104 protein-coding genes, 1 tRNA gene and 10 pseudogenes (2 of these 115 cut by a window edge) are annotated in these 115,343 nt (G+C 35.8%); 67 read left to right on the top strand and 48 right to left on the bottom strand.

What is annotated here, in order from left to right; all coding sequences use genetic code 11:
• Window positions 1-303, top strand: the 3' portion of a protein-coding gene (locus M4I44_RS06195) for a 2Fe-2S iron-sulfur cluster-binding protein (RefSeq protein ID WP_012023404.1). The gene continues 15 nt to the left of window position 1, outside the view; 303 of the gene's 318 nt are visible here — the last part of the coding sequence; its start codon lies off the left edge, out of view; its stop codon occupies window positions 301-303.
• 97 nt (window positions 304-400) lie between these two features.
• Here M4I44_RS06195 and M4I44_RS06190 read toward each other — a convergent pair whose 3' ends face one another.
• The 5 genes and pseudogenes from M4I44_RS06190 to M4I44_RS06170 all read right to left on the bottom strand — a co-directional run bounded on the left by M4I44_RS06190 (window position 401) and on the right by M4I44_RS06170 (window position 5,132).
• Entirely contained in the window at window positions 401-703 is a 303-nt protein-coding gene (locus M4I44_RS06190; protein WP_249966830.1) for a hypothetical protein, read from the bottom strand.
• Entirely contained in the window at window positions 703-903 is a 201-nt protein-coding gene (locus tag M4I44_RS06185; RefSeq protein WP_249966829.1) for an SMI1/KNR4 family protein, read from the bottom strand. Before M4I44_RS06185 ends, M4I44_RS06190 begins: the two co-directional genes overlap by 1 nt.
• A gap of 116 nt (window positions 904-1,019) precedes the next feature.
• Window positions 1,020-2,009 (bottom strand): aspartate-semialdehyde dehydrogenase, encoded by a 990-nt coding sequence (locus tag M4I44_RS06180; protein ID WP_017494688.1) that lies wholly within the window; start codon window positions 2,007-2,009, stop codon window positions 1,020-1,022.
• Window positions 2,010-2,176: 167 nt separating this feature from the next.
• Window positions 2,177-2,593, bottom strand: a complete 417-nt coding sequence (mscL, locus tag M4I44_RS06175; protein WP_017494687.1) for a large conductance mechanosensitive channel protein MscL — start codon at window positions 2,591-2,593, stop codon at window positions 2,177-2,179.
• Window positions 2,594-2,662: 69 nt separating this feature from the next.
• A pseudogene (locus M4I44_RS06170) lies at window positions 2,663-5,132 on the bottom strand (bifunctional UDP-N-acetylmuramoyl-tripeptide:D-alanyl-D-alanine ligase/alanine racemase).
• A 203-nt stretch (window positions 5,133-5,335) separates the two neighbouring features.
• On the opposite strand from M4I44_RS06170, the gene M4I44_RS06165 reads away from it, so the two are divergent.
• Window positions 5,336-5,941, top strand: a complete 606-nt coding sequence (locus M4I44_RS06165) for a hypothetical protein (protein ID WP_070906052.1) — start codon at window positions 5,336-5,338, stop codon at window positions 5,939-5,941.
• Between the two features lie 62 nt (window positions 5,942-6,003).
• On the opposite strand, the gene M4I44_RS06160 is transcribed toward M4I44_RS06165, so the two are convergent.
• A complete protein-coding gene (locus M4I44_RS06160; protein WP_249966828.1) occupies window positions 6,004-6,678 on the bottom strand; it encodes a porin family protein in 675 nt (224 codons plus the stop codon).
• A gap of 189 nt (window positions 6,679-6,867) precedes the next feature.
• On the opposite strand from M4I44_RS06160, the gene M4I44_RS06155 reads away from it, so the two are divergent.
• The 4 genes and pseudogenes from M4I44_RS06155 (at window position 6,868) to M4I44_RS06140 (ending at window position 13,035) form a co-directional block, all read left to right on the top strand.
• Window positions 6,868-7,221, top strand: coding sequence for a hypothetical protein (locus M4I44_RS06155; protein ID WP_017494683.1), 354 nt, complete (start codon window positions 6,868-6,870; stop codon window positions 7,219-7,221).
• A 158-nt stretch (window positions 7,222-7,379) separates the two neighbouring features.
• Window positions 7,380-9,586, top strand: a pseudogene (locus M4I44_RS06150) (TonB-dependent receptor domain-containing protein).
• A 164-nt stretch (window positions 9,587-9,750) separates the two neighbouring features.
• Window positions 9,751-11,848: pseudogene (locus M4I44_RS06145) on the top strand (prolyl oligopeptidase family protein).
• Between the two features lie 194 nt (window positions 11,849-12,042).
• Window positions 12,043-13,035 carry a Gfo/Idh/MocA family protein gene (locus tag M4I44_RS06140; RefSeq protein WP_249966827.1) on the top strand — a complete coding sequence of 331 codons (993 nt, stop codon included), beginning with the start codon at window positions 12,043-12,045 and terminating at the stop codon, window positions 13,033-13,035.
• A 289-nt stretch (window positions 13,036-13,324) separates the two neighbouring features.
• On the opposite strand, the gene M4I44_RS06135 is transcribed toward M4I44_RS06140, so the two are convergent.
• The 4 genes and pseudogenes from M4I44_RS06135 to M4I44_RS06120 form a co-directional block, all read right to left on the bottom strand.
• Window positions 13,325-14,293 carry an outer membrane beta-barrel protein gene (locus M4I44_RS06135; protein ID WP_026109781.1) on the bottom strand — a complete coding sequence of 323 codons (969 nt, stop codon included), beginning with the start codon at window positions 14,291-14,293 and terminating at the stop codon, window positions 13,325-13,327.
• Between the two features lie 177 nt (window positions 14,294-14,470).
• Window positions 14,471-18,998 (bottom strand): annotated as a pseudogene (gene dnaE / locus M4I44_RS06130) (DNA polymerase III subunit alpha).
• A gap of 166 nt (window positions 18,999-19,164) precedes the next feature.
• Entirely contained in the window at window positions 19,165-19,584 is a 420-nt protein-coding gene (locus tag M4I44_RS06125) for a DUF417 family protein (RefSeq protein WP_017494677.1), read from the bottom strand.
• 227 nt (window positions 19,585-19,811) lie between these two features.
• Window positions 19,812-20,672, bottom strand: a complete 861-nt coding sequence (locus tag M4I44_RS06120; protein ID WP_249966826.1) for a LexA family transcriptional regulator — start codon at window positions 20,670-20,672, stop codon at window positions 19,812-19,814.
• A 96-nt stretch (window positions 20,673-20,768) separates the two neighbouring features.
• Between M4I44_RS06120 and M4I44_RS06115 the strand changes: the two genes are divergently transcribed.
• The 12 genes from M4I44_RS06115 (at window position 20,769) to M4I44_RS06065 (ending at window position 28,532) form a co-directional block, all read left to right on the top strand.
• On the top strand, window positions 20,769-20,948 hold the full coding sequence (locus tag M4I44_RS06115) for a hypothetical protein (protein WP_249966825.1): 180 nt from the start codon (window positions 20,769-20,771) through the stop codon (window positions 20,946-20,948).
• Between the two features lie 8 nt (window positions 20,949-20,956).
• Window positions 20,957-23,125, top strand: coding sequence for a hypothetical protein (locus M4I44_RS06110; RefSeq protein WP_249966824.1), 2,169 nt, complete (start codon window positions 20,957-20,959; stop codon window positions 23,123-23,125).
• An 11-nt stretch (window positions 23,126-23,136) separates the two neighbouring features.
• Complete coding sequence (locus M4I44_RS06105) at window positions 23,137-24,063, top strand: AAA family ATPase (protein ID WP_249966823.1); 927 nt, start codon at window positions 23,137-23,139, stop codon at window positions 24,061-24,063.
• Window positions 24,060-24,368, top strand: a complete 309-nt coding sequence (locus tag M4I44_RS06100; RefSeq protein WP_249966822.1) for a hypothetical protein — start codon at window positions 24,060-24,062, stop codon at window positions 24,366-24,368. The genes M4I44_RS06105 and M4I44_RS06100 overlap by 4 nt, the downstream gene beginning before the upstream one ends.
• A 36-nt stretch (window positions 24,369-24,404) precedes the next feature.
• A complete protein-coding gene (locus tag M4I44_RS06095) occupies window positions 24,405-25,052 on the top strand; it encodes a DUF3164 family protein (protein ID WP_249966821.1) in 648 nt (215 codons plus the stop codon).
• A gap of 209 nt (window positions 25,053-25,261) precedes the next feature.
• Window positions 25,262-25,897 (top strand): hypothetical protein, encoded by a 636-nt coding sequence (locus M4I44_RS06090; RefSeq protein ID WP_249966820.1) that lies wholly within the window; start codon window positions 25,262-25,264, stop codon window positions 25,895-25,897.
• Window positions 25,887-26,282 carry a hypothetical protein gene (locus tag M4I44_RS06085; protein ID WP_249966819.1) on the top strand — a complete coding sequence of 132 codons (396 nt, stop codon included), beginning with the start codon at window positions 25,887-25,889 and terminating at the stop codon, window positions 26,280-26,282. Before M4I44_RS06090 ends, M4I44_RS06085 begins: the two co-directional genes overlap by 11 nt.
• A gap of 277 nt (window positions 26,283-26,559) precedes the next feature.
• Window positions 26,560-26,820, top strand: coding sequence for a DUF3850 domain-containing protein (locus M4I44_RS22590; protein WP_371923041.1), 261 nt, complete (start codon window positions 26,560-26,562; stop codon window positions 26,818-26,820).
• A 139-nt stretch (window positions 26,821-26,959) separates the two neighbouring features.
• Window positions 26,960-27,139 (top strand): hypothetical protein, encoded by a 180-nt coding sequence (locus tag M4I44_RS06080; RefSeq protein ID WP_249966818.1) that lies wholly within the window; start codon window positions 26,960-26,962, stop codon window positions 27,137-27,139.
• The gene (locus M4I44_RS06075) at window positions 27,139-27,276 is read left to right on the top strand and encodes a hypothetical protein (RefSeq protein WP_249966817.1); all 138 of its coding nucleotides are present in this window, start codon (window positions 27,139-27,141) and stop codon (window positions 27,274-27,276) included. The genes M4I44_RS06080 and M4I44_RS06075 overlap by 1 nt, the downstream gene beginning before the upstream one ends.
• A 6-nt stretch (window positions 27,277-27,282) precedes the next feature.
• Window positions 27,283-27,711 carry a hypothetical protein gene (locus M4I44_RS06070; protein ID WP_249966816.1) on the top strand — a complete coding sequence of 143 codons (429 nt, stop codon included), beginning with the start codon at window positions 27,283-27,285 and terminating at the stop codon, window positions 27,709-27,711.
• 233 nt (window positions 27,712-27,944) lie between these two features.
• Window positions 27,945-28,532, top strand: coding sequence for a hypothetical protein (locus M4I44_RS06065; protein WP_249966815.1), 588 nt, complete (start codon window positions 27,945-27,947; stop codon window positions 28,530-28,532).
• Here M4I44_RS06065 and M4I44_RS06060 read toward each other — a convergent pair.
• From M4I44_RS06060 to M4I44_RS06020, 9 genes are all read right to left on the bottom strand, one after another.
• Entirely contained in the window at window positions 28,529-29,050 is a 522-nt protein-coding gene (locus M4I44_RS06060; RefSeq protein ID WP_249966814.1) for a hypothetical protein, read from the bottom strand. The genes M4I44_RS06065 and M4I44_RS06060 overlap by 4 nt on opposite strands.
• A 19-nt stretch (window positions 29,051-29,069) precedes the next feature.
• Window positions 29,070-29,558, bottom strand: coding sequence for a phage virion morphogenesis protein (locus M4I44_RS06055; protein WP_249966813.1), 489 nt, complete (start codon window positions 29,556-29,558; stop codon window positions 29,070-29,072).
• A gap of 1 nt (window position 29,559) precedes the next feature.
• Window positions 29,560-31,305 carry a phage tail tape measure protein gene (locus M4I44_RS06050; protein ID WP_249966812.1) on the bottom strand — a complete coding sequence of 582 codons (1,746 nt, stop codon included), beginning with the start codon at window positions 31,303-31,305 and terminating at the stop codon, window positions 29,560-29,562.
• 10 nt (window positions 31,306-31,315) lie between these two features.
• Window positions 31,316-32,536 carry a phage minor head protein gene (locus M4I44_RS06045; RefSeq protein WP_249966811.1) on the bottom strand — a complete coding sequence of 407 codons (1,221 nt, stop codon included), beginning with the start codon at window positions 32,534-32,536 and terminating at the stop codon, window positions 31,316-31,318.
• 107 nt (window positions 32,537-32,643) lie between these two features.
• Window positions 32,644-32,835 (bottom strand): hypothetical protein, encoded by a 192-nt coding sequence (locus M4I44_RS06040; RefSeq protein ID WP_249966810.1) that lies wholly within the window; start codon window positions 32,833-32,835, stop codon window positions 32,644-32,646.
• A gap of 143 nt (window positions 32,836-32,978) precedes the next feature.
• Complete coding sequence (locus M4I44_RS06035) at window positions 32,979-33,875, bottom strand: DUF935 family protein (protein ID WP_249966809.1); 897 nt, start codon at window positions 33,873-33,875, stop codon at window positions 32,979-32,981.
• 55 nt (window positions 33,876-33,930) lie between these two features.
• Window positions 33,931-34,389, bottom strand: a complete 459-nt coding sequence (locus tag M4I44_RS06030) for a phage protein Gp36 family protein (protein ID WP_249966808.1) — start codon at window positions 34,387-34,389, stop codon at window positions 33,931-33,933.
• The gene (locus M4I44_RS06025) at window positions 34,389-35,957 is read right to left on the bottom strand and encodes a hypothetical protein (RefSeq protein ID WP_249966807.1); all 1,569 of its coding nucleotides are present in this window, start codon (window positions 35,955-35,957) and stop codon (window positions 34,389-34,391) included. The genes M4I44_RS06030 and M4I44_RS06025 overlap by 1 nt, the downstream gene beginning before the upstream one ends.
• Window positions 35,957-36,388: a helix-turn-helix domain-containing protein gene (locus tag M4I44_RS06020; RefSeq protein WP_249966806.1), complete on the bottom strand. Its 432-nt coding sequence runs from the start codon at window positions 36,386-36,388 to the stop codon at window positions 35,957-35,959. The genes M4I44_RS06025 and M4I44_RS06020 overlap by 1 nt, the downstream gene beginning before the upstream one ends.
• A 126-nt stretch (window positions 36,389-36,514) precedes the next feature.
• On the opposite strand from M4I44_RS06020, the gene M4I44_RS06015 reads away from it, so the two are divergent.
• The 26 genes and pseudogenes from M4I44_RS06015 to leuB all read left to right on the top strand — a co-directional run bounded on the left by M4I44_RS06015 (window position 36,515) and on the right by leuB (window position 55,920).
• The gene (locus M4I44_RS06015; RefSeq protein ID WP_249966805.1) at window positions 36,515-37,627 is read left to right on the top strand and encodes an ATP-dependent Clp protease proteolytic subunit; all 1,113 of its coding nucleotides are present in this window, start codon (window positions 36,515-36,517) and stop codon (window positions 37,625-37,627) included.
• Window positions 37,628-38,545: a hypothetical protein gene (locus tag M4I44_RS06010; protein ID WP_249966804.1), complete on the top strand. Its 918-nt coding sequence runs from the start codon at window positions 37,628-37,630 to the stop codon at window positions 38,543-38,545.
• A gap of 19 nt (window positions 38,546-38,564) precedes the next feature.
• Window positions 38,565-39,820 (top strand): annotated as a pseudogene (locus tag M4I44_RS22585) (DUF2586 family protein).
• Entirely contained in the window at window positions 39,820-40,239 is a 420-nt protein-coding gene (locus M4I44_RS05995) for a hypothetical protein (protein WP_249966801.1), read from the top strand. The pseudogene M4I44_RS22585 and the gene M4I44_RS05995 overlap by 1 nt, the downstream one beginning before the upstream one ends.
• A 71-nt stretch (window positions 40,240-40,310) precedes the next feature.
• Entirely contained in the window at window positions 40,311-40,646 is a 336-nt protein-coding gene (locus tag M4I44_RS05990; protein WP_249966799.1) for a hypothetical protein, read from the top strand.
• Between the two features lie 59 nt (window positions 40,647-40,705).
• A complete protein-coding gene (locus M4I44_RS22520) occupies window positions 40,706-40,831 on the top strand; it encodes a hypothetical protein (protein ID WP_256472444.1) in 126 nt (41 codons plus the stop codon).
• Window positions 40,831-41,481, top strand: a complete 651-nt coding sequence (locus M4I44_RS05985) for a DUF6046 domain-containing protein (protein ID WP_249966798.1) — start codon at window positions 40,831-40,833, stop codon at window positions 41,479-41,481. Before M4I44_RS22520 ends, M4I44_RS05985 begins: the two co-directional genes overlap by 1 nt.
• A gap of 1 nt (window position 41,482) precedes the next feature.
• Entirely contained in the window at window positions 41,483-42,490 is a 1,008-nt protein-coding gene (locus tag M4I44_RS05980; RefSeq protein WP_249966797.1) for a hypothetical protein, read from the top strand.
• Entirely contained in the window at window positions 42,487-42,969 is a 483-nt protein-coding gene (locus tag M4I44_RS05975) for a hypothetical protein (protein WP_249966795.1), read from the top strand. Before M4I44_RS05980 ends, M4I44_RS05975 begins: the two co-directional genes overlap by 4 nt.
• Window positions 42,969-43,184, top strand: coding sequence for a hypothetical protein (locus tag M4I44_RS05970; RefSeq protein WP_249966793.1), 216 nt, complete (start codon window positions 42,969-42,971; stop codon window positions 43,182-43,184). Before M4I44_RS05975 ends, M4I44_RS05970 begins: the two co-directional genes overlap by 1 nt.
• 1 nt (window position 43,185) lies before the next feature.
• On the top strand, window positions 43,186-43,494 hold the full coding sequence (locus tag M4I44_RS05965; protein ID WP_249966792.1) for a hypothetical protein: 309 nt from the start codon (window positions 43,186-43,188) through the stop codon (window positions 43,492-43,494).
• A gap of 172 nt (window positions 43,495-43,666) precedes the next feature.
• Window positions 43,667-44,038 (top strand): phage holin family protein, encoded by a 372-nt coding sequence (locus tag M4I44_RS05960; protein ID WP_249966790.1) that lies wholly within the window; start codon window positions 43,667-43,669, stop codon window positions 44,036-44,038.
• On the top strand, window positions 44,013-44,315 hold the full coding sequence (locus M4I44_RS05955) for a hypothetical protein (RefSeq protein ID WP_249966789.1): 303 nt from the start codon (window positions 44,013-44,015) through the stop codon (window positions 44,313-44,315). Before M4I44_RS05960 ends, M4I44_RS05955 begins: the two co-directional genes overlap by 26 nt.
• Entirely contained in the window at window positions 44,315-45,160 is an 846-nt protein-coding gene (locus M4I44_RS05950) for a nucleotidyltransferase (protein WP_249966787.1), read from the top strand. Before M4I44_RS05955 ends, M4I44_RS05950 begins: the two co-directional genes overlap by 1 nt.
• Window positions 45,150-45,635 (top strand): hypothetical protein, encoded by a 486-nt coding sequence (locus M4I44_RS05945; RefSeq protein ID WP_249966786.1) that lies wholly within the window; start codon window positions 45,150-45,152, stop codon window positions 45,633-45,635. Before M4I44_RS05950 ends, M4I44_RS05945 begins: the two co-directional genes overlap by 11 nt.
• A complete protein-coding gene (locus M4I44_RS05940) occupies window positions 45,628-46,440 on the top strand; it encodes a hypothetical protein (RefSeq protein WP_249966785.1) in 813 nt (270 codons plus the stop codon). The genes M4I44_RS05945 and M4I44_RS05940 overlap by 8 nt, the downstream gene beginning before the upstream one ends.
• Window positions 46,441-46,442: 2 nt before the next feature.
• Window positions 46,443-46,850, top strand: a complete 408-nt coding sequence (locus M4I44_RS05935) for a hypothetical protein (protein WP_249966784.1) — start codon at window positions 46,443-46,445, stop codon at window positions 46,848-46,850.
• 31 nt (window positions 46,851-46,881) lie between these two features.
• Window positions 46,882-47,994: a hypothetical protein gene (locus M4I44_RS05930; protein WP_249966783.1), complete on the top strand. Its 1,113-nt coding sequence runs from the start codon at window positions 46,882-46,884 to the stop codon at window positions 47,992-47,994.
• Between the two features lie 22 nt (window positions 47,995-48,016).
• On the top strand, window positions 48,017-48,217 hold the full coding sequence (locus M4I44_RS05925; RefSeq protein WP_249966782.1) for a hypothetical protein: 201 nt from the start codon (window positions 48,017-48,019) through the stop codon (window positions 48,215-48,217).
• Complete coding sequence (locus tag M4I44_RS05920; protein ID WP_249966781.1) at window positions 48,207-48,710, top strand: glycoside hydrolase family 73 protein; 504 nt, start codon at window positions 48,207-48,209, stop codon at window positions 48,708-48,710. The genes M4I44_RS05925 and M4I44_RS05920 overlap by 11 nt, the downstream gene beginning before the upstream one ends.
• A 1-nt stretch (window position 48,711) precedes the next feature.
• Window positions 48,712-49,308, top strand: a complete 597-nt coding sequence (locus M4I44_RS05915; RefSeq protein WP_249966780.1) for a hypothetical protein — start codon at window positions 48,712-48,714, stop codon at window positions 49,306-49,308.
• Between the two features lie 146 nt (window positions 49,309-49,454).
• Entirely contained in the window at window positions 49,455-50,282 is an 828-nt protein-coding gene (locus M4I44_RS05910; RefSeq protein WP_249966779.1) for a DNA adenine methylase, read from the top strand.
• A 673-nt stretch (window positions 50,283-50,955) separates the two neighbouring features.
• Window positions 50,956-52,350, top strand: coding sequence for a 3-isopropylmalate dehydratase large subunit (gene leuC, locus M4I44_RS05905; protein WP_070906060.1), 1,395 nt, complete (start codon window positions 50,956-50,958; stop codon window positions 52,348-52,350).
• A gap of 150 nt (window positions 52,351-52,500) precedes the next feature.
• Entirely contained in the window at window positions 52,501-53,097 is a 597-nt protein-coding gene (gene leuD / locus M4I44_RS05900) for a 3-isopropylmalate dehydratase small subunit (RefSeq protein ID WP_249966778.1), read from the top strand.
• A gap of 123 nt (window positions 53,098-53,220) precedes the next feature.
• Window positions 53,221-54,741 carry an alpha-isopropylmalate synthase regulatory domain-containing protein gene (locus tag M4I44_RS05895; RefSeq protein WP_249966777.1) on the top strand — a complete coding sequence of 507 codons (1,521 nt, stop codon included), beginning with the start codon at window positions 53,221-53,223 and terminating at the stop codon, window positions 54,739-54,741.
• Between the two features lie 118 nt (window positions 54,742-54,859).
• Window positions 54,860-55,920 (top strand): annotated as a pseudogene (gene leuB, locus M4I44_RS05890) (3-isopropylmalate dehydrogenase).
• Between the two features lie 137 nt (window positions 55,921-56,057).
• Here leuB and M4I44_RS05885 read toward each other — a convergent pair.
• Both M4I44_RS05885 and M4I44_RS05880 read right to left on the bottom strand, forming a co-directional pair.
• Window positions 56,058-56,407, bottom strand: a pseudogene (locus M4I44_RS05885) (RNA recognition motif domain-containing protein).
• A 134-nt stretch (window positions 56,408-56,541) separates the two neighbouring features.
• Window positions 56,542-57,024, bottom strand: a complete 483-nt coding sequence (locus M4I44_RS05880) for a DUF6252 family protein (RefSeq protein ID WP_249966776.1) — start codon at window positions 57,022-57,024, stop codon at window positions 56,542-56,544.
• Window positions 57,025-57,220: 196 nt separating this feature from the next.
• On the opposite strand from M4I44_RS05880, the pseudogene M4I44_RS05875 reads away from it, so the two are divergent.
• From M4I44_RS05875 to M4I44_RS05860, 4 genes and pseudogenes are all read left to right on the top strand, one after another.
• Window positions 57,221-57,786, top strand: a pseudogene (locus M4I44_RS05875) (30S ribosomal protein S16).
• 15 nt (window positions 57,787-57,801) lie between these two features.
• Window positions 57,802-58,326, top strand: a complete 525-nt coding sequence (gene rimM / locus M4I44_RS05870) for a ribosome maturation factor RimM (RefSeq protein WP_017494668.1) — start codon at window positions 57,802-57,804, stop codon at window positions 58,324-58,326.
• A gap of 156 nt (window positions 58,327-58,482) precedes the next feature.
• On the top strand, window positions 58,483-58,833 hold the full coding sequence (locus M4I44_RS05865; RefSeq protein WP_249966775.1) for a four helix bundle protein: 351 nt from the start codon (window positions 58,483-58,485) through the stop codon (window positions 58,831-58,833).
• Between the two features lie 140 nt (window positions 58,834-58,973).
• Window positions 58,974-59,679: pseudogene (locus tag M4I44_RS05860) on the top strand (tRNA1(Val) (adenine(37)-N6)-methyltransferase).
• Here the strand turns inward: M4I44_RS05860 and M4I44_RS05855 are convergent.
• The 5 genes and pseudogenes from M4I44_RS05855 to M4I44_RS05835 all read right to left on the bottom strand — a co-directional run bounded on the left by M4I44_RS05855 (window position 59,676) and on the right by M4I44_RS05835 (window position 65,689).
• Entirely contained in the window at window positions 59,676-60,968 is a 1,293-nt protein-coding gene (locus tag M4I44_RS05855; RefSeq protein WP_249966774.1) for an HlyD family secretion protein, read from the bottom strand. The pseudogene M4I44_RS05860 and the gene M4I44_RS05855 sit on opposite strands and share 4 nt — an antisense overlap.
• 3 nt (window positions 60,969-60,971) lie before the next feature.
• Window positions 60,972-63,164 (bottom strand): peptidase domain-containing ABC transporter, encoded by a 2,193-nt coding sequence (locus M4I44_RS05850; RefSeq protein WP_017494664.1) that lies wholly within the window; start codon window positions 63,162-63,164, stop codon window positions 60,972-60,974.
• 963 nt (window positions 63,165-64,127) lie between these two features.
• On the bottom strand, window positions 64,128-64,709 hold the full coding sequence (locus tag M4I44_RS05845; protein ID WP_249966773.1) for a DsbA family protein: 582 nt from the start codon (window positions 64,707-64,709) through the stop codon (window positions 64,128-64,130).
• Between the two features lie 213 nt (window positions 64,710-64,922).
• Window positions 64,923-65,171 (bottom strand): annotated as a pseudogene (locus tag M4I44_RS05840) (hypothetical protein); the annotation flags it as partial.
• Between the two features lie 50 nt (window positions 65,172-65,221).
• The gene (locus M4I44_RS05835) at window positions 65,222-65,689 is read right to left on the bottom strand and encodes a hypothetical protein (protein WP_249966772.1); all 468 of its coding nucleotides are present in this window, start codon (window positions 65,687-65,689) and stop codon (window positions 65,222-65,224) included.
• Between the two features lie 258 nt (window positions 65,690-65,947).
• Between M4I44_RS05835 and M4I44_RS05830 the strand changes: the two genes are divergently transcribed.
• Window positions 65,948-66,085 (top strand): rSAM-modified peptide, encoded by a 138-nt coding sequence (locus M4I44_RS05830; RefSeq protein WP_089059924.1) that lies wholly within the window; start codon window positions 65,948-65,950, stop codon window positions 66,083-66,085.
• A 193-nt stretch (window positions 66,086-66,278) separates the two neighbouring features.
• Complete coding sequence (locus M4I44_RS05825; protein WP_249966771.1) at window positions 66,279-66,437, top strand: TIGR04149 family rSAM-modified RiPP; 159 nt, start codon at window positions 66,279-66,281, stop codon at window positions 66,435-66,437.
• A 305-nt stretch (window positions 66,438-66,742) separates the two neighbouring features.
• On the opposite strand, the gene M4I44_RS22580 is transcribed toward M4I44_RS05825, so the two are convergent.
• Together M4I44_RS22580 and M4I44_RS05815 are read right to left on the bottom strand one after the other, a co-directional pair.
• Window positions 66,743-66,958, bottom strand: a complete 216-nt coding sequence (locus tag M4I44_RS22580) for a helix-turn-helix domain-containing protein (RefSeq protein ID WP_371923039.1) — start codon at window positions 66,956-66,958, stop codon at window positions 66,743-66,745.
• 586 nt (window positions 66,959-67,544) lie between these two features.
• Window positions 67,545-68,483: a hypothetical protein gene (locus M4I44_RS05815; protein ID WP_249966768.1), complete on the bottom strand. Its 939-nt coding sequence runs from the start codon at window positions 68,481-68,483 to the stop codon at window positions 67,545-67,547.
• Between the two features lie 165 nt (window positions 68,484-68,648).
• On the opposite strand from M4I44_RS05815, the gene M4I44_RS05810 reads away from it, so the two are divergent.
• The 6 genes from M4I44_RS05810 (at window position 68,649) to M4I44_RS05785 (ending at window position 74,070) form a co-directional block, all read left to right on the top strand.
• Entirely contained in the window at window positions 68,649-69,827 is a 1,179-nt protein-coding gene (locus tag M4I44_RS05810) for an acyl-CoA dehydrogenase family protein (RefSeq protein WP_017494656.1), read from the top strand.
• An 87-nt stretch (window positions 69,828-69,914) separates the two neighbouring features.
• Entirely contained in the window at window positions 69,915-70,697 is a 783-nt protein-coding gene (locus M4I44_RS05805) for a DUF3050 domain-containing protein (RefSeq protein WP_070906072.1), read from the top strand.
• Between the two features lie 67 nt (window positions 70,698-70,764).
• A complete protein-coding gene (locus tag M4I44_RS05800) occupies window positions 70,765-71,496 on the top strand; it encodes an SGNH/GDSL hydrolase family protein (RefSeq protein WP_249966767.1) in 732 nt (243 codons plus the stop codon).
• A 248-nt stretch (window positions 71,497-71,744) separates the two neighbouring features.
• Complete coding sequence (locus M4I44_RS05795; RefSeq protein ID WP_249966766.1) at window positions 71,745-72,455, top strand: helix-turn-helix domain-containing protein; 711 nt, start codon at window positions 71,745-71,747, stop codon at window positions 72,453-72,455.
• Between the two features lie 69 nt (window positions 72,456-72,524).
• Entirely contained in the window at window positions 72,525-73,334 is an 810-nt protein-coding gene (locus tag M4I44_RS05790) for a nitrilase-related carbon-nitrogen hydrolase (protein ID WP_371922993.1), read from the top strand.
• A 229-nt stretch (window positions 73,335-73,563) separates the two neighbouring features.
• Window positions 73,564-74,070, top strand: coding sequence for a GNAT family N-acetyltransferase (locus tag M4I44_RS05785; RefSeq protein WP_249966765.1), 507 nt, complete (start codon window positions 73,564-73,566; stop codon window positions 74,068-74,070).
• 88 nt (window positions 74,071-74,158) lie between these two features.
• On the opposite strand, the gene M4I44_RS05780 is transcribed toward M4I44_RS05785, so the two are convergent.
• The 3 genes from M4I44_RS05780 to M4I44_RS05770 all read right to left on the bottom strand — a co-directional run bounded on the left by M4I44_RS05780 (window position 74,159) and on the right by M4I44_RS05770 (window position 75,997).
• Window positions 74,159-74,875 (bottom strand): hypothetical protein, encoded by a 717-nt coding sequence (locus M4I44_RS05780; RefSeq protein ID WP_249966763.1) that lies wholly within the window; start codon window positions 74,873-74,875, stop codon window positions 74,159-74,161.
• Window positions 74,876-74,982: 107 nt separating this feature from the next.
• Window positions 74,983-75,069: transfer RNA gene (locus M4I44_RS05775), tRNA-Ser, on the bottom strand.
• Between the two features lie 124 nt (window positions 75,070-75,193).
• Window positions 75,194-75,997, bottom strand: coding sequence for a LysR substrate-binding domain-containing protein (locus tag M4I44_RS05770; protein WP_249966762.1), 804 nt, complete (start codon window positions 75,995-75,997; stop codon window positions 75,194-75,196).
• A gap of 91 nt (window positions 75,998-76,088) precedes the next feature.
• Here M4I44_RS05770 and M4I44_RS05765 point away from each other — a divergent pair, with 91 nt between their 5' ends.
• Window positions 76,089-77,321: an MFS transporter gene (locus tag M4I44_RS05765; RefSeq protein ID WP_070906085.1), complete on the top strand. Its 1,233-nt coding sequence runs from the start codon at window positions 76,089-76,091 to the stop codon at window positions 77,319-77,321.
• A 76-nt stretch (window positions 77,322-77,397) separates the two neighbouring features.
• Here M4I44_RS05765 and M4I44_RS05760 read toward each other — a convergent pair whose 3' ends face one another.
• The 6 genes from M4I44_RS05760 to M4I44_RS05735 form a co-directional block, all read right to left on the bottom strand.
• The gene (locus M4I44_RS05760) at window positions 77,398-78,429 is read right to left on the bottom strand and encodes an asparaginase (protein WP_089076731.1); all 1,032 of its coding nucleotides are present in this window, start codon (window positions 78,427-78,429) and stop codon (window positions 77,398-77,400) included.
• Window positions 78,419-79,555 (bottom strand): 1-acyl-sn-glycerol-3-phosphate acyltransferase, encoded by a 1,137-nt coding sequence (locus tag M4I44_RS05755; protein ID WP_017494646.1) that lies wholly within the window; start codon window positions 79,553-79,555, stop codon window positions 78,419-78,421. The genes M4I44_RS05760 and M4I44_RS05755 overlap by 11 nt, the downstream gene beginning before the upstream one ends.
• 64 nt (window positions 79,556-79,619) lie before the next feature.
• Window positions 79,620-80,399, bottom strand: coding sequence for a TatD family hydrolase (locus tag M4I44_RS05750; protein WP_026109780.1), 780 nt, complete (start codon window positions 80,397-80,399; stop codon window positions 79,620-79,622).
• A gap of 195 nt (window positions 80,400-80,594) precedes the next feature.
• A complete protein-coding gene (locus tag M4I44_RS05745) occupies window positions 80,595-82,250 on the bottom strand; it encodes a S41 family peptidase (protein ID WP_249966761.1) in 1,656 nt (551 codons plus the stop codon).
• 190 nt (window positions 82,251-82,440) lie between these two features.
• Window positions 82,441-83,166: a tol-pal system YbgF family protein gene (locus tag M4I44_RS05740; protein ID WP_249966760.1), complete on the bottom strand. Its 726-nt coding sequence runs from the start codon at window positions 83,164-83,166 to the stop codon at window positions 82,441-82,443.
• 2 nt (window positions 83,167-83,168) lie between these two features.
• On the bottom strand, window positions 83,169-83,753 hold the full coding sequence (locus M4I44_RS05735; RefSeq protein ID WP_249966759.1) for an RNA polymerase sigma factor: 585 nt from the start codon (window positions 83,751-83,753) through the stop codon (window positions 83,169-83,171).
• Window positions 83,754-83,901: 148 nt separating this feature from the next.
• On the opposite strand from M4I44_RS05735, the gene M4I44_RS05730 reads away from it, so the two are divergent.
• The 6 genes from M4I44_RS05730 (at window position 83,902) to M4I44_RS05705 (ending at window position 96,071) form a co-directional block, all read left to right on the top strand.
• Window positions 83,902-84,201, top strand: a complete 300-nt coding sequence (locus tag M4I44_RS05730; protein ID WP_017494641.1) for a hypothetical protein — start codon at window positions 83,902-83,904, stop codon at window positions 84,199-84,201.
• 123 nt (window positions 84,202-84,324) lie between these two features.
• Window positions 84,325-85,308 (top strand): hypothetical protein, encoded by a 984-nt coding sequence (locus M4I44_RS05725; RefSeq protein WP_249966758.1) that lies wholly within the window; start codon window positions 84,325-84,327, stop codon window positions 85,306-85,308.
• Between the two features lie 180 nt (window positions 85,309-85,488).
• The gene (locus M4I44_RS05720) at window positions 85,489-87,441 is read left to right on the top strand and encodes a PKD domain-containing protein (RefSeq protein WP_249966757.1); all 1,953 of its coding nucleotides are present in this window, start codon (window positions 85,489-85,491) and stop codon (window positions 87,439-87,441) included.
• A gap of 324 nt (window positions 87,442-87,765) precedes the next feature.
• The gene (locus tag M4I44_RS05715; protein ID WP_249966756.1) at window positions 87,766-90,423 is read left to right on the top strand and encodes a CHAT domain-containing protein; all 2,658 of its coding nucleotides are present in this window, start codon (window positions 87,766-87,768) and stop codon (window positions 90,421-90,423) included.
• Entirely contained in the window at window positions 90,375-90,812 is a 438-nt protein-coding gene (locus M4I44_RS05710) for a retropepsin-like aspartic protease (RefSeq protein ID WP_202701624.1), read from the top strand. The genes M4I44_RS05715 and M4I44_RS05710 overlap by 49 nt, the downstream gene beginning before the upstream one ends.
• Window positions 90,813-90,893: 81 nt before the next feature.
• Window positions 90,894-96,071, top strand: coding sequence for a T9SS type A sorting domain-containing protein (locus tag M4I44_RS05705; protein WP_249966754.1), 5,178 nt, complete (start codon window positions 90,894-90,896; stop codon window positions 96,069-96,071).
• 90 nt (window positions 96,072-96,161) lie between these two features.
• On the opposite strand, the gene M4I44_RS05700 is transcribed toward M4I44_RS05705, so the two are convergent.
• The gene (locus M4I44_RS05700; protein WP_017494635.1) at window positions 96,162-97,130 is read right to left on the bottom strand and encodes a C1 family peptidase; all 969 of its coding nucleotides are present in this window, start codon (window positions 97,128-97,130) and stop codon (window positions 96,162-96,164) included.
• 198 nt (window positions 97,131-97,328) lie between these two features.
• Between M4I44_RS05700 and M4I44_RS05695 the strand changes: the two genes are divergently transcribed.
• Window positions 97,329-98,165 carry a hypothetical protein gene (locus tag M4I44_RS05695; protein ID WP_249966753.1) on the top strand — a complete coding sequence of 279 codons (837 nt, stop codon included), beginning with the start codon at window positions 97,329-97,331 and terminating at the stop codon, window positions 98,163-98,165.
• 203 nt (window positions 98,166-98,368) lie between these two features.
• On the opposite strand, the gene M4I44_RS05690 is transcribed toward M4I44_RS05695, so the two are convergent.
• From M4I44_RS05690 to M4I44_RS05670, 5 genes are all read right to left on the bottom strand, one after another.
• The gene (locus M4I44_RS05690; RefSeq protein WP_017494633.1) at window positions 98,369-101,545 is read right to left on the bottom strand and encodes an efflux RND transporter permease subunit; all 3,177 of its coding nucleotides are present in this window, start codon (window positions 101,543-101,545) and stop codon (window positions 98,369-98,371) included.
• Between the two features lie 92 nt (window positions 101,546-101,637).
• The gene (locus tag M4I44_RS05685; protein ID WP_017494632.1) at window positions 101,638-102,705 is read right to left on the bottom strand and encodes an efflux RND transporter periplasmic adaptor subunit; all 1,068 of its coding nucleotides are present in this window, start codon (window positions 102,703-102,705) and stop codon (window positions 101,638-101,640) included.
• 11 nt (window positions 102,706-102,716) lie between these two features.
• A complete protein-coding gene (locus tag M4I44_RS05680; protein WP_017494631.1) occupies window positions 102,717-104,051 on the bottom strand; it encodes a TolC family protein in 1,335 nt (444 codons plus the stop codon).
• 61 nt (window positions 104,052-104,112) lie between these two features.
• Window positions 104,113-104,712 (bottom strand): TetR/AcrR family transcriptional regulator, encoded by a 600-nt coding sequence (locus M4I44_RS05675; protein ID WP_017494630.1) that lies wholly within the window; start codon window positions 104,710-104,712, stop codon window positions 104,113-104,115.
• 108 nt (window positions 104,713-104,820) lie between these two features.
• A complete protein-coding gene (locus M4I44_RS05670) occupies window positions 104,821-105,342 on the bottom strand; it encodes a YceI family protein (RefSeq protein WP_017494629.1) in 522 nt (173 codons plus the stop codon).
• 375 nt (window positions 105,343-105,717) lie between these two features.
• On the opposite strand from M4I44_RS05670, the gene M4I44_RS05665 reads away from it, so the two are divergent.
• Entirely contained in the window at window positions 105,718-106,692 is a 975-nt protein-coding gene (locus tag M4I44_RS05665; protein ID WP_026109778.1) for a polyprenyl synthetase family protein, read from the top strand.
• Window positions 106,693-106,858: 166 nt separating this feature from the next.
• Here M4I44_RS05665 and M4I44_RS05660 read toward each other — a convergent pair whose 3' ends face one another.
• From M4I44_RS05660 to M4I44_RS05650, 3 genes are all read right to left on the bottom strand, one after another.
• Complete coding sequence (locus M4I44_RS05660; RefSeq protein WP_249966752.1) at window positions 106,859-108,724, bottom strand: alpha,alpha-trehalase; 1,866 nt, start codon at window positions 108,722-108,724, stop codon at window positions 106,859-106,861.
• Complete coding sequence (locus tag M4I44_RS05655; protein WP_017494625.1) at window positions 108,714-109,934, bottom strand: sugar MFS transporter; 1,221 nt, start codon at window positions 109,932-109,934, stop codon at window positions 108,714-108,716. Before M4I44_RS05655 ends, M4I44_RS05660 begins: the two co-directional genes overlap by 11 nt.
• A 126-nt stretch (window positions 109,935-110,060) precedes the next feature.
• On the bottom strand, window positions 110,061-112,700 hold the full coding sequence (locus M4I44_RS05650) for a TonB-dependent receptor (RefSeq protein WP_249966751.1): 2,640 nt from the start codon (window positions 112,698-112,700) through the stop codon (window positions 110,061-110,063).
• Between the two features lie 167 nt (window positions 112,701-112,867).
• On the opposite strand from M4I44_RS05650, the gene M4I44_RS05645 reads away from it, so the two are divergent.
• Together M4I44_RS05645 and M4I44_RS05640 are read left to right on the top strand one after the other, a co-directional pair.
• Window positions 112,868-113,893, top strand: a complete 1,026-nt coding sequence (locus M4I44_RS05645; RefSeq protein ID WP_249966750.1) for a LacI family DNA-binding transcriptional regulator — start codon at window positions 112,868-112,870, stop codon at window positions 113,891-113,893.
• A 41-nt stretch (window positions 113,894-113,934) separates the two neighbouring features.
• Window positions 113,935-114,288: a hypothetical protein gene (locus M4I44_RS05640; protein ID WP_070906103.1), complete on the top strand. Its 354-nt coding sequence runs from the start codon at window positions 113,935-113,937 to the stop codon at window positions 114,286-114,288.
• A 4-nt stretch (window positions 114,289-114,292) separates the two neighbouring features.
• On the opposite strand, the gene M4I44_RS05635 is transcribed toward M4I44_RS05640, so the two are convergent.
• Both M4I44_RS05635 and M4I44_RS05630 read right to left on the bottom strand, forming a co-directional pair.
• Window positions 114,293-114,868 carry a hypothetical protein gene (locus tag M4I44_RS05635; RefSeq protein ID WP_249966749.1) on the bottom strand — a complete coding sequence of 192 codons (576 nt, stop codon included), beginning with the start codon at window positions 114,866-114,868 and terminating at the stop codon, window positions 114,293-114,295.
• Between the two features lie 54 nt (window positions 114,869-114,922).
• Window positions 114,923-115,343, bottom strand: partial view of a hypothetical protein gene (locus tag M4I44_RS05630; protein WP_017494620.1) — the 3' portion only. The gene runs 131 nt beyond the window's last position; 421 of the gene's 552 nt are visible here — the last part of the coding sequence; its start codon lies beyond the right edge, outside the window — the gene reads right to left on this strand; its stop codon occupies window positions 114,923-114,925.

The following is a 115,343-nucleotide window of genomic DNA, read 5'->3' as shown; positions in this document are numbered from 1 at the left end:
AAGATTAAAGATCGAGAAGGAGTTATACACGAATTACAGGCTCCGACTGATATGGCAATGAACATAATGGAGTTATGCAAAGCATACGAACTTCCTGTTGAAGGAACTTGCGGAGGAATGGCGATGTGTGCCTCTTGTCAGTGTTACGTTCTAAATGATGTTGCATTACCGGAAATGGGAGATGAAGAAGAAGCTATGCTTTCGGAAGCGTTTTATGTTAAATCTAATAGCCGTTTAGGTTGTCAGATCCCTATTACTGAAGAATTAGAAGGCCTGGAATTAGAACTGGCCCCGGAATATTAAATACAAAAAAGCGAGAAGTAAAATTCTCGCTTTTTTTATGGCTGTTACTTTAATAAATCCGACAGGTTTTAAAAACCTATCAGGTTTGCTTCTACAATTATTCTGTAATTTCTCCGGGATTAAATGGCTCAAAATTTCTTTCAGAAAATACTTCTGTCAGGATTCCCGACGAACACAGCCAGGTTATCGTTTCTTCAAGTGTAGTTCCTGCCTTATAGATCATTTCACTATGTCTTGGCAATACAAAGTATTCGTTTTTTAAAAGAACAATCTCATCGCCGTCGTACGTATCCCCTATTCTTACTGAACTCAAAACTTCTTCTTTCGTAAGCACATCTTTTCCTTCATCCCAGAACCAATATTCCGTTATGCGATTTCTCCACTCGTCGAGCGTCAGCATTATGGTTTCGGGAAGATAAATCCGTACGTAAGTTCCCCAAGGATTCCACTCCCAAATTCTGAAACATACGCTTTGTAATCTTCGTCGAAATTAATATTTAAGGTTTTCTCACAAGCCAGAATATCTTCTTCATCCGCTACAAACAAATCTGTTTTATGGGTATTGTAATTGGCTATTATTTTATAATTATCGAAATTCATATCATTGATTTTTACAACAGCTAATTTATGATTTTTAAATTTATGCATCAAAAAAACCGCAACTGCATTGCTGCAATTACGGTTTTCTCTTTATAACAATTTTATTTAATCTCTGTTTATACCAAACCAGCTGCAATTAAGTACTCAGCGATTTGAATCGTGTTGGTTGCAGCTCCTTTTCTAAGGTTATCGGCAACAATCCATAGGTTTAAAGTATTTGGCTGGCTTTCGTCACGACGAATTCTACCTACAAAAACATCATTTTTACCTTCTGCAAACAATGGCATTGGGTAAGTAAAGGTATCTAAGTTATCCTGAACTACTACTCCATCTGTATGGTGTAAAATTTCACGTACTTCATTTACATCAAAATCATTCGTAAACTCAACGTTCACAGCCTCACTGTGTCCGCCAACAACCGGTACACGAACTGCAGTAGCGGTTACTCTGATCGTATTATCGCCCAGAATTTTTTGAGTTTCACGAACTAATTTCATTTCTTCTTTAGTGTATCCGTTTTCCTCAAAACTGTCGCAATGTGGAATGGCATTTCTGTGAATTGGATACTTATAAGCCAATTCGCCCTGAACTCCGGCATATTCGTTTTCTAACTGTCTTACCGCTTTCACACCCGTTCCGGTGATCGATTGATACGTAGAAACGATAATTCTCTTAATATTGTATTTTCTGTGCAATGGAGCCAAAGTCAACACCATTTGGATGGTTGAACAGTTTGGGTTTGCGATAATTTTATCTTCTTTGGTTAAAGTCGAAGCGTTGATTTCAGGAACCACTAATTTCTTAGTCGGGTCCATTCTCCATGCTGATGAATTGTCAATAACAGTTGTACCTGCTGCAGCAAATTTTGGAGCCCATTCCAGTGAAGTTTCACCTCCTGCCGAAAAAACAGCAATATCAGCCTTCATATCCACTGCTGTCTGCAGTCCTACCACTTTGTATTTTGTTCCTTTATATTCAATTTCTTTTCCTACTGATTTCTCAGAAGCTACCGGAATTAACTCTGTAACAGGAAAATTTCTTTCTGCTAAAACTTTAAGCATTACTTCGCCAACCATACCAGTGGCACCTACAACTGCTATTCTCATTTTTATATGTTTAGTATGAATTAATTTATTTTGTTATGCAAAAGTATACATAATAAAAGTCAAAACAACGTCCTTCACAAAAAATAACAAAATGTTACAAAACAAACAAGAAGCAAAAAAAACCGCCCCAATTAAGGAACGGTTTAGTTAGACTTAGTGTAGCGGAATTATTTTTTAAGCAAATCTCTAATTTGCGTAAGTAGCTCTTCTTGAGTTGGTCCGGCAGGTGCTGCCTCGACTACTGTTTCTTTTTTCTTCGCTTTATCTGCAGCTCTTAGTACCACAAATACAAAAAATGATATAATTACAAAGTTAATGATTGCCTGAACCAAATTTCCATAGGTAATTACTGCGGCTCCGGCGGCTTTAGCAGCGGCTAAATTTGGATAACTATTACCATCGAGTGTAACAAATTTTTGAGTAAAATCAATTCCTCCCGTAAGTAAACCAACAACTGGCATAATAATATCGTCTACAGCAGAACCCACTATTTTTCCAAATGCGCCACCAATAACAACTGCTGTTGCTAAACTCAACACATCACCTTTCAGCAAAGAAGCTTTAAAATCTGCAAAAAATCCCATAATCGATTATTTTAGTTTATACTTAATTGATTTTCGAAAATACGTAATTTTATTGACAATTTGTTAAAATTATCTAAAAAACACTCTTTTCACCCGCTGTGATATGCTGGTCATAATTTCATACGGTATTGTTTTTAAAGCAGTTGCCATTTCAATAACCGTTGGACTTTCTCCAAAAACAATTACTGAGTCACCTTCTTTACAATCGATATCGGTGACATCAACCATGAGCATGTCCATACAAACACTTCCTAAAATAAATGCTTTTTGATCCTTAATCACCACATACCCTACTTTATTTCCCCACAAACGCGAAATTCCATCTGCATATCCAATAGGTATGGTGGCAACTCTGGTTTGTTTATCTGCCATAAAACGGCGTCCGTAACCAACGCTATCTCCCGCCGGAATTGTTCGTACCTGAGAGATAATTGATTTCAGAGTACCTACATTTTCCAGATATTTTTGCTCAGCAGGATCGTTCGAAACTCCATATAAACCAATTCCTAAACGTACCATATTGTATTGCGCGTCGGGAAAATTACTTATTCCGGAAGTATTCAGTATATGACGAATCGGATTAATATCCAGAGCCGTAATCAATTTTAAGGACAAATCTTCAAACAGACGAATCTGGGATCTCACAAAATCAAAATGCTTCACTTCATCACTTGTTGCCAAATGAGACAGCACACTTTTTACTTTTACGGTCGAATTTCCTCTGAGAGTTTCAATCAGTTCCTCCAGTGTATTTTCTTCAAAGCCCAAACGATGCATTCCCGTATCCAGCTTTATGTGAATTGGAAAATCTTTGAGGTTCTTTTCTCTTGCAATTTTCAAAAATGCTTTTAGTCCTTTGATACTATAAATTTCGGGTTCTAAATGATACTGTATAATTGAAGGAAAGCTGGTCGATTCTGGATTCAGCACCATAATTGGTAATTTTATTCCACCATTTTTAAGAGAGATTCCTTCATCGGCAAAAGCCACCCCCAAATAATCTACTTTGTGATGTTCGAGCAGTTTCGCGATTTCAAGTCCACCGTTTCCATAACCAAATGCTTTCACCATCACCATTAGCTTAACGTTAGCCGCTAATTTCGATTTATAGTAATTCAGATTGTGGCTAATCGAATTCAGATTGATCTCCAGAATCGTTTCATGCGTTTTTTCTTCGAGTAATGACACAATTTCTTCAAACTGAAACGATCTCGCTCCTTTGATTAAAATGGCTTCATTTTCGAAATTCAGACTCTCTATTTGCGTAATAAATTCAGCTGTATTTGGAAAAGTAATACAGTTTGAGAATTTAGCGGCAAAGGAAGAGATCGTTTCTCCTATTCCTATAACACGGTTTATTTTATTATCGGAAATTAACTGTGCTACTTTGGTATACAATTCTTCATTTGAAAATCCGCTTTGAAAAATATCCGACAGAATAACTGTTTTTGATGCATTCTTTTTCTGCTGGCTTTCTAAAAATCCAACGCTATCTTGAGTGACTGAAAGTCTGAACTGTAACTATCGTCAATAATACTGCAATTGTTGATTCCGTTTTTTACCTCCAAACGCATTTGCACGGGTATAAATTTTGAAATCGATTCTGAATGGTTTCGGCATCGTACTTCATGTAAAGCAAAACCAAGAGACAGGAAATCGCATTTTCTATGGAAGCAGAATCACTGAATGGGATTTCCAAATCAAAAATTTCATTTTTATAACGGGCCTGAATACTGGTCGTTTCATCCTCATTAATACGTTTCACGACAAAAACATCTGCCGATTCATTGGTAAAACTCCACGAGAAAAGCACTCTTTCCGGTAAAAAATAGTCCTGATTTAACTTTGCAAGACATTCGTTTACAAGCTTGTTGTTCTGATAAATAATAACGGTCGCATTTTTAAAAAGCAGTAACTTTTCGTCTATTTTTTCTTCCAGATTTTTAAATCCTTCATCATGTGCCGAACCAATGCTGGTTAAAACTCCAATATTAGGTTTGATGATTCTTTCGAGTTTCACCATCTCATTAACCGTAGATATTCCGGCTTCGAAAATTCCCAGATTATGTTTTTCATTAATGGCAATTACAGATAACGGAACGCCAACCTGAGAGTTGTAACTTTTAGGGCTTCGGATAATATTATAGTCCGGACTCAACAAGAAATTAAGCCATTCCTTTACTATTGTTTTACCATTACTTCCGGTCAATCCGATAATGGGAAAATGAAACAAATCTCTGTAATAACCTGCAAATTCCTGTAAAGCCTGTAGTGTATTTTTGACCACCAAAAAACTGGCTTTTCCTTTTACATCTTCAGGAATATGCTGTACTACAAAATTCTGAACTCCTTTTTCTATCAATTCTGCAATATACAAATGAGCATCATTATTAATCCCCGAAAGGGCAATAAACAAAGTTTTGGAACCGTTTTGTAGAGAACGGCTGTCGATCGAAATATGGTCAACAAAAACATCGGAATCTGAACCTGTCCATTCGGCATTGAGAACCGGGATAAGGCTTTTTACATTTATGCTCATTAAGATTTTCTTTTTGTCAAATTTAAAAAAAGGTTTACCATGAATTTCACAAATTTTCACTAATTCTTTGCGGCACTTTTTGCCACAGATTACTAAAAAGTTTGCCGCAAATTGCACGAATTTTAACTCTTGCTAATTCACACGATTCGTAGCAAAAAAACAATATTTGTTTATATTTGCTTAACACCACTAAATACAACGTTTTGAAAAGAATCCTGCCTATATTCTCCTATATCTTTCATCCGATTTTTATATCGATGTACGCCACCTTATTTTATCTTTTCTTCAAACACGATCTCTTTAGTACTCAGGAAAAATATTATGTGCTGCTTCAAATCCTCATCATCACTATTTTAGTACCCATATTGTTTTATCTTTTACTACGTTCGACGGGGCGTGTGAATTCTATTATGATTCACGAAACTTCACAACGCAAAATCCCTCTGATTTTACAGTGTTTTTTGTATATTTTACTGGTAAAACGAAGCATCATCATTAGCCGTTATCCTGAATTGCATTTCTTTTTTCTGGGCGCTTTGTTCAGTACCATTCTGGCTCTGATTTGCTCCCTGTTCAAAATAAAAGCAAGCTTACACATGATGGCCCTTAGCGGATTCACCATTTTTGTGATTGGGCTGAACACACATCTTCAATTGCAAAATCCTTATTGGAGTGCTTTCCTGATTTTAATGACGGGAATTGTCGCTTCATCACGCTTAGAAATGGAAGCCCATTCTCCTAATGAGTTAGTGATTGGAACTTTTATTGGAATTTTACCGCAGTTATTGTTTCTGAATTTGTGGCTATAAAATGTAGAAAATCAATCCCGCATTCAGCGTTCTTACATTAATATTTTGTCCTGAAACCGTTGTTACATTTTAAACAAAGGATTTAGTCCATAATTGAGGTAAAGATTCCAGGTATTATAACCAACAGCCAGATATACGCTGTACTGAAGCTTGTTTATATCAGGATTGTTCGAAATTTTATGAGACTCTTCTCCAGTGTCTAAAAGAGACTTATTAGAAAAAATATAGCTTAGTTTAAATCCTCCGTAAATCCTCCAGAATCTATAACTTTCGTAGGTCGAATTTCTCCAACGAAATTCTATCGGAAGATCAACCATATACTGTTTATATCGGTTTGATTTGATATCATTATAATCAGTTACTTCATAAGTCAACACACCATCTGCACCTTTAGCAATCGTCAGGTTCTGGTTATAATTTTGATAACTCAATCCCAAACCCGTTGCAATGGCAACCGTTCTGCTTTTATTGATTGGCATATCACGCAAAAAACCGGTAGAAAGTCCAACAGAGAATTTATTTTGTTTAAGTCCTTGTGGAACCTGGGTCAGAAGATTATAGGTAACTGAGAAATAAAACTGATCTTCCCGATACAATGAATCTATTTTAACAACAGGTTTCACTTCCGGTTTGACCTCCGGCTTTACTTCCTGAGCAAAAGAATTAAAAAACGATACTAAAAACAAACAGCTAAATAGTAGTCGCATATCGTATTTTGGTTTTAAAGAGTTTTTCAAGTAAACGTTTTTAGGGTAGTTTTATTTCAATTACAAATATAATATAATGCCAGTTCAGGATACCATTTGAATGTAATTATTCGCTTTTCGATCCAAAAAAATGCCTTTTCTAAACTTTTTTCAATGAATCGTTAACAGAATCTAAAAAATAAATCTATTTTTCTTCTATCTTTTATACCTTTGTGTGTGATGAAAAGAAAACAACTCATATTAAGTGTTTCTTTGGTTCTGATGATATTGTTCTCAATATTCTTTCAGTCCATACACAGTTATGAGCATATTGTAAAGCAACTTTCAGAAAAACAATGCCACCACGACTACAATGATCCAAGTGGCGAAATAACGCACCAGCACCATAATTATGACTTATGTTATGTTTGTCATTTTGCTTTTGGCAGTTATATTGTTCCGGAAGAAATTGCGCTTCAGTTTCACCATTTCGATAACGAAATTCCGTACTTCTTTACTCTTTCAGAAAGATTATTTTCGTTTTCAGAGAGCGCCTATTTACTAAGGGGGCCTCCGCAAGCTATGGTTGCCTAAATTTCGTAATACACGAAATAAATTTAAACTCTTTTTAATCTAATTCTAAAAAATTGGTGAATTTCCCCATCCTGAAACTTTCAGGTTCGGCAGGTTGTACCGTTGATTTTAGTTTCAGATTGCAAGACAAATTCAATTAACTATAGCATCATTTTCAAATGAAAAAACTAATATTAGCCCTTATTTTAGGGTTTACGGGCATTCTTTCTGCTCAAAATTCGGTATCGGGAACTGTTATCGATCTTCAAAACAAACCCTTAGCCGGCGTATCTGTTTATGCAGCTGAACTACACAAAGGAACAACAACAGATGAAAACGGAAAATACGATTTTAAGAATCTTCCAAACGGTAGTTTCCGACTTTCTTTTACTCTTATCGGTTATACTACGCAAAGCAAGACCATTTCTAAACTATTAAAAGAAAACACTTTAGACATTACACTTACGGAATCTGTTTTTGAAATGGATGAAGTTGTGGTTTCAACTCCTTTCAACAAATTGCAATCGCAAAACGTAATGAAAGTAGAACATGAAAGCATTAAAACATTACAACAAAAAGGAACTTCAACTTTAATCGAAGGTCTGGCAACTATTCCGGGGGTTTCTCAAATTTCTACGGGAACTTCTATTGGAAAACCGGTTATTAGAGGTTTAAGCGGAAATCGTGTTTTAGTGTACTCGCAAGGAGTTCGTATCGAAAATCAACAATTTGGAGACGAACATGGCCTGGGACTTAATGATGCCGGAATAGAGAGTGTCGAAGTAATCAAAGGGCCTGCTTCTTTATTATACGGATCTGATGCTTTAGGTGGTGTTTTGTATTTTAATCCTGAAAAATTTGCCGACGCAAATACCTTCAAGGCTAATTTTAGTCAAAAATACTTCACCAATACACAGGGAAGTAACTCTTCTATTGGCTTAAAAACTTCAACAGACAACTGGAAATTCTTAGCCAGAGGAAGCTTCAACACTCATTCTGATTATAAAATTGCCGACGGTGATCGTGTAACCAATACCCGCTATAATGAAACCGATTTTAAAACCGGAGTTGGATACAGCAACTCTAGTTTCTCAAGTGTTTTGCGTTACAATTACAACAAGCTCGACATTGGTATTCCCGAAGAAGGAATCGCAGAGCAGTCATCAAGCAAAAATACGATGTTCCCAAGACAAGGAATCTTCAACCATTTATTGAGTTTGAACAATGTGATCTTTTTCAAAACTCTAAACTGGACGTTGATTTAGGCTACATTGCGAATGACAGAAGTGAATTTGAAGACAGTAATGTTGCTGCACTTCATATGAAACTGAATACTTTTAATTACAATGCCAAATATCATTTTCCAAAATTCGGTAAAATTGAAACGATTGTTGGTGTTCAGGGAATGCATCAGACTAATAAAAATTCCGGGGAAGAATATTTAATTCCAAATGCGACTACAAATGATTTTGGTGCTTTTGGAACTGCAAATTACGAATGGAATAATAATGTTTTACAAGCCGGATTACGTTTTGACAATCGAAAAGTAACTTCTGAAGCTCACGGTACCGAAGGTGAAGAAGGTTATTTTCTGCCTTTAGACCGTTCCTTTGAGAGTTTTAATGCTTCTTTGGGATATAAAACCAAACTTGCAGAACCTTTAACACTGAGACTGAATGTAGCAACAGGTTTCAGAGCGCCAAACTTAGCCGAGCTTACTTCAAACGGGGTTCACGAAGGAACGAACCGTTATGAAGTTGGAAATTCTAATTTAAAAAACGAGCAAAACGTTCAAACCGATTTAAACTTAGAATATAAAAACACACACTTTGAGTTTTTCATCAACGGATTTTACAATCATGTGAACAACTACATTTACACTTCACCAACAGGCGAAGTACGTGATAACAACGATGTTTTTGCTTATGTTCAGAATGACGCCAAATTATACGGAGGTGAAGCAGGTTTACACTTCCACCCTCATCCGCTGGACTGGCTGCATTTTGAAACCAGTTTTGAAACGGTAACAGGTAAAAAACAAAACAATGATTACCTGCCTTTAATTCCTGCTAATAACTGGAATAATACTTTACGAACTGAATTCAAAATCAAAAATTGGTTTGAAGAAGGTTATGCTTCTCTAAATGTTTCTTCTACTTTTAGCCAAAATAATGTAAGTGGTTTTGAAACTGCTTCAAAAGGATATACTTTAGTGAATTTAGGTTTTGGTGGAACAGTAAAACTGGGTAAACATGCTTTCGATGTTAACCTAAACGGAAACAATTTATTGGATAAAAAATATATTGCTCACCTGTCAAGATTAAAAACGGACGGTATACCAAACATAGGACGAAATATTGTCCTTGGAGTTAACTTCAATCTGTAACATTTTTAAACCATATACGACATATAGCTAAGATTAGTTAATACCTGACTAAGCAAGCTTGTACGCCTTATATGGTTTAACTTTTTATCATTATTATTTCACAACAAAAATGCTATTTTTGCTACAATCGTTAAACAAAAATTATGAAAAAAACATTTCTTCTAATGGCAATCACAACTGCAGGAATTTCGTTCGGGCAAGGCAAAATTCAGTATCCCCAAACTAAAAAAGGCGAAACGGTTGATGTGTATTTTGACACTAAAGTAAACGACCCGTATCGTTGGCTTGAAGACGATAAGTCGGCTGAAACTGGAGCCTGGGTAAAGGCTCAAAATGAGGTAACTTATGGTTATTTAGACAAAATTCCATTCCGCAATGAACTTAAAAAGCGCATGGAAAAACTATGGAACTATGAAAAGATCAGTGCTCCATTTGTAGAAGGAAAATTTACTTACTATTCTAAAAACAACGGACTTCAGAATCAATCTGTAGTTTATAGAAAAGGGAAAGACGGTAAAGAAGAGGTTTTTCTAGATCCGAATACTTTTTCTAAAGACGGCACGACTTCTCTTGGAGGATTAAACTTCTCTAAAGACGGATCAAAAGCAGCTTATGCTATTTCTGAAGGAGGAAGCGACTGGAGAAAAGTAATCATTATTGATGCTATCACTAAAAAAGTTCTGGAAGACACCATCGTTGATGTAAAATTCAGCGGAGTTTCATGGCATGGAAATACCGGTTTTTATTACTCCAGTTATGATAAGCCAAAAGGAAGTGAACTATCTGCAAAACCGATCAGCATAAATTGTATTTCCACAAACTGGGAACTTCTCAAAAAGAAGACAAAGTTATCTACGGAGCTGATCAAAAACGCAGATATATTGGCGGATATGTTACAGAAGACGACAAATATCTGGTAATTTCTGCAGCCAATTCTACTTACGGAAATGAGTTGTTCATCAAAGATTTAACGAAACCTAATAGTCCGATTGTAACGATTGTAGACAATTTCAACAGCAGCAATCAGATTATCGAGAATGAAGGAACTAAATTATTTATCGATACAGACTTAAATGCACCAAACTCACGTGTAGTTACTGTTGATATCAGCAATCCAAAACCGGAAAACTGGAAAGATTTTATCAAAGAAACTAAGGACATCCTATCCCCTACAACCGGTGGAGGATTCTTCTTTGCCAATTATACCAAAGATGCAGTTTCATTTATACAACAATACGATTACAGCGGAAAACTAATCCGTGAAATCAAACTTCCTGCAGTAGGTAGTGCCGGTGGATTTGGAGCCAAAAAAGGGGATAAAACATTATATTACAGCTTTACCAATTATACGACTCCCGGAACGATCTATTCATTTGAACCAAAATCAGGTAAATCTGAAATCTACCAAAAACCAAAAGTTGATTTTAAAAGCGAAGATTACGAATCAAAACAAGTATTCTACACTTCAAAAGACGGAACAAAAATTCCGATGATCATCACTTATAAAAAAGGATTAAAATTAGACGGTAAAAACCCAACTATTCTTTATGGATACGGCGGATTCAACGTTAGCCTAACTCCTAGTTTCAGTATTGCAAATGCCGTTTGGTTAGAAAACGGAGGCGTTTATGCTGTTGCCAATTTAAGAGGTGGTGGTGAATACGGTAAAAAATGGCACGATGCCGGAACTAAATTGCAAAAACAAAATGTATTTGACGATTTTATTGCGGCTGGCGAATATTTAATTGCACAAAAATATACTTCTTCAGACTTCCTTGCTATTCGCGGAGGTTCTAACGGAGGTTTATTAGTGGTGCGACTATGACACAGCGTCCTGACTTAATGAAAGTTGCTTTACCAGCTGTTGGTGTAATGGACATGTTACGTTACCATACTTTTACTGCCGGTGCAGGTTGGGCTTACGATTACGGAACTGCACAGGATAACAAAGAAATGTTTGAATACCTAAAAGGATACTCACCAGTACAAAACGTAAAAAAAGACGTTAAGTACCCTGCAACTATGGTAACTACCGGTGATCATGATGACCGTGTGGTTCCTGCACACAGTTTTAAATTTGCTGCTGAGCTGCAAGAGAAACAAACAGGAGAAAATCCGGTATTAATTCGTATTGATGTAAAAGCAGGTCACGGTGCAGGAAAATCTGTTGCCGCAACTATCCAGGAGAATGTAGATGTTCAAGCGTTTACACTTTACAATATGGGCTTTAAAGCTTTACCAAAAAGTAATACTTTAAGCTAAATTTTTTAGCCACGAATTCACGAATTATTTTGTGAGTTCGTGGCTTTATTTTTTGCCACAGATTAAAAAGATTAATATGATTTTTAATCTGTGAGAATCATATAAATCTGTGGCTAACTTTTATAAATCTGCATGAAAAATAATTCGTGAATTCGTGGCAAACTTTCTAAATTTGAAAAACTAAAATCTAAAACATGAAAATTGTAAAATGGGGAATTATAGGTTGCGGAAATGTAACGGAAGTTAAAAGCGGTCCTGCTTTTCAGAAAGCTTCAAATTCAGCTTTAGTTGCTGTTATGAGAAGGGATGCAGCTCTTGCCGAAGATTATGCCAAACGTCATAATGTTCCGAAATGGTACTCCAACGCCATCGATTTAATTAATGATCCTGAAGTTGATGCCGTTTATATTGCTACACCTCCATCTTCTCATAAAGAATACACTATTTTATGTGCCAAAGCCGGGAAACCTGTCTACGTAGAGAAACCAATGGCTTTAAATTTTGAAGAATGCAACGAAATGATCAGCGTTTGTAAAGAACACAATGTGCCTTTATTTGTTGCTTATTACAGAAGAAGCCTTCCAAGATTCCTGAAGATAAAAGAACTAATAGAACAAGGTAAAATAGGAACTGTCAGACATGTAAATTGTGTTTTATACCATCCGTTTGAGAAGCGTTACGACGACGAAATCAATTTGCCCTGGACGGTTTTACCACACTTTTCCGGTGGCGGAATATTTGTCGATTTGGCTTGTCACACCTTAGATTTTCTTGATTTTGCATTTGGTCCGATTAAATCAGTCCGCGGGCATGCGAGTTCACAGCTCAAAGCCTATCCGGCAGAAGATTCGGTTTCGATGTCATTTTTATTCGAAAACGGAATCCACGGAACCGGTTTATGGAATTTTGCCAGTTTTGAGCGTTACGACAATACCGATATTGTAGGCGACAAAGGTAAAATTTCGTTCTCTACTTTTGGGAATGATCCAATTCATATTCAATATGCAAATGGTGAAAAAGAAAGCATTACGATCGAAAATCCGCTTCACATTCAATTACCACTTGTTGAAACTGTTGTTGCTGAAATTTTAGGCAAGGACGATTTCTCACCATCAAAAGGAACCTCTGCTGCGAGAACAACCTGGGTTATCGATGAAGTTTTGAAAGAATTTAGAAACTCTAGATAAAGAGCAAGCCCATTTTGTTTCACGCAGATCCTGCAGATTTTGCAGATTTTTTCCTGCGATCATTAGTCTTGACCTCAATATTGTCATTTCGACTGAAAGGAGACTCGAGCGATAGCGAACAGGCGAAGCTAATCACATTAGCAGATCGACAAAGATTGGCGACTTTCAACGCGGAGTTTCTTTGCGGAATTGTTTGTGCGATCTCCTTTCAGTCGAAATGACAGGGAACAAAAAAAGAGGATATTCATTTCGAATATCCTCTTTTTCTAAAAACTAAAACTATATAAAATTATAAGCTGTATTTAAGACCTAAAGTCAATCCTAAACCTGAAATTCCAACATAAGAACTTAATTCGTTCATTGGTTTAGTAGAATCGTACCCTGATGGATTATACTCCTTATTATTAGAGTTTCCGTCTAAACGATCTACATATTTAGTATGAGTTGCAGAATATGAAGCAGCTCTGAAAGCAGTTGTTTCATTTAATTTATCTACACCATTTTCAGTATATATTGTAGTTTCTTTAGTCTTTCCGTGTACTGTAAAGTTACGGTATTCCAATTCTGCGAAAGCAGAAATATGTTTCCCTAATTTATAAGAGGTACCTAAAGATGCCATAAATCCGATTGTTGGATTTGGTTTAACTACATCTTTTGAGAAAGCATTTGTTGAAGCAACTTGATTGGCTCCTACAAACGTCGTATACTGTCTATCCGTTTTAATATCCAATGTACCATGAACAGGAACAATAACTCCTACTTTAGTGTATGGTTCAAAACCATGAGCTTCTCCTAAAAACATCACGATTGCTGGTGCTAAATCAAAAGCTTTAATTTCTCCATTCGCTGTAAAACTTACATAAGTAGCTGCCGGACTAGTAGCTGGATTATATGAAATAAGTCTGTTAGTCGTTTGTGACATGGTTTTTTCATTACTTACATAGTAGTTAGCTGACATCTCAACTCCTAAACGTGCTGAGAATCTATAACCTGCAGTAATTCCACTTCTGAAACCTTGTCCAAAAGACCCAGTAACACTTTCTCTAGATGCCAATTTATTATTTGCTAAAGTACCTGCATAAACATCTCTGTTTGGCAATTGACCTCCAACGACAGGAAATTCTGTAGAAGCAGTTTGGTTGAAGTAAGACGCACCCAATTTAAAATACCAGCTTTCCGGTTTATCTGCTTTTTCTGTTTGCGCCATTGTGGCCATAGAGCAAACTAATAACCCTAATAAAAATAGGTTCTTTTTCATAATTTTGATTTAATTAATTTTTACAAACATAGATTATTTTAACATAATCTTCTGGTTTGCGTTGTTAGACTTGGAACGAAATCGTTGTAATTTTGAGCAATATTACTAAAAAACTATTATGCATGCATAATTTTAACGTAAAAAAAATACATTCTTTTAAATTTTAACTGTTAAAATCTAATTTAACTTAAAATTCACCTGCATTTTTTCCAATTCTATCAATAGCTCTGTTGAGATTTTTATTTTTAACCTGCGGCTTGGCATCGTTAATTTGTTTACCACCTTAATTTCCTCAACTTCATTTACTTCCTGAATCTTTGTTTCCTCTATTCCATCATCTTCCCTGTCATTTTCTTCTTCAAAAGTAGATTCTTCAAAATCTTTTGGCGTTTCTACCTCAACCAATCTCTTTACTTTTTCCAATTCCATGATCTCAAAAGTCACTGAATTGTCTCCTTTATTCTCACTAAACAAATGGCTTAACCTATGAATAAAATCTGTCTGAAGGTCTTTTATGTTTAACAGCAAAATCAGCTTTTTGGCAAAAGCTTCCAAGATATCCTGCAATTGCCTGATTTCAACAAATTGCATTCTTGGATCCGATTTCTTACCGGTGTCATGATTTACCCAACCGTCTTTTATCAATATTTTGATGAATGCAAAATTATTCTGAATTAAGAAATGGCGGAATTTTAAATACTCTTCCCCAAAAATCTTGAACTCATAACTTTCATCATACCCCTCTAAGTTAAAAACTGCCCAGCCTTTTCCGTTTTTAGCCACACGATGCTGAACATTGTTTATGATTCCGGCAAAATTCAGATTTTTACCCACAAACTCGTTCATACTTTTCAAGGATTCCAATTTGTTATTGCAGAAATATTTCATCTCAAATCTGAAATCGTCCAAAGGATGTCCTGAAATATAGATTCCAACTACTTCTTTTTCCTTCGCCAGTTTTTCCATGGTACTCCAGTCTTCACAAGGAGGTACGACAGGTTCAGCAATCTGTACTTCGCTGGTTTCTCCGAACAAACTTACCTGTGAGGAGTTTTCATTTTCCTGAAACTTCGATCCGTAACGCATCGCTTTTTCGTAGAATGTAATTCCATCTCCCTCATCGTGGAAATATTGTGCTCTGGTTGTTCCTTCAAAAGAATCAAACCCCCTGCTAATGCTAAATTTTCAATCGCTTTTTTGTTAGCGGCACGCAAATCAATTCGCTTGGCCAAGTCAAAAATCGATTTATATCTTCCGTCTTTTCTATTTTCTACAATTGTCTCTACGGCTCCGGAACCTACTCCTTTGATTGCTCCCATTCCAAAACGAACGGCATAATCATCATTAACAGTAAATTTATAGTACGATTCATTTACATCCGGCCCCAAAACCTGTAAGCCCATACGTTTACACTCTTCCATAAAGAAGGAAACCTGTTTGATATCGTTCATGTTATTTGAAAGTACAGCGGCCATATACTCTGCCGGATAATGTGCTTTTAAGTAGGCTGTTTGATAAGCAATCCAGGCATAACAAGTCGAGTGTGATTTGTTGAAGGCGTAACTCGCAAAGGCTTCCCAGTCTTTCCAGATTTTCTCCAAAACTTTTGCATCATGACCTTTTTGCGCTGCTTGTTCCACAAACTTCGGCTTCATTTTATCCAGTACGTCTTTTTGTTTCTTACCCATCGCTTTACGCAAAACGTCGGCCTCACCCTTTGTAAATCCTGCCAAAGACTGAGACAAAAGCATTACCTGCTCCTGATAAACTGTAATTCCGTAGGTTTCTGATAAATATTCGGCACAGGCATCCAAATCGTATTTGATTTCCTCGTCACCGTTTTTTCTTCGAACGAAAGACGGAATATACTCTAAAGGTCCCGGACGATACAATGCGTTCATGGCAATTAAATCTCCAAAAACCGTTGGCTTTAGATCTTTCATATATTTCTGCATCCCGGGCGACTCGTATTGGAAGATTCCAACCGTTTCACCTCTTTGGAAAAGCGCATACGTTTCTTCGTCATCAATCGGAAAAGTATCAGGATCCAGATCAATGTTCGTTCTGTATTTTACCAGTTTTACGGTATCTTTTATCAGTGTAAGGGTCTTCAGACCCAAGAAGTCCATTTTCAGCAATCCGGCACTTTCTGCAACCGAGTTATCAAACTGAGTTACATATAAATCCGAATCTTTTGCGGTGGTAACAGGAACATAATTCGTAATATCCGAAGGTGTAATGATTACCCCACAGGCGTGAATACCGGTGTTACGCATCGATCCTTCAAGGATTTTTGCCTGCTGAATGGTTTCTCCCGCCAAATCATCTTCATTGGCAATAGCGATTAACTCTTTTACATTATCAAATTCGTCCGAACGAAGTGCTTTTTTGACCTCATCTTCACTCTCAGAAATAAAACGTGCCAAATTCCATTTTGACGGCATCATTCCCGGAATCAGTTTTGCAATTCTATCGGCTTCAAATAATGGTAAATCCAGTACACGCGCCGTATCACGAATTGCCGATTTGGTTGCCATTTTACCATACGTGATAATCTGTGCCACCTGTTTTTGACCGTATTTGTTGATTACATAATCCATTACACGTCCACGCCCCTCGTCATCAAAGTCGATATCAATATCGGGCATCGATACACGGTCAGGATTTAGGAAACGCTCAAAAAGTAAATCGTATTTAATGGGGTCAATGTTCGTAATTCCGAGACAATACGCAACGGCTGAACCCGCTGCAGATCCACGGCCGGGACCTACCGATACGTCCATTTTTCTAGCCTCGGCAATGAAATCCTGTACGATCAAAAAGTAACCCGGATATCCTGAATTTGAAATCGTTAATAATTCAAAATCCAAACGCTCCTGAATCGATTCGGTTATTACGCCATATCTTCTTTCGGCTCCTCGCATTGTAAGGTCTCGCAAGTAAGCATTTTCACCACGAACACCATTATCCTTTTCATCTTCCGGATCAACAAATTCTTCTGGAATATCAAATTTTGGAAGCAATACATCACGATAAAGCGAATATCCTTCAACCTTATCAATAATTTCCTGAATATTGATAATGGCTTCCGGTAAATCGGCAAAGAGTTTTTTCATCTCCTCTTGCGACTTGAAATAATATTCCTGATTTGGAAGTCCGTAGCGGTAACCTCGCCCACGACCAATTGGTGTTGCCTGCTTTTCACCGTCTTTTACACACAATAGAATGTCGTGTGCATTGGCGTCTTCTTTATTTAAATAATAAGTATTGTTAGTAGCGATTAACTTTACATCGTGTTTTTTAGAAAACTCAATCAGCGTTTTGTTGACACGATTCTCATCTTCCTGATTGTGGCGCATTACTTCCAGATAGAAATCTTCACCAAATTGTCCTTTCCACCAAATCAAAGCTTCTTCAGCTTGATTTTCACCAATGTTCAGAATTTTACTCGGAATTTCTCCGTATAAATTCCCGGACAAAACCATGATATCACCTTTATATTGCTCTACAATGGCACGGTCAATTCTCGGAACATAATAAAAACCTTCCGTATAGGCAATCGAAGCCATTTTGGCCAAATTGTGATAACCTGCTTTATTTTTAGCCAGTAAAACAACTTGGTAACCATTATCTTTTTTGCTTTTGTCTAAGTGATTTTCACAGATATTAAATTCACAGCCTACAATTGGTTTTACTTCGGTTTCAGTCGGTTCTTCTCCAGCTTCAACCAAGGCTTTATTTTTCCTGAAGCTGCTTTATTATGGTTCATAACGGCGCTCACAAAATGGAAAGCCCCCATCATGTTTCCGGTATCCGTCATAGCCACGGACGGCATTCCGTTTTTGGCTGCAGCCGAAACAATATTTCCAATTCCGATAGTAGATTGAAGTACCGAAAACTGTGTATGATTGTGCAAATGCGCATATTTTGCTGCTTTAAAATCTTCTCTGTCTGAATGCGAAATGGTAGGTTCTTGTCCAACAGACTCTAAAGCCTTTAACTGCTCTCTAATCTTGTCAGAAGCAGCCTTTAAATTGATGTGTTTTAATCCGATTAATGGAAACTCCTGTGGATTTCTACTTTGGAATTCCTTAAAATAATCCTTTGGAACATCCAATTCTTCTTTGGTAAAAACCTCTCTTCTGATTAACTCCAGAAAACAACGCGTAGTTGCCTCAACGTCGGCAGTTGCGTTGTGGGCTTCTGCAAAAGGTTTATTAAAAAGATATTCGTGTAATTCTGTTAACGTTGGCAATTTGAATCTTCCTCCACGTCCACCCGGAAGCTTTAACAACGAAGCGGTAACTTCTGTACAAGTATCCAAAACCGGCATCGAACTCATAGGAGAGTCCACTCCCATTCTATGGAATTCAGCCCCCATAATATTGACGTCGAAACCTAAGTTCTGACCCACAATAAATTTGGTTTTACTTAAAGCGATATTGAATTTCTCCAAAACCTCGGCCAGCGTGATTCCATCGGCTTCAGCTAATTCTGTCGAAATTCCGTGAATACGCTCGGCATCGTACGGAATATTAAATCCGTCAGGCTTAACCAGATAATCCTGATGCTCTATGAGCTGCCCCATTTCGTCATGGAGCTGCCATGCGATCTGAATACAGCGAGGCCAGTTATCAGAATCGGTTATCGGAGCATCCCATCGTTTTGGTAATCCGGTGGTTTCGGTATCGAATATTAAGTACATAGGTATAAAAAGACAAATTTAAAATTCCAAATTCTACGTTCCGCATCACATAAACAACTGATTATATGAATCATAAGAAAAGTTGAGATACAAAATTGAGGAAGTTCAAATTTAGTCTTTTTTTAGAGAAAGAATGCAGGTTTTTATCAACACCGCTCAATATTTTTTATTCTTTACCATTCACAAAAACCATCAGTGAAATTGCCAAATACGGAATGTCCTTTAAAATAAAAAAATCGGTTACAGGAAATCCTTCCACCATTTTAAAAACACCCGGAGTGGTCGCCAGAAAACTCAATGTTGTCACAAATATAACCGCTGATGCAAAGCCCGCATAAAAACCAATTCTTCTTAAAAACAAAGAAGCCAGTAAACCAATCCCCGTTAACACTTCAAAAATCCCAATAAGATTTGAAACCTGCTGAACCGACATTACTTTATACATCCAGCCCATAGCAAAATGATTTTCGACCAATTCTTTTATTGCTCCGGCTTCCACTGCTGTAAACTTAAAAAGTCCTACCCAAAGCAAAATAATTACAGTTCCCAAAACTCCCAGTTTGTACGCAAATTCATTTAAATTCATAACATTATTTTTAAAATTAGATTGTTCAAAATTAGCACTAGCGTTTAAAAGCAAATGTCAGATACCCGTCATTATCCGTCAATTTCTCCACAAGCAATCCTCTACTTTATTAGGGGCTAAACCAAATATATACTATAAATAAAGGCTTTAATACTAAAAAAGGTTTAAAAAGGTTTAATTTCACTTTAATAAAAAAGGTCGAAAATTAAACGAAGGCAAAAAAGGGTTTAATTTTTGCCTTTTAAAAGGGATTTAATATGGTCGATTTCTGCTTCTAAATCACCAACACGATCGTATAATACTGCAGGGTCAGGTAAATCAAACGAGAGGTGCATTTTTACTGCCCAGACTTCTTTTATTTGGTATGTTTCGAGAACCATATTCGGGTAATCCTTTCTATTGTCCGATTTCAAATATAAATTATCATATTTTTTTAATCGGTTCAATACTCGCTTTATTAATATACCATCATTACTGACAACCACATATATACGGTTGTCTTTTATATCTTTATTCCAATTTTCTACCCATTCAGCAACTACGTAACAGGCATCACTTAGTGTCGGAAACATAGAATGTCCTGAAACTTGAAACATTCTAAATGTACCATTATTAATATTAGGTAAACTAAACGTTGGTAAAGTCTCAACGAAGTCAGGATCACCAAAACCAACCAAATAACCTGCAGCTGCTTTTGCAGGAACTAAAACAACATTATCTTTTCCTGATCTATCAACAGTAACTACTGCTGGCATCCTACCTAACTTGTCCGAATTTACTAAAAGTGGTACATTTTCTTTATTTTTCGTTTCATTCGAAAATGTGACAGTTTTTGTGACATTTTCAGACTGTGACAATTCTTTTACATTTCGTTTTGTAATTGTCCCTTTTCCTGTCAACAAAAAATTACCATCAACATTGACGCATTTTGCATACAAAAGATCAATGTCAAATGTGTTTCGAGTGTGCCAAGATGACAAGGTTTGTCGCTTAATTCCTAAAAAATCAGCAAAATCACTATCGGTATCAAAACCGTAATGTGCTTTTAAGTCGTTTAAAATAAGGCTTTTGTTAATTTCTGTACTCATATTGCGTAAAATATGTACTCATTTTGTTGCTTTTGTATGCAAATTGCTTACATTTGTATCACTCTAACGATACAAAGGTATATAAATTTTTAAGATATGAGCATATTAATCACACAAGCAAGGAAATTTAAAACATGGGAACTGCTTCATAGTATGACTGGTAGTAGCAAAGTTTATTGTAAAAAGGTTGTTATAAACGAAAGAAATCAAAAGTCTGCAGCTGCAAAATTAATCATGGAAAAGTTCGCAGAACTTGAAAAAATCTTAATCAACTAGTCAACAAAATGCAATTATTACCTAACGACATACTAATTCGTAACTATAAAGACGGGGAAACTATCTGGTTGTCTCAACGTCTTATACTACAAGTATGTCAGGTAACGGAAGAATATTTAAGAACCCGTGCAAGAGCATTGTTTAAAAAGTCAATTCAAAAAGGTTACAAATACGGTGACTTTTTACCAAATACTGGTAGTTCATGGCGTTGGGGCAAAGTAAACGGAACATTTTATTATGATTTCGACTCTCTGCCTGATAGAAAACCAACTTACTATCGTTCAACATTTGGCGCAAAGCATGAGCTTCTACAAGCGTATGAAGCTCTGCAAGGTGCCGAAAAATCGAACAAACAAAATCACTTAAAAAGCAACATTGAATTACAAGTAAACTCATTAGTTGATAATACTGATATAACATACTACATGTATAGTGCAATGGTTGGTTTTAGTCAAAAACAAGCTGAGCAAATGGCAACTGGTAGAGCTTGGTGTTTGTGGATTTTAAAGCAACTATATAATGATAATTTCAAACAATTAGGAATTAATAAAAAGCAGGATTTCTACCAAATGTGTACTGATATGTTAGCACCGTTGGAACTTGAAGGCTTTAGAATTAATTCAGCAGCTTATTTAAGAAACAAAATTAATGAATTTCCATTGTCAGGGACGTTAAAAGATCAGTTGAACTTTTTTATCTCAGGCAAATATGGAAATGATAACGCCCAAATTGTTGGTAAATACCCATTAGTTGACGAAACAACAGGTCAAATTTATCAGTTCGATATTCATCAGGCAATGATGTTTCATTTATACATGAATCCGGGAGGCTCAACAAAAGAATATATCCGCACATTATGGGAACGTGACTACATCGAAGATGTTAAGGAATTTGATTTACAACCTGTTGCTTACCGCACATTTTGCCATCACTTAACAAGATTTAACAAACAGATACAAACTTCACGTGCAAGACATGGTGAAGATTATTATAAAAAACATGTACAGACGTATGTGACAACAGAACGTTTACAATTTGCACATTCATTATTTGCAGGCGATGGTTCGGGAACTATCAATTATAAATACAGAAAAGCAAATGGCAAATGGTCAACAATGAAACTTTATGTAATTCTTATTACTGATGTTTCTAGCCGTTTTATTGCAGGATGGTCTGCATCTCCATGTGGTTCTCACAAGGAAACTGAAGTAATGACAAAGGAAGCTGTAAAAATGGCTATCGAAAAAGGAGGAAATCAAACAATGTTTGAATTTGTATCAGATAATCACGGTGCATTTACCTCTAAAGAAAGCAAATCATTTTTAAATCTTGCTTTCAACAAAGTGAGAACAATTGAATCGGGTAACTCACAAGCTAACCCTGCCGAAACTCAATTCAGATTGTTTAAACGAAGTTTAAAAGACATTAAAAACTTTCTTTCTACATCTTGGGGAACAGGCATTGAAGGACAGGCAAATCCTGATCATTTAGATATTGATGAACTGCCTACTTATCAAGATGCATTAATCCAAATGAATGATTTAATTAACCGTTGGAACAATGCAAAGTTACGTGACGGTGTATCACCGGCAGAACGTTTCACAATTAAGCATCCTAAATGTTCTCCTTTAGAGCCTGTTGTAATGCGATACTTGTTTGCAAAACACACGAAAGTAGATGTTAGCTACATGAGAGGTTATGTGAATGTATATCGCTCAAAAGGATATGCTAATGAGCAGTTCCAATTTGAAATACCACAGTTTGGTGGCGCAGGAACTGAAATGATCGCGAAAGCAGTAGGTTACACAACCGGAGCTGAGGTAAAAGTGGTTTGGGATGAAGATTTTGCAGACTTATATACACTTGATGAAAAGTTTATAATGACTTGTCCTCGTTCTGTTGGAGCTTCCCAGTCTCATGCTGAGACTGACGACCAAAAATCTAATGCTTTAGGTCACTTAAAAGGTAGAAAATCAAAACAAACTGAATTAATCGATGAATTTGAGGCTTCATTAAATGAAGTGATCAACGATTTAGGTTACAGTCACGCTATAGCTTTTGGCGGAAACAAAGAAAATTACAATGAAAATCAGATAAATAAAGAGAATAATAACCTTAAAAACACGACCAAACAGAGAGTAAATAGAGACTTTAATCACTCTGAGTGGTCGGCCTAAATCTTACAAGTATGGCAAAGTTAACACAAATTCAGAAATTACAGCAAATCCCTTCAGCAATCGAAGCGTATTTACAGGAAAACACAACAACTCAAGTTGCTTTAGCAAAATTAGCAGGCATTGATAAAGCTTATGTTAATCAAATTGTAAAAGGAAATGAGACAATTGGTAAAGCAAAAATTGCTGACAGATACTATGAAGCTATTGCTCTAGCGATAGGTTTAAAATTGGAGAAAACTTATTGGCAACACTTCAACACATTCAATTTCAAACAATCAATCCTAACATTTGAAAATGCACGTGAAAAGAAAATTAGATTAGGTGTTGATGGTGATACAGGTTTAGGGAAAAGTTATGCTGCTTCAATGTACAAAAGAAAGTATCCTACACAAGTGTTCCTTGTAAAGTGTTCAGGTATCGAAAATTCAAAAGAATTTGCAATCAATTTAGCTAATGAAGTTGGTGTAGTTACTACAGGAACAAAAGGAGCTATCATCAAAAGAGTTTGCGAAAAGATTAAAAATTTAGGTAATAATCCTTTGCTAATCATTGACGAATTTGAAAACTCTAAATCTGGAAACATTCCAACAGTTAAAACAATTGCTGACGAGTTAGAAGGACATGCGGCAGTTATTGTAATTGGGATAGATGTTCAAAAAATGCTTCTAAAAGGCGCTGAACGTCGTAAGAACGGTTTTGTGCAAACGAATCGTCGCTGGTCTTTCGGATGGACAAACTTAGACCCATCCATAAGCGAAGATATAATCGCAATATGCCAAGAATTAGGAATTACAAACAAACCTGCCCAAAATTGGCTTAATGCACGTGTTAAAGATTTCGACAGTTTAAGAAATATCTGTACAACTGCTTTAGAAGAGGCAGAAAAAGAAAATCAAGAAGTAAATATCTCACTATTAAACGAACTATTTCCATTATGATGACATTCTATACCTCAAGCAACCTTTTAATCATTAAAGATGATTTAAGCAAGATCGTAAAAGCCTATAGCGGTGCAATTGCAAAAATGATTTGGCAAGACGAAACGAATAATAAACAAACTCCAAAACTTCAAACTATGACAGTATCAAAGCAATGGTTAGAAAACAAAATTAAAGATTTGAATGACTGGCTTTTTGACAATGAAAAACACTCAGATTTTGCACTAAACAGACATAGACGAGATTACTATGTGCGAAAGATAATTGATTTAGAAGAAAGGAAATTAACAAGCATTGAAGTTTAAAAATTAAGATAAGTACAACAATAAATAATTAAGATCATGCAGACAACACCCGTAACAATTCCAATAAATAACCTCTCAGCTGATCAATTAAGAGAGCTTTTAAAAAACAAAGAAACAGAGGAAAAGCAACAAAAGGAAAAGATCAAAAAAGAGTATTTAAACGACAAAGAAACCTTTTTAAACGAGGTTTTAAACAGGTTTAAAGACGCGAAGGACATTCTCGAAACCTTGAAAAAGGAAACAATTATAAACTCTGAAATGTTCAATACTCAGAAATACAGTGTAGAAGGCAAATCAGTTAAAGAAGCAAAGAGTTTTGAACTTAAAAATGACAATGTAAAGATTGTTGTCGAATCACAAGACCGTCTTTCTTTCAACGATCAGGCTGTAGTTCATATAACTGCTATTAAAGACATTTTTAGAGAGAAATTCGAGAATAGGAATAAAGGCTTTTATAACCTTTTAGATGGTATTCTAATGAAAAACTCGAAAGGCGATTATGATGCCAAATTACTGACTAAAGCAAGACGTCAGGTTAAGGATTTAGGTGACGAATCTTTGATTGAGGAATTTGACAAATTGAACGATTGTCTTGTGGTCACTGGCTCTGCGAAGTATGTTAGAGTTTATACAAGGGAAGATAACAGATGGAAAGATGTTTCACTTAATTTTTCAAGTTTATGATAAAATAGATAATAACAATGGTACTTGGGAATGTTGGATAAGTGGTAGAATCTTCGAGTGGAATGATAATTTAGAAGTACTACTGAGAAAACTTGCAAGCCAAGGCAAAGAAATAGAAGAAGAATTAACCGAATAGGTTGGCAAATCCCGATAGGCAGGCACTTACGTTCGAGTCGTAAGCGGGAGCGAAAAATGAAAAATTAGTAAATATGAAAGCAATCGGAATAACGCAGTTTATGGAAAAGTCCTTTGATGTTTATGATATTGAAGATCGATGGTTAGACAGTTTTGGGCAAATTGAAAAGAATTTCAAAATGTCAATTACTGGCGACTCGGGTAATGGTAAAACAGAACTTGTGATTCAATTCATTAAAGAGTTAGCCTTACATTTTAAAGCAAAAGTTGATTATTACTCTTATGAGCAAGGTCATTCAAAATCATTACAAAGTGCAATTAAGCGCAACAACATGGAAGATGTTAAAGGAAAGGTAATGTTTGTTACAGGTGGAGCTTTTGATGAACTTATGACAAGGCTTAAACGTAGAGCATCAGCAAAAATCATTGTAATTGATAGTCAGGATTATTCAGAATTGACTACAAAACAATATAAAGAGCTTGAGAAAACGTTCCCTAAAAAAGCAATTATTGTGGTGAGTTGGGCAAAAAATGACAAACCAAAAAATCAAGCAGCAAGAGACATCGAATATATGACTGATATTAAAGTTGTAGTTAAAAACTTTAAAGCATACCCAAGAAGTCGATTTGGAGGAAATAAGCCCTTTGTTATTTGGGATAAGAAGGATGATCAGCCAGTTCAACAAACACTTTTTAAAAATGGGAACTAAAAAGCACAAACTCGATAACTTTTCAGATTCTGACAGTGCAGTAAACGCCTATTTCAATAGACAGAACGGCATTGAGCCAATTAAAAATGATGATCAATCACAGTCAGCAGAAATGGAACTGATCATGAAACGTAAACGCAGTGTAATCTTAACCCTTGCAACGTCTACAGGTATAAAAGAAGCTGATAGTTGGACGAAATTTAATAATTGGATGCTAAACTCGTCTATCTTAAAAAAAGAGCTATACGCGTATAATTATGAAGAATTAGACGATCTGACAAAGCAATTTAGAGGATTAAAAGCGAACTACAAAAGTAGTGCTGAAAAAACGGGAACAAAGGCGTGGCATCACGCAACAGGTATTCCCAAACCATCTACGAATTAAAAAAAAGAGCCTGAAATAATACTATCTCAAGCCCACTCTCGCAAAGTGCTCCAAAGATAGTATTAAATGGCTTATAATCGAGAAAATTTTTAAGAAAAGTATTGAAAGTACAGGAAATTGCTTTGCTACATAGCAGACAAGGCTTGTTTTTCAAAGAAATCTACTATTTACATATAGAGAATCAATTCAACATTTGTAAGCGAACATATGATAGTTATCTCGCTATAAACGCACGAAAGCAGTTGAAAGATATACAGCAAAAAAAACATAGTAATCAATTAAATCTTTTTTAAATGAATCACGAATTAAAAATTCATCCCGAACATTACATGAATGTAATTTTGGGATTAAAAAAGTTGAAGTTCGAAAGAATGACAGGAATTTTCAAGAGAGAGATATATTAATTCTCAATGAATATAACCCGAAAACAGAAAGATATACGGGCAATCAAATTAAAAGAAAAGTGGATTTTGTGGTTAAAAATGTCGACGGTTTAGACCCTGAATATGTAGTATTACAAATCTCAAAACTTTTATAAAATGGACTGCAACATCAAAATATCATTTATACAATTAACGTATATAAATGATTGTTTTTCCGAAATGGAAAAACCTATAGTGAGAGATCGAGCTTCAAGAATTTCATATAACATTCTAATCAATTTACATAAAAAGCTTTTGAAGAAAACTATCAGTAAAATAGGTACAAATGATAAATTCAAATTGTCTTTAGAGTACTATGAAGCTCACTTTTTAGAACAGTACTTAATGCATAAAATGAGTTATGTTTCAAAGTACGAGAGTTCTTATCATTCAATTCAAAGTGTGATAAACGATCTAAACCAAAAATTAGCCTAATGCATAAAAAAATACCAAAAAAGCCGCTTGACAAATCAGAAACAATTTGGGAAACTGAAGCTCGTCTGAAGAAAGAAGCAATAGAAATTTCAAAGAATTTCATTCATACAAAACCAACTAAATTTTTATTAAAATAATCGATTATGGAAGATATTATCACTTACGAAGTTACCTTCATTTCAACGAAAGAAAGATGGATTTTTCAATATCGTAAATCTGATGAAGTATTACATTGCTTTCTTAATTTAAGTGGACAAGGGTTCTTTAATTTATTAGATAAAAACACTTTTCCAAGAAATGTGCAAATGATTGAAGAATGGACTAAATATAAAAACATCGTTAACATTGAGCTTAAACTTGAGGATTATAGTTTTGAGTCATTTTATGACAAGTATGGCCTAAAAAGAAAAGGAGATCTTGCACGTAAAGCTTGGGACAAATTAGATTTAGCGACTAAAATTAAATGTTTTAATCAGCTTCCAAAATACAATGCAGATCTAGCTAAGACAGGTCAAGCGAAAGCACATTTGGTAACATGGTTAAATCAGAAAAGGTACAATGATGAATACTAAAAATACACTAAACAAGTAGTAATTAAACATATTACGGTAATCCGTAATATGTTTAATCCACATTTAAATACTTTTAAAAAATGGAACAAATAACACGAATGCTTATAGAAGCTGAGAAAAAAGAGTCTTTTCTAAAAGGCTTTTTTTATGGCTTTATTTTTGCAATAGTACTATCAATTCTAGTATCTATTATTATTTTAGTTATCTTTAGCTAATCAAATAAAATGTCAAAAATGAAAAAAATACTACTAACATTTATTCTTTTTCCTGCACTCTTAATTGCTCAGAACCAACCTGATTGGGATTATGATGTAAAACAACCAATAAGTACAGATTTTCCGGAGAAATTACCCTATTTTAATGATTATCTACCATTACAAAACACTTATTACGAGTTGAATATTACACTTAATAATGTTCGTAAATTGGTAACTGATAACTTAAAGATGAATCCAAAAGAAAATGCACCAAGCGGTACTGGATTTCAGTTTGAAATTTATACTAATCCAAGTCGAAGATTGCCTTTGAAAATAAAGTATAATACATTTACAGTTTATGGTTTGGAAGTTGTAAAGTCAATAGAAGTTAATGGAGATTTCAATGATGTTGCTAAACTATTTATCTATATGTATGATACTAATTTTTCGATGAATGAAACGCCAATAAACCAAGCGAAAAAGCATTACAAACAAGATTATGCGCTTTTTACAGTTGAAAAAGATGGTAGAGCTTCAATTTTAATATCAAATACAAAATACGGAAGTAATTCAACCGAATTTGTGAAAGATTTTAATACTGCAAAAGAAGCTCTAAAAAGTTAGTCAAACTCAATTTTAGCTTTTAGATTAGCTTTCAAATTAAGATTATCATATTGACCCTCTTGATATTTATCAAGGGGGTTTTTTCGTCCCTTAAAGGTACATTCGTACGTAAGTAAATAGATATCAACTATACTATCCATTTTAAAGAAGCCTTCAGTTACAATTTCTAACTTGCCTGTATTTTCTGTTTCAATTGTGCCGGCTATTTTGTCAATTATACCAACATATTCTAAGAATTTTAACCCCATTTCTCTATTAAGCGAAATGTTTGAGGTGTCACGTAACTGTTCGTAGCAACAATAAAAGGTTACTGTTGCTGTCGCTGGGTCTGTTTGGTGGTCAATATCCCAATCAATAAGTATTGCTGGTTGTGAAAAAAGTTCGAAATTATCTTCATCCTGTTCTTGTCCTGCATACAAATCGATGTAGCCAACTGGTGTTACATTTTTGTCTCTAAATTTCTGTTGATTTTCTTCTTTTTCAAAAATTTCTATTGTCTTACTATAAAATGTGATCATATTTAAATCATGTTTAAACTTATTGTAAAATGTTTTTCATTTCTCGTTCCATCAATCGCTCAATCCTACGTAGTAATAATGCAGATTCTCCCATAAATCTTCTTTCAGGTAGTTTAAGATTCATTTTTCGGCTATGAGATTTGACCGTTGATGTTCTTCCTTTTCTTTTTCTACTGTGTCTTTTAATATTTACTACTTTGTTGATCTCTAACCCATCATTATGTGATTCTGCATATGGTACATCTGTACCGATTGTAACACTATTACGAGATACTTTTAGTTTGCGTATTGAACGTTTTAAACGCCCAGATCTCACCATTAAAGCCCCTCTGTTTCCTTTTTTGTTTTTTGTTCTCTTTCGAGGCTCCCATGGTTCTACACTTCGATCAACCCAATTTTTACGTACAAAACGTTCCTTAGTGAAATTGACCGCCTCTATAGCGGCCAATTCAGGAAACTTTTTGTAAAGTTTGGATAGCCTTTTTAGTTTGGTCATAAATTCAACCATACTAAACAGTTTCAGCATTAATAATTACACGTCTCATCATTTCCTTAAACCATGCTTCAATATCATCTTTTGTCATTCCTTCATAAGCACTTTGAGCAACGTTTATACCTCCTTTGTTAAATGAATCGATTCGAATATCAATCTTTCTTATTTGGTTTGCAGAACCTGCGACCCTGCTTACATCTTCCCCTTGCTTTTTCTTCTTCCCATCCGGTGCAAGTTTACCGTCTATAACAGGGGCTTTCAGTAATGGACTGTTAGGTGCTTTATCTGTCGCTGAATTAGACAGTTTTCTTGCTTCTTTTTCTCCCGGTGTAACCAAGCTATTAAGTTCTCTAAACTGTTTTATTTTGTCTAATCCCTTTTGAGCTAATCCTGTTGGGTCAATCTTTGCTGCTAACTCTAATACCTGCTGTAATGGCTTTAATAAAGCATCTAGTAAAACAAATCCTATTCTCTTAATACCGGCAATTATACCATCAGTCTGAAACGCTAGTTTTATACTTTCCCAATGGTCATAGACTGATTTAAAGGCACTAACAACTAAACCAATTGGCCCTAAAAATACCATTAAAGCAGCACCCCATTCGTCCCATTTTTGTATTGCTAGAACGATTATCCCTATCAAAGCGGCTATTGCAACGATAATAATGCCTATAGGATTGGCAGTCATTGCTGCATTCCAAAGCCATTGTGCGCCAGTTACAATTTTCTGTGTAATGCCAAGTTTATCCAATACACCTATAAAACCACTAAATAAACCTGTTATTTCATTAATAGTTCCCGCACCTGAACCAATTGCTTCTATTGCAGGCGCCCAATTGCCCATTCCTTCAGCAATTGATGATTGTAGATTGGCTATCCACGTATTTATACCTTCATCAGCTTTTTTAAAGGAATCAATTTTACTAGGGTCTAGTTCCATATCGCCCAAACCAAGTATAAAAGCCATTCCAGCATCTTCACCCGCTCCTTTAAAAATGTCTGTCAATGCCAATTGCTTTGCCTGAGCAGTTGCGCCTTCCATGCTCTTTGAAATCATTTGAACGGCTTCGAAAGATGTTTTCCCGGCTAAATCTTTTACACTTAAACCAATACCGGCTAAAGCTTCAACCTGAGCTGTTCCCATTTCTTTTAATGACAAATTTGCTTCTTTTATAGAGTCAATAGCTTTGTCCGAAAATATTCCTTGTTTATTGGCATTTGCCATAATAGCAAGTGTTTGCGATGCATCTAAACCAAGTTCTCTAATTTGTGGGCTGTACTCTTTAAACTGGTCTAACATATCGCCATTTAGATTTGCCCCCTTTTGATAACCATCTTCAAGGATTTTTAAATTGTTTTCAAAAGTTCCACCTATCTGCTTAGTCATTGTATTAGCCGCTTTTACAATTTCTAAACTGTCCTCACTATAAACTTTACTTAGCCTGTGTACATCTTTACTTACTTCCTCTAAATTCCCAACGCCCATTTGCTGCAATGCTGTTTTAGTGTTGCTTATTTCTTTAGTAAAATCTAATTGTTCTGATACTTTATCAAATAGCTCAGACATTTGATTAATTTTAACGGGGTCAAAAGCATCTCCAATTTTTGAGAATATTTTAACCTGTGTTGCATTGAAACCTTTGAGTTTTCCTTCCATTTTATCAGAGGCCTCTGAAAGCTTTCCTTGCACTTTCGACAATTTGTTATTAAACATTTTATCGGCAAGATCCATAATCAATTCTAGTTTTGATTTTTTAGCCATATTTTTTTAATTATTGATTCCTTTCATTTCTGACTAAAAGACCTTTACGTAAGCTCCTGCCGTCTATTTGTGCTTTGTACCAAGATCTAATTTCTAAACCATTTTCAGTCATTTCACAATCAATCACAAGTATCATGTCATTGTAAAACTTTAAATATCTTGATTGGAATTTACCACTAACTTTATCTCTAGTGTTATACCAGACTTCATCCGGTTTACTTAAAACCTCCTTTACATGGGCAAATAATTGATGTTTATTTTCGTTTGGCTTGACATATTTGCCTCTTGTATGATGATTAAAGCTGTTTTCAGTCAGCACCATTTTACGTCCATAGTAATCTGTAAAGCCCATAAAATCGGCTTGTTTGTCTTTTTTGAACAACTCTTTTACATTCTCAGGTGTAATACTATCATCAAGAGAAATAGGGTTTAAATCAGATTTAAACGTACTCCAAGCATCTAAATCATACTTGTCGTAGGTCATATTGTTCAATTTGGCCGGTAATCCTTTAATATCACTATAGAACTGGGATTTTGTAAATACTTGATTTAAATCACCTCTGTTGATATTAAATTGGCTGTCTGACCATTTACCACTTTCAGCGTTTAAAATCTCTTGAGCAATTTTCCCGCTCATAACTTCTCCTGCTTTGGGTGTACTTGGGTATTGTTTAAATTCACATCTGCAACCATGACCATTAGGAGGAAAAAGCTTCATTGCTTCATTATCATTTAAATCAAATATCTTTCCGTCAAGTTTTGCATGTTCGTCTCTTACTTTCGAATCTCCCGCAGTTTCATACTGGACATAAGAAGTGACAGTATCTTTCTCAGCTATAAATCGGTGATATGCTGCAGAGTTTTGACCAACTGAAACCGATAAATTGTATTCTGTAGTTAAATAATTATCGTTTAAATCCTTAATTCTCTCATTAGCCAGTCGTTTAAAATCAGATTCAGATCGAATTTGATTTTTGTCTTTATCCACAAGCAAAGTTGTCATAGCAGCTAAACGTGCCTCGGTCTTTGAAGCAGAAAATTCAAACAGGTTGTATTCCATCAACTGATATGCTAAAGTATCGGGCGTGTTGTATCCTGCAATTGCACCATACCCAGATTTTAAGCCTTCCACTAACTGCAAAGCTTCTTCTGCAATTAAACTACCTTCTGTTCCTACAGTATCTTTATCATGCCAAAGTGCTTCTAATAATTGGTTGTTTAGTTCATTCAATCGATTTGTGTTCGATGCAGCAATTGGAAAATTGTTTCCTGGACAACATGACGAAATTGGATAATTAGGAGCTTTAAATAAAGCAGTTATATTACTCGGGCTCTCCGTTATAGTTGGGACTGTACTTTTTTTTTGCCAATAATCGGAATATTAAAGGTTTTTGATATCCATTCTTCATCTACTTCGTATTCTTCCATAATGCCTTTGACAATTTCCCAAAATTTAGTTAGATCAATTTCTTCTTTACTTTCAATCCATTCGAAAATATCATCATCCGATATGCTTTTGTAACCTTGCATTTTAAGCAATTCGAGTAAATCATCATTGATTGTAAAGCTTATATCTCGGCGATCTGATTGACTAATTTTGTAATCTAAACTTCGTTCATGTACTTCAGTGTTAGAACGATTTGCATCATTGCTCCCTAAAGTATTAGAGCCAACTAAAACCCTGAAATCTCATTACTGTTGTACTCAATAAATTTTGAGTAAACATTGTATGCATCGGTTCTATTAGCTTCATCAAACTTAACAGTTGTTCCTTCAGGAAACACACCAACCGAAGCTTCAGCGAGAGCCAATAACTGTTTCTCAACATTGTTAATGTGAGCTTGGTTATTATTGTTTGTGGTAGCCGAAATCATTGGCATTCCAAATTTTTCGCAGAATTCTGCCCACGATTGAGCAACGTTACGTTTCCAAATCAAGTTTGGAATAATGTTATTTATTAAACCTAATGGGTCGTCCCCATTGAGCTCAATTAACCAAGGTTTTTCTCCCGGAGAATCATAATTAATGAAAACATTGTCTTTTGTTAAATCAGGGTATATCCTTTTCTGACTTGGAACTAAGTTTCTTGTAGGCAGAACAGTAAGCTTTATTTTTTTATCATTAAATTCTAAAAACTCGACAACCTTTGCTCCAAAAATGATAGCATCCAGTTGCCAACTCAAATAACGATAAAACCATTTTTGATTAATTAATTTAGTAGCTTCTTCGTTGATTTGATTGGTTTTCTCATTGCGTATTTGGAAACCTACACTTAGTGTTGCAGTTTTTCTTAAAATTACATTTTTGATTAATGTACCGTCCGTTTTAAGATCGTCAACCAAGTCGTAGTAACGATTGTATCTTGGTTTTTCTACATGATCAATAGCCATTAAAGCCTTGCGCCAAGAATCGATATCTTTTCGGCTTCGGTCTTTATAATCTTTTGCAATCTGCATTATAATTGCATCTGGGTTGATACTTGAATTATGAGGTCTTGCAGTAGTTTTTGCGCTTGGCGAAAAAACGGCTCTATTTCGCTTGTTTATTATAGTTTTGGTATTCTTTCTCATTAAAAATAAAATTGTGCCTTAAAATTGAGTTTAAACGGGTTTTAAATCTAAGGCGTTACCATTTGTTATTGTTACGTTTGTGATTACTGGTTAATCGGAAGCTTTCTTTTGTTTCTCCGGTTTGCTTGTCTTTTATCAAAGGAAGGTCAGCAGTGCTTTTTCCCTCAAGCATTAACTTTAGCCATTCCAAAGCATCTTGATACCGGTTTGATCTATGTTCAGGTATTTTGTTAGGTGCTTGCGAAGAATACAGGTGGTATAAGGCGCAATCAATAACAGTCATAATGATAAATGCATTACGTGTTTCTTTTGGCTCAGGGTTGTCATCTGAAGGCTCAGCAGAAGGCATAAAAATTAATTCAACATCGTAACGCCCAGCTAAATAGTTTTTGATTTGAGAAATAGCCATTTCCTCAGCAGAAAAAAGCTTTCTTTCTGTGTAATTTTCAAGTAGAATGTTTTTGATTTCTGTACGAATCAAAACATCATAATCTGCATTTTTTATGAATCGCATTAGTACCTATTGTTTTTTTCTTTTATTATTTCCTTACGACTCGTTGATTGTGGTGGGAACTTGGCTACGAATGTTGTTTTGTTAACATTTGCAATTCCACTTTGAAAGAAATCGGGTCCGTCATCATTTGCTCCACTTCCTTTTTCAAAGGCTAACAATTGATCTTCCATTGTTTGAAAGTCATTGTTTCCTTTAAAAAGGATATTGAAAAACACATTTAATCTCTCAAAATATCCCTCCATACTCTCAATACGTTCAAATTTGCCGTCTTTTCCTTTTTTATCAGCTGTCACAGGTACATGCCATCCTCTTTCGTCTCCTTCTAAGTCAAAGTCATTGACAAACTCATCCATTGCAAACAAACCTTCAATTTTGTATCTGATATTGTAGTTTAGTAAGTTGTGATCTTCTACTAAATCATATAGCCATTTAGCAAGGTTTTTTCTGCTTGTCTGCCTTAAAAAGCAAAAGATCAAATGATATTCCCTGTTATGTTTTCCTACTAATCCCATACCTTTGTAATCTCCCGCATCTTTATAACTCAAATCGCCATAAAAGCACAAAGCATCATATTTATCCAGCGAAAGCATTTCCTTATATTGCATGTGTTCAGGCTTAAAAATTACACCTTCCTGTATATGGACATGCATATATTCACGCATAAATGAACGGTAGGGAGTTTCTTCATACTTAGCCCGCCAGTATGCAGCAGTTGTCTTGCCCGGCCAACTGGGTTCAAATGTTGTTAAATCCTTGACAGCTTTTGCAGTTACTACAAAATGCCTGATCTTTCGTCCCGCTTCTTTCGCTCTTTCGTTTATTCGAACAAATTCCTGTTTTAATAGGTTGATAATGCAATTTTTATGAAAGTTGTTGTTTGCACAGATAAATCTTTGTCTTGCACCTCCTTCGTCAAAAGTTCCTCTTAAATCTTCCCATACCCATTCATAGGCCTCGCGAGAAAGTTTATCGTTTTTAACTCTTTTCTTTGTGTCAACGTCATCAATCAGAATATAATCCGGGCGGTTTTCCTCTTCACTTTCCCCACGTGGTGATTGACCAATACTCATTGCTTTGAACTTTACTCCGTCTACAGTTGTAAAGTCTCCAGTAGTCCAGTCGCCATAGTTGAACCTTTTTCCGTAATCATTAATCAATCTCGAATTAGATTTTAATTGAGCCTGAATTTTTCCGATTAGTTTTTTAGCTTTTGGGTCTGTTTGACCTATTAGCATCATGTAAAATAAATCTTTAGTGAAATACAGAAATAGAGGAATTCCCATGCCTAAATGCACACTTTTTGCACCAGAGCGATAAATTTCACCAAGTAAATCAACTATTTTGTTTTGAATTATCTTATCGGCAAGTTCTCTATGATAAGGTGCGCAAGGAGCTTTCGCATAGTTTGGGAAGTAGTATTCAAACCACTTTATATAATCTTTCTCAAGCTCCTTAATACGGTTTAATTTATCAGTAGGTTTCTCATTGATGTTAACTGTAGTTGCTTTTTTAATCCGAATGCAATGTTCTTCGTACTGCTTAATTAACTTTTCCCATTTTGGACTCATTAGCCTTCCTGATTGATTTTGTAAAGAATAAATTGTTTGTGATACTCTGTAAATAACACTGCTGTTTTAGGGTCTTGATCGGCCATCCAGTTATCAAATTCTTTGAATACTGAAAATACAATCTGTACACTGGTGCTACTGGAAAGTGTTTCAATAACTTTATTAATTTTTGCTAATGCATCAGCATCTATTACAGATGTACCTCCCTCAGCAACTGTTTTCAGTTCTTTAATGAGTAATTCGCGAATCTTATGTGGTGAGGCTAACATTTCTGCTCGCTTATCATCCCATCGACCTTCTTTTCTCCATTTGGACAATGTTTGTTCTGAAATATCTAACTGTTCTGATATGGCTTTGCAAGTCATGCCATCTTCAACAAACATCTTTTCGGCCATTGCTTTTTTTGCATGGTTCGTTATAGTTTTTGACATAGTAAATTTTGACTTTTAATGCAAAAATGCTTTTAAATCAAGGTGTAAACTAAAATTGTTGCAACCCTTGCGAACAATTTTTTGTACCTCATTTTAACCCCACATCTTTGCATCAAAGTTTAAAAAATGAATTTCTCAGTAAGACAAAATACAATCACAGCATACGGTGTAATATGGGATGGAAACGGAATGGAGTTCGTCTCATTGTTTACAGAATTAGAAGCACAATACGAAAAAGTAATTGTAAAAATGCACTCGTATGGAGGGTCAGTATTTGATGGAAATTTAATGTACAATACGATTGAACGCTCAAAAAAGAATATTGATTTTATTATCGTAGGTATAGCTGCCTCGATGGCCGCAGTAATCAGTCTTGCCCGCAAACAAAATGTTTATATGGTAGAAAATGGGTATATGATGATTCACGCTCCATCGGGCAGTACTTACGGTACTGCATTAGATCACACGAACAATGCAAAGCTTTTGAATGCTATAGAAATCAATTTCATTAAAAAGCTTATGGATAAGACGGGTAAGCCTGAGAGCTATGTAAAAAAATGGCTTACTGGTGATAACTGGTTTTCTGCGCAAGAAGCTTTAAAAGAGGGATTAATTACAGGTATTATTGAACCTGAAACAATTACTACAGATACCATCAACCCGGAACAATTAGGCGTGAAAGAAACATATAATCGATTCTCTGCTTTACTTATTCCTCAAAACACAGAATTAAATTTAGATACCAATATGAAAAGACCCATTATTGAAGCTCTTGGCCTAACAGGTTTAAATGAGCAGAGCTCTGATACAGCCGTTATTGAAGCTATCAAACAACATTTTGAAGGTAAAGAAAACACACTTAAAACAGAGTTGGCAGAAGCTAAACAAAAACAGAAAGATGCTGAGAACAAATTAGCTGATCATACTAAAACTGTTATCAGTGCTGCGATTGAAACTGCAAAAAAAGAAGGCAGAATCACCGCTGATCAGGTTGCCATTTATGAAGGCATTGCAACCGCATCAGGAATTGAAACTTTAAATACTGTTTTAGCTGCTATTCCAGTACGTACACCTGTTTCATCACTAATCCAAACACCAGTAAATGTAAATGGCTCTACTGGCCGTGAGAACTGGGATTTTGACAAGTGGCAAAGCGAAGCTCCTAGAGATTTAGAGGCTATGGCTGAAAAAGAACCTGAAAAATTCAAAGAATTATTTAACGCAAAATACAAAAAATAAATGGCAAAATTAGTTGATGGATTATGGCTTGAACAATACGTTGAGCCTCAACTTTTAGAAGAATTTAGAAATTATAAAGATGACTTTATAGGGACGTTCAAAGCGCCGTCAGCGGATGCTCTCGATAAGGACGGTATTAAATTCAACAAATTGATTAATGAAATTAAATTTCATGTCAATAAAACTACTGAGTTTGAACCAGTCGACATACCAAACAAAAAGGGCTTAATTGAGTGGGATAAGTTAGATACTGATTTGACTATAGTTACGGACAAATCTTTACGAGCAATGGCCTTTGATAGAGAGAGTGAGCTACGAAGATTGCACAATGAAGCGTTTAGAATGGGGGTGAGAGATTACGCTTTAAGAAAAATTGCTCCGAAAGAAAACACATCAAAAACTCCAATTCTTAGAACAACAGGAGAGGATGACGGAACAGGTCGAAAAAAAATGAAGTATTCTGACATGATCAAATACTATAGTCTGGCTGAAGGATTGAATTTTACAGACTGGGCTCAGGTATTTATGATTCTTTGTGCTGAACACAGGCAAGACCTTATCGAAGATAGAGGCAGCACAAATAACATTCGTGATATCGAAATTGACCCCGTAACCGGTGAATTGAAAAGATTTTTCAAACTTAAATTTTTTGAAAATAACAGTTCAGTAAAATTCAACGGTAATGACAAACCAGTTCTAAGTGGTGTTAATGAAAATACAGACAGAAATGGTTCTTTGCTTTATTATGCTCCAAATATTGTGCATCATATTGAAGCTGTAAAAGTGCTTTATAAACCAATGATTCAAGATACGAGAAATCCTGACCCACAATCCGAAATTCGTTTGCACTGTTACGGTCTAACTGATAAAAAGCAAGAATATGGTGCTGGTGCAATAGTTTCAGGTATAGTTGAATAACAATTAAAAACTTTTTAAAATGGCAAATTTAGACGCTGTACAACTAAAAAAAGGCAAAGTTGGCGCAAATAGACTAAACAATGATAGACGTGTATCGGCTATCATTGTCAGTTCTCCTGCTATTCCCACTCTCGCATTCAAAAAAACGGTAACGTTTTATGGGTTATACGATGCTGAACAAAATGGAATTACGGCCGAGTTTGATAAAGCAAACAATGTAAATGTATACAGACATGTACGAGAATTTTATCGAATGGCCGGTGAAGGAATACCTCTGTTTTTTATGGTAGTTTCTCAAACAGAAACTTTAGAAACCATTGCTGCGGATACAGTGGGAGATAAATTAAAGCGATTATTAATCGATGCTGATTACAGAGTCCGTCAAGTTGCGATAGCTCTAAATCCTGTCACAGATTCAGAAGACCCGATTACATATAATAACGGTTTACCTGATGATGTTTTTGAAAGTATTCCATTAGCACAGGGTACAGCAGAATGGGCATATAACCAATTTATGCCAACACACATTTTTGTTGAAGGTTACGGTTTAAACGGAGTAGCTTCTGTAGTTCCTGACTTGAGAGACATTGAAACTGTCTCTGCTACAAAAGTTACAATTGTTATTGGTCAAGACTGGCAATATGCAGAAACGAAAACAGGTATCGCACAAAAATTCGCTGATGTGGGAACGATATTGGGGTATGTGCTGCAAGTGCTATTAATCAAAATATTGGTGATAACGAAGCCTTTAATTTAATGGATGGTGCAAAATCAGCTTGGATGATTCCCGGATTATCAAATCACAAAACAAACAAAGATTTATACGCAGAATTACAAACATTTGAAGACAAAGGCTATGTGTTCGGGCTGTCTTATGCCGGATTAGCGGGAATACGAATCAACAATGACCATGTTTGCGCACCTATTATTATAGATGCTGAAGGCAACATGAATGAGCATACAATTGCTTATGGTCGAATGATGGATGATTGCTCAAGACAGCTTAGAACTGCCTTTCTTCCAAAAGTAAAAAAAACTTATCCTGTAAACCAAAACGGCAAATTGCCTACAGGAGTTGTGACACATTTAGAAACAATCGGAAATAACATTTTTACTGATATGCAAAATGCAGTTGAAATTTCTTCCGGTAGAACAGTAGTAGACCCGGATAGTGATCTGCTGGTTGAAAAGGTTTTAAATGTTTCTTTCAATGTACAACCAACTGGAGTTTTAGGATTTTTAAACGGAACAATTAATTTAAAAGCTAATCAATAATGGCTACAGTCACAAGAAACGGAAAAGCCTATGACAGCGCCGATGTTGAAGTATTTATCGAAGGTGTGACAATTGAAGTAACCTCAATTACTTACGGTAATGAACAGGAAAATCAATTGAATTATACTCTCGGAAATCACGCTACAAGTTGGAGCTCAGGCAAAATTACACCTAATGCTACAATTGGTTTTATGATGCACGACATTGTGCCTTTAGAAATAGCTGCCTCCGGTGGAAGTATTTTAAATATTAAGCCATTCAACATTATTGTAACATTCACAAACGAGTTTAACATCATTGTTACAGATCGCTTATTAGTGAAATTTCAAAACGAAGGACGCGAGGTTACAGGTGAAATGGGGCTTAAAAAAGAATACACAATGTTTGCTATCAAAGTTGAATTAAACGTAGCAGCTTAAACAATAATCATTTTTCAACACGCCCTCTTATATGAGAGGGCGTTTAAATCAAATTTAAACAATATAAAATAATGGCACAAGAAACCCAAAAAGCAATCAAAAAACTAAGTGATGAACAAATTAAAAATGCTGGCGGCATTGACCAGTTAAGACGAATTGAGATACCGTTGGATGATGCTTACAACGAAATTTTAGAAGTTATTGTGTGTGTTCCTGATCGAAGAACAATGGGGCAATATTTAAAGTATCAACATGTCAACCCTGCAAAGGCGCAAGAAATCTTAGTTAAAAGCTGTGTATTAACGGATAAAGATCAAATTTTAAATGATGATGCTTTATTTCTGACATGTGTTAGCGGATTGGCCGAACTCATTCCAATTAGAGAGAATGTCATAAAAAAGTATTAGACGACTGTTCGGGGCTGATTCAAGATGATGACAAAGATTTAATCTTTAAAATGGATGCAATGATAAGTCACATTCTTCATATCCCTTTCCCGGAACAGTTGTCGGATATCGTTTGGGCAGAGAAATGGGCGCAAGTTAAATATTTAGTTGATATGGGCATAATAGCTCCAAAAATGGCAGTATAATGATGATAACTGAACCTTACAAAAAGGTATTTAGTGATGTTACAGAGTTCCCCAAAAACATTACGATCGATTTAGTAGCACGTTATGCTGCTGCTTTTGGAATGATGGCTGCCGGAAAGGCAATTGAAAAAGTATTTGTTGATAAAACAGATCAAAAAAAGTACTCATTTCAAACCTACCCGCTCCAAGAATCAAATGTAGAGTATGTAAAAATGGTTGTTCCTAATTTAGAACCTCTCGAATTTTCAGCGATTTTACACGGTGATAAAGGAAATTTGTTTGCGCCTCCATTGCTAGTTGGGTTTACACAGGAAAAATCTCTTATAGAAACTGAAGTAAATGACGATGATCCTGTAGTTATTGAGCGTTGGAATACAAAACCGTGGGATATTACAATGAATGGTTTGTTAATCGATCTTAACAATAGGGTCTATCCAAGTGATGAAGTCAGGAGATTGAATCAAAATTGGAGATACAATGGAGTAGTAAAAGTGGTAGGCAAACAGTTTGAAGAACGTGACATTGACAGCTTGTATTTTAAATCAATTTCCTTTACAGCAGTTGAAGGTTATCAGGACACTGTGCAATTTACAATAAATGCCAGTTCAATCAAGGCAGTCAATTTTACACTCATGAAACCTAATCGTTAAAATGAATTATTTGTATCACAATATCAGTATAAAGATTACAATTGCTGATAACATAGTTTTTCGTGTCTGCCAGTCAATCAAAATAGAATCAAGTGTTCAGGTTCTTTCTAATACTGCTAAACTAGAACTACCAAGAGAGTTTAGGAATGCAGTTGATGAAATTGGCAAGTCAATAAACATATCAGGAAAATCAATTCTTGATTTTATGAAACGAGGGGACTCTATCAAAATAGAACTCGGTTATGATGATGATTTGCAAACAGAATTTGAAGGATACATTTCCAAAATTGGTGCTGAAATGCCAATGCTTTTAGAGTGTGAAGATGAAATGTTTCAACTTAAAAAAGCTCCAAGAATTACGAAGTTCATTAAGTCGGGAAAACTCATTGATATTTTAACTGCTGTTTTGCCTCCTAAATATAAAATTGAATGTAATGCTGAATACAGTATTGGTAAATGGTTAATTGAAGATGCTACACCATACAATGTACTAGACGAATTGAGAGACAAAGCAGGAATAAGAGCTTATTTCAAAGACCCTACAACAATATGTGTTGGAATGATAGTTGACTTCAAAGCTGAAACGGTTCATAAATACAATTTTAGTGAAAATGTACGTAGAGGTAGTAGTCTAAAATTTGCGCAAAAAGAAAGTAAACCAATCTTTCTAACTGTTGAAAGCAAACAATCTGATGGTAATGTCTTAAAAGTTTCTGTTGGAGAAAAAGGTGGTGATGAAAAAACAATCAAGTTATGGCCAAACATGAAAACCGCAGAACTTAAATTATGGGCAGACAAACAGCAAACAAGTGTTTCTTATAGTGGTTTCGAAGGAACTTTGGACGGTTGGTGTTACCCAAGAACAAAACCCGGCCACGCTGCACAATTGTACAGACCATTTTACAAAGATCGACACCAAGACGGACGATACTTTATTGAGAGTGTCACAATTGAGGTAAGCGGTTCTGAAGGGATTAAGAGATCAAACAATTTAAGTTACAAACTATGAACGAGCTAGATCAGTTGTTTAAAAATGCTTTAAATGCTTCAACGAAAGGCAAAACAAAGTTTTCGTTACTGGTTGGAACAGTTAAAGAAATAGACAACGACACTTGTACCGTCGATCATTACGAAGATGTTCGTTTAAATGCCATTATCGGAGATTTTGAGAGCCAATTTACAGTTTATCCAAAGATAGGTTCAAAAGTAATTATTGGACGGTTGGAGAACGAAGACAATGCCTTCATTCTGCGAGTTTCTGAAATAGATAAAGTTAAAATAAAAATAAGCGATCAAATATTCGAATTGAAAGATCAGAAGTTTAGAATTGAGAACAAAGATGCGAATCTTAAATCGATTTTAAACGATGCTTTTAATCAAATTGATAAGGCTGTAATTATGACACCAAGTGGCCCTGGTAATTTTTCACCGGCTGATAAAGTGTTCTTTAAGCAGTTAAATGAAAAGACTAACAAATTATTAAGCTGATGGCGCTAAATGACCAACAATTTATAACAGAAGTTGTAGAACTACAGGATGAAATGATACAGTCCTCAAATTACGATGAAGCAAAAGAAGTTTATGCAAGTAAGTTAGCTGCAGCAATAAGTAAGTATATAAAATCAGGAACCGTGACGGTCAATGTAACTACTACTGGTTCTGCAACCAATCAGGCAGGAACAGGTACTGGAAAAATAGAATAAAATGAGATTAGATTTATTGCGAAATGACAATGGTAGTTTAAAATTCAGCACGAGTGCTGAGGGTTCAGACTTCGCAACAGGTCAAAGCGATCAACAACATGTTGAAGATATTTTGGATTTACAACCGGGTGAAATAAAAGAATTTCCTTTGGCCGGTTTTGGTGCAATAAACTACATCAAGTTTATTAACAAAACAATTAGTGCTGATGAATTTAAACGTGATTTAAAACTACAATTGAACTATGATGGGTATAATAATGCAGTTATTGACACTAGTAACGGGATTGAGAATTTAAGTATAGATTTATGATTAGAATAGTTAATTACATATTAAAAGGTTTTGGTTTTATTGATTTTAATGAATTCCTAAAAAGTGCGTTTGGTTTCTTTTATACATCAACTTCTATTATCAAAATTGATTTAATCGTGGCGTTTATTTTCTCAACAGTTAGCTTTTTGTTTGGCTTTAATCATCTTTTTTAATGGCTTATGTTGTATTGCTTGTCTCAGAGTGGTACACAGGAATAAAAGCTTCTCTTAAAAGGAATGAGCGTCATGAAAGCAGGAAATTTGGCAGAATGTTGCTAAAAATAGCAACGTATTTAGTCCCAATTTACATTCTAAACACTTTTGCTCAAAACTCTGATTTTATTACGGTTATAGACTTAGAACTTAATCCTTTTTCTTGGTTGTATTGGGTTGTTTTGTTAGGTATAATTTGGCAGTTATTAGTAAGTCTTTTGGAGAATTTAGACAGTCTTGGAGTTAAGTATGCAAAAACTCTAATTAGAATAATTAACAAAAAGTTTTACAAACAATTTGAACTAGATGACGAAAATAACAGTACTGAATAATCAATCTCTATTAGATGTTGCTATAAGACATTGTGGTACAATTGAAGCCATTGCTGACATTGCTTTGCTTAATGGTATTAGTATTACACGAGAGCTTGTTCCCGGACAAATTTTAAATATTCCTTTTAGGGACTACGGAAATCAAGAAGTGATAAATTTTTTTGTTAACAACAAAATGGATCCTGCAACTTCTTTAACTCAAGAAAACATTGATTTGATTGAAAATAATTCAGGAATAGGATACTGGGTAATAGAAAATGATAACATAGTTCAATAATGGCACGAACAATAACACAAATACATAACGTCATGCTGAAGGATATTGCTTCTAATGAAGTTTTATCAACTTACTTAAATTCAACTAGCATGTTTTCAATATATCGTGCTTTTACATTCATAATTGCAAGTGCAATTTGGATAATGGAAACGTACTTTGATGAGCATACAAAAGAAGTTGATAACCGTTTAGCGAATGAAAAGCCGGGAGGTTTACCATGGTATCGTACAATGGCGTTACGCTTTCAGTATGGTTTTGATTTAGTTGCAGATAAAGACTATTATGATAATAGTAATGCAACAGAACAGCAAATTGAAGCTTCAAAAATCATCAAATATGCTGCAGTAAATGAAGCTGCTGAAAGTAGTCGTCTGATTCTAAAAATTGCGGGTGAAACAGATGGTGTTTTGACAGCATTTGAAGACAATTCACAAATAGAAGCAATCAATCAATACATTAAAGAAATTAGAATAGCAGGTGTTCAGGTTACAGTTATAAATTATAAAGCTGACCGACTTTACTTAGACATAACTATTAAAAGAGATTCTTTAGTGCTAGATGATAAAGGGATGAGCAAATTAAACGGTAATTATCCAATCCAAGATTCATTAAAAGAATTTATGAAGGAACTAGATTTTAATGGTGAATTAAGGCTATCAGCAATAATTGACAAACTGCAACTTATTTCTGGCGTTTTAGATGCAACATTAAATAAAGCAGAAAGCTCTTGGATTAATCCAGAACTAAATGATTATGGAACGCCTCAACCTATTAACGTATCAAAAATTGCCGAAAGTGGTTATTTCGAGATAGTAACATTTGAAAATATAAAATATGTGGTTTGATATTGATTGGAAAATTTTTGGAATTCAAATGTTACCGATCAAATGGCGTGATTCTTTAACAATATTATTTGTAAAAATTATTTTAAAACCAATCGACATGATTTATTACAAGTGGTTCAATTGGAGAATAGACAATATTTACAAATTAGAGCATTCAGGGCAAATATGTTATTTGAGAGGTTCATTGAATGACAAGTTTGACCCGATTGAAAGAAGAATTTACATAACTGACGGTCAAATTTATGAGACTACTTATGTCTACACAGATGCTGAAGATCAGGATTTATTTTTAGAAATGGATGCTGAAGATCATACAATTTGGCTAAGGACTGAATCTGAGACCTCAGATACAGGATTAGACTTTATTGTCTTCGTTCCTGAAGAAATTTTCAAAACCCAAATTCATGTGCTTCATGCACATGTTAAATTTTACAAAACAGGCGGAAAACGCTACAATATTTTTATCAATGAATAGATCAAATTTTAATCAGACAGGAGGTTTCCCATTAAAAACAGAGAGGCTCCAAGAGTTACAAACTGCTTTTAAAATTTTTGAGTCTTTTGGTCAACTTGCAGGCGATCTAACAATTATTTCGGGTTGTGAGTTAGTTGGAACGACAGTAACAAATGGCGTTATTTTCATTAATGGTGAGCCTATAGACTTTCGTGAGGCCTCGGTAACTATGGATTCGAAAGTTATCATTATCGAAGAGCCAGTTAATCGCGCCTTTGAAAATGGTACAGTAAAAGAAGTTCATTCGATCCGATATGCAACATTTGGAACGGCTGATGTTTCATGGCCTTGGAGTAGTTTTATAAGACCACCACAAACGAAAGAATTAGCAGGAATTTTTCAAACAATAAATGCTTCCTTAACAACAATCAACACTTCTCTAACAACAATTAGGACTAAACTTGATACAATACAGGAAGGCGCGAAAGTTCAGGTACAAGCTGACATGAATCAAACAGATTCTACAAAACCGGATTTCGTAAAGAATAAGGTTACTTATGTAGATAAAATTTTGCATGCAGGAGAACTTTATATTGGTGATGTCTTTGATGAAGATTTAGTAACAATAACTTTCGGTGATGTTGGTACAAATAGATACATTCCATTGGTAAATATTTACTCAGAAGCTTCAGATTGGTCACAGGATGCAAACACATGGTTGCAAACGAGAGATCGTACATCAACATCTTTCAAAGTGATTTTAACAGAGTTAGTGGGGAACAAGTACCAAAAGATCTCATTACATTATGTATTAATACGCTTGTAAAAATGGCAGATAAAAGTGCAATTAGAAACTGGTTTTTAACTGGAAAAAAACCAACAGAGGCTCAGTACTGGGCTACATGGGATTCATTTTGGCATAAGGATGAAACAATACCGCAAAGCTCCGTTCAGAATCTCATCCAAACTTTAAACGCCAAAGCTGAAAAATCTCAGTTTGATGCGCATAAAACTGATCCTGATGCGCATTCAGAATTGGTTGGTCGAGCAAAGTTTATTACGGTTGGAGAACTCTTAATTTTCAAGCATCCAACTAACAATGATCCTGCAAAAAAGTACACACTTGAAAAAAATGACCTTGTTCAGGGATTTGTTGACGGAACTTGGATTACTGCATATTACAATGGTGGCGAAAAAAGTGCACTCATAAATTACAGTATAATTACAAACGCATAAATACAAACACAACTAATCAATAATTAAAAAAATGAAACGAATACATTTAATTTTACTCTTTGCTGTGTCATTTACAGCATTTTCTCAGGTTCAGATTCCGCAAGAATACACTATCCAAAAGCCTTTACGTTTAAGCACAGTTAATCCCGGCAAAAAAACGGATTCCCTACTTGTTCGAGGGCTTGATAATATTGTGAAATTTGTTCCACAAAGTTCTTTAGGTTCTCAGACCCTACAACAAGTTTTGGACAATGGTGGAGACTACAATTTTAGCACACCAGGGGCTAATATAGAAATTGGTATGGGGATTTCAAATGGGGGGTTCTCCGTTAGAAATACCAATCCTGGTATAGTTTCGGCAATTTATTCAACATTGGGGAATTTAGGTCTATTTGTTAGAAATGATTATAGCAGTACTGGATGGGAAATTGGTAATATGAGTAGTCAGTTTAACATAAGATCTTATAGTGAATTTTGGAGCACAGCTGTGAGATTTCCGGATCCAAATAGTTATACAGGAAACTCTGTACTTACGTTTCCAAATAAAGTAGGAGAACATGTACTTGCTACCCTTGATGATATACCTCAAACGTTACAGCAAGTAGTGAATAACGGTAACTTTCTAAGCTCAAACTCTGTGATTGCGTTTCCTAGCACCTCTATTTTTAGCGGGAACATAAGTATGAGTTCAAGTACGTTAAACAATCAGATGGATATCTCAGGTAATGTTATAGAGAATCATGACGATAACACAAGAGCCGAAGTAAACAGTGATAAAATCAAACTTGTGAATCCTGTTGAAGGTGGAGGGTTTATATTTTCACCAACGTATGGTGGGACTGGAACAACATATACAAATGCAACAAATCCGGTAGGCTGGGGCGCAGTTAAACAGGTGATACCAGTATCAGTTAATGGAAGTTTTGCGAATAGTAGTACTGGCAATATTGATTTGCAGATTGCGGTTAACAATCCAACTTTGACAACTTTGACACTCACATATTTGAACACCACATATCCAAATGCAGTAAATGGTTTTCGAGTGCACTGCAATCTCATTGAAGAAATTGGCCCCTTAATTTACGAGAAAACTTCGTCTGGCTGGTTGAAAATTGTCGCTTCAATAGTTTTCGATCCGGAATAAAAATAACTTTAAATTTAATTATATGAATAAATCAAAAATCGCAGTAATAGTAAGCTTACTTATCGTTTTAACAGGCTTCATCGACACAAAGTTTGATCTTTTGCAAGATGCAGGATTGTCTCTTGTAGTAATCAATCGAATTAAATTAATTGGATTGATTCTATCAGCAGTTCTTCCAAGTATCACACCATTATTTTCAAAGAAAGGAGATTATGACGCCTAGATTATTTGTAGAAACATTTCTACCACATGCTCAAAGAGTAGAATTAAAAACAGGAATTTCTGCTATTGCAATTTTAACTCAGGCTGCCCTTGAATCTGCGTGGGGAGAAGTCGCTCCCGGAAACATGTTTTTTGGAGTTAAAGATACAGACGGTTTAAATGGAAATGAGCAATTATTGACAACTACTGAATACACAAAAAATGTCAAAAACCCAATGCCAGTTCATATTTCTTCAACTCCTGTCGTTCGTAATGGAGTTAAAATGTTTAAGCATAAAGGAAAGGACTATTTCAGAAAGTACTCTACTCCTGAAGATTGTTTTAATGATCATGCGCAGTTTTTTATTAAAAACAAACGCTACTCTGAGGCCTTAAAAGTAAAAAATAATTACATCAAATTTTTTGATGCGATTGCAAAAGCTGGATATGCTACAGACCCTAATTATGCAGCAACATTAAAAGCTGTATCAAAGTCAATTACAAAACATATTTAAGATGAAAAAATTAGTTTTCATTATTATGATATTGTCCATACTAGGCTGTAAAACTAAAACTGTTACAGTTGAGAAAACAATTGAAAAAGAAAAAGAATCGGTGTCCAAGTACTTAGATTCTTTATTTCAGCAATCTCTTAATATAAATTTAAATTACCAGAAACATCAATTAACATTAAATGATAATTTGAAACTTTCAAGTATTGCAGAACTGGATAGTTCAGGCATTAGGAAACCGTTTCATTATAAGCATTATGTAAATGGAAAGTTGAAGGAAGAAATCTATTTAGAAGGTGGCGAAATCAACAAGAACACAAATTCTAGTAATTTAAACGAGTTAGAAAAAAAAGAAGCTGTCAGAACCGAAAAAACACTGGTAGAATCTGATGTTGGAGAACAAAAGGCGACAGAAAAAGATAAAGTACACAGAAACAAAAACGCTAAGACTAATGGTTTTCAATTTGGGTTTTATGTTTGGGTATTTCTATTAATACTACTACTTATAATAATAAGTTGGGTCTCTAAAAGATTCAATTTACCTAACAGTATAAAAAAATGTTGGGTACAAAGGAGGAATAAAAAGAGTCCTCCAAACTAATAATATACCTTCCTACAGTAATTATTTTCAGACAGCATAAAGCCACAGCGTTTGGAGGACAATAAGTCTTCCGAGCTGTGGCTTCTTGCGTCATGTTTTATTACTGTAGGAAGTGCAAATATAATCAATCATCAATCAAAAAACGAATGGAAAAAAAGAAAATTTTTAAATCAGCACCTCTGCCATTTATGGGGCAAAAACGCAAATTTTTAAAGCAGTTTGAGATAGCTTTAAAAGAATACTCACCAACAGCAACTTATGTAGATTTATTTGGAGGTAGTGGCTTACTAAGTCACAACGTTAAATCTATTTACCCTCATGCCACAGTAATTTATAATGATTTTGATAATTATAAAGAACGTTTAGAGAATATAGATAGAACAAATTTATTGCTCAGTCGTTTAAGGCACATTCTGCGGGCTTGTGCACCTGAAAAGAAGATATCAGGTTTAGAAAGAACAAATGTTCTGAACTGCATAAAGAAGGCACAATATGATGGATATGTAGATTTCATAACTTTATCCAGTAATCTGTTATTCAGTATGAAATATGTTCAAAGTTATGAACAACTGGAAAAAGAAACCCTTTATAATTGTTTAAGGAAATCAGATTATTTTGCTGATGGTTACTTAAAAGGTATTGAAGTAACTAGCAAATGTTATAAAGAATTGTTTTCTAAATACAAAGACTTTCATAATGTCATTTTTTTAGTTGACCCACCATATTTGTCAACCGAAAGCGGAACATACAAAAACTTTTGGAAATTGCGTGATTATTTAGATGTCTTAAACGTTTTGGATGACACCAAGTACTTTTATTTTACCTCAAACAAATCATCAATTATTGAGCTCTGTGAATGGATTGAAACAAAAACACCATTGAGTAACCCTTTTAATGGAGCTTATACAGAAAAAATGCAAACAACCATAAACTATTCGTCGAGTTATACCGATATAATGATCTATAAAAAATAGTAAAATTTGATACAATAGATTAAATTAAAAAGGCCGCTTTCATTGTAGTGGCCTTTTTAATTTAAATGTGGTTTAAAGAACGTTTAAATGAAAAGCTTTTTCTTAGTCAGTCTTTTTGTATTTTTGAACTAAAACTTGTTTTGTATTTTTGCACTTTTGGTTTTGCCGATTATAACTTCTTCATTTAATTTCATTCTAAAAAAGAAAAAATACGCTTCTTGGATGTCGTATTATTTCCAATAAAAAAACACAAATACATATTCCTCCTCAAGGCGTCAAAGTGCGCTTAAAAAGTGTTTTTATCTGAGATCCCAAAAACTTAAAAAGGAATTCAAAATCAATAAAAATCGCCTTTTTTGTTGGTTTTGTTACATTTTTAAAACCTAAAACCTATATTTTATGGTGATTTCAAGGCAAATTCATCAACTGCTAAAATTCAAAGCTACTCTCTGGAAATTAACTTCGGAAAGAAAAACAATACTTATCTGCCATTCTTTTTGCGGCCAAAAACAGATTTTTCAAAAGCCAATCGCAATTCGTATTTTTAGTTTGGGTATCGTATATAATGAAATATTGAAATTGACCACTTTTTAGCTTTTTTAATTTTGCTTTCCTATTATATATAAGCAGAAATTGCTGTGGTTATAGAAATTACAATTAAAAAAACAAAACAATGAGTAAGACATTATTTGACAAAGTATGGGATTCACATGTAGTGCGTAAAATTGAAGATGGACCAGATGTGTTTTTTATTGACCGCCATTTTATTCACGAAGTTACAAGTCCCGTTGCTTTTCTAGGATTAAAAGCCAGAGGCGTTTCCGTTTTATATCCGGAGCGTACTTTTGCAACTGCAGACCACAATACTCCAACTATTAACCAACACCTGCCAGTACAAGATGCTCTGTCCGCCAATCAGCTGAAAGCACTTGAAGACAACGCCAATGAATACGGAATTTCACACTGGGGACTAGGACACATTAAAAATGGAATTGTACACGTAGTGGGTCCTGAAAATGGAATTACTTTGCCAGGTGCTACTATTGTTTGCGGAGATTCACACACCTCTACTCACGGTGCTTTTGGAGCGATTGCTTTTGGTATCGGAACTTCTGAGGTTGAGATGGTTCTTTCTACGCAATGTATCATGCAGCCAAAACCAAAAAAAATGCGTATCAACGTAAACGGTCAGTTAAGCAAAGGAGTTGGACCAAAAGATGTTGCGCTTTACATTATCGCTCAGTTAACGACTTCAGGCGGAACCGGTTATTTTGTTGAATATGCCGGAGATGTTTTCGAAAATATGACCATGGAAGGCCGTATGACGGTTTGTAATCTAAGTATTGAAATGGGTGCCCGAGGCGGGATGATCGCTCCGGATCAGACTACTTTTGATTTCCTTGAAGGAAGATTATTCACTCCAAAAGGAGAAGCATGGGACAAAGCGGTTGCCTACTGGAAAACCCTAAAAACGGATCCTGATGCTGTTTTTGATGCCGAACTGAACATCAATGCTTCCGATATCGAACCAATGATTACTTATGGTACTAACCCGGGAATGGGAATTGGTATCTCAAAACATATCCCAAATGCAAAAGAAGTTGAAGGTGGCGAGGAAACTTACAAAAAATCTTTGGCTTACATGGGCTTTAAAGAAGACGATGTAATGATCGGAAAACCAATTGACTATGTTTTCTTAGGAAGTTGTACCAATGGGCGTATTGAAGATTTCAGAGCTTTTGCCGAGATTGTTAAAGGAAGAAAAAAAGCTGACAATGTAACGGCTTGGCTAGTTCCCGGCTCTCATGTTGTTGAAGCTCAAATTAAAGAAGAAGGTATTTTAGATATTCTTACGGATGCTGGTTTTGTATTACGTCAGCCTGGTTGCTCTGCATGTCTGGCTATGAACGACGACAAAGTTCCTGCCGGAAAATATGCAGTAAGTACCTCCAACAGAAATTTTGAAGGTCGTCAGGGCCCAGGTTCCAGAACATTATTAGCAAGTCCGATTATGGCTGCCGCAGCTGCTGTTACTGGAAAACTAACAGACCCAAGAGAATTATTTTAATTCTTGCTGTAAGCATTAAGCAATAGGCTTTAAGCTTTACATAGAACCTTAAAAAAAGGCTTACAGCTTATCACTTAAAGCCTCAAATAAAAAAACAATTACTGTAGGAAAAGCCTAAAGCTTACTGCCTACAGCCTAAAGCAGAAAAAAATGGCATACGATAAATTCAACATACTTACCAGCAGTGCGGTGCCACTGCCAATTGAAAACATAGACACCGATCAAATCATTCCGGCTCGTTTCCTAAAAGCTACAAAACGTGAAGGTTTTGGAGACAATTTGTTTAGAGACTGGAGATACAACGGAGACGATACTCCAAAAACTGATTTCGTTTTAAACGATTCAACTTATAGTGGAAAAATTCTGGTTGGAGGAAAAAATTTCGGCTCAGGATCTTCGAGAGAGCACGCTGCATGGGCAGTTTACGATTACGGCTTTAGAGCTGTCGTTTCAAGCTTCTTTGCAGATATCTTCAAAGGAAACTGTTTAAATATTGGAGTTCTTCCGGTTCAGGTAAGCCCTGAATTTGCCGAAACCATTTTCAAAGCTATCGAGGCTGATCCTAAAACAGAACTGGAAATCAATTTACCAAATCAAACGATTACCTTATTGTCGACAGGCCAGCAGGAATCATTTGCCATTAACGGATACAAAAAAAACAACATGATTAATGGCTTTGATGACATTGATTATTTACAAAACATTAAAGAAGACATTGTTCCTTTTGCTGACAAACTTCCTTATTAAAAAATCAGGTTCAGTCCTATGAGACCCGGCAGGTTTTTTTAAAATCTGTCGGGTCTTATAACTTAAACAAAACCAGACAACACAACAACAATCTATTTGTATAAAGGAATTTGGAAAATCAATATGGAAAAAAGAAAAATTGAAATAATGGATACGACACTCCGTGATGGCGAACAAACCTCGGGAGTATCATTTTCTGCTGCAGAAAAACTGACCATTGCACAATTACTGTTGGAGGAATTAAATATTGACCGAATCGAAATTGCCTCTGCACGCGTAAGCGAAGGAGAATTTCAGGCCGTAAAAGGCATTACTACCTGGGCAACCGAAAAAGAATACATCAATCGTATTGAAGTTCTTGCCTTTGTAGACGGTGGCGTTTCGATAGAATGGATGAAAAAAGCTGGTGCAAGAGTTCAAAATTTATTAACCAAAGGCTCCTTAAATCATCTCACTCATCAATTAAAAAAAACACCTGAACAGCACTTTTCTGAAATCGCACACATCATCACTTTAGCCCGGGAGAATGATATTGAAACCAATGTTTACCTGGAAGACTGGAGTAACGGAATGCGAAATTCTCCTGACTATGTTTTTCAATTTCTGGATTTTCTATCCACTCAGCCTGTTAAAAGAATTTTGCTTCCGGATACTTTGGGTGTGCTAATTCCGTCCCTGACTTTTGAGTTTATTTCAAAAATCAGAGCCCGATATCCTAAAATTCATTTTGATTTCCATGCTCATAACGACTACGACCTAAGCGTTGCCAATGTTATGGAAGCCATAAAAGCCGGTATCAACGGACTTCATGTAACCGTAAACGGAATGGGAGAACGTGCAGGAAATGCGCCCTTAGAAAGCACAGTGGCCGTGATAAACGATTACCTGCCTGAAGTAAGCATCAACATTAAGGAAACTTCTTTGTATACCGTAAGTAAACTAGTAGAAACTTTTACTGGCTACAGAATCCCTGCCAACAAACCGATTGTAGGAGACAATGTTTTCACGCAAACTGCCGGAATTCATGCCGACGGAGACAATAAAAACAATCTGTATTTTAATGATTTACTTCCGGAACGCTTTGGAAGAAAACGAAAATATGCTTTAGGAAAAACGTCAGGAAAAGCTAATATCGAAAAGAATCTTCAGGAATTAGGCTTAAAATTGAATCAGGAAGATTTGAAATTGGTCACACAAAGAATCATCGAACTGGGAGACAAAAAAGAGACGGTAACCAAAGAAGATCTCCCGTACATTATTTCTGATGTTCTGGACAGCCATACTTATGAAGAAAGAATAAAAATTGAATCCTATATATTAGTTCACTCAAAAGGAATGCGCCCGTCAACAACTTTATGCTTAAAATTCGGCGATGAAATTATCGAAGAAAATGCTCAGGGTGATGGTCAGTTTGACGCTTTTATGAATGCTTTATCCAAAATTTATAAAAACAAAAAACTAACACTTCCCAAATTAATTGACTATGCCGTAAGAATCCCTCCCGGAAGCAGCTCTGATGCTTTGTGTGAAACCATCATCACCTGGGTCAACAACGGAAAAGAATTTAAAACGAGAGGATTAGATTCTGACCAGACCGTTGCAGCAATTATTGCAACTCAAAAAATGCTTAATATAGTTACTTAACATAAGAGACAAAGATTCAGAGAGACAAAGGTACAAAGACTAAAAAATAGAGTTTCCACCCTAATACCTCTGAACCTTTGCCTCTCTGAACCTCTGAACCTTAAATAACACACATAGAATGAAATTAAACATAGCCCTTTTAGCAGGAGACGGAATTGGTCCTGAGGTAATAAACGAAGCGGTAAAAGTATCTGATGCTATTGCAAAAAAATTCAATCACGAAATAACATGGACACCAGCCTTAACCGGAGCATGTGCAATTGACGCCGTTGGAGTTCCTTATCCTGATGAAACTCACGAAATATGCATGAAAGCCGATGCTGTTTTATTTGGCGCAATCGGTCATCCAAAATATGATAATGATCCAAGTGCACCGGTACGTCCGGAACAGGGTTTATTACTCATGCGTAAAAAATTAGGATTGTTTGCGAATGTACGCCCAACCTTCACTTTTCCATCCTTAATTGATAATTCTCCTTTAAAAAGAGAAAGAATCGAAGGTACTGATCTGGTTTTCTTAAGAGAACTGACAGGAGGGATTTACTTTGGGGAAAAAGGAAGAAAAGATAATGGCGACACAGCATTTGACAATTGTGTTTATACCAGAGCTGAAGTACAACGTCTGGCAAAAAAGGCTTTGAACTAGCCATGACCCGCAGCAAAAAATTATGCTGTGTTGACAAGGCGAACGTTCTGGAAACTTCGCGTTTATGGAGAGAAACAGTACAGGCTATGGAAAAAGACTATCCGGAAGTTACCGTATCTTACGAGTTTGTAGATGCCGTTGCCATGCGATTGGTTCAATGGCCTAATTCTTATGACGTTCTAATTACCGAGAATTTATTTGGAGATATTTTAACTGATGAAGCTTCTGTAATCTCGGGCTCTATGGGATTAATGCCTTCTGCTTCTGTTGGAGAACACACTTCTCTTTACGAACCAATTCATGGATCTTACCCACAAGCTACAGGATTGAATATCGCAAATCCGTTGGCTACTATTTTATCAGCTGCCATGATGTTTGAAGATGCTTTTGGATTAAAAGACGAGGCCGAAGCCATTAGAGCAGTTGTAAACCAATCCTTAGAACAGGGAATTGTTACCGAAGATCTGGCTCCAAAGGGTACTAAAGCTTATAAAACCACTGAAGTTGGAGACTGGCTTGTAGCTAACTTATAGTTTTTTTTTAGTTTCAGGTTTCAAGTTTCACGTTCCAACAACTTGAAACCTGAAACTTGAAACCTGAAACAAAAAAAACGTGAAACAAAAAAAGGGATCAACGCAAGTTGATCCCTTTTATATATTTAGAAAAAATATTAATATCCTCCTCTGTTACCACCACGGTCATTTCCACCACGGTTGTTTCCGTAACCTCCGCGAGAATCACCTCCACGGTTGTTATTGAAGCTTCTTCTTTCACCTTCAGGTTTTGGTTCAGATTTATTAACAACAATTGTACGACCTTGAACAGTAGCTCCGTTCAATTCATCAATTGCTTTTGAGCCTCGCTGTCGTTTGGCATCTCAACGAAACCAAATCCTTTGCTTCTTCCAGTAAATTTATCAGTAATAATTTTAACTGAATCTACTGCTCCGTAAGCCTCGAAAGACTCTCTTAAATCTGCTTCCTCAATACTGAATGGAAGGCTTCCAACAAAAATGTTCATATGTACTTATTTATAATAATGTAGCAAATGTAACTTTATTTTTCTGTAATCTACTATATATTAGTTTATTTATGTTTTTATTTTGATTTAAAAAAACAGATATCAATAAAACCAAACCATCGCAAATTAAAACTCTAATTTTCAAATGTTGCCGAAATTGGAATTTTGTAAAAAACACCTTCAGTAAAACTAATTTTTGGTTTTTCGAGATCCTTTTCATCCTCATTCAAAGCAGTAAACTTAAATGTCCCTGAGATCGTTTTGTTCTCGGCATTATATTCGGTAATCACAATTTGCCCATCCCCTTTATTTACACCTGTAGAAAACCGGGATGGCGGCGACGATTGTGTATTTAAGTAAGTTGCCGTCGTTACATTGTCACGCCCCAGAATGTAGGTTTGTGCTGTTGGCTCCGGAACTTTTAAAATTACTTTTTCAAATCCAAGATCACCCACAATAACAAAACCGCTGTTCGTAACACTGGAAGCATTATAGTTTACAGCACGCCAAAACACATTTTCCTTTAAGCTTTGGAAGGCCGGATTATTGAATTTTATATCTTCAGAACAAGCAGAAACAATAAAAAGCAGTAATACTAAAGAAATTATTTTTTTCATATCACAGTAAATTTGAGGCAAAAATAACCTCAATTAAGATAATTATTTAAAAAATGAAGTTAAAAAGGACATAAATGCCTCAGAAATACACCTGAAATACATTTAATATGATTTCGAACGTATAATTCATAAAAAATTATATCTTTGCGCCCTTAATTAACAGGGGTCGAGTACCTCAAAATTTAATCATACGATTATGTCAGTAAAAATTAGATTACAAAGACACGGTAAAAAAGGAAAACCTTTTTACTGGGTTGTAGCTGCAGATGCACGCTCAAAAAGAGATGGTAAATACTTAGAGAAAATCGGTACTTACAATCCAAACACAAACCCGGCAACTATCGACTTAAACCTTGATAGTGCAGTTAAATGGTTACACAATGGTGCTCAACCAACTGATACTGCTAGAGCAATTCTTTCTTACAAAGGTGCTTTATTGAAACACCACCTTGATGGAGGTATCCGTAAAGGAGCTTTAACTCAAGAGCAAGCTGACGCTAAATTAGCTGCTTGGTTAGAAGCTAAAGCTGGAAAAGTTGATGCTAAAAAGATGGTTTATCAAAAGCGCAAGCTGATGTTAAAGCTAAAGCTTTAAAAGCAGAACAAGAAGTTAACGCTAAACGTTTAGCTGCTGCTGCTCAAGCTGAAGCTGACGCAATTGCTGCTGCTACTGCTGCTGAGGCTACAGAAGAAGTTGCTGAAGTTGAAGCTTCAACTGAAGAAACTGCTACTGAAGAGAATAACGAAACAACTGAAGCATAATTTTAGCTGGCGAGAATGCGTAAAGAAGAATGTTTTTATTTAGGTAAAATCGCTAAAAAATTTAGTTTCAAAGGTGAAGTTCTGGCTTATTTAGACACGGACGAACCTGAGTTATACGAAAATCTGGAATCAGTGTTTGTTGAATGCAACAAACACTTGGTTCCTTTTTTTATTGAAACAAGTTCTTTGCACAAAAACGACTTTCTAAGAATTCGTTTTGAAGATGTAAACACAGAAGAAGATGCAGATGCCCTTGTTGGCAATGCCATTTATCTTCCTTTAACAATGTTGCCAAAACTTTCCGGCAACAAATTTTATTTCCACGAAGTAATCGGTTTTGAAATCGAAGACCAGCGCTTAGGTGTTTTTGGAAAAATCGCTGCCGTAAACGATACGACGGCGCAACCTCTTTTTGAAGTTTTAAATGGCGAAGTCGAAATGTTAATTCCGATGATCGATCAATTCCTTGTAAAAATAGACCGTGAAAACAAAAAGGTTATCATGAATCTTCCTGAAGGTTTAGTGGAGATGTACCTTTAAGTTTAGAAATTCCAAATTTTTTTAAATTCCAAATTCCAACTTGACAGAAGGGAATTATCAGTATTTTTTGAAAGAAAAAACTCGCTTTTTAATTGTCTTTTATTACTTTTAAACCCTAACCATTGGAGTTTGAAATAAAAAAAGGAAAATCATATCATGGGTAAACCGTACGATCTAGAAGAGAGAACTTTTTTGTTTGCAAAAGAATGCAGAAATTATATTAGAAGTCTGCCAAAAACAATATCAAATATTGAAGACGGCAAACAACTCATAAGGTCATCTGGTTCTGTTGGCGCTAATTATATTGAAGCAAACGAAAAACTAGGAGACAAAGATTTATTATTCAGACTTAAAATCGCCAGAAAAGAAGCCAAAGAATCTAAATATTGGCTGAGATTACTACACGAATTAAATCCTGATCAGAGAATAGCTTCAGATTCTTTATTATTTGAAATAGACGAATTGCGAAAGATTTTATCGGCAATAATCACTAAAACATCAAAATAATTAATTCGGATTTTAATCTTATTTTTGCATCGTAAAATAAGCCCCCAACAAACAACTAAAATTAGAATTTGGATCTTCTCCTTTGAAACTCTCTTCTATCAAGTTGGAATTTGGAATTTAAAAAATTGGAATTTCCCTATATGTTTACATTCAAACAATTTTCAGTTCTACAAGACAAAACCGCTATGAAAGTTGGCACTGATGGTGTTTTACTGGGCGCTTGGGCACCTATAAATCATAATCCATTTAGTGTTTTAGACATTGGCGCCGGAACCGGGATTATTGCTTTAATGCTGGCACAAAGAACAAATGCAGAGCAAATTGACGCGCTTGAAATTGACGAAGATGCTTATGAAGAAGCCGTAGAAAATTTTGAAAACTCGCCTTGGGGAGACCGTCTATTTTGTTTTCATGCAGGTTTGGATGAATTTATAGAAGAACCGGAAGACGAATATGATCTGATTGTTTCGAATCCCCCTTTTATGCTGAAGATTATAAAAGCGAAAACGAACAACGTGATTTAGCACGCTTTCAAGACGCAATGCCTTTTGAAGAATTAGTTGAAGCGGCTGATTTACTTTTATCTGAAAATGGAATACTTGCCATAATTCTTCCTTTTAAAGAAGAAGAAAATTTATTGCCTTAGCCAAAGAATCCGAATTATACCCTGTCAAAATTACGCGGGTAAAAGGTACTCCAACAGCTGTTGTAAAGCGTAGCCTTTTGGCTTTTAGCCGTAACCAAACCGCACAACCTGAAGTTGATGAATTAACAATAGAAATTGACCGACACGTTTATACCTCTGAGTATATCGAGCTTACTAAAGATTTTTATTTAAAATTTTAAACATGCTCAAAAAGGCTTTTGAACTGATATAAAATTCTCTCGATTAAACGTAAATCTTCGGTCACAATCTCGGCACTTCCTTTCATTTCCTGCTGAAAAACGATTTGCTTTTTATAGGACGTTTCCAATCCGTTGGGAAGCGCTACATCCAATAATAAATTCCCATCTTTATCCGGAACTAAAGAAATATTTTGGATCTTTCCTTTTAACACTCCAAATTCTCTGTCGGGAAAATTCGCTAATCTGATGTTCACCATCTGACCTACTTTTATTTTCCCTGAATTCAATGCCGGTGCTTTTACCTTACCTACAAAACCATTTTTGGTATCCGGTATAATCGAGAAGACGTTATCCCCAGTATTGATCGTTTGATTCTCTGTCCAAACCTGCAAAAAAGTAACCACCCCACTCACCGATGATTTTAAAGCATAGGCCAGCTCCCAGTCTTTTATTACTTTTTTAAGCTGATAAAAAGACTGCGCCATATTTCTTCCTAAAGTAACTTCTTCTTTAGTCCCACTGATTTGCGAGTTCTGGCTTAATTTAGTATTAGTAATCAAAGCCGACTTTAACTGAGAAATGGAAGACAAAAGGGTTTTATAATTTTTTTGCGCCTGGAGATATCCCAGTTTTTTAGCTTCCATTTCCTGGGCAGAAATGATTCCTTTATTGAATAAGGTTTCAAATCTCGCCATTTCATTTTTCTGAAGCTGCAATTCACTTTCATTAATCACTTTTTGCTGCTGCAAAATTTCCAATCGGTCTTTAATCTGAACTTTTTCAGAAACCTGTGCCCGGTTTTCTACTTCAAAAGGCTGCAAATTTTTATTTAGTTGTTCTGCCTGATAGTCTTTTTGAAAAACAGCAAAAGCACTTTCAATCTCTCCTAACTGAGTATTTCGCAACAGTTCGAAAGGAAAAGCTTTTCTGGAATCATTGATATTATATTCGTCAACGATTTTTTTCAACAAAAAAACGTCTTTATAATTAGCGGTATTTTCAATAACAGCAAGTGTGCTGTTTTTTGAAACAATCGATTTGTCTTTTACTAAAATTGCCTCAATACGACCCGATGATTTCGAAACGATCTTCTCCGGGGGAATATTGGTTGTAATTACAATTTGAGTAGCAACAACGTCAGGATATTTGATAAACCAGGACACGAAAAAAAGCATCGTAATAATAACGAATATCAAAACGGTTCCCCAACGAATCATCCAATGTGGTACCTTAGTGAGAATGTCCTGAACTTCTTCACTTCTTAGTTCAAATGTAGTATCTTCTGCCATGTTTTAATTTCCTAATTGTAATTGATTCTTAACCAGTTCAAAATAATTTCCTTTTTGCTCTACCAAAACAGAATGACTGCCAATTTCGATAATTTTTCCTTTATCTAAAACCACAATTTGATCTGCATTCATCACAGTACTTAAGCGATGGGCAATAACCACAACTGTTTTATCTTTGAAGAAAATATCCAGTTTTTGCATTATTTCTTTTTCATTATTCGCGTCCAATGCCGATGTAGCTTCATCAAAAAACAAAACTTCCGGGTTTTTATATACTGCTCTTGCTATTAACAAACGTTGCTTTTGTCCAGTACTCATCCCAAGTCCTTCGGCGCCAATTTTTGTATTGTATCCTAACGGTAAACCTGAAATGTATTCTTTTATGTTAGCTACATCAGCAGCATAAACCAAACGTTCTTTATCTACTTTATCGACACCAATTGCAATATTGTTCGCAATGGTATCACTAAAAATAAACCCTTCCTGCATAACAGCTCCGATATTGGATCTCCATGCTTTTTGCGAAATATTTTTCAATTGCGCATTTCCGATGGTTATCTCCCCTTTTTCAGGTTCATAGAATTTTAATAGAAGCTTCATTAAAGTTGTTTTACCGCTTCCGCTGACTCCTACTATTGCTGTTACTTTATTGGCCGGGATTTTCAGTGTCAGATCTTCCAGAACAGGAATATCAGAACCTAAATAGCGATAGGAAAGGTTATTAATATCAATATCTGAATCAAAAGGAACATCACTCGTCTGATAGACTTCTTGCTGCGTTTCGTCTTCTTTCTCATGAATTTCAGATAATCTGGCCAATGATATCTTCGCATCCTGAAGCTCCCTGACGAATTCTATAAGCTGTGTAATTGGCCCGTTTAAACTCCCTACTATCGAACTAATTGCCAGCATCATCCCCAGTGTAATAGAACCATCAATTACTAATTTTGCCGATAGGAATATAATAAAGATATTTTTTAATTCATTGATTACAGAAGAACCTATAGTTTGTGTTTGCTCTAAAACCAGCCCCTTTATTGAAACTCTAAAAAGCCTTGCCTGTATGTATTCCCATCCCCAGCGTTTTTGTTTTTCGGCGTTGTGAAGCTTTATTTCCTGCATTCCGTTGATAAGCTCCATCACTTTGTTTTGCTCACTGGAAACCTCTGCGAAACGCTTGTAATCGAGTACTTCTCTTCTTTTTAAGAACAAAGTAATCCATCCAAAATAAAGCAAACTGCCCGCAAAAAACACTAGAAAAATCTTCAGATTAAAGTAAGCTAAAACACCTCCCATCACAAACATATTGATCACAGAAAATAAGACATTCAATGATGATGTTGTCAAAATTCGTTCAATTCTGCGATGGTCATTAATACGCTGCATGATGTCACCAGTCATTCGTACATCGAAAAATGAAATGGGCAGATTCATTAGTTTAATAAAGAAATCCGAAATAAGAGAAATGTTGATTCGGGTAGAAAGATGTAACAAAATCCAGCTTCTGATAAGTTCCAAACCTGTCCTTCCGGCAAAAAGGAACAATTGAGCAAAAAGAATCAGGTAAATAAAATGAATGTTCTGGTTTTGAATCCCGACATCGACAATACTTTGGGTTAAAAACGGAAAAATAAGCTGCAATAAACTACTGGCCAGTAATCCTATACTTAATTGTATTAGAAACGACCTGTACCGAAGCACGTATTGTGCCAACAATCCAAATCCGAGTCCGTGATTGTCTTCTTTATCAAAATCAGATTGAAAGAATTTAGGAGTCGCTTCAATCAATAATGCTATTCCTTCCTGAGTAGATTCATCCGCATTGTTTCCGATCCAGAATTTAATAAAATCTTCTTTATTGTATTCGATCAAACCAAAAGCAGGATCCGAAATATAGTAGGTATTTCTTTTAATTTTGTAAAGTACTACATAATGATTTTTGTTCCAATGTAAAACACAAGGAAGCGGTGCTTCTTCTAATCGTTCGAGATTTAATTTTACACCTAAAGTTCTAAAACCAATTTTCTCGGCCGCATCACTCAAAAAAAGCAAATTACTTCCTTCACGAGTTGTTTCACTGATGTCTCTCAACTCCTGAATGTTAATCGTTTTGCCGTAATGTTTCGCTATTATTTTTAAACACGTCGGCCCACAATCTTTATAATCGGCCTGTTTATAATTGGTGAATTTTTTCAATTTAATTTAGGGTTAATCATTTATGCACAAACAATCTTACCATTATCTGCCTTACAAAAATATAATATTTATCCGCCAAAAAATCGCAATTATTTGTTTTTCCTTCTGATTTATAGTTAAAAAACAACAATGATCCTAAAAAAAGGATTTTACAAGAATTTTTCAGATCACATTTAAGACTACTAACCACAATACTAAACCATCTAAAGACCTTATTTCTACTCTTTACCACTCTAACAATCAAACCATATAAATGATTTCATTAAGTTCATTACGAAGCGACGGATTAATCCAAAAAAAAACAGAGAAGAAACAAATCTTCTCTGTTAGAGTATTTAAAAACATATCTATTAGAAATACAATTTCTTTAGGACATGGCACTGGTTAACCCTAACCAATTAAAATCAACTCAGTGACCAATTTCCTAAGAATCCCTACACCAATCATCAATGTGGGAAATTTGCTCAATGTTCCACGATCGAGCGCCTACAAATTAAAAAAACATGACTAAATTCTAAAAAAGGCTATTTTGTACTTCTATTAAAACGCTAAAAAATTAATATCAAAAACGACCAAAGTCATTTTACCTTGTCTTATATACTTCAATTTCGAAACATTCTTTAAATGCGAAGATTTATTTAGCCTTCTTCTTATATTAAATGCTCCTCATTAGAGTAAGACTACAAACAATCCTCAAGCACTGCCGGTATTGTACCATTCGAACAAATCGAATCACACGTTACAAGAGTAGACGAACCTCTACCCGGACAAACGCAACATCTTTTCGGCGGATTAATTGGCTGTCCTCCTACCATGCTTTTTTGCTCGAACGCACTTAGCTCTTGAGCACCTTCTAAGTTTAAAATGATTTTTAACATAACTAAAGGCTTTTGTTTTTTGGACTCATACTTCAATCATTTTAAGACAGTTGAAGCTTCTGTCTGTTGTAACTATTTTCAGATATTATGCTGTTTTTTCTAAAACAACCTCTTCTTTCTCTTCGATATAATCATTTAAAAAGTATTTTAACTCTCCTAATTCATATTCTGCCGGAAAAATTTTATCATTTACAATCTTAACAGGTGTGTAATTAAAATCGTTTTTAGAACACCATTCATATTGCTTGTTTATTTCCTGTGTTATCATCATACTTACAGAATCAACAGTCCATTTTTTCAACCATTTCTTAAGACTCATATTTTTAATATGCCAGTCTGAAATAGCCTCAACTGTTTTTCCCGGTGTAGATCTGTTTATTGTTAAAAGTCTTTCAACTACTACTTTATATGGGTTTTCGGCATTCTCAGGATTTACATTAAACAACACGTTCAAGTGTATCTTATCCGGAAATCTCAATACTAAATCAAACGCCTCCTGAAATGTTTTATGACAATGTCCACAACTAGGGCTGATGATTACTGATAACTTAACGGCCGCATTTCTATTTCCAAAATGCAATCCTCTTAGATCATCAAGTCCATTTATATGAGGCACTTTTTTAGACAAGAAGTTCAATAAAGAGTAATTTCTTTTAAACTTTTTCATCTCTTTAAGTGAGCTTTCAGTCCCTAAGATGTTTTTTATAATTGTTTTCAAAACTGCCCAAATAGGAACAAGAAGTGCCAATGAGAACAAGAATGGAAAAATTTCGGCAAAACTAAAACTCAACGTAAACAAATCTGACGCAAACCATATAGCACTTTGCACAAAAATCAAAGAAGACACCACTAAGCACATTACACACCATCTTTGAATTTCAAATTTTTGAATCCAAATAGAAGACACAATAACCGGTATCGCTAATAAGCTTAAAAAACCTATGAAAATCGAAGACTCCTGTGGTTTTACCAGAATTGCGATCAAGCTGGCCCCAAAAAACATTAGTGGTAAGTCCGGAAAGCTAATCCATTTGCTTTCATTACCTTCTTTATTATTGATTACAGAGCTACAGGAAGAGTTAGAACTAAAATTGCAAAGTTTTGAAATGATACTATTCTTAAATCCCAGTTTTTCCTGAACAATGAAAACACTTACAATGAATCCTAAAATTGATGTTGTTAAAAAAACCAGGCTAAATAAATTGTATGTATTGTAAAAAATGACAATCCAACTACCAACAAAAGCGGCAAACCGTATTTCAACCAGCTGAATTCAACTTTTATTCTCTCTCTTGCTATAACATTGTTTGGTTCAATTGCAACTATAACTCCATTCCAGTCTAATAAAAACTTTTCATAAGCCATTTTCTGACTTCCTTTTTTCATCGTATTGATTCGAACAAAATTCTTTGCCTTTTCCACTAATATTAACTCCTCTTTGAAATAAGCCAAAAAATTTGAAGGCAAATCTACTATTTGCTCTTTCGGAACTCTTATCGCAGCATTCTCTACAGACAGTAAATCCAGAGAATCTGTTATCGCAAACAAACTAGGATAATTTGGATGAGAAAGGAACAAATCTTTAAACTCATTTTTAATCTCCGAGTACTTGTTTATTTGTAGAAATTTTTGGACAAGCTTTAACATCTTTTCGAGTCTTTAAAATCATAATTACACTGCAAAGATTGTTGTTTTTGTTGAGAAAAAAACGCTAGTAGTACACATTTTATTAATTATACTACATACAATTTATAAATTATATCAGTCTGAATAAAACCATAATTTATTGATTATCAGTATTTTGTCCTTAAAATGATTTATCAAAAAACCCAAAAACCCATTCTCGATTAAGCGTTTTCCTTTTTGCATAGTTTTGATATATCAATAATCCTAATACAAACAAACATGACAAATCGAGCACAAAAATTCGAAGATTTTCAATCTGAAAAACTGTCAAAAAAAGAACAAAAAACGGTTCAGGGAGGAGACGAATCTAATATTCCAGGTGACCCAAGTAGAGGGAATGGAAAAGGGTCTAATTAATCATTTAAAAAAATCAAATCATGAAAAATAAAAAATTAAACTTCGAAAATTTCAAAAGCAATACACTTTCAAAAAAGAACAAAAAACGGTTCGTGGAGGTGACGATCCTACTACTCCTATCGAGACAATTACTGGTGATCCAAGTAGAGGAAATGGAAAAGGATCTAATTAATCATTTAAAAAAAATCAAATCATGAAAAATAAAAAATTAAACTTCGAAAATTTCAAAAGCAATACACTTTCAAAAAAAGAACAAAAAACGGTTCGTGGAGGTGACGATTCTAATACTCCATCGATACAATTACCGGTGATCCAAGTAGAGGAAATGGAAAGGGATCTAATTAATCATTAAAGATCTACTAAAAATGGAAAATAAAAAATTAAATTTCGAAGATTTTACAAGCAATACACTTTCAAAAAAGAACAAAAAACGGTTCGTGGAGGTGACAACGATAGTAATAGAGGAAATGGCAACGGATCTACACAACTAATAAACCTATAACAATGAAAACTAAAAAATAAAATTCGAAGATTTTGGAAACGAAAAATTATCAAGAAAAGAGCAACAAACAATTTTCGGAGGTGACGGTGACCCTTCCAGAGGGAATGGTAAAGGAAGCACTGACGAAATTCCTTAATAAAAATCTAAGAAACTTTTTAAATATTATTCGCAAACTGAGCTGGAGACACTCCAGTTCTTTTGCGAAATGATTTAGCAAAAGACACTGCATTTTTGAAACCTACACTTTCTGCTATCGCCTGAGTTGAATATTTACGATACATATGGTTCGTGATCATTTCATTAATAACATAATTAATTTTCAACTCATTCGAATATTCACCAAAAGACTTACCGAATCGTTTGTTTACCACATAAGACAAATAGGTTGTATTTGTTTTTATCTTCTTAGCCACATAAGGCAAGGTAAAATCGGCATGCAAAAATTCCTGTTTACTTTCTAAAGCCAGCAATTTTTCTACTATTTTATTCTCTTTTGCCTCATCAATACTTAAATTGACATTCTCTTTCTTAAGTTGTAACTCCTCAGACTCCAGAACAGCAATCTCTGGTTCAGGGTCGTTTTTCTTCTCTAAATTAGCTTTAAACTCTTCTATTAAAGCATTCATTTTTTATGTGCTTTATTTTTATCCCGTATGTTTTTTATCAGCAAGAACACGATACCTATAAATATAACAACATAAAATACTTTCAGCGCTTTATTCAGAAAAACGTCGTATTTATACTTCTCCTGAATGGTAACCATCTCACTGGTCAAATCTCCTACTCCAAGTTTATAATTTACCTCCAGAATCTCATCATTTAATTTTGATTCTGATTTTTCGTAATTGTCAAGATAAATTTTTGAATGTTTATAAGCTAGTTCTGGTTCTTTTAGTATGTTGTAAATCTTTGCCTGATAATAATTTGACTTCAGATGATCTACCTGATTGGTTTTAGTTAGCTCGCCAATCGAATCTGATTTTTAAAAAACACTAATGCCTTATCATACTTCTTGGTATTATAATACAAGTCTCCTAAATTATAATTAGTAGTACATAAGATTTCCTGCATATTATTTTGATTGGCCAGAAAGATGATGTCGTAATACGTTTTTTCGGCATTTTTATATTCTTTCAGCTCACCATAAATATTCCCTAAACTTAATTTCGCTACAATCTTATTGTCCGGAAAATTTTGAGAATAACTAATGGTTTTTTGGTAAAAATACTCCGCAGAGTCAAGCAAAACCTTCTTTTTGGGGTCTTTCATATAAAAGCTTTCATATGATCCTGCCAGACTAAGATTGATGTTACTCTTATTATTAAGATACTGCTGCTTGGTATAAACACTCTGGTTTTTATCCACAAAATCATTGAGACTCCGCAAATCCTTAATCGCTAATCGATAATTACCTACAGCAACATTTATAGCCGCGATATTACTCTTAAACTTAACAATTTGAATAATATCCCCAATCTTTATAGAGAGTTTTATTCCTTGTTGGTAATTTTCGATCGCATCACTGTAATTCTCTCTTTTCCATTCTGATAATCCGGCATAATTATACAAATAAGACCGAAGTTGAGTTTTTTCTTTATCATCCGGCATTTTATCTAAGTAATTTAAGGCTAACTGGTATTTTTCCTTAGATTTTACTGCATTTCCTTTTAACTGAATCAAATAAGACAATGCAGCATTTGCAAAAGCCAGATGTTTATTGTTATTAGATCTTGCCAGCTGATTAGCATATACGATCGAACTGTCAACATTAGCATTTGCCGTTAGTCGAATTTTGTCTTGTAATATTAAGTACTCTTGTTCCGTAAAATCCTTTTTCTCCTGAGAAACAGCGGCATTTACAACAAAAAAGAGTATAAAAGAGATGATCAGCCTCATTCAATTCGTTTTTTGAATCTCAAAAATAGCTTATAAATTCACAATAAACTAAAATTAATTCGTGTTTATACTATTTTCCTTCTTTGCTATTTATAAAAATATAACAATTTAACCGTATTTTGTTATATTTTTATTACGTAGATTTGTATTATAAAACTATCAAAAATGAAACCAGACCTATTTCAAGCACCAGATTACTATAACTTAGATGACTTATTGACAGACGAACACAAACTAGTTCGAGAATCGGCACGAGCCTGGGTCAAGAGAGAAGTTTCCCCAATTATAGAAGAATATGCTCAAAAAGCAGCATTCCCTACACAAATTATAAAAGGACTCGGCGAAATCGGTGGTTTCGGACCGTATATTCCGGTAGAATACGGAGGTGCGGGTCTGGATCAGATTTCTTACGGTTTAATCATGCAGGAGATAGAACGCGGAGATTCCGGTGTTCGATCGACTTCATCCGTTCAGTCTTCCCTGGTAATGTATCCGATCTGGAAATATGGAAACGAAGAACAGCGAATGAAATATTTACCCAAACTGGCTACAGGAGAATTCATGGGATGCTTCGGTTTGACTGAACCTGATCACGGTTCTGACCCCGGAAGCATGATCACTAATTTTAAAGATATGGGAGATCATTATCTTTTAAATGGTGCCAAAATGTGGATTTCTAACGCTCCTTTTGCCGATATCGCAATTGTTTGGGCAAAAAATGAGGAAGGAAGAATTCACGGTTTGATCGTTGAACGCGGAATGGAAGGCTTTACAACTCCTGAGACACATAATAAATGGTCTTTGCGTGCCTCTTCAACCGGAGAATTAATCTTCGATAATGTAAAGGTTCCTAAAGAAAACTTATTACCTAACAAATCCGGTCTTGGTGCACCTCTTGGATGCTTAGATTCAGCACGATACGGAATTGCCTGGGGAGCTATTGGAGCTGCAATGGATTGCTACGATACTGCTTTACGTTATTCTAAAGAAAGAATTCAATTTGGGAAACCTATTGGAGGAACACAATTGCAACAGAAAAAATTAGCCGAAATGATTACCGAAATCACAAAAGCACAGTTATTAACCTGGCGCCTGGGTGTTTTACGCAACGAAGGAAGAGCTACAACCACGCAAATCTCAATGGCAAAACGCAACAATGTCGATATGGCCATACATATCGCACGTGAAGCCAGACAAATGCTGGGCGGAATGGGTATTACAGGCGAATATTCGATCATGCGTCACATGATGAATCTCGAAAGTGTTATTACTTATGAAGGAACTCACGACATTCATTTACTAATAACGGGTATGGATGTAACTGGAATTCCAGCATTTAAATAATGAATATTTATTAAAATATATACAAAACCAATACAAAAAGCTTCTTCTTAACGGGAAGCTTTTTATATTTGCATAAAAAATTCGAAAATGAATATTGAAACTATAAACAATAGCATTCAACCCCAAAAAGATCAACTTCTACAACACTCATTATACAATAAAATCCAAAATATCGATGACTTACATCGTTTTTTAGAAACTCATGTTTTCGCTGTTTGGGATTTTATGTCCTTATTAAAAGCATTACAATCTAAGCTTACCTGTACTTCTACTCCTTGGTTCGCGACAAAAAATCCTGAAACAAGATACTTAATCAATGAAATCGTTTTGGCAGAAGAAACCGATTTAAGTATTGATGGAAAAAGACAAAGTCACTATGAAATGTATATTGAAGCTATGGAAGATTGTGGTGCCGATACAAGCGGAATCAACAACTTTTTAGCCGAAGTAAACTCCTTGCATAATATTTTTGTTGCCATAAAACAAAGTTCCTTGCATCCTGATACAAAAGCTTTCCTGGACTTTACTTTTAGAGTAATTGAAGAAGGAAAGCCTCATCAAATTGCTGCAGCATTTACTTTCGGAAGAGAAGATTTGATTCCGAGTATGTTTACCGCAATCCTGAAAAACTTCCAGAAGAATCTTCCTGAAACGGATCTAAGTAAACTTTTATACTATTTTGAAAGACATATCGAATTGGATGCCGATGAACACGGACCAATGGCGATGCAAATGATCACTGATTTGTGTGAAGATGATGCTCAGAAATGGAAAGAAGTGGAAGAAATTTCGATTTTGGCATTAGAAAAACGTATCGGACTTTGGAATGCTATTGAAGAAGAAATTCTGATGAAGACTGAAATGGTCTAAAAACCGAAACAAGTTATTTAACGTAACTATTTGTTTAAAATGAACCGAAAATTAATTTGTCAAAATTATGAAACTGCATTTCAAACAAATAGTTATTGTTATCCTCTCTATATTCCTGCTAAGCTGTAGTTCTGACGAAAACACTTCGGAAATATCTACTTTTCCAATTAAACCTCTTTTGGGTTCCATAAAATATTTGGCTTTAGGAGACAGCTACACCATCGGACAAAGCGTATGCGAAACGTGCGGATTTCCTGAACAGTTAAAATCGAGTTTAACCGCAATTTATCCGCAAGCCAGCTTTTCTTTAAAGATTATTGCGACCACCGGATGGACTACCACTAATTTAATTTCGGCAATAAACACCCAAAATCCGGATCCTAACTATGATTTAGTCACACTTCTTATCGGGGTAAACAATCAGTATCAGGGAAAAAGCTTTTCGATCTATGAGAAAGAGTTTCCGGAACTCGTAGAAAAAGCAATTGTTTTAGCAAAAGGGAATAAAAAAAGGGTAATTGTTATCTCTATCCCTGATTATGCTTATACTCCTTTTGGCAAAATACAAATGGAGGGAGAAGGCGAAAGAATTTCAAGCGAAATCAATCAATACAATTCCTTTGCCGAAAGCTACTGCAAACTCAATAATATTGTTTTTGTTTCGATAACCGACATTTCCCGTAAAGGTCTTGATAATCCTGATTTGGTGGCCGCAGATGGCTTACATCCTTCTGCCAAAGCTTATACTTTATTTACAGAACGTATTTTACCAGTGGTGAGAGTAGCTTTACAGAACTAATATTTAAAATCTTAATTGGAAAAATATCCTTAATTTTATCAGAAGTTATTCTTCACAAATCAAAAATGATCTCATACAATTGAGTTTTGAAGAAGCAACAACAATTGACTGCAGTCCATAATCTTTTAAATAATGCAGATTTCACCATCAGTAGAATTATCACCTTACATTAAACATTATCTTTTTTAGATACCAAAGAAGTATCCGAACAAAAGCTTCGTCTGTTTTCGGATGGTAATACCGGTATTGTGTTTTCTTTAAAAGGCAATCTTACCTCTGATCTAAACCATCAGGAAATTCAGAGCTTCTTACCGGATTCTTTTTTGTATGGACAACTTACGGGATTTAAAGACATTTATTCCAACCAGGAAATTACTCTTATAATTGTTGTTTTCCAACCTAACGGGATTCATCAATTGTTGGGCATTCCGGCTTATGAATTTCTCGACTCTATTGTTTCTATTGATACTATTTTTAACAGAGACGGTTTAATTCTTCAGGAGCAGCTATGTGAAAATTACACGATCTCAGAGAAAGTTGAACTTCTCAATCATTTTTTCGGCACTTATATTTCCAACAAAACAGCTTCTTACCAATTAATTATTGAAAGTTCGCTTCGTTTTATTACCGCACATAAAGGGAGTTTTAATGTAAACCAACTGGCTAAATTTACAGGTTATACGGAACGTCATCTGGAAAGAAAGTTCAAGGAGTGCATCGGATTAAATCCGAAGAAATTTGGAAATATTATCAAACTGCATTATTTCTTAAAACTACTAAAAGAGAAGTCTGTCGATATAAATCTCACAAACATTAGCTACAAAGCCGGTTTTTCGGATCAGTCTCATCTGATAAAGGAATTCAAAAAACACACCGGAATCACTCCAAAAGAATACTTAAACAATACCGGGAAATTAACCAATAACCTCATCAAGACTGTTCCGCCTATTCTGCCTTAGAATGTCGGTTTTGTACAATTTTCAAAATAGTACCGATGCTACCTTTGTCTCAAATCAATAGTAAGCATTATGAAAAATTTAAAAATAGCCACGGCTCAGTTCGAGAACAAAAGTGGCGATAAAAGTTATAACTTATCCGTAATTGAAAAACTTTCACAACAGGCAGCAAGTCAGGGCTGCGATGTTATCTCCTTTCACGAGTGTTCTGTAACAGGCTATACTTTTGCCCGACATCTGTCAAAAGAACAAATGCTGAACCTGGCAGAATTAATTCCGAGTGGAGAAAGTATTTTGAAATTAACTGAAATTGCGCGAAACCATAATATCGTGATTCTGGCGGGGCTCTTTGAGAAAGACGAAGACGATAACTTATTCAAAGCTTATGTGTGCGTAGACGAAAATGGTTTGGTTGCCAAATACCGAAAATTGCATCCGTTTATCAATCCACACCTTACTCCGGGAAACCAATACTGTATCTTTGAGATTAAAGGATGGAAATGCGGAATCTTAATTTGTTACGACAACAATATTATTGAGAATGTTCGCGCTACTACTCTTTTAGGAGCCCAAATTATTTTTATGCCTCACGTTACGATGTGTACTCCTTCTACCCGACCGGGTGCCGGATTTGTTGCCCCACAGCTGTGGGAAAACCGTGAGTCTGATCCTACTTCTCTCCGACTGGAATTTGAAGGAATGAAGGGCAGAGACTGGCTTATGAAATGGCTTCCTGCAAGAGCCTATGACAATGCCATTTATGCCGTATTCTCAAACCCAATTGGAATGGACGATGATCAACTGAAAAATGGCTGTTCGATGATTATTGATCCTTTTGGGATATTCTTTCTGAATGCAGCTCTTTTGAAGACTCTTTTGTAACTGCACTATTAACTCCTGAAAAGTGCATTCAGGCTGGCGGAAACCGTTACATAAAAGCAAGGAGACCAGAATTATATCGGGATATTATTGGTCAGGAACATCAATCCGAACAAAATGTGGTATGGCTGAATACTCCTAAAAAAAGTTAAAACTGATGTTTCATGGGACTTTACGCTTCTTAAAGATTTACCTTTGAGGAATTCATTAATCTACAGCATACCACCCAATAATGGAATTTTTTAAAACTACAAATGAAGATATCGATGCCGTTTTTGATCTTTATAATGAAGCTACCTCTTATCAAAAAACGGTCAATAATAAAAGCTGGAGAGGTTTTGAAAGGACTCTGATAGAAAACGAAATTGCCGAGAATCGTCATTTCATCATCAAAGAAGGAGACGAGATTGCCTGTACCTTTGTGCTTACTTTTAACGATTTGATTATCTGGAAAGAAGCCAGCGCCGATCCTGCCATCTACCTTCATCGTATTGCTACGAACCCAAAATTCAGAGGACAGTCGTATGTTAAAAAAATCATCGAATGGGCAAAAATATATGCTCACGAGAATAACAAATCATACATCAGGCTTGATACGCATAGCGGTAACGAAAGGATAAATAAGTATTACACCAGTTGTGGTTTTAATTACAAAGGAATCAGCACCATCGAATGGACCAGTGAATTACCGGAACATTATAAGGAAGGTTCTTTTAGTTTGTTTGAGATTAAGCTTTGAATAATTGTAACTATTTTAATTAAAAAAATGTTGTGAGAATCTCACAACATTTTTTTAATTAATCATTTTGCTCAGAAAACCTACTATTCTATAAATTTGAATCCCTTTTAGTTGGTTTGTAATTATTCATCGCTACCACATATAAGTCCTTATCAACAGTTCTCATTGTTGATAATTTTGCCCGGTCTAAATACAATGCTCTTAAATCGCTTTCAAAGTTATCATATGCTTCATTTATACAACCATAAATAATATATCTAAATGAATCAAACGAATACAAATAATTTTCATTAGGATAATATCCTCCCATATCTTTAGATCTATTACTTTGTTCTTCTAAAAATGCTGGTATGTTATTATTTGGTGTCTCAAAATGAGAAAACATTATTCTCAAATCATCAATACTTTCAATATTGAAATCAAGTCTGTATAAAGTCTGAAATAATCGATATCTTATATGTACAAAACACCTTTTCATATATGGATCCCAAATTAACTGTTCTTGTATTCTACTTTCAAGTACAATTTTCCACTCATTGAATCTATCATTACGCAATTTATCCTCGTTTGCATCCGTAGCAGCTTTTAAACGCTTTAATCCCAAATATGCTGCTGTTACAGTTACAGTAGCCAAAAATAAACCCTTATAACTTCCTAATTCATGAATATAAATCTCAACACCTTTTGGAGATATATCAACCCCATGATCCCAAAGCTTCAGATGTATAAGTCCAAAACCAATTGAAGAAAAAACCAATAAAGAAACTACAATTAATAATAAGACACCCGACAAGAATTTAACCATACTTAAACTATTTAAAAACTCAACTCGTATATTCATTTCAATAAATCAACCAGAATCTCTTAATTAATTAAACAAAAAAACCTGTAAATGTTAATTTACAGGTTTTGCAGAAAGGAAGGGATTCGAACCCTCGATACAGTTACCCATATACTAGCTTTCCAGGCTAGCTCCTTCAACCACTCGGACACCTTTCTAAATTGGTCTGCAAATAACATAAAAAAAATGACTTAGAAAAACAAAATCGGATATTAGTTTACATACTTTTTCTAAATTCTTCCATAAACAGTTTTACAGCCTTTTTTTGATAGCCTCCAAGAGTCAGCATAAACGATTCTCTTTTGTGGGAACTCCCGTAATCTGAATCGCTTTCAGGTCGTCCCAGCCTTTTAGGGCTTTCTCTGCCACTATGGTGGCCCAGTCACTGTCCTGAACCATTTGCAGTAAGGCATGAATGGAGTTTAGTTCGATGGAAATCTTGGGTCTCATTTTGTTTTTAGCAAATAGTTCTTCCACAAATTCTCTCGAATTCGACCCTTTTCCCGGTAAAACAAGTGGAATTTCCTCTATTTTCTTGAAAGCGATTTTATCTAAAGCTGCCAAAGAATGTGTTTTTGAAACCACCAATACCATTTGTGACGTAAACAAAGGAACTTTCTCAACGGGAATATTTATTTCATGTGACGAAATCACCAAAACCAGGTCCAATTCGTTCGTTAATAATTTTTGTTCTAAAGCTTCTGTCGTGCCGTATTCGACGACAATTTTTAGGTTAGGGTACTGTTTTGCAAACGTATTGATAACGGGCAGAATTAAAAGTCCGAAGATATAGGTTACGCCAATTCGCAGTTCACCGCCAATCATTTCGTTTAAATCTTCAATAGCCTGTTTTCCGTTTTCTACATTTTCGATAACTTTTTTGGCGTGAATCAGGAAAACAGCACCGGCTTCGGTAAGCTGTACTTTTTTACCGATCCTTTTAAACAAAGGCATTTCGAGTTCTTCTTCGAGTTTTTTTATTTGCTGTGATAAACCCGATTGTGTTACAAAACACAACTCGGCCGCTTTGGTAAAATGAAGTACCTCAGCGGTTTTTATAAAATATTCTAGTTGATAAATTTCCATATTGATAAGTTTAAATACTTATTACAAGTAAAATTATTAATTTTTCTAATGAAATCATAATTCCGAACTTTGTAAAAAAATATCAGGCATTATGTTTAAAGCGTTAAAATCAAAAAACTTCAAGTTGTTCTTTTACGGACAATCTGTTTCTGTAATTGGAACCTGGCTTCAAAAAACAGCTGTAAGCTGGATGATTTACAGCGTTACGGGTTCGGTTTTCTTACTGGGATTAGCGACATTTTTAAGCATGATCCCGTCCTTGTTTCTGGCTCCCCTGGCCGGAAGTATTATTGGCCGTTACGACAGACACCGTGCTATGATTCTATTGCAATCTTTGGCTATGCTTCAAGCAGGTGCTTTGGCACTGTTAATTTATCTGAAAATATACAACATCAACTTTATTCTGGCCTTGAGTTTAATTCAGGGAATCATCAATTCTTTTGACATGACTTGCCGACAAACGATGATGATAGATATTGTTGACAATAAAGAGGACTTACCCAATGCAGTGGCCTTAAACTCTACGCTGAATAATTTTGCCCGAATTGCCGGACCTGCCTTAGCCGGAATTATTCTGCACAATTATGGTGAGGACATTTGTTTTATTGGAAACTTCTTAAGCTACATTCCTGTTCTGATTTCTTTATTGATGATGAAAATCACACCGCATATTAAAGCCACCGAAAAAATGAAAATGGTTGACGACTTTCTTGAAGGTCTGGATTATATTAAAAAAGAAAGTGAAATGGCTAAAATGCTTCTGATGTTAATGTGTAGCAGCTTGTTTGTGATTTCGTTCAATACTTTAATGCCTGTTTTTGCCAAGGATATTTTTACCGGAAATGCACAGACTTTCAGTTGGTTTGAAAGTGCTGCCGGAATTGGTTCGATACTGTCTGCTATTTATCTGGCTAATCTTAAAAAAGCAGACAATATGGGCAAAATAATGATCGCTGCGAGCTTATTATTAGGTTTTAGCATTATCGTACTGGCCTATTCTAACAGTCTGACCGTAGCGCTTATTTGCATGGCTCTGAGCGGTCTGGGAATGATGGCACAAACCTCGTCTATAAATATTTACGTTCAGACACAAAGTCCTGTGCACCTGCGTTCGAGAAGTATTAGTTACTATCTGATGGCATATCAGGGAATGATTCCTGTGGGAAGTTTGATTATCGGATATGTTTCACACATTATTGGAACCCGAGAAACTGTGGCTATTCAGGGTATTATTTGCATTCTTTCTGTGATAGTTTATGTGTATTACAAAAAACAAAGCCCTGAAGAAGAGTTTGGAACTTGTGAGGTTCGTTACAAAAATTGATAAGCTCCAAATTTAGAAATTCCAAATTCCAAAATGAAGATATAATCAGCAAACGATTGGAATTTGGAATTTTATCTTATAGCGAAATCTCCCCGCGTAAAGCTGTTTCGAAAATTGCCTTAAATTCAGTTTGAGGAATATTTTGTCCCAGCAGGTACATTAATTTTGTTATGGCTGCCTCGGTAGTGATGTCCTTTCCGGAGATAACGCCAAGCGATTTTAAAGCGGTACTGGTTTCGTATTGCCCCATATTGACGCTTCCACCCGAACATTGGGTCACGTTAACAATGTGTAATCCGGACTGAATTGCTTTCTCAATCAAATCCAAAAACCAGTCTTCTGTTGGTGCATTACCCGAACCGTAGGTTTCCAAAACGATTCCCTTTAGATCTTTAATGGCTAAAATTGAAGCTAAAACCACTTCACTCATTCCAGGGAACATTTTGATGATTGCAACATGATTGTCCATTTCTTTATGAACGATTAGTTTCGCGTCTGTCTTTACAGGAAGAAATAAATGTGTGTTCAACTTTAAATGAACTCCTGACTCTACTAATTCCGGATAGTTTGGTGCTGTAAATGCTCTGAAATGTTCTGCATTTACTTTTGAAGTTCGATTACCGCGGTACAGTTTATATTCAAAATACAAACAAACCTCAGTGATTACCGGTTTTCCGTTTTCCTGAAGTGAAGCAATCTGAATAGCTGTAATCAGGTTTTCTTTAGCATCGGTACGTAAGTCTCCTATCGGAAGCTGGGAACCTGTAAACACTACCGGTTTTGCCAAATTCTCTAACATAAAACTCAATGCCGAAGCAGAATATGACATGGTATCCGATCCGTGCAACACCACAAACCCGTCGTAAGCAATATAATTTTCTTCAATAATAGCGGCAATTTTCGTCCACTCTTGAGGATTCATATTCGAGGAATCAATCGGCTCCTCAAATGAAACTGTTTCAATATCGCAGTCTAATTGTTTGATTTCAGGTATCTTTTGTAATAATTTACCAAAGTTGAACGCTTTGAGCGCGCCCGTCTCAAAATCTTTACTCATACCGATAGTTCCACCGGTATAGATTAGTAGTATTTTTGGTTTAGATGACATCCTGATATTTTAATTTATTAACAACCGGGTTAGCGTACATGGCCAGAAATCCTTGTCTTGTTACTGGGTTATCACTTCCGATACGCATTTCTAAACGACGCTCGAACAACGATTTTTCGCTTTCTTTGTACAAGTGCGCAAACTTATTGGTCTCGTTTAAAATATCGTAAGCAATAAAATTAGTTGGCCATAATTGATAATTTTTCAAAACCGAATCGTCAATAACCTGAGCCAAAGCCTGTACTTGTTTGTTGACATTGTCATTTTCAGCTACAATCTGATCGATTTCTGTATCTAAAACATCTCCAACCGAAATGTGTATTCTTTTTTTAGTTCCCATGATACCACTCAGGATATTCATGAAATCTTCGTTTTTGTCTTTAACATAAACCTCATTATTGGCTTCTGCCATTAACTGTGGCATCTTCAGAACATCTGTTGGATCGTATTCGTATGAAATGGACACGGGAACAATTTTTAATTTCTTAAAATAATCCATTAGATTAGGCTCATCAGATCCCATTCCGATCATTTTTAGAACTCCCGGATTGGTTTCATCGTTTCCGTCTTTGGTACGGCCTTCTCTCTGTGCAATCCAAACCGAACGATTCTCACGAAGTAATAATTGCCCAATATATTCTGATAATAATTTAGAACTCTGCAACATTTCTCTTGGCGATAAACCTCTTAGAACCAAAAAGTTTCGGTTTAATTTTGCCAAAGTACTCAGGAATGCTTTTTTTACCAGATTGTCTCCAATGGCAGATGCCGTCATGACTAATCCGTGCTCAAAAAGACAAACGTTTAATAAAGTAGTATCTAATAATATATCTCTGTGATTAGAGATAAACAAGTAAGAGGTGTTTTTTTCCAGTTTCTCAAATCCTGAAGTAGTAAGACCTTCAGAACTTTTCTCTAAAACTTTTTGTATGGTGTTATAAATAAAGTTGCATTGAAAATCACGAATAGAATGTGTCTTTTTTAGCTGCTCTTTCCAAACCTCATCTGCTACTTCCGGAAAAGTAAAGTTCATCATGGTTTTCATCATCGGATGATTGACTACATCATGAAGTGCTTCATTTATTTCAGAATCATAAAACGGTCGAATGGCATCAAATCTCTGCATTATTTATATTGGTATTAAGTGGGCAAAAGAACAAAAAAAAAATTAAACTATTGTAAGGTACGGGTTAAATCCCAAAAACGTCTTTAGAATTCTGAGTGGTTCGTTCTGCGATTTCTTCCTCTGAGACGTTGTATATATCCGCTAATTTGGCGATAACATTTACCAGATAACTGCTTTCATTTCGCTTTCCGCGATACGGAATTGGCGCTAAATAAGGAGAATCGGTTTCCAGAACGATATGTTTCAAATCGATCTGATTTAGAAACTGATCGATTTTTCCGTTCTTGAAAGTTACCACTCCACCAATTCCCAGCTTCATATTGTAAGACAGCGCCTGAAGTGCCTGCTCGTATGTACCTGAAAAGCAATGAAAAATTCCAAATAAATCGGCTGATTTTTCCTCTTCCAGTACTTCAAAGATTTCATCGAAAGCCTCACGACAATGAATTACAATAGGTAATTTGTATTGTTTTGCCAGTTGAATTTGTCTTTTAAAAGCAATTTGCTGCTCTTTTAGATGTGTTTTATCCCAATACAAATCGATGCCAATTTCACCTACAGCGTAAAACTTTCGTTTGGCCAGCTCCGTTTCTACATGCTTTAACTCTTCTTCGTAATTGTCTTTCACATAGGTAGGATGCAACCCCATCATCAAGTATACATAATCCGGATAATTTTGCTCCAGATCGTACATCGACTGTGTGGCAGCGGCATCAATCGCAGGAATAAAAAAACGGGTTACTCCGGCATTTATAGCTCTCTGCATCATCTCGTCGCGGTCCTGATCAAATTCTTCAGAATATAAATGTGTATGTGTATCGGTAATTATGGGCTTCAAATTCAATTGTTATAATTTTTAATGGCCCAAAATTACGATAATATTAAAAACTTTCCCAATTTGAATGAAATGAGGAAAAATAGCACGCGGATTTTTACGGATTCACTTCGTGAAAACGCGGATAAAAACGGATTTTTTCTAAAAGTAAACCCGACAGGTTTTTAAAAACCTATCGGGTTTGAATCAGTACGAAATAATTTGTTATTTCCCTGTTTTAACAAACAGTAAAGCGCGATCCAGAACTTCGTCTTTACCTTGTTGAGCCCCTAAAATGGTTGGGATTACTTTAATATCCGGGATAATCCCAATACGCTGTGTTTCTTTTTTATTTGGGTAAAAAGCACCCATTGAAGTAAATGAAGAATCAAATCCGTTGATAATGTTAAATTCATAATTTGGTCCATCGGAGCCCGATGTCTGAGTACCTACAACGGTAACATTTGGTGCTGTCTGAAGGCTCATTACGGTTTGTTCCCCAAAACTATGAGTTCCTGAGCCTACCAGAGCAATTACTTTACCTTTATAATAATCTGGATTGATTTTACCACATTCTTCCATATCGTCCATAAAATAATAACGACCAGGATAACTTAAGTCCTGTCGAAGCAATCTCAAAATTGGTTTTGGCTCCGGATTTAGATATTCGCTGACTAAAAAATCAGTATAGGCTGGTCTGCTTCTGACATCAAAAATAATAGCTTGTGTCCCTTTTAATTCTTCCATCATCTTTGCAACTTCCTCTTTTGGTACTTTACTCATTCTTACATAGCCAATATTATCTGCCAGAATTTCCCATTTTGCAGTTTTTTTGAATGGTGATCTTTTAATTTTTTCGTTTGAGTAACGATGTATTTTCTTTGTTGATGTCACATTATCTCTAATGAATTCAATTTCTAAATCATCTGTATCTCCTGTAAACATTATAAAACCTCCCAAGTAAGTCGCTACAGCTTTATTAGATCCCTGCATATATTTTGAAAGCTCTGCTAATTGCTGAGCAACTGTGCTCCCATCAACTTTCGTTATAATATCGCCAATTCTTAAGTCATCTATTTTGGCTAAAGAATCATTAGCTACAGCAACAATTACAGCTTTATCGTTTATAAATTTAGCTGTAAAAGCAATATACTTCTCTCCACCCAAATACTTAACCATATCCGGACTAGTAGTCCCGGCATGTGTATCGTTAAGCTTTATCGATATTTCACGCATTGCCAATAAAAATTCCTTTTCGGAAGCCGGAGTTTCAATATGAGGAAGAATTTCAGTAAGCGCTTCGTCCCAATTCTGATCCATTACATATTTATACGGAAAAAAGTATTCTGTGTAATTCCAAAAACGAAATAGTGCCAAAAGGCGTAAATTTTTATCTGTCCATTTAAAATCAGCATAGACTGGTTCATTAACAAACTGCAAACGAACATTTTTACCCTCTTGATTTACAAAATGATTTACACCCTGAAATCTATTCTCTGTAATAAATTTCAATTTTTGAGAAAGGCTTTTGGTGAACAGTTTGCCTTTTTGCGTCCATTCTAAATTTAAATTTTTATAAAAATAGTCTGTTTTTGAATCAGGAGCCGCCGGTGTATTCGCAGATACTTCTCCCAGACTTTCAATCCATTTTTCGATTGTGGCAGAAAATTCTTCTTTGGTCTGTGCTTTTTCAATTTTAGGCAAAACTTCAAAAAGTTTTTCATCCCAGTTTATTTTCCCACTGGCCACTGCAGGATGATAATATTTTAAGAATCCCCAAACTTTGCAGGTAGCAGCAAGCTTTTCGGTTTCTGTGATTTTGGCATAGCCAAAGATCGTTTGAGTGCATACAATAAGAAAAACTAAAGTAATTTTGTTCATGTAAATAATCCGGTTAGGTTGAAATTGTTTTTTGGTAAATTTTTCTAAAAAAAATCAGCCGAATGTAGAACTAAAAATCCGGATTCGTTTACGGCTTTACGTAAAAACCTTTTTTATATAAATAAACCGGACAGGTTTTAAAGCCTGTCCGGTTTGAAAGTATAATAATTTTACCCTTTTAAATAAACAATCAATCTAACTCGTCCAGCAACTCCTGAACATCGTCATAGTTTTCATAATCCTGAGAAATGGTCTGCAGAATTTCTCTGCAGGCATTGTAATCTTTCTGTTTTAATTTGGACAGTGCCAGACTCCATTTGGCTTTTTCTTTGTAAGCTGAAGTACCTAATTTTAGTTCATTAAAAACTGCTTCTGCTTCTTTATAATCACTTTCTTCCAGTAAAGAAACTCCATAAAAATATTGTATTTCAGGTGTTTTATTCTCTTTTAAAATTTCCTCAAAAAACGGAATTGCAAGTTCATAATTCTTTTCGTTGAATGCTTTTTCTGCTTGTTTTAAAGTTTCGTCTGCATCCCCACGTTCGACAAAAGAAGCGGTTTCGGGATGATTAAAATCTTCAAAATCAGGATTCTGATTGTAATCAAAAAAGAACAGTCCGAATAAAATAACAATCGATGCCGCTGCTGCGAAATACCAAGGTCGCATTTGAACCACTTTAGGCTTGTTGGCATTAAAATGTTTCTCTGAAATCTCCGTCAGATTTGCCGTAAAGACTTCTCTTTCTCTTTCGTGTTCAAATTTACTTTTGAGCTGTAACTGCACTTCTTTGAAAGTTTCAAAGGCTGAAGCCAGTTCATGATCCTCAGACAATTGTTTCTCAAAACTATTTTTTTCCTCAACAGTCATTTCTCCCTGAAGATATTGATCGAATAATATGTAACGTTCTTCGTTCATGACTAATTATTTTTTAACGATTTAAAATTCCCGGCTTCCTGAATCCATTGTGTCAATTGCCCTATGCACAACGATTTTTTCTTACGAACATACCCATAAGTCACGTTGAGTTTCGCTGCAACTTCTTCCATCGTTTTGGTGGTGAAACTTAGTTTTAACAACTCCTGACATTTGTCTCCTAATTTTTGAAACATGGCATCAAAGAGCTGCTGTCTTTCATCAAATTCTTCGGTTTGACCAATTAATTCAAGAGCAGATTCATTCATAGATACCGCATCCTCATTAATTGTTACCCCTTTATTGGCTGTTTTTTTAAGTTCGTTGAGCCATTTCCTTTTACACAATAAAAAAAAGTAAGCGTCAAAAGGACAAGTCAGTTGTAGTGTTTTCGCTTTGGCCTGATTAAAAAGTAAAATCATGACTTCCTGAACCACATCCTGAGCATGTTCTTTATCTCCCGAATTGTTCATGACAAACATGACCACTTTGGGAACGAATTTTTTGTAAATGCTTTGAATAACTGCAGAATTATTTGCAGCAATACCATCAATATACATTTGATCGGGATGAATTTTATTCTTAACCATAAAGAATCATTTTGTAGCTAATTTAAAAAACAATTGGAAATAAATTTCATGTCATAAGGTAACAATTAACAAATCAAGTTGATGTAATAGTAAAGAACTTCTAAAATAGCCTTAGAGAAGAGCCTAAAAACCATCAAAAATCAGGAAAATGGAAACCTATCAATTTGTAAACGAAAAGAGTTTGGATCAATTTCATCAGATGATTTCTGCCAAAACACGAAATGGATTTGTGGTTGTGGAGCATAATGAAAAGCTTCCGTATGTGGTTTTATCCAAAAAACCAAAAGCAATCAACCATCCGTTGCACCTCTTTCTGACCTGTATCACATTCGGACTCTGGGTTACAGTATGGATCTATTTTTCAATAACGCTTTCACGAAAGACAAGCATTCTTGTTGCTGTAGATGAAGACGGCAATTTATTTGAAGACAGGTGTCTTTCAGAATAAACTCAGAAAAAACAAAAACAGGGGGTAACAATATCAAACCCAAATTGATATAGCAATATAATTAACAACCGAAATCTGAAAACCACCTGATCATCAGGACAGATTTATAAAAAACTAGAAATCATGAACACACATTTTAAAAAAATCGGACTTTTATTTTTACTGGCAATGGGTTTTGTAAGCTGCGACAATAGCGACAGCGACGATGCTCTTATTTTGCCACCCTCGGCTTCTGCTTTCAAAAGCATAAGTGAACAAGGGGTGAAGAAAAACACACAGAACTTTACCATCACTGCCGGAACCGGTGTGGTAACTTTAACTTCGGCTAAAGGAGTAAAATTAAGCATCAACGGGGATTGTCTTACCAAAAATGGAGTTGCGGTAACGGGGGCAGTTGCAATTGAGTACATCGAACTTTTTGACAAAGGAACTATGTTGGTTACCAACAAACCTACTATGGGGATTATGCCTGACGGAAAGAAAAACTTATTGATTTCCGGTGGAGAATTTTTCATCAGAGCTACTCAGGGTGGTGTTGAACTTAAAAGTTCCTGTTCAATGAATTTAATTGTGCCTGCGGCTTTAACAGATGGTGTCGACAATGCCATGACTTTATGGGTCGGTAAGATTGATGAGAAAGGGGAACTGGCATGGGAACAACCTAAACCAAATGCTGACGGAACCGGTGGTAAAGGCGGCGTTCAGGGTGAAGGAACCAATTACTTTGTGACTTTTGGTAATTTTGGATGGACAAACGTTGACCGTTTTTACAGTGACCCAAGACCGAAAACTACTCTTTTGGTTGATGCTCCTGATGGTTACGACAATAACAACAGTGCGGTTTATTTGTCTTATGATGGCGAAGGCACTAATGCGCTTGCAAAATTAGATACTTATACTCCTGCCGGATTGTTTAGCGAGCACTACGGACAAATTCCAATTGGCTTAAAATGTCATGTGATTTTTGTAACCGAAGACAATGGCCAATGGCGATATGCAATTAAAGCGGTAACTGTTGCTGCAAATGATGTGTACACCTTTACACTGGGGGAAACAACAGTGGGAACTGAAGCACAATTAGTAGCCGCAATCAATGCTATTCAGTAAGTTACAAAATACTTTTTAAGAAAAAGTGATGATTTGCTCATCACTTTTTTTTACATTTAATCCAGTTTTCAAATCAATTCTGATGCTTTTCAGAAGCTAATCCTGCTGTCCGCTGTATCTTTTGTCCCGAACCCCGTGACAAAAGGATGCCGCTCCCATCAGGGCTAAAAACCTCTAGTTATGAAACCACTATCGTCTATTTTATTGATGCTATTTTCTATTCTTGCAATGGGACAAACGAAGGTAAAAGACACCATAACCCGAAGGGCCAATATTGTTTTCATTCAGAACGGAAATGCGGTTACGTATAAACCCGAAACTCCGCCTTTAATTCCCATTGCCGGTGCCCCCAAACCCAGTTATTCTTATTTGTGGGAACTCGGTGACGGACATTACAGCAGGGAAGCCGAACCAAAACATGTCTACAAAAACAAAGGAACCTACACTACCAGACTTGCCGTAACCAACAATTACGACAATGGAAAACCTCCGGCAACACGCCCGAAAAAAGTAGCCGTAAATGACCTTACGGATACCAATTATAAAGACATTGCTTCTATAGCCGATCAAAACGGATTGGCTATTTTAAAAAACTGTGACCCGATTCCGGAACAGGAAATGGTAGTCGTAGTGAGTTATCAGAACATGGAAAATTATGTTTCCAGCGGAAAACTGTATTTATTTTATAATGAAAAGCAATTTAAGAATAATAATTTCGAACTGGTTGATTACAGAACCCACGCCAGCGAGCATGAAGTAAAGGAAAAAACCGTTGCTTTTGTAGACGATCTGGACGATTCTAAAAACTATGTTGCTTCTGCTGAAAACACTTTTAAAGCCAAAAAATACAGAAATACAACCAGCGAAGAAGACTTGGATGCTTCCTTACTCGACGCCCATAAAACCTATCATAATGTTTCGGTTTTAGAGTTTGACGATGCTAATCCTAATGAAACCCGAAATGTTTTTTATACTTTTAAAACGACTCCCGAAATGATCAAAGATACTAGCGCAACGGTTACCATGCGCGGTATTTTTGTTCCGAACCGAAGTTATAAAAACCATAAAATCAAGAATCTGGAAATGGAAATCGTAACGTCTCACGATCCTAACAAAATGGGATCCAACGGGCGTTTTATGAATTACAGACTGGTTCGTTTTAAAAGAGTAAATTTTAAAACACGTTTTCAAAACAACGGTGAAGGTCCTGCCCGAATGATTAGACTTGAAACTGATATTCCGGATATGTTCGACAAAAAAACCTTCCAAATTGAAGACATGTACCCCAAATGTCCCATCTGTCCAAAAAATGAAGTTCCAACGACAAGCTGCCTGGATACCATTATCAAAAAGAATCAAATCTTTTTTACCTTCAAAAACATTTACTTACCCGGAAGTGAACAGAAAAATGTGCACGAAAAAGACAGTACAAAAGGTTTTGTAAAGTACTCAATGAAGTTTGGTGAGGACTTTCATAAGGTAAAAACCCGAAGCCGAACTGCTATTATTTTTGATAAAAACGAGCCCATCATTACCAACTACGCCACAACCCGATTCCTTCCCGGAATTTCAATTGGAGCAAAAGCCGGTTATAATTTGTATCCTGATCTGGAAAAATCAACGAGTTATTTTGTGGGTGCCACTATTTCGCCTTTTAAATCGTATCGTTTTTACTGGCAGGCAGAATGGATTAATGCCCTGAACAAATACGAAAGCGGCCTAACAGTGATTGATCAGACTGTGGCAGGTGCCAATGGCGTGAAGCAACTGCAACGTACCACCACGACAACCGAAAACAAAAATGTAAACTGGGAAATCCCGGTCCTGATTCGCTATAATCTTAACAATTATATAGGAGTCGGAGCCGGAATTCAGGCCAATTTTGATATCTCATCAGAACAAAATCAAATCCAAAAAATTGAAAACTTTGAAGGTGGAACAGATCAGTTTTTAATCAGTACCCGAACGCAGTCCAATTCGATAAAGAACGGTTTTGGGAATTTAAAAACGGGCGTTTTGTTTGATTTAACAGCCGGATTTGCGAGAATCGGACCCAGTTTTGGAGCCCGCTATGTCATTAACTTTGAGCAGAATTTCAACTATTTTCAGTTTTATGGGATTTGGAAGTTTTAAATGTTTTTCGTTCGTCACTGAATGTCACCCTGAGCGAAGTCGAAGGCTTCCTGACAATAAAGGTCTTCGACTTCGCTCAGACGGACACTCGTAATACTACATCGCTTATATATTTTAATCTTCCTTTTTTTTAATTTGAATATCTTAGGAGTTATGCCACAGAGACGCACAGAGGATTTTCACGAAGATGCACAAAGATTTTTTGCGGAGATATTCTATTTTTTTGCCACGAATTCACGAATTTTTACAAAGACATAACGTATCAAGGGGAGTAACAAATAAAAATCGTGTGAATTCGTGAATTCGTGGCGAAAATTTTAGACAATGATAAAACGATACTGCTATATATTTTTCTTCTCAACTCTTTTTCTGTTTGGACAGAATCAGGAAGATCAAATATATACCGCAATTGACTCTTTTATTGCTCACCCTTCCCCCAAAGCGCTACAAAATCTCACTAATACAGAATCTGTTTTCTGGAAAAATCCAAAGTCAAAAACCAAAGGAGAATTACTGGCGATTGTAGTTTTAAACTGCAATAAAGCGTATTATGAAAATCAATTTGGGAAAACTGAAAAGGCCATTGCGAGTTATGAAAAAGCCTGGCAAATTTATCAAAAAAACAAACTTTCAGATTACGATATTATCGAATACTGCCTGAAACCTTTAGGCAATTTATATACCGTTTTGGGCGACTATGACAGTGCGGAAAACACCATAAAACAGTATTTCTTTATTGTCAACACTACTCCAAATTATCCGGATGCCCAAAAGCAAAAATTTGCTGCAATTCTAAATTTATCCAATGTCTATCAGAGCTCAGGTAAATTCAATCTGGCCATTGATTTATTGGAACAAATCCTAAAAACGGAGAAACTGTCTAATGCTCAGAAAGGAATCGCACTAAATAATCTGGGCAACAATTACCTGCTGAGTTCCACTGGAAATTTAATGCATCCTGAGACGTATCAGAAAATTGAAAACACTTTTGAGTCGTCTGTAAATTATCTGAAAAGCAAGAAAAACCAATCCGAGACTCTGTCTAATTCTTACCGGAATCTGGCGATGCTAAATCGGCAAAAACATCAATTTGAAGCATCCAGTTCTTATTTAACGAAAGCAGAAAAGCTTCTACTGGAAACACCTCATATACAAGCCCGAAAAATAGCAAAGCTGTACTATGAAAAAGCCTCATTACTTTTTGAAGAAGGAAAATATGCTGAAAGCACCGAACAGCTTAAAGCCGTTTTTAAACTTTTAATCGCAAATTATGCGCCTCAGAATGTTCTTCCAAATCAAAATCAATTGTATGCCGAAACGGTTTTAATTGATGCACTCGATTTACAGGCTCAGCTTTTCCTGAGTCAAAATCAGCTTAAAAAAGCATTGGAATCTTACGAACTTTCGCTTCATATTGAAGAAGTATTGATGAACATTACTCTTTACGAAAACTCCAAGATAATCAGTCAGATTCGTTCCCGAAATCGTACCGAAAAATGTCTTTTGATTTATGATCGTTTGTTTCAAAAGGAAAACAAAACAGAATATCCGGAGAGCGCTTTTCAATTGGCCGAAAAAACAAAATCAGGGGTTTTAAAAAGTTATCAATCGAATATCAAAAAGGCAACTACAGAAGAAAAATCACTTTTAGTGCAGCTTCAAAATTTAAACAATGTTATTGTAAAAGAACAGCAAAAGGGCAGTCTGGCTAATATTGCAAACATCAACCAAGCAATCAAAAAACAGAACGAAGTTATGCTCTCTCTAAAGCAAATTCGATCTAAAAACCCGGATTTACTTCCTGAAATCAGTGACCTAAAGACCTTGTTTTCGAAATTGGAAAAAGACAAAGCGGTGATGGTGTACTACTTTATGGGAGCTGAAAATTTGTATTATTTCACCTTGCAGAACAACCGAATCAGTCTCCATCACCTCGATACGGCACCTACAGCCATGTTGAATATTATAAAATTTATAAACTATTTTAATACCTCAGCCGCTATTACAAACGATATTTCGGGATACAACTACTATGGCAAAAAAATATACGATTTATTGCAAATGCCACGAAATACTATTTACCAAAACCTCATCATTGTTCCCGATGGCATTTTAAACTTCTTGCCTTTTGAGGCTTTGATTACCAAGGACTCAAAAACCACCAATTTTGCCAAGATGCATTATTTACTGAATGATTTCAGGATTGCTTATGCTACTTCAGCAAACCTGTATCTGAACCCTAACCCGGTTTCAAATTCAGAAAATACTATTTTGGGTGTTTTTCCGGTTTTTGAAAATACTTCTTTTGAATTGCGTTATTCTAAAAAGGAACTAGAGGCTATCAGAAGTAATTTTAAGGGAAAATATCTGGAAAATTCAGAGGCTACATTTTCTAATTTTAAGAATGATGCGAACCATTATTCGATTTTACACTTGAGCACTCACGCTTCTTCAGGTGATATTGAAACTCCTGCGAGCATTAAATTTTACGATCAGGAAATTTTATATTCTGAATTATACAATCTGAATGTCAATCCTGATTTAGTAGTTCTGAGCGCCTGCGAAACCGGAATCGGTAAATTGTACAAAGGCGAAGGTGCCATGAGTGTGGCCAGAGGATTTCAATTTGCAGGAGCTCAGAATTTATTGTTTTCGTTATGGAAAGTCAATGATTATACGACCTCTGTTTTTATGACCGATTTTTATGAAAACATCAAAAAAGGGCAATCCTATGCGGAGGCCAATACGAATGCAAAACGTGCTTTTTTACAGGACAAGTCCATTTCGAATGCTAAAAAATCTCCTTACTACTGGAGTTCTTTTGTTTACTATGGTGCTATCCAAACAGAGAAACAATCGACAAATTATATCTTTTATATCATTAGTTTATTGGGGGTAATTGGTTTATTTTTGGTTTTCAATCATAATCGAAAATGGAAAATCTTCACGAGGTTCTCAAAAAAGAGAAATACAGAAAAATAAAATTCAAGGTTACTAAAACGCAGCATTTATCGATTAAGGCAAAAATCAACGGTGTTTCAGGCAACTTCATTTTAGATACCGGAGCTTCTAATTCCTGCGTTGGATTTGAAAGTATTGAACGTTTTGAACTGACGGCAAAAAAGTCTAAAACCAAAGCTTCGGGTGCCGGAGGAACGGGAATGTTAACCCAAATTTCAAAGCACAATCGCCTTCAGCTTGGAAGTTGGAAAAACCACGATTTTAGTCTGGTTATTTTTGATCTCTCCCATGTCAATGAGGCTCTGGAGTCTTACAAAGCAAAACCGGTTCATGGCATTATCGGTGCCGATGTTCTGCTTGAAGGAAAAGCAATTATCGATTATTACAATCATTATCTGTACTTAAAATAATAGATTATAAACTCAAATACCGGATTTTTTAGTCCGTTTTTTTGTATATATTTGTTTGCCTATTTTAACAAACCGATACGTATGAAAAAAACTCTACTTTTTTTTATTTTACTGTTTTCCAATTATTTTTACGCTCAGGTCAGTGATATGGAGCATTGTTACGGGGATACCCGGTTTAACCTAACGCTCAATCAATCTGCTTTACTTGTTAACTTAAATCCGGTAGAAACCACGCTTAGTTATCATCTTAGTGCTCAGGATGCTGCGACTAATACAAATGCAATTGCACAGCCGACCTCCTTCAATAGTACTGCACCGTCTACGACTATTTATGCCAGAATAGACAATAAAGGAACGGTTACAACAAACTATTTCAATCTAAAAATATACGATCAGATCAATTTTATACCTCTTACAACACCTGTACGCTGTAAAGGACAAAATAATGGCATTTTAACTGTAGCTCCATCGGGAGGCAAAACACCTTATGCTTATAGTCTGGATGGAAGACCTTTTACCGTTTTTAATGGTAATCCTATAGGTACTTTTACTGACTTGTCAGCAGGTACACATACCATTGCTGTAAAAGACGCCATAGGCTGTCAATCGATGCTTTATACTTTTCAGATAACCGAACCTTCTGCTTTGACAGTAAAACTATTTACTGAAAATCAAACGGTAGTGGTTAGTGCCTCAGGAGGAACATCTCCTTATCAATATTCTTTGGACGGAATCAATTATCAAACGAGCTATGTTTTTTCAAATATGCCTGTCGGATCCTACACTTTTAGCGTAAAAGATGCTCAGGGTTGTGTAGCATCAGAATCGGTGAATGTTTATTATCCACTGGCTGTAGGAACTCAGATATTAAAACCTATTGATTGTATTGAGAAGGCTAGAGTTAGTGTTTTTGCAGCCGGGGGAAGTGCTCCGTACGTTTACGCAGTCAATAAAGGTCCTTATCAACCTATAAATGTTTTTTCGAACCTTGCTGCAGGAGATTATGTATTTGAAGTAAAGGATGTCCAAAATGTGGTACGTTATGCTAATGTCACGATAGCCGAACTTGTACCTCTTTCCATAACAACAACAAAAACAGATGCTACAACCAACGAAGATAATGACGGTACTATAACTGTAATGGCCAATGGAGCGCTTAAACCTTATACGTATATCCTAACCGATAATGCAAATAATCCTATTAGAACTCAACAAGCATCTAATGTTTTTTCGGGTCTGAAATCGGGAACTTATGGTGTTCAGGTAAATGATGCGAGTAATTGTATTGCATCGCAAACCAATATTTCTATTCTTAAAAAAACCACGCCTTTATCAGTAGTCTTAGACATATCTCCTGTTACATGTTCTATGTCAACCGGAACTATAACAGTGAATGCTTCGGGAGGTTCAGCTCCTTATCAGTATTCCATAGACAACGGAAATACGTATAGCAGTTCTAATGTATTCCCTAATTTAAATGCAGGAACTTACAATTTAAAAGTTCTTGATGCACAAAACGCTGTAGCTACGGCAACTGCAACTGTAGATCCAATAAAAATACCCGTAATAAACACAACTTATAAAAGTATATTGTGTCACGGAGATTCTAATGGTTCCATATTAGTGGGGACCAATAACGGAAAATCGCCTATTCTTTTTTCAATAAACGGAGGGCCTTATTCTTCTAATAACCTTTTTGAAAATTTAACAGCAGGGAATTATATTTTATCTGCCAAAGACGCTAACGGCTGTATTGTTTCAACATCGGTATTATTAGAGAATCCTGCTCCACTAACTGCCGAAGTTAAGTATTTTGACAGATCTGTTACCGTTACTGCAAGTGGGGGTTACGGAAAATATGAATATTCCCTTGATGGAGGTAATTACAGTGAATCAGGAATGTATTCCAATGTAAGTTATGGCAACCACACTATTACTGTAAGAGATCCTAATAAATGTACTCTAATTGTACCTATAACAGTAGTAAAGCCTACTCCGCTTGTTTCTTCTTTTGTAGTCGATAAAGGTACCGTTACGATTACTACCAGTGGGGGTATCACACCTTATAGTTATAGGCTGCAAAAGTCGACCGGATCTCCATTAACTACAACTCAGTCAAATGTATTTACAAACCTGATCAATGGTTCTTACGACATAATAGTATCAGACGCCCAGGGCGGTCAGGTGCTGTTCTCTAATATCATTATTTCTGAATCGGCTCCATTTACTGCAGTAGCTACTTCAACTCCTATCACCTGTACGGATTTAAAAAGTACAATAACGGTAACAGCAACCGGAGGCTCCGCTCCTTATCAGTATTCTATGTCAAATCCGGAGAATTTTGTAAATTCAAATGTCTTTTCTAATTTAAATGCCGGGAGTTATCTGGTAACCGTTCGGGATTCAAACAATTTTAGAACTACTGCTTCGATTACAATTTCAAGCGCAAAACCGGTATTGGCTTCAGCACAGATTATCTCTGCAATAAGTTGTAATGGTTCCAGTGATGGTGTAGTAAGAGTAAATGTAACTCAGGGACAGTCACCCTATACCTACGCTCTTGACAACGGTCAATTTCAAACTGATGATACTTTTAGGAATGTTAGTCAGGGAACTCACACCCTACGTGTTTTAGATAAAAATGGCTGCCAAGTTACTGTATCTATCACATTATCAGAACCTAGTTTACTACAAGCAACACTTGCTGTTAATGGCAACTCGATTACTGCATTCTCAACAGGCGGAACACCGCCTTACAGGTACTCTTTAGAAAGTAATCATGTAGTTGTGGCAGATCTTCAGGACTCTAATACTTTTAATAATCTTCCTGCAGGAATTTATACGGTTCGTACTATAGATGCAAACGGATGTTATTTTCAATCAGATTATTTAGAAATTTCTCAGTCACCTGTTCTTTCCGCTTCAGCTGAAATAACTCCTATGGACTGTAATACTTCTAACGGAAAAATTATTGTTACTGCAACCGGAGGAACAGCACCTTATGAATATTCCATAGACAACGGGAATAGTTATACTTCCTCAAATGTTTTTAATAACCTTACTGCAGGAAGTTATTTGATAAAAGTTAAAGATTCACAAGCTGCTATAGCTTCTATAACTGCTGTTATAAGTCCTCCAAACCCTTTAACTGCGACAGCTTTCATCACTAAAACGATAGACTGCCTTAGTAATGGCACTATAGATGTTATCGTTTCAGGAGGTAACGGATCTTATCAATATTCGATAGACAATGGAGTTACCTATACTTCTAATCCCGTTTTTACCAATTTAATTGCAGGGACTTACTCTGTTCTGGTAAAAGATGCTTTAAATTGTACTGCACTTGTAAATGCTATAACGCTGGAACAGCCTGTTCTTTTAACAGCGACAGTCACTCATACCCCCATTACAAATTGCTCTTCCCCTGTAAGTGATGTAATTGTTAATGGCGTTGGCGGTACAGTTCCGTATCAGTATTCCTTAAACGGTCTTCCTTTTCAATCTAGTTCTTTCTATACGGGTATAAATCCCGGAAATTATATTCTGGAAGTCAGAGATGCAAACGGATGCAGCTTCAGTACCGTATTCACTATCGAAGCACCGGTTTCTTTCGTGGCAACTGTAGCCATTAATCAGGCTCAAAATTGTAACAATTTTGATATCGCAACCATTACAGCAATCGGAGGACAACCGCCTTACACCTATTCTCTTAATGAATCTAATACATTTTCAGCAGCGAATACCTTCACTTTAGCTCCCGGAACATATACCTTAAAGGCCAAAGACAGCAATGGCTGTATCGCAGCAGTAAACGCTACAATAGCCCCCCGTACTACTCCTGATAGTACATTAATCATTACAAATGCAACAACTGCAACCAGTAATGACGGAGCTATAATCGTAAATGCGACCAGAGGAACAGCTCCTTATACTTACACACTTTTGAACAGCAATAATACAATCATAGTACCGGCACAAAATGCAAATAGCTTTAATAATCTGGCTCCCGGAACCTATAGTGTGATTGTTAAAGATGCCAGAGGATGTTCTTCGTTACAAAACCAAGTAAGCATTTTGGCTCCTAATTCGCTTTTGGCAACAGCTACTGTTATTCAGCCAAGTTGTAATAATCCAATGGGAACAATAACTGTAACGGCATCGGGAGGTACCCCTTTTTATCAATATTCAATGGATAATGGTGTAACTTATAGCCATTCCAATACTTTTACGGTTTCTCCGGGCAGCTATAGCATAAAAGTGCGTGATGCTAATAATGCTATATACACTTTTGTAACCACGATTGTAGCTCCAAATCCATTACACCTTACTACAGTAATTACTTCCTCAGTATCCTGCGTTTCAAACGGAGCAATCATGGCAAATGCTATAGGAGGGCAGGCTCCCTATACTTATTCCATAAATGGAAGTCCTTACCAGGTCAGTAATAATTTTGTGAATTTAAATGCCGGTGTTTATACCATAACTGTAAGAGATACTAATAATTGTACCGTAACAACCAGTTTAACGTTGCAAGCGCCAATTCCTATAGCGGTTTCTGCAACAGTCGACAATCAAAATATAACTGTTACCGCAACCGGCGGCACTGCACCCTATCAATATTCATTAGATTTAAGCAATTTTCAGTCAAGTAACACTTTTAGAGTTTTCAACTACGGGATGTATCAGGTGTCTGCTAAAGACGCTATAGGATGTATTGCATTAATTCATGTTACCATAGATCCTCCTGCACCTTTAATAGAAGGTAAAAATACAATAACTGTCGATTTTAAATCAGGTCAGACTCTAGGAGATCTTGTTATCGAAGGTCAGAACATAAAATGGTACAGCACTAAAGGCCTTTCAACAGGTAAAACGAGTAAAGCTTCAGAAACTCCTTTGCCATTGACCACTGTTTTAGTTGATGGAGTTACGTATTATGCCTCTCAAACCATAGACGGAATCGAAAGTACAGAACGTCTTGCGGTTACGGCAAAAGTAAACGGATCGCTTTCAACACCTGATTTTGCGCTACCGGATTTCAGATTCTATCCAAACCCTGTTCAGGACAACTTATCGATACAGAACAGTTCGGCTATTGATGAGATTGAATTAATCTCGGTTTCCGGAAAGACTATTTTAACGAAGAGAATAAACCATACACAATCTGAAATTGATTTATCGAATGTAGCGGCAGGGTTCTATTTCCTTAAAGTAAAAGCAGAAGGACAAATCAAAACTGTTAAAATAGTGAAGAAATAAAGTCACAAAAAACTCATCACTTTCTATAAAACAAAAGGAGACGGTCTAAAATTAGACCGTCTCCTTTTTTTGATTGAGTTAATTGTATGACTAAGAATTCGCTCCTGGATTTGGAATAATACATCCTGCCCAATTGAAGGCTCCGTTAGCAATATTGTTGTACGTTACATAAAAGAAACCGCTGCGTCCCCATCCAGGTCCCCATGAATTTTGTACTTTAAAAAGTCCTGTAGCATCATCATATCCTACGATACAAACACAGTGACCTCCTTGTCTGCTGCCGTAAAGACTGGACCAAACATGGTTATTATTTCGGATATCATAAAAACTCTGATTGACATCAAAACACACTGCAACGGCATAATTTTGATTCAGATAATACTTGATATCAGCTGTACTTCTTGGATTCACATTAAACCATCCTCCCGTTTTTCTGGCGGCAGCCCATGTTTTTTGCTGAGCTGAAGGCTGAGTGTTACATCCTCCGGCAATGTAAGGCATTTGAGCCTCTGAACATTCTCCCTGATTTTTGATCAAATTCATGGCATCATTCGGGTAAGAACCTGCTCCGCAATTCCCCAGTTTTATCTGATTGTAAATATAGGCTGCACTTCTTGAAGCCCCGCTCCAATTGCTTTGATGTACTGAATTATTAAGATATCTGGCGATACTGTGTGCCGCATAACCCACTCCCCAGCCAACGCAGGAACCTTCGCTTCCCTGATCTCCAACCGGTGGAGTCGGTAAGTTTTTTGCGGCCGCAACTTTAGCAGTCAAAGACATTTTTTGGGTGCTTGTCACTAAATCTGGTCGTAACTCAGCAATTCTCGCACGATAATCAACGGGAGTTAAAAATTCAATACTCTTTAAATAGGCATCCGGCATCTGAGCAAGTCCGTATCTTCCTTTGTCTAAAAGATCGACATTACCGTCCATTAATTTGTCCTGAGCAACGGCATCAGCCTGGTCATTTCCTTTTTCACAAGAGTACAAGGCAAGCAATGCCAGCAGTACAAGTGCCAGTTTTTTAATCGAAAATTTGGTAAATAGTTTTTTCATAATTCTTTTGGGTTTTGTTGTTAATTTTTAATTTGTTAAATTATTTAACGAATTTATTATTAATTTTAGCAGAACATTAACACTAAAAAGATCACAACAATAACTTATCTTACACACAAATCTATAATCAGGATTTAATTAACAGGAATTGTATTTAATTATCGTCAAAACGAACGTCAATTATTAAAAAATTCGCCTATGGAAATCATAATAGAAAAATTAATAAAGGGCATACAATCACATCCAATCATACAAAACAGTACACTCTCCGGTGTTACAGAATGGAAAAGAGCGCACTACATTATCCTTTCGGAAATAATCTCTGATGTTTTAGAGAAATCGGAATTTATGCAGGGCTCCAAAAGAAATGAGCTTGGATGTTCGATCTCGAGCATGACCTTGCAAAGGATTTTCACCAATGACTCTTCTAAAACCAAAAACTCTGATTTGCGGTTTTTAAAGAGTCTGGACAAACTGGCCATTTTTATTGGCTATCCTTCTTTAAACCATTTTCTGAATGATGAAGCGACAGACGCTGTAAAAACTTTAGAGTCTGAAAATAAAATGGAATCGGGTGCCTTTTTTGAAAAACTGATTAGCGATTATTGTCAGGAAGAGTTTAATTCTTTACAAAAATTACCTGTCGTTAGTATGGATGGATTATGCGATTTTGTATTCAAAGAAGGACCTTTCGCAAAAAGGATTAAGGATCTTTTTGAAAATTATTCGACTTTAAAATATCATTTAAACTGTGAGGATAACCGGTCTAATTTTGAGCTTTATGATTTTAAGATTTCAAGTATCGAAGAAAATATCGCTATTCTTACGGTGAAGGAGTTTTGGAATCTGGAGTGGAAAAACGAAAATGACGTTACTACAATTGTACTAAATAAGGTGAACAGACAGACTTATTTCATCAAAAAAAGAGACGATGTCTGGAAAATATGGGACAACTACAACCCTGATTATAACGAGATCTCAACAAAAATACACTCGGCTATAGAAAGCCAGCACATCAAAAAAGTTCTTATTTAACAAAATGCATAATTTTAAGCTGTTAAAAGTATTTATTTTTAACACATAGAAATCAATTCTATATGAATCACAACCCACAACTTATCTAAATTTAAACCATAAAAAAATCCCAAACTCCTTTTGGAATTTGGGATTTTATTTTACCAGTTCCTCCCGAAGTGTCGGGATTGAAATTTGGAATTTCTTTATTGAGATTTTAAATCTTAATGGGTATGTTTAGGATTAAAACCATCTTCGCTTAATTCTGTTGGCGTATAATCCGCGAACATTTCAGCTTCGTAGTTGATTTTTTCTCCTTTAGAGAATTTATGAATAATTTTCTCCATGATATTATAGATAACCGGAACCACAATTAAGGTAAGGAATAAAGACGAAATTAATCCTCCGATAATTACCCATGCCAAACCGTTTTTCCACTCAGCTCCTGCTCCTGATGCTAATGCAATTGGGAACATACCGAATACCATCGCAATGGTTGTCATCAAAATTGGACGCAAACGAGCGTGGTTGGCCTGGATTAATGCGGTACGAATAGATTCCCCTGCTGCTCTTCTCTGGTTCGTATAATCGACCAACATAATCGCATTCTTACACACCAGACCGATCAACATGATGATCCCCAGAATCGTAAAGATGTTCAATGAGTTGTTGGTCAAAGCCAAGGCTAACATCGCACCAATAAATGAAAGCGGGATAGCAAATAATACTACGAACGGGTGAACGAAACTGTCATAAAGTCCAACCATTACCAGGTAAACCAAGATAATAGCGGCCAATAAAGCGATTCCTAAAGTACCAAATCCTTCCGATTGGTTCTCCTGGTCACCACCCCAGATGTAGTTTACACCGGCTGGTTTTTTCAGTTTGTCTAATTTCACTTGCCATTGCTGAACAATTGTTCCTGATGGCACCCCAACGTTTTGTCCTTTTACCGTTACCGAAGCCGATTTATCTCTTCGCTCTAACTGGCTAGGTCCTGAACCTTCTGTAATGTCTGCAAATTGAGACAATTTAATTTGTTGACCTGCTGCATTAATAAAAATCAGGTTGCTAACGTCAGTAATACTTTTTCTGTCGAATGCATTGTATCTGATGTTGATATCGTATTCGTATTCACCAGCTCTGTATTTACCGTCTGTATTTCCACTAAAAGCAGTCTGCATGGTTAAACCAACGGTTTGAAGTGTTAGCCCTAATGCGGCCATTTTATCACGATCTACTTTAACATTGATCTCCGGATTTCCGTCCTCAACCGTTAATTTAATCTCTGTTGTTCCCGGAATCGTGCGTAATTCTGCTTCTGCCAATTTAGCAAATGCCATAGCACTTTCTGTTGACGGACCTGTTACGATCAATCCTAATGTAGCATCTTCGGCTGTTCCTAAGATACCTACCGGAACGGTTTTTACTTTAGCACCAACTAATACTTTTTCTAACTTTCGTTTGATTTTTGCTGCGTAAACGTTAGCATCATCCGTACGGTCTTTTTGTTCGATCATTTTTACGTCGATCTCCGCTTTGTAAGCTGTTGCCTGCGATGCTCCAAAACCCTCACTGGTTTGTCCTACTGTTGTAATCTGACTGTGAACATATTCTTGTGCTTTCAAATAAGCTTCTGCTTTCTGGGTCATGAAGTTGGTTTGCTCTAACGAAGCATCTTTCGGCATTTCGATTTGAACTAAAAACTCCCCACTATCAGAAGAAGCAAAGAACTCTCCTCCGATGAAACCTCCTGCCATTAAACCAATTGTTGAAGCAAAGAACAATACAATTACTACTGCGAATGTTTTAATATAATGATCCAGACACCAGGTTAATAAATGAGAAACCCAGTCCGTAAAACGTGTTAAATAACTTTCGAAACCAAGAATAATTCTTCCAAATAAATTCTTTCCTTCAATATGCTCTAATTTACCATAACGAGAAGACAACCAAGGAATGATGGTAAAAGAAGCTAAAAGCGACAACATCGTTGAAATAATTACCGTCACACAAAATTGTGTAATAATATTAGAAACTAATCCGGAGCTCATCGCAATTGGAAGGAATACCACCACAATTACCAAAGTAATCGAAGTTACAGTTCCACCAATTTCTGCGGTTCCATCATACGAAGCACGAATTCGGCTTTTACCCATTTCCATGTGTCTGTAGATGTTCTCCAGTACCACAATCGCATCATCCACCAGAATACCAACTACAAGAGATAATCCTAATAAACTCATTAAGTTCAGGGTGTATCCCATTAAATAAATACCGATAAAAGTAGCAATCAAAGAGGCCGGAATCGACACCATTACAATCAGCGAGTTTCTGATACTATGAAGGAAGAACAACATTACGAAAGCTACCAGCACTACCGCAATTAATAAATCGTGTACTACAGAGTCTGCCGCCTCTAAAGTAAAAACGGTACTATCCTTTGCTACTTCCAGTTTTAACTGGTTTGCTTTATAATCTTTTTCAAGAGTCGCAATTGTCTTTAATAAATGCTCACTTACCGCAACCGCATTCGCATCTGATTGCTTTACAATTTGCAAAACAATCGCACTTTTCTGATCTACACGTGATATTTTTTCAGCGATCTTTTGAGTATCCTGAACATCCGCAATATCTTTTAAACGAACCTGAATTCCGTTTTGAGAAGAAACTACCAGATTTCTTAATTCTTCAACACTTTTATATTTACCTGCTAAACGAATCAATATTTTTTGATCACGAGTCTGGATATTCCCTGTTGGGAAATCCAGATTCGAAGTCAAAATGTTTTGTTGTACCTGTGGAACAGATAATCCGTACCCCTGCATTTTTAAGGCATCAAGGTTTACCTGAATTTCACGCTCTGAACCACCAATAATATTTACCTGCGCCACACCTTGCACACGGGATAAGATAGGAGCAATTTTTTTGTCAATTAAGTCATAAAATTCTGCCTCGTCCATTTTTCCGTTGGCACCAAGCGTCATGATTGGTAAATCACTTAACGAGAATTTGGTTAGTGCCGGTGTTTTTACGTCTTCCGGTAAATCACTAATAATCGCGTTTATTTTTCGCTGTGCATCGTTCAGAGAGAAATCGACTTTTGCTTCAGATGTTAGAGTAATCGAAACGATAGATAAACTCTCGTACGATTTCGAGTCAATTTTCTTAACATTCTCTAAGGATGCGATCGCATCTTCAATTTTCTTGGTTACTGTGTTTTCTACCTCACTTGGAGAAGCTCCCGGATATATGGTAGAAATGGTAATAACGTTTTGTTCAAATTTCGGGATCAGCTCATAACCTAACTGGCTGTAGCTGAACAGTCCACCTAATGTTAGAATTGTAAAGAGTACAATTACCAACGACGGACGTGTGATGGATATTTCGGCTAATTTCATATATGTTATTTTAGGCTGTAGGCTATACGCTGTAGGCTTTAGGCTCTTATTAAAGGCTTAAAGCTTACGGCGTAAGGCTTAAAGCGGTACAATTATTTAATAATTTCTACTGTGTTACCGTCTTGCAGGTTGATTTGACCCGTTACAATTACAGTTTCTCCATCAGTTAATCCGTTGATGATTTCTACTTTATCACCCAAAATTCTTCCGGCAGTTACTTTTCTTAATTTTGCAATACCTTTTTCTACTACGAAAATTTGGTTACTGCTCACACTTCCTACGAATGCATTTCTAGGTACAACCATAAGGTTTTGTTTTTGTTGTTTCGATGCAAAGTTTGCCGTTCCGTACATACCTGCTTTCAGGTCGTTGTTTACGTTATTTGTAATTTCGATTTCAACGGGGAAGTTCAAAGATTCATCCGCTTTTGCAGCAATGAAAGTAATTTTTCCAGAGAAATTTTTATCCGGATAAACACTTGCAGTTACGTTAATATGATCTCCTGTTTTTAAACTCGCTACCTGATTTTCGTTTACAGTAACTACTAATTTTAATTTAGAAACGTTAACAATATCAAACAAAGCTGTTGCAGGCATTCCGGTTAAGATAGATCCCGGCTCGATATATTTTTTATTGATAAAACCGCTAATTGGAGCTTTTACTCTGGTATCACCAACATTGATTTTTGCTTGTGTCAAATGAGATTGTGCATTGGTTAAAGCTAATTTTGCCTGGTCAACTTGCTGCTTGGTAACTCCTCCGGTTTTATAAGCATTCTCATATCTCATGTAATCTGATTTTGCATTTTGATAAGCCGCTTCCGCAGTCTGAGCATCAACATTGATAACGTCTCCTCTCATTGTTAATAAAGTTTGACCAACTCTTACATAGTCTCCTTCTTTAGCCAGAACACTGATTACTTTTCCTGATTTCTCAGCAGAAAATGTCAATTGCTGGGTTGGTTGGAAGTTTCCGTTTGCTACGAAATCAAGTGAAACTTCTTCTGTTTTAACCGGAGATACTTTTACGGAAACTGCAGCATTTTTCTCTGCTACGATATCTGTCTTTTCCTTGTTCTCTTTCTTATTTTTATTTAAGATATATCCAATCACGCCCAGAGATGCGATTATGATTACGATTGTTATAATAGTTTTCTTCATTGTACTTCTAGTTATTTAATAAGAGTTTTAAGTTCGCCTTTTGATTTGATTAATGCTACTTCGGCAATTTTATAATTTAAAATGGCTCTGGTATAATTATTTTGTGCTTCAAGAGAGGCATTTTCTGCATCTAACAAGTCAGTTAAAGAGGCCAATCCCTGAAGGTAATTGTTTTTTGTATTGCTTAAGATTTCTGTCGCTAAGCGCATATTTTCTTTTTGATTGGTGATCGTCACAAGGTTATTATCGATTTGTGCCATCGCATTTTTATAGTCCAGATCAAGCGAAAGTTTAGTATCCTTGATATCTTCCTCAAGTGATCTTAGCTCAACATCGGCCTGTCTTACTTTTGCACGAGTTCCGAATCCGGTAAAGATTGGTACGTGAAGGTTTAAGGCAATTGCAGAGAAATCAGACCAATAAACTCCCTGAGAAGGTTTTGCAAACCAAGGCATTTGAGGGCCCTGTCCGATGTAGTTATACCCGGCAGTCAGAGAAAGCGTTGGGTAATATCCTGCTTCAACGGCTTTTTTATTGAATACTAAAAGTTCTTGTTGTTTTTTCAAAAGCAGGTACTCTGTTCTGTTTGCCGTATTTGGCTGTTCCGTTAAGGCAGCAGGAACCACTTCAAATTCTTCTTTTGGCATATCAATTTGAGTTTCTATTGGCATTCCCATATAAAACTTCAAAGCATTTTCCTCCAGAGTAATCTGATTCTTAATTTGTTGACGTTCTGTATCAATGTTTGACATTTTCACGATGATACGATCTAAATCAATCTTTTTAGCCAGACCATTGTCAAACTGTCCTTTTACAATATCACGAACTTTAGTCGTGTTAACATAATTACTGTCTAACAAAGTCAGTCTTTCTTTTTGTACATAAACAGAGTAGTAGTTATTGGCAACTCTTTCAATTACTTGCTCTTCTGTCAACTGATTGTTGATCTGATAGAACTCACGGGTAGATCTTGCTGCTCTTAATCCGGTAAAAACGGACTGATCAAAAATGGCCTGTGTTAAAGAAACTCCGGCAGTCGAAACCCATTTTTGACCAAATGCTGCCTGAATCGTAGTTCCCGGTGCACCAAATCCTGCACCATCAATTACAGTAGTCTGAATGATCGGATTGTGTGTTAAATTTCCATTTGCCGAAATTTGAGGCAAAGCTCTTGAGCGTATTTCCTGTATTTTGTATTCACTGTTTTCAACCTGAAGTTTCGCCTTTTTAGCATCGGCTTTATTTTGAAGCGCATAAGTAAGCGCGTCTTTTAGGGTTAAACGTGTGACTTGTGCACTGGCTGACAGACCAATTGTACACAAAAAAATGAGAACTATTCGTTTCATATGCTGTTAGATATTTGTTTGTGTTGATGATTTAAAAAATCATACTATTATTGATTGATGATTATACTCTGATTTTCTTAAGTTGCTTTTCCAATTCCACTATTCCTTTTTCTGTCGCCATAGCTCTGGTGTGATATTCCAGTGCCTCCAGTTCTATTTTTTGTGCTTCACTTTCCGAAACGGTAGTCTCGTTGATGTGAAAAATTAGTGTATAATAAAATTTCACATAAACGTCTACATTCAGGTCTTCACGATAAAGCCCCTCACTAATTCCTTTTTCAATATTCTTTCTGAACCAATGGCTGCACAAATCAATCTCCTGACACAATATATTTTGATAAATATCCGGATAATGTTTTTTTAGCTGATAAATGGGCGAAGTATCGATGTTGTTTTTAAACATGTCTCTGAACATTTCTCTGATTTCAAAATTTTCATGAATAGAATTGTAATTTTTCGCTACAATAGTGTCAATTATTTCGTGTACCTGTTTATGAACCAATGAGGTACTTTCCTCAATCAGGACTTCTTTATTACAGAAATATTTGTAGATCGTTTTTTTCGAAATACACATTTCTCCTGCTATGTCGTCCATTGTGACACTTTTAAATCCAAGTTTTAAAAACAGCTCGCTTGCTTTTGCTATGATTTTCTCTTTCATTTTAATTTTCAAATTGCATTACAAATATACTGAGGAAACTAAACTCACGAAAATAGTTTCCGTAATATTTGTAATAATTTTACATTAATTTACTTCATTCTGTAAGATTTATATGCTAAACTCTAAATTTGCAATAAGCTTAATGTCTTTTCCTAAAGCCAATCCTCCATTATGACTGAACGAATTATAATCTAAACCAAAATCCTGACGCTTAATGTCTCCTTTGATTTCAAAAGCAACTTTCTTCTCACCATTGTACGTATTAACCCCTATAAACTCGGCATCAAGTTCCACTACTTTGGTAACATCTTTAATCGTTAAGTCACCTTTGAAAAAATTAATATTGTTGTTTACTTTTTGAAACGAAGTCGATTTGAAACTAATAATCGGATGTTCGTTTACATCAAACAAATCCTGAAGTTGTAAATAAGTATCAATTTGCTGAAAATTATCAATCTTGTTGTTAATGTCAAGCGAAAACTCAACCGATGCATCTTCTACTTCATTGTCTTCAATATTCACATAACCACCAAATTTATTTGTAGTTCCTCCCATGTAAGCAATAATCGAATGTCTCATTTTAATCAAAACATCTGATTGGCTAGAATCTAAGGTCCATGTTGTTTTCATAAATTACTGTTTTTACTGAGGTTATACATTTCTCAATTCTACAAGGAAACTATTTGAGTGTTTCAAGTTTCCTGTTCGACGGTGCAAATATAGACAGGAAACTCTGAATACCAAAAAAGTTTCCAAGTTTTTTTGAAAATAATTTTAAAACAAACCCAAAACCGCCTTCGACTCCGCTCAGGTTAACAAACACAATCATGACATGAATGTCAGGTTGAACGAAGTTGAAGCCTCCCGCACTTACACCCAAAACCCATTATCAAATTATCAAATCACCTCCATTATCTAATTCCTCCACCATCTTTTAAAATTTTAAAAACGCAATAATTCATAATGAATCGTATCTTTGGACCTCGCAAATCAGAATTTCATTTTATGCACGATATTAGTCAGTACCAGGATTTTTTTATTCATTATTTAAAAAATCAAAGCATACAAAAAGAACCCAAAAATCTTTACGCACCTATTGAATACATTCTGGGCCTCGGCGGAAAACGAATTCGTCCTGTACTTACTTTGATGGCTGCAGAAGTTTTTAATACTCCTTATACAACAGCACTTCCGGCTGCAATGGCTGTGGAAGTTTTTCATAATTTCTCGCTTGTACATGACGATATTATGGATGATGCGCCTTTGAGAAGAGGGCAGGAAACTGTTCATGAAAAATGGGACCTCAACACCGGAATTTTGTCCGGTGATGCCATGCTTATTCTGGCGTATCAGTATTTTGAGCAATACGAACCAATTGTTTTCAGGAACTTAGCAAAACTATTCAGCAAAACGGCTCTTGAAGTTTGTGAAGGGCAACAATGGGATGTTGACTTTGAACAAAGAAATGATGTTACGATTCCGGAATACCTAAAAATGATCGAATATAAAACGGCTGTTCTGGTTGCTGCTGCCATGAAAATGGGAGCCATCGTAGCCAAAACATCTGAAAAAGAAGGTGATTTAATTTATGATTTCGGATTGAATTTAGGGCTTGCTTTCCAGCTTCAGGATGATTATCTGGACGCTTTTGGAGATCCGGAAACTTTCGGAAAACAAGTGGGCGGAGACATTATCGAAAACAAAAAAACGTATTTATACCTCAAAGCAAGAGAATTTTCTTCTCCTGAAAAAGCTTCAGAATTAGAGCAATTATTCAGTTTACAATTAGAAGACAATACCGCTAAAATAGCTACTGCAAAAAACATTTTTAATGAATCCGGTGCTTCAAAAGCCACTCAGGATGCCATTGAAATGTATACTTTTAAAGCTTTTGAAACGCTGGATAAAATGGATCTTAACGCTGAAAAGAAAAATATACTGCGTACTTTCGGGGAGAACTTAATGGGGAGAAAAGTCTAGGCTTCGACTTCGCTCAGCCTGACATTTGACTTTGCTCAGCCTGAGATTTGACTTCGCTCAGCGTGACAGTCGAATCTCGGCTTGATAATAGACTTCGCTCAGCCGGACACAACGTTATCATTTAAATTATTGTGTCCGGCTGAGCGAAGTCGAAGCCCCCTTTTAACTAAAAAAGTACATCCGGATCAACCAACTCTGATAATTTTTGTTTTAAATCTTCTTCCAAAATGGTTAAACCATACTGGTAAGAAGCATTCATCCATCCGAAACCTTCTTCGGGGATAAAGTCAAATTCGGTTCCGACGTTTCCATATTCTGCAAAGATTTTATGCGAACTGATCGATAAATCAAACTTTTCCGGAATGGTTCCGTTATAATCCACTGCATTTCTGGTAATCAGCCAAAGCCAGCGATACACCATTTCCTGTGCTTCTTCATTAAAATTATAATTCAGCAAACCTTCCCACAAAAGCATTTGATGTGGTGCCCATCCAAACGGATAATCCCATTGACGCACAGGTGCGTTTTCGTCTATAGCTGCAATAGATTCTTTGGTACTTCCGGCAATTCCGCCTTTCATCTTAAATTTTGGAAGGGTCTTTTTTACCAGAATATCAGCTTGTTCGGGTGTGCTTATTTTGGCCCAAAGCGGGTAAAAAGTAGTTGCAGCCTCAAAAAAATGCTGCTTTTCATTTACAAAATTATAATCCAGATAACATCCATATTCTGAATTCCAGCACAATTGATTGATTTTTTCTTTTCTCGAAGCTGCTTTCGTTAGCCAATATTCGGTTGAAAAAGACTGGTCTTCAAAATATTGAAATTCGTTTTTAAAATACTTCCTAATCAAAAACGCAATATCTGTTTCATATTTATAAAGCAGACTGTTGATCGCAACGGTATTTAAATTGGCACAAATTCCAACCAGTCTGTTAGTCGTATCATGACCGCTTTCGCGCATGCTTCGGTCGTGAATAAAATACTTATCCAGTTCGACATCGACCACTTCCCTTTCCAGATATTTTTTTTCGAATTCGCGGGTAGACAAATTGTATTTTGGTGCGTATTGCTCCAGAATATCATCAAAATGCCCCTCTTCTACTTCAAACGGAAGCCCAATTCCTTCGGCTTTATAGCGATTTAACCCATTAGCGGTTAGCCTTTTGCCTTCCTCCATCCAAACCGTCAGATATTCTTTAATGGCCGTTTTTAAATGTCTTTCAATCCAGAAAATATCCAGATTCGATTTTTCTAAAACATCTCTGATCAAGGACGTATAAAGCGGAGGCTGCGTACGGGTTAAATAATAACTCCGGTTGGCATTTAGTATTTTTCCGTAATGATCAATCTGGTATTTAAAATTCTCTGCAATTCCCAGAGCCAGCTCTATTTTATCATCGATTAAAAGTCCTTTGGCAATAAAATAACTGTCCCAGCCATACATTTCATTAAACCTTCCACCGGGAACTACAAAAGGCACTCCCGAAATTTCATTGTTTTTAATTTGAAGTGCCAAAGCCAGTATGCCCGGTTTTTGATTGAGCGACAATACATACTCCGGTGAAATATGTTTCGGCATTTGTACCACTTTTAACTTTGGAGTTACAGCTTCCAGTTTTTTGAAATAATCAAAAACAATTTCATCTCCAAAAGGCACGTACAAATACGAAATAGCGTTTTCTATTTTATTGTCTTCCAGTATTTTTTTCACCCCATTGGCATCGATTGTACGTGTTAGCCCTTTCCAGTACAGGTTTTTTATTTTTCCGGAGATTCTTTTTACAGGATCTTCTACAATTTGATCGAGACTGATTTCGGCAAATTCCGTATTTTCTTTTTTAGCCAAAGCCAATTCCTGCAATAAGTTGGAAAGCTGATAGGTTCCTTCAATAAGGATTGAATTTCCCTCTTCACCATTCAGTAAAAATCGCTTCGGACCATGATCATCAATCGTTATTTTTTTATCGCCGTCAGTATCCTCCTGAGCCAATAGTTTTTCGATAGTTTGGGATATATGTAATTTAAATTTCATCTTTTGCAGTTATTTTTTTAAGAATAAAAAAGGACACTAATAATAAAGACATTGGAATTAATGTAAAATAAAATGCCTTTTCCGGTCCTTCATTTTTAAACAGCCAACCTGTTATTCTAGAGCCTAATGTTCCGCCAAGAGCCGAAAAAATCACAATTAACCCTGTCATCGAACTTTGCAGATTTTTAGGCAGCGCACTCAATACAATTGAATTTAACAACGGATAAATTGGTGCAATAAACAATCCGATTAAAGGAAATGCGAAACCAATTAAAGGTATGTCTGCCAGGGTATTGATACTTTTTACTTCTAATCCGACGGTTTTTGGAAGTACAAAAACCACAATCAGCATGGCTGAAACAATACAGAAACTTAGCACCCAGAGCCAGCCCACTTTTTTAGTTACTATTCCGGCAATCATCCTTCCGGCTGCCAATGAAATGGCCAAAATACTAGCCATCATAATGCTTATATTCTCCGGCAAATGCAGCACTTTGGTATTGAATGTAGGCAGCCACGAGAGGATTCCCTGTTCAATCATTACAAACAAAAAGACACTGATGACAAAAATAACCGTTAGCAATTTCGCCATTAAACGGAACATTTGCATGAAATCGTCTCTGAGATCTGCTCCCGCGGCGACTTCGGTTTCTTCAAATTTCACAAAGAACAAAAACAGAAACGACAGCAACGACAATCCGGCCAGAAACCAATACACATTTAGCCACGAATTGGGATCTTCTTCCTTATTAAAAGCCGGAAACAGAAAATAGGCCAGTGCGATTCCAACCATAAAAAAACCTTCAATACTGCTCATCAATGCATTGTGTTCCTTTTTGGTTTCGGTCACGGTACCAATTAGGGAATAAACCGAAACTTTAATCAAGGCAAACGAAACTCCAACGGTTGCAAAGAGAATTTTAGCATTGTCAAATGAATTTCCAAAATACATGGAAACACAAGCCAAAGTAACCAGCCCCAAACCAATCAGCATGGATTTTCGATAGCCTATTCTGGGCAAAAAAGAGGCTATAAAAAAGGAAACAATCGCAATAGGCATGTCCTTAAACGCTTCTAAAATACTCGCCTGAACTTCATCTACTCCATAATTTTTCTGCGATTTCAAAATCACAATGCCTACGCTATTCAGTAGAATAGCGAAGACAAAATAATTGAGGTAAAGTGAAATTTTGATTCCTATGTTTTTCATGTACTTATTGGTTTGTTTTTTAGTTGATGAAATGTTTCAAGTTTCAGGTTTCAAGTTTCAAGTTTCAAGTTTCAGGTTTCGAACATACTCTACACCTCACATCTTACATTTCACCTCCCACATCTCTTAAAAGTTAATCGCCACCGAAAATCTAAAGGCACGTCCTAAAATTGGTCTTGCCATAAACACATCGCTTGCTGCAGAGGTAGTCTGTCTTGGGTCACCTTCGGTTAAACCAATTTCATTGAACAAGTTTGAAGCATCAACCGCAAAACGAAGATTATGATAGGTATAATTTAATCCTGCCCCCACTTCTTTATAAGCCGGCAAAACTTGTTTATTGTCCTGATTCGTGAATTTTTTATCATAATAAGAGAACTGCACATACGCTGTAAAATCTTTTGTAATATCAACTTCCGGTCTTAAGTTACAGAAAAACTTAGGAATTCTTCTGGCTGTGTTTCCGTTAAAATTAAAAGTAGATCCGTCAGCGTTGGTACCCGTAAAATTATCGTACTCCGGTTTTTGAACGGTGAAAGTAAAGTTCATTTTTACCATTTTGTATCTGGCATTGGTTTCTACTTCAAGACCAATATTGTTTACATCGGCGAATTTATTCTCAGAAGATCCATCCGATAAAATATCCGTAAAGGCAACATTTTTCAAATTCATATGAAACAGGTTGGCATTTACATTGAAGAAAGAATTAGAATATTTATACCCCAGCTCAAACTGATTTACTTCGGTGTTTTCCAGTTTGCTCAAATCGGCTGCATTATCATAAAAAGACTCTTCGATAGGCGATCTGAAACCGTGGCTGTAACGTACATACGAAGCCATATTGTCATTGAACTTATAGTTTCCGGCAGCGGTATACGACCATTCACTCACATCATATCTCCAATACGTATACGGATTTCCTTTTACCGTTGTTACCTTATCATCGGCCGTATTATTGTTTAAAACTCCTAAATTCTCTGCAAAAAAACGAGCATTGTCTCGGTACCCTGAATATTTGTCTTTGTTGTATCGTAAACCGGCATTGAAAGTCAGCTTGTCTGTCGCTTTAATTTCGGCATCGGCATAAACATCATTCAAAACTCCTTTGGTTTGTGCGTCTCTTTCTAACCAAGTAATTCTCTCCACCCCATTCCAGGTATGATTTACGCCTGATGTATTGTCTTTTACATTTAACAATCTCGGATTGTCTGAAACTCCCACTAAATACGAATTCCAGTTCCAGTATTGATTCGATTTCCAGTTGGAATAATAGTAACCTGCAGTCAGTTTTACAGGATCTAAATCAAACGCAAAAGAGAAATTGTTCGCAAAATTGTTCATCTTTTTCTCGATGTGCCAAAGATCTGCTCTCATAATTAAAGCATTCGGGTCAAGAGTTGCTCCATTATCCACATAAGAATAGGTCAGGTTACTAGCCGTTGTATTCTGAACTCCTGTTGCATAAGCATCTTGTGTCCATGGACCGCCATTTGGAAAAATAGCATTGTAATTCAAATTGATATTGGTTTGTTTGAATGCATTCTTGAACGTCACTTTCTCCGATATCTTCTTTTTGAATTCAGCACCAATCGAATTGATAATCGGATGAGAACCGTCTTCTAAATCTGCACTAAAAGTTCCGCCACCATATTGTGGTACATTTAAACGACTGAAATTTACTGACGTCAAGGTTCCGTAATTTGGATTAAAACCCGGAATTCCTTCGATTTTACCATTGTTACTTTTTAATGGAATCGGTAAATAGAACGCATTTCTGTCATCCAGATGTTTGAAATTAATTCTCAAATAATCGTTATCATCAAATTTATACGTGATGTTTCCTTTTATCTGTCCTCCTTTATTAGCGGTAAAACCAGTATTTCTTACCCCATTATCAGCTCTGTAAAAACCTCCAACATTAAAGAACAATTTATCCTGAATTAAAGCCCCCGATAAATTAAGGTCGGTTCTGAACATTCCATAATCTGAAGTCGAGAATTTAGCCCTTCCCTGAAAGTCATTCTGTCCTGTCTTCGAAATAAAATTGATGATTCCTCCCGGCGCATTATTGGCAAAAATAGATGCCGAACCTCCACGAACTGCCTCCATTTTACTCACCGTTTCGTCTAGTCTGTAAAAAGTATCGGCATTTGCAAACTGCAAAGCTCCATCTTCAAAAACAGGCAATCCGTCTTCCTGAATCTGCACATACTCATAGGCTCCAGCAGACGGGATCCCCCTTGCAAAAAGGTTATTTCCAATTTCTCCTCCCGAGGCTTCTACAACAAATCCGGGAATCGTTTGCAATAAAGCAGCCGTACTTGCCGGCGCTCTGTCTTCGATAGCCTTAGCCCCCATGGTGGTAATGGCCACACTGGATTCTAATTTCGACCTCGGACTTGAAGATCCTGTTACGACCACTTCTTTCAAACTTTGCGATTCTCCTTCCAGAAGTAAATTAACCTCTAAAGATTCTCCTTCTTTTACGGTGATTTGTTTTCCAAAGGTTTTATAGCCCACATTGGTCGCTACAATGGTGTAATCTCCTGCGGAAATATTGGAAAATACAAATCTTCCGTTTTCATCTGTAATCGTATTTTTATCTGTTCCTTTAAGCGAAACATTGGCTCCTGGAATCGTTTGTCCGCTATCATCAAGTACCTTTCCGGAAACGGTATTTTTATTCTGTGCAAACAGATGGTTTGGAACAGAGATTAAGCACAATATCAAAAATAATATGCCTAAATAAGAATGTTGCTGTTTCATGATTTTTTGGTTTAGTTAGTTAATCTTTCATTTATGAAATGTAAACTTACTCAAGGAATTAACTCTAATTTAAGAATTCTAAATCGAAAACGTTTTCGAAATCCCCTAAAACGTTTTCGGAAGTTAATTTTTTATCAATACACTTTATTTTTTAGTACTTTTATTTCATGAATGACACCAAATTAATAGATATAGCATCGGCATTGGGAATTTCGGTTACCACGGTTTCAAAGGCATTAAAAGGCTATACCGACATTAGTAAGTCTACACGTGCCCGTGTGATCGAAATGGCCGAAACCATGAATTACATGCCCAATTCGGTTGCGGTAAATCTGAGAACCAACGAAACCAAAACAATTGGCGTAATCATTCCGGCTACCGTGCATCATTTCTTCTCCAGCGTCTTAAATGGTATTCTCGAAGAAGCCGAAAAAAGAGGATATCTCGTTATTATATTACAATCCAACGAAAAATACGAACTGGAGAAAAAACAGCTGGCCCTATTAATTCAAAAACGTGTTGACGGGGTTTTAATGTCGCTCTCTAACGAAACGGATGATTTTACTCATATTAATGATGCCATCCGTAAAAATACACCCGTTGTCTTATTTGATAAAATTGCCAAAAGAGTCGATTGTTCCAAAGTCGTGATCAATGATGCCAAAGCGGCATTCGACGCCGTTTCCTATCTTATTAATAAAGGATTCAAAAAGATCGCACATTTTAGAGGTTCTTATGTTCCGCAAAATTCCATTGATCGCTTCTTAGGGTACAAAAGAGCTTTGGAAGCACACGGAATTGAATATGATTCCAAACTGGTTTACGTGTGCGATAACAATACCGATTTTGAAGACGGTTACGAAAATGCCCAGAAAATAATGACGGAACACCCGGACATAGACGCGATTTTTGCCATTACTGATATGGTCGCTATCGGAATTATCAAATACTTTAATGAGGCCGGAATCAAAACACCGGAACAGGTAGCGGTTTTTGGCTTTAGCAATTGGTTTATGAGTACGGTTATATCGCCTAAATTAACAACAATTGACCAGCCAGGCTTTGAAATGGGCCATCAAGCCGTTTCTCTTTTAATCGATGAGATAGTAGACCTGAAAGAACATCGTCCGGTGACGCATCAAATTATTGAACTCCCTACAAGAATCATTGAAAGAGAATCAACCATTAAATGATTTTTTAGTTTTAACTTTGCGTCAATTCTTAAAAAGCATCAATGTTTCCAATCCCCGCAAATACCGATATTTTATTGGCCGATGCCGAAAGCGAAAATCTATATTTAAGTTTGATTGAGCAAATTAACAAAGACTTTAATTTGGCCAACGAAGGAATAGATTTTCCGATGAGTATTTCTCCCGACGAACTAAAGATTCAGCTTCACGAGAAAATCTACAGAATGATTCAGTACAAATTTGCGGAGTACCTCAATCTGCTTTACATCATTGATGTGCCTGAAAATGAAATCAAAAAACTCGATGGTTCTGATTTGGTAATCTTAGCCGAGCAGGTTTCTTTTTTGATTTTAAAAAGAGAATGGCAGAAGGTTTGGTTTCGAAATTATTATAAGTAAGGCGCTAAGGCTCTATGTTTTTTTTCTCATAGGGACGAACGATATTATGTAATTTATCTAATTCCTCAAAAAGTCCAAAATACTGGGTATCAATTTTACTTCCGATAATTTGGAAACGACCACATTTAAAACAGATTTTTGCTATCCCAATTGTCTTTTCTTTCTTTTTGAAGATAAAAATATCACGGTATTCAGGAACACAGGCATAAGCACTCATTTGTAGAGAATCTTTTTGACTGAATACATTTTCAATTTCCTTTTGCTGTTTAATAGTAAGATTCGATTTCTTATAATTATGACTTATCAAAATTTCTTCAAAATCTCTTTTAGGAATACTATCAGGAAAATATCCCATAAATAAATCTTCAAATTCCTGATGTTTTTTTGATTTTTTACTTTTTTTCTCAAAATCAATTATACTTTCAAGAGTGTAATTCACAAAGTAATGATCAATTCTATCAGAATCAAAAAAAGGTCGTAATTCTTTTTTTACAACTTTTTGAATTTCAAGATTTGATTTTTTAGAGTCATTACAACTCATAAACACAATGACAATAAGTATAAAAATATATCTCTTCAATTTTTTCGGATTTTAAAAACCTTAGAAACTTAGCATCTCAGCACCTCAGCACCTCTAAAAATAAACTCTCACAAAAGGCATAAATCCGGATCCGTAAAGACTTGTATTTTTATCATACAAAACATCATAACGTGCTCCGATAGTAACACTTCCGGTTCGGTAACCCGCACCGAGGTATAAGGCGGTATTCCAATAATCATCAGAGTAACTTGGTCGATAGGCCGTTGATTTATAGTCTGTATTTATACGAACCTGTTCCAATTCTGCTGACAACTGAATTTCAGGAATCGGATTCACGAGTCCAACCACACTTCCGCCATAGACAAAAGAGCTGTAATAGTTTTTAGAAGATAAATAACCAAACTGCAATCCAACACCAACCGCTACAATTTCGTTTACATTATAAATGGCACTTGGTGAAACCGAGATGTCCGTATATCCGGAACCAATTCCTAAACCAAGCCCTCCTCCAAAC

Origin of the sequence: Flavobacterium sp. B183 (genome assembly GCF_023539155.1) — a bacterium.
GTDB classification, from domain to species: Bacteria; Bacteroidota; Bacteroidia; order Flavobacteriales; family Flavobacteriaceae; genus Flavobacterium; species Flavobacterium tructae.
The sequence above is the reverse complement of the archived record's forward strand: the minus strand, read 5'-3'. Positions and strand labels throughout refer to the sequence as shown.

Coding starts and splice junctions, on each gene's coding strand:
- leuD (WP_249966778.1), top strand. CDS start 52,501: ATGGCATACGATAAATTCAACATACTTACCAGCAGTGCGGTGCCACTG.
- M4I44_RS05855 (WP_249966774.1), bottom strand. CDS start 60,968: ATGGCAGAAGATACTACATTTGAACTAAGAAGTGAAGAAGTTCAGGAC.
- M4I44_RS06015 (WP_249966805.1), top strand. CDS start 36,515: ATGAATTTCTCAGTAAGACAAAATACAATCACAGCATACGGTGTAATA.
- M4I44_RS05730 (WP_017494641.1), top strand. CDS start 83,902: ATGGAAACCTATCAATTTGTAAACGAAAAGAGTTTGGATCAATTTCAT.
- M4I44_RS05920 (WP_249966781.1), top strand. CDS start 48,207: ATGACGCCTAGATTATTTGTAGAAACATTTCTACCACATGCTCAAAGA.
- M4I44_RS05895 (WP_249966777.1), top strand. CDS start 53,221: ATGGAAAAAAGAAAAATTGAAATAATGGATACGACACTCCGTGATGGC.
- M4I44_RS05955 (WP_249966789.1), top strand. CDS start 44,013: ATGACGAAAATAACAGTACTGAATAATCAATCTCTATTAGATGTTGCT.
- M4I44_RS05770 (WP_249966762.1), bottom strand. CDS start 75,997: ATGGAAATTTATCAACTAGAATATTTTATAAAAACCGCTGAGGTACTT.
- M4I44_RS06125 (WP_017494677.1), bottom strand. CDS start 19,584: ATGAATTTAAATGAATTTGCGTACAAACTGGGAGTTTTGGGAACTGTA.
- M4I44_RS05765 (WP_070906085.1), top strand. CDS start 76,089: ATGTTTAAAGCGTTAAAATCAAAAAACTTCAAGTTGTTCTTTTACGGA.
- M4I44_RS05660 (WP_249966752.1), bottom strand. CDS start 108,724: ATGAAATTTAAATTACATATATCCCAAACTATCGAAAAACTATTGGCT.
- M4I44_RS05930 (WP_249966783.1), top strand. CDS start 46,882: ATGAAACGAATACATTTAATTTTACTCTTTGCTGTGTCATTTACAGCA.
- M4I44_RS05710 (WP_202701624.1), top strand. CDS start 90,375: ATGGAAAATCTTCACGAGGTTCTCAAAAAAGAGAAATACAGAAAAATA.
- M4I44_RS05805 (WP_070906072.1), top strand. CDS start 69,915: ATGAATATTGAAACTATAAACAATAGCATTCAACCCCAAAAAGATCAA.
- M4I44_RS06070 (WP_249966816.1), top strand. CDS start 27,283: ATGGAAGATATTATCACTTACGAAGTTACCTTCATTTCAACGAAAGAA.
- leuC (WP_070906060.1), top strand. CDS start 50,956: ATGAGTAAGACATTATTTGACAAAGTATGGGATTCACATGTAGTGCGT.
- M4I44_RS05690 (WP_017494633.1), bottom strand. CDS start 101,545: ATGAAATTAGCCGAAATATCCATCACACGTCCGTCGTTGGTAATTGTA.
- M4I44_RS06140 (WP_249966827.1), top strand. CDS start 12,043: ATGAAAATTGTAAAATGGGGAATTATAGGTTGCGGAAATGTAACGGAA.
- M4I44_RS05695 (WP_249966753.1), top strand. CDS start 97,329: ATGGAAATCATAATAGAAAAATTAATAAAGGGCATACAATCACATCCA.
- M4I44_RS06115 (WP_249966825.1), top strand. CDS start 20,769: ATGAGCATATTAATCACACAAGCAAGGAAATTTAAAACATGGGAACTG.
- M4I44_RS06060 (WP_249966814.1), bottom strand. CDS start 29,050: ATGATCACATTTTATAGTAAGACAATAGAAATTTTTGAAAAAGAAGAA.
- M4I44_RS05715 (WP_249966756.1), top strand. CDS start 87,766: ATGATAAAACGATACTGCTATATATTTTTCTTCTCAACTCTTTTTCTG.
- M4I44_RS05675 (WP_017494630.1), bottom strand. CDS start 104,712: ATGAAAGAGAAAATCATAGCAAAAGCAAGCGAGCTGTTTTTAAAACTT.
- M4I44_RS05720 (WP_249966757.1), top strand. CDS start 85,489: ATGAAACCACTATCGTCTATTTTATTGATGCTATTTTCTATTCTTGCA.
- M4I44_RS05655 (WP_017494625.1), bottom strand. CDS start 109,934: ATGAAAAACATAGGAATCAAAATTTCACTTTACCTCAATTATTTTGTC.
- M4I44_RS06065 (WP_249966815.1), top strand. CDS start 27,945: ATGAAAAAAATACTACTAACATTTATTCTTTTTCCTGCACTCTTAATT.
- M4I44_RS05915 (WP_249966780.1), top strand. CDS start 48,712: ATGAAAAAATTAGTTTTCATTATTATGATATTGTCCATACTAGGCTGT.
- M4I44_RS05640 (WP_070906103.1), top strand. CDS start 113,935: ATGTTTCCAATCCCCGCAAATACCGATATTTTATTGGCCGATGCCGAA.
- M4I44_RS06190 (WP_249966830.1), bottom strand. CDS start 703: ATGCTGACGCTCGACGAGTGGAGAAATCGCATAACGGAATATTGGTTC.
- M4I44_RS05935 (WP_249966784.1), top strand. CDS start 46,443: ATGGCAGATAAAAGTGCAATTAGAAACTGGTTTTTAACTGGAAAAAAA.
- M4I44_RS06030 (WP_249966808.1), bottom strand. CDS start 34,389: ATGCGATTCATAAAAAATGCAGATTATGATGTTTTGATTCGTACAGAA.
- M4I44_RS05680 (WP_017494631.1), bottom strand. CDS start 104,051: ATGAAACGAATAGTTCTCATTTTTTTGTGTACAATTGGTCTGTCAGCC.
- M4I44_RS05800 (WP_249966767.1), top strand. CDS start 70,765: ATGAAACTGCATTTCAAACAAATAGTTATTGTTATCCTCTCTATATTC.
- M4I44_RS06100 (WP_249966822.1), top strand. CDS start 24,060: ATGATGACATTCTATACCTCAAGCAACCTTTTAATCATTAAAGATGAT.
- M4I44_RS05970 (WP_249966793.1), top strand. CDS start 42,969: ATGGCGCTAAATGACCAACAATTTATAACAGAAGTTGTAGAACTACAG.
- M4I44_RS05910 (WP_249966779.1), top strand. CDS start 49,455: ATGGAAAAAAAGAAAATTTTTAAATCAGCACCTCTGCCATTTATGGGG.
- M4I44_RS05945 (WP_249966786.1), top strand. CDS start 45,150: ATGTGGTTTGATATTGATTGGAAAATTTTTGGAATTCAAATGTTACCG.
- M4I44_RS05835 (WP_249966772.1), bottom strand. CDS start 65,689: ATGTTAAAGCTTGTCCAAAAATTTCTACAAATAAACAAGTACTCGGAG.
- M4I44_RS05985 (WP_249966798.1), top strand. CDS start 40,831: ATGATGATAACTGAACCTTACAAAAAGGTATTTAGTGATGTTACAGAG.
- M4I44_RS05880 (WP_249966776.1), bottom strand. CDS start 57,024: ATGAAAAAAATAATTTCTTTAGTATTACTGCTTTTTATTGTTTCTGCT.
- M4I44_RS05755 (WP_017494646.1), bottom strand. CDS start 79,555: ATGCAGAGATTTGATGCCATTCGACCGTTTTATGATTCTGAAATAAAT.
- M4I44_RS05745 (WP_249966761.1), bottom strand. CDS start 82,250: ATGAACAAAATTACTTTAGTTTTTCTTATTGTATGCACTCAAACGATC.
- M4I44_RS06110 (WP_249966824.1), top strand. CDS start 20,957: ATGCAATTATTACCTAACGACATACTAATTCGTAACTATAAAGACGGG.
- M4I44_RS06050 (WP_249966812.1), bottom strand. CDS start 31,305: ATGGCTAAAAAATCAAAACTAGAATTGATTATGGATCTTGCCGATAAA.
- M4I44_RS06105 (WP_249966823.1), top strand. CDS start 23,137: ATGGCAAAGTTAACACAAATTCAGAAATTACAGCAAATCCCTTCAGCA.
- M4I44_RS05865 (WP_249966775.1), top strand. CDS start 58,483: ATGGGTAAACCGTACGATCTAGAAGAGAGAACTTTTTTGTTTGCAAAA.
- M4I44_RS05975 (WP_249966795.1), top strand. CDS start 42,487: ATGAACGAGCTAGATCAGTTGTTTAAAAATGCTTTAAATGCTTCAACG.
- M4I44_RS05785 (WP_249966765.1), top strand. CDS start 73,564: ATGGAATTTTTTAAAACTACAAATGAAGATATCGATGCCGTTTTTGAT.
- rimM (WP_017494668.1), top strand. CDS start 57,802: ATGCGTAAAGAAGAATGTTTTTATTTAGGTAAAATCGCTAAAAAATTT.
- M4I44_RS05700 (WP_017494635.1), bottom strand. CDS start 97,130: ATGAAAAAACTATTTACCAAATTTTCGATTAAAAAACTGGCACTTGTA.
- M4I44_RS05650 (WP_249966751.1), bottom strand. CDS start 112,700: ATGAAACAGCAACATTCTTATTTAGGCATATTATTTTTGATATTGTGC.
- M4I44_RS06095 (WP_249966821.1), top strand. CDS start 24,405: ATGCAGACAACACCCGTAACAATTCCAATAAATAACCTCTCAGCTGAT.
- M4I44_RS05960 (WP_249966790.1), top strand. CDS start 43,667: ATGGCTTATGTTGTATTGCTTGTCTCAGAGTGGTACACAGGAATAAAA.
- M4I44_RS06180 (WP_017494688.1), bottom strand. CDS start 2,009: ATGAGAATAGCAGTTGTAGGTGCCACTGGTATGGTTGGCGAAGTAATG.
- M4I44_RS05735 (WP_249966759.1), bottom strand. CDS start 83,753: ATGGTTAAGAATAAAATTCATCCCGATCAAATGTATATTGATGGTATT.
- M4I44_RS05980 (WP_249966797.1), top strand. CDS start 41,483: ATGAATTATTTGTATCACAATATCAGTATAAAGATTACAATTGCTGAT.
- M4I44_RS05810 (WP_017494656.1), top strand. CDS start 68,649: ATGAAACCAGACCTATTTCAAGCACCAGATTACTATAACTTAGATGAC.
- M4I44_RS05740 (WP_249966760.1), bottom strand. CDS start 83,166: ATGAACGAAGAACGTTACATATTATTCGATCAATATCTTCAGGGAGAA.
- M4I44_RS06025 (WP_249966807.1), bottom strand. CDS start 35,957: ATGAGTCCAAAATGGGAAAAGTTAATTAAGCAGTACGAAGAACATTGC.
- M4I44_RS06055 (WP_249966813.1), bottom strand. CDS start 29,558: ATGGTTGAATTTATGACCAAACTAAAAAGGCTATCCAAACTTTACAAA.
- M4I44_RS05815 (WP_249966768.1), bottom strand. CDS start 68,483: ATGAGGCTGATCATCTCTTTTATACTCTTTTTTGTTGTAAATGCCGCT.
- M4I44_RS05665 (WP_026109778.1), top strand. CDS start 105,718: ATGCACGATATTAGTCAGTACCAGGATTTTTTTATTCATTATTTAAAA.
- M4I44_RS06085 (WP_249966819.1), top strand. CDS start 25,887: ATGGGAACTAAAAAGCACAAACTCGATAACTTTTCAGATTCTGACAGT.
- M4I44_RS05780 (WP_249966763.1), bottom strand. CDS start 74,875: ATGGTTAAATTCTTGTCGGGTGTCTTATTATTAATTGTAGTTTCTTTA.
- M4I44_RS05645 (WP_249966750.1), top strand. CDS start 112,868: ATGAATGACACCAAATTAATAGATATAGCATCGGCATTGGGAATTTCG.
- M4I44_RS06090 (WP_249966820.1), top strand. CDS start 25,262: ATGAAAGCAATCGGAATAACGCAGTTTATGGAAAAGTCCTTTGATGTT.
- M4I44_RS05670 (WP_017494629.1), bottom strand. CDS start 105,342: ATGAAAACAACATGGACCTTAGATTCTAGCCAATCAGATGTTTTGATT.
- M4I44_RS06135 (WP_026109781.1), bottom strand. CDS start 14,293: ATGAAAAAGAACCTATTTTTATTAGGGTTATTAGTTTGCTCTATGGCC.
- mscL (WP_017494687.1), bottom strand. CDS start 2,593: ATGGGATTTTTTGCAGATTTTAAAGCTTCTTTGCTGAAAGGTGATGTG.
- M4I44_RS05940 (WP_249966785.1), top strand. CDS start 45,628: ATGAATAGATCAAATTTTAATCAGACAGGAGGTTTCCCATTAAAAACA.
- M4I44_RS05950 (WP_249966787.1), top strand. CDS start 44,315: ATGGCACGAACAATAACACAAATACATAACGTCATGCTGAAGGATATT.
- M4I44_RS05685 (WP_017494632.1), bottom strand. CDS start 102,705: ATGAAGAAAACTATTATAACAATCGTAATCATAATCGCATCTCTGGGC.
- M4I44_RS05705 (WP_249966754.1), top strand. CDS start 90,894: ATGAAAAAAACTCTACTTTTTTTTATTTTACTGTTTTCCAATTATTTT.
- M4I44_RS05830 (WP_089059924.1), top strand. CDS start 65,948: ATGACAAATCGAGCACAAAAATTCGAAGATTTTCAATCTGAAAAACTG.
- M4I44_RS05825 (WP_249966771.1), top strand. CDS start 66,279: ATGAAAAATAAAAAATTAAACTTCGAAAATTTCAAAAGCAATACACTT.
- M4I44_RS05990 (WP_249966799.1), top strand. CDS start 40,311: ATGGCACAAGAAACCCAAAAAGCAATCAAAAAACTAAGTGATGAACAA.
- M4I44_RS06040 (WP_249966810.1), bottom strand. CDS start 32,835: ATGCAAGGTTACAAAAGCATATCGGATGATGATATTTTCGAATGGATT.
- M4I44_RS05965 (WP_249966792.1), top strand. CDS start 43,186: ATGAGATTAGATTTATTGCGAAATGACAATGGTAGTTTAAAATTCAGC.
- M4I44_RS06075 (WP_249966817.1), top strand. CDS start 27,139: ATGCATAAAAAAATACCAAAAAAGCCGCTTGACAAATCAGAAACAATT.
- M4I44_RS05845 (WP_249966773.1), bottom strand. CDS start 64,709: ATGAAAAAGTTTAAAAGAAATTACTCTTTATTGAACTTCTTGTCTAAA.
- M4I44_RS06035 (WP_249966809.1), bottom strand. CDS start 33,875: ATGAGAAAGAATACCAAAACTATAATAAACAAGCGAAATAGAGCCGTT.
- M4I44_RS06185 (WP_249966829.1), bottom strand. CDS start 903: ATGAATTTCGATAATTATAAAATAATAGCCAATTACAATACCCATAAA.
- M4I44_RS05725 (WP_249966758.1), top strand. CDS start 84,325: ATGAACACACATTTTAAAAAAATCGGACTTTTATTTTTACTGGCAATG.
- M4I44_RS05790 (WP_371922993.1), top strand. CDS start 72,525: ATGAAAAATTTAAAAATAGCCACGGCTCAGTTCGAGAACAAAAGTGGC.
- M4I44_RS06010 (WP_249966804.1), top strand. CDS start 37,628: ATGGCAAAATTAGTTGATGGATTATGGCTTGAACAATACGTTGAGCCT.
- M4I44_RS06120 (WP_249966826.1), bottom strand. CDS start 20,672: ATGAGTACAGAAATTAACAAAAGCCTTATTTTAAACGACTTAAAAGCA.
- M4I44_RS05995 (WP_249966801.1), top strand. CDS start 39,820: ATGGCTACAGTCACAAGAAACGGAAAAGCCTATGACAGCGCCGATGTT.
- M4I44_RS22520 (WP_256472444.1), top strand. CDS start 40,706: ATGATAAGTCACATTCTTCATATCCCTTTCCCGGAACAGTTGTCGGAT.
- M4I44_RS05925 (WP_249966782.1), top strand. CDS start 48,017: ATGAATAAATCAAAAATCGCAGTAATAGTAAGCTTACTTATCGTTTTA.
- M4I44_RS05760 (WP_089076731.1), bottom strand. CDS start 78,429: ATGTCATCTAAACCAAAAATACTACTAATCTATACCGGTGGAACTATC.
- M4I44_RS06020 (WP_249966806.1), bottom strand. CDS start 36,388: ATGTCAAAAACTATAACGAACCATGCAAAAAAAGCAATGGCCGAAAAG.
- M4I44_RS06155 (WP_017494683.1), top strand. CDS start 6,868: ATGAAAAGAAAACAACTCATATTAAGTGTTTCTTTGGTTCTGATGATA.